The 111,521-nt window shown below is 70.8% G+C and carries 109 protein-coding genes, 4 tRNA genes and 1 riboswitch (1 of these 114 running past the window's edge); of the genes, 45 read left to right on the forward strand and 68 right to left on the reverse strand.

The features are described from left to right. Position 1 precedes the first annotated feature (1 nt). Positions 2-88 (forward strand): IS3 family transposase, encoded by an 87-nt coding sequence (locus tag ACJJVL_RS00150; protein WP_405215985.1) that lies wholly within the window; start codon positions 2-4, stop codon positions 86-88. 170 nt (positions 89-258) lie between these two features. Here ACJJVL_RS00150 and groL read toward each other — a convergent pair whose 3' ends face one another. The 3 genes from groL to ACJJVL_RS00165 all read right to left on the reverse strand — a co-directional run bounded on the left by groL (position 259) and on the right by ACJJVL_RS00165 (position 2,927). After that, the gene (gene groL, locus ACJJVL_RS00155; RefSeq protein WP_405215986.1) at positions 259-1,878 is read right to left on the reverse strand and encodes a chaperonin GroEL; all 1,620 of its coding nucleotides are present in this window, start codon (positions 1,876-1,878) and stop codon (positions 259-261) included. A 141-nt stretch (positions 1,879-2,019) separates the two neighbouring features. Next, on the reverse strand, positions 2,020-2,574 hold the full coding sequence (locus tag ACJJVL_RS00160) for a LytR C-terminal domain-containing protein (RefSeq protein ID WP_405215987.1): 555 nt from the start codon (positions 2,572-2,574) through the stop codon (positions 2,020-2,022). Continuing rightward, positions 2,571-2,927: a DUF3263 domain-containing protein gene (locus ACJJVL_RS00165; protein WP_405215988.1), complete on the reverse strand. Its 357-nt coding sequence runs from the start codon at positions 2,925-2,927 to the stop codon at positions 2,571-2,573. Before ACJJVL_RS00165 ends, ACJJVL_RS00160 begins: the two co-directional genes overlap by 4 nt. A gap of 72 nt (positions 2,928-2,999) precedes the next feature. On the opposite strand from ACJJVL_RS00165, the gene msrB reads away from it, so the two are divergent. Continuing rightward, positions 3,000-3,401 (forward strand): peptide-methionine (R)-S-oxide reductase MsrB, encoded by a 402-nt coding sequence (msrB, locus tag ACJJVL_RS00170; RefSeq protein ID WP_405215989.1) that lies wholly within the window; start codon positions 3,000-3,002, stop codon positions 3,399-3,401. Here the strand turns inward: msrB and ACJJVL_RS00175 are convergent. Next, on the reverse strand, positions 3,385-4,386 hold the full coding sequence (locus ACJJVL_RS00175) for a DMT family transporter (RefSeq protein ID WP_405215990.1): 1,002 nt from the start codon (positions 4,384-4,386) through the stop codon (positions 3,385-3,387). The two genes, msrB and ACJJVL_RS00175, sit on opposite strands and share 17 nt — an antisense overlap. Positions 4,387-4,546: 160 nt before the next feature. On the opposite strand from ACJJVL_RS00175, the gene ACJJVL_RS00180 reads away from it, so the two are divergent. The 4 genes from ACJJVL_RS00180 (at position 4,547) to ACJJVL_RS00195 (ending at position 6,633) form a co-directional block, all read left to right on the forward strand. Beyond that, the gene (locus tag ACJJVL_RS00180; RefSeq protein WP_405215991.1) at positions 4,547-5,296 is read left to right on the forward strand and encodes a hypothetical protein; all 750 of its coding nucleotides are present in this window, start codon (positions 4,547-4,549) and stop codon (positions 5,294-5,296) included. Beyond that, positions 5,296-5,520, forward strand: coding sequence for a helix-turn-helix domain-containing protein (locus ACJJVL_RS00185; RefSeq protein ID WP_405215992.1), 225 nt, complete (start codon positions 5,296-5,298; stop codon positions 5,518-5,520). Before ACJJVL_RS00180 ends, ACJJVL_RS00185 begins: the two co-directional genes overlap by 1 nt. Positions 5,521-5,613: 93 nt before the next feature. After that, positions 5,614-5,688 (forward strand) — tRNA-Thr (locus ACJJVL_RS00190). A gap of 87 nt (positions 5,689-5,775) precedes the next feature. Further along, positions 5,776-6,633 carry a hypothetical protein gene (locus tag ACJJVL_RS00195; protein ID WP_405215993.1) on the forward strand — a complete coding sequence of 286 codons (858 nt, stop codon included), beginning with the start codon at positions 5,776-5,778 and terminating at the stop codon, positions 6,631-6,633. Here ACJJVL_RS00195 and ACJJVL_RS00200 read toward each other — a convergent pair. From ACJJVL_RS00200 to ACJJVL_RS00265, 14 genes are all read right to left on the reverse strand, one after another. Beyond that, positions 6,630-7,175, reverse strand: coding sequence for a hypothetical protein (locus ACJJVL_RS00200; RefSeq protein ID WP_405215994.1), 546 nt, complete (start codon positions 7,173-7,175; stop codon positions 6,630-6,632). The genes ACJJVL_RS00195 and ACJJVL_RS00200 overlap by 4 nt on opposite strands. Next, positions 7,172-8,467, reverse strand: coding sequence for a class I SAM-dependent DNA methyltransferase (locus ACJJVL_RS00205; protein ID WP_405215995.1), 1,296 nt, complete (start codon positions 8,465-8,467; stop codon positions 7,172-7,174). The genes ACJJVL_RS00200 and ACJJVL_RS00205 overlap by 4 nt, the downstream gene beginning before the upstream one ends. A gap of 89 nt (positions 8,468-8,556) precedes the next feature. Next, the gene (locus tag ACJJVL_RS00210; RefSeq protein ID WP_405215996.1) at positions 8,557-9,687 is read right to left on the reverse strand and encodes a tyrosine-type recombinase/integrase; all 1,131 of its coding nucleotides are present in this window, start codon (positions 9,685-9,687) and stop codon (positions 8,557-8,559) included. Beyond that, a complete protein-coding gene (locus ACJJVL_RS00215) occupies positions 9,671-9,979 on the reverse strand; it encodes a hypothetical protein (RefSeq protein ID WP_405215997.1) in 309 nt (102 codons plus the stop codon). The genes ACJJVL_RS00210 and ACJJVL_RS00215 overlap by 17 nt, the downstream gene beginning before the upstream one ends. Positions 9,980-10,073: 94 nt before the next feature. After that, positions 10,074-10,733: a recombinase family protein gene (locus tag ACJJVL_RS00220; RefSeq protein ID WP_405215998.1), complete on the reverse strand. Its 660-nt coding sequence runs from the start codon at positions 10,731-10,733 to the stop codon at positions 10,074-10,076. An 8-nt stretch (positions 10,734-10,741) separates the two neighbouring features. After that, positions 10,742-10,975, reverse strand: a complete 234-nt coding sequence (locus ACJJVL_RS00225) for a DUF4314 domain-containing protein (protein WP_405215999.1) — start codon at positions 10,973-10,975, stop codon at positions 10,742-10,744. 105 nt (positions 10,976-11,080) lie between these two features. Beyond that, the gene (locus ACJJVL_RS00230; protein ID WP_405216000.1) at positions 11,081-11,398 is read right to left on the reverse strand and encodes a hypothetical protein; all 318 of its coding nucleotides are present in this window, start codon (positions 11,396-11,398) and stop codon (positions 11,081-11,083) included. Continuing rightward, positions 11,359-11,550 (reverse strand): HGGxSTG domain-containing protein, encoded by a 192-nt coding sequence (locus ACJJVL_RS00235; protein WP_405216001.1) that lies wholly within the window; start codon positions 11,548-11,550, stop codon positions 11,359-11,361. Before ACJJVL_RS00235 ends, ACJJVL_RS00230 begins: the two co-directional genes overlap by 40 nt. Positions 11,551-11,821: 271 nt before the next feature. Next, positions 11,822-14,272 (reverse strand): phage/plasmid primase, P4 family, encoded by a 2,451-nt coding sequence (locus tag ACJJVL_RS00240; protein WP_405216002.1) that lies wholly within the window; start codon positions 14,270-14,272, stop codon positions 11,822-11,824. 4 nt (positions 14,273-14,276) lie between these two features. Then, positions 14,277-14,507: a helix-turn-helix domain-containing protein gene (locus tag ACJJVL_RS00245; RefSeq protein WP_405216003.1), complete on the reverse strand. Its 231-nt coding sequence runs from the start codon at positions 14,505-14,507 to the stop codon at positions 14,277-14,279. Between the two features lie 198 nt (positions 14,508-14,705). Continuing rightward, on the reverse strand, positions 14,706-15,119 hold the full coding sequence (locus ACJJVL_RS00250) for a hypothetical protein (RefSeq protein ID WP_405216004.1): 414 nt from the start codon (positions 15,117-15,119) through the stop codon (positions 14,706-14,708). Positions 15,120-15,250: 131 nt separating this feature from the next. Next, positions 15,251-15,652, reverse strand: a complete 402-nt coding sequence (locus ACJJVL_RS00255; RefSeq protein WP_405216005.1) for a hypothetical protein — start codon at positions 15,650-15,652, stop codon at positions 15,251-15,253. Positions 15,653-15,690: 38 nt separating this feature from the next. After that, a complete protein-coding gene (locus tag ACJJVL_RS00260) occupies positions 15,691-15,918 on the reverse strand; it encodes a hypothetical protein (protein WP_405216006.1) in 228 nt (75 codons plus the stop codon). Positions 15,919-15,930: 12 nt separating this feature from the next. Continuing rightward, entirely contained in the window at positions 15,931-16,167 is a 237-nt protein-coding gene (locus ACJJVL_RS00265; protein WP_405216007.1) for a hypothetical protein, read from the reverse strand. Between the two features lie 170 nt (positions 16,168-16,337). Between ACJJVL_RS00265 and ACJJVL_RS00270 the strand changes: the two genes are divergently transcribed. The 3 genes from ACJJVL_RS00270 to ACJJVL_RS00280 all read left to right on the forward strand — a co-directional run bounded on the left by ACJJVL_RS00270 (position 16,338) and on the right by ACJJVL_RS00280 (position 17,596). Beyond that, positions 16,338-16,514 carry a hypothetical protein gene (locus tag ACJJVL_RS00270; protein ID WP_405216008.1) on the forward strand — a complete coding sequence of 59 codons (177 nt, stop codon included), beginning with the start codon at positions 16,338-16,340 and terminating at the stop codon, positions 16,512-16,514. Positions 16,515-16,546: 32 nt separating this feature from the next. Next, positions 16,547-17,383 (forward strand): hypothetical protein, encoded by an 837-nt coding sequence (locus tag ACJJVL_RS00275; protein ID WP_405216009.1) that lies wholly within the window; start codon positions 16,547-16,549, stop codon positions 17,381-17,383. A 144-nt stretch (positions 17,384-17,527) separates the two neighbouring features. Continuing rightward, a tRNA-Thr gene (locus tag ACJJVL_RS00280) sits at positions 17,528-17,596 on the forward strand. A 15-nt stretch (positions 17,597-17,611) separates the two neighbouring features. On the opposite strand, the gene ACJJVL_RS00285 is transcribed toward ACJJVL_RS00280, so the two are convergent. Beyond that, positions 17,612-18,610: a DsbA family protein gene (locus ACJJVL_RS00285; RefSeq protein ID WP_405216010.1), complete on the reverse strand. Its 999-nt coding sequence runs from the start codon at positions 18,608-18,610 to the stop codon at positions 17,612-17,614. Then, complete coding sequence (locus ACJJVL_RS00290) at positions 18,610-19,527, reverse strand: DsbA family protein (protein WP_405216011.1); 918 nt, start codon at positions 19,525-19,527, stop codon at positions 18,610-18,612. Before ACJJVL_RS00290 ends, ACJJVL_RS00285 begins: the two co-directional genes overlap by 1 nt. A 170-nt stretch (positions 19,528-19,697) precedes the next feature. Here ACJJVL_RS00290 and ACJJVL_RS00295 point away from each other — a divergent pair, with 170 nt between their 5' ends. Further along, positions 19,698-20,771, forward strand: a complete 1,074-nt coding sequence (locus tag ACJJVL_RS00295) for an ABC transporter ATP-binding protein (RefSeq protein ID WP_405216012.1) — start codon at positions 19,698-19,700, stop codon at positions 20,769-20,771. 76 nt (positions 20,772-20,847) lie between these two features. Beyond that, complete coding sequence (locus tag ACJJVL_RS00300; protein ID WP_405216013.1) at positions 20,848-22,152, forward strand: DUF4032 domain-containing protein; 1,305 nt, start codon at positions 20,848-20,850, stop codon at positions 22,150-22,152. A gap of 3 nt (positions 22,153-22,155) precedes the next feature. Here the strand turns inward: ACJJVL_RS00300 and rlmB are convergent, their stop codons facing one another. The 3 genes from rlmB to ispD all read right to left on the reverse strand — a co-directional run bounded on the left by rlmB (position 22,156) and on the right by ispD (position 26,253). Continuing rightward, positions 22,156-23,130, reverse strand: a complete 975-nt coding sequence (gene rlmB / locus ACJJVL_RS00305; RefSeq protein WP_405216014.1) for a 23S rRNA (guanosine(2251)-2'-O)-methyltransferase RlmB — start codon at positions 23,128-23,130, stop codon at positions 22,156-22,158. Then, positions 23,127-24,554, reverse strand: a complete 1,428-nt coding sequence (gene cysS / locus ACJJVL_RS00310; protein ID WP_405216015.1) for a cysteine--tRNA ligase — start codon at positions 24,552-24,554, stop codon at positions 23,127-23,129. Before cysS ends, rlmB begins: the two co-directional genes overlap by 4 nt. A gap of 508 nt (positions 24,555-25,062) precedes the next feature. Continuing rightward, positions 25,063-26,253, reverse strand: coding sequence for a 2-C-methyl-D-erythritol 4-phosphate cytidylyltransferase (ispD, locus tag ACJJVL_RS00315; protein WP_405216016.1), 1,191 nt, complete (start codon positions 26,251-26,253; stop codon positions 25,063-25,065). 38 nt (positions 26,254-26,291) lie between these two features. Here ispD and ACJJVL_RS00320 point away from each other — a divergent pair, with 38 nt between their 5' ends. After that, a complete protein-coding gene (locus tag ACJJVL_RS00320) occupies positions 26,292-26,804 on the forward strand; it encodes a DUF1648 domain-containing protein (protein WP_405216017.1) in 513 nt (170 codons plus the stop codon). A 106-nt stretch (positions 26,805-26,910) separates the two neighbouring features. Here ACJJVL_RS00320 and ACJJVL_RS00325 read toward each other — a convergent pair whose 3' ends face one another. Next, positions 26,911-27,399: a CarD family transcriptional regulator gene (locus ACJJVL_RS00325; protein ID WP_405216018.1), complete on the reverse strand. Its 489-nt coding sequence runs from the start codon at positions 27,397-27,399 to the stop codon at positions 26,911-26,913. Positions 27,400-27,592: 193 nt separating this feature from the next. Between ACJJVL_RS00325 and ACJJVL_RS00330 the strand changes: the two genes are divergently transcribed. Next, complete coding sequence (locus ACJJVL_RS00330) at positions 27,593-28,057, forward strand: hypothetical protein (protein WP_405216019.1); 465 nt, start codon at positions 27,593-27,595, stop codon at positions 28,055-28,057. Between the two features lie 3 nt (positions 28,058-28,060). Here the strand turns inward: ACJJVL_RS00330 and ACJJVL_RS00335 are convergent, their stop codons facing one another. Next, complete coding sequence (locus ACJJVL_RS00335) at positions 28,061-28,735, reverse strand: response regulator (RefSeq protein ID WP_405216020.1); 675 nt, start codon at positions 28,733-28,735, stop codon at positions 28,061-28,063. Beyond that, positions 28,732-29,874: a sensor histidine kinase gene (locus ACJJVL_RS00340; protein WP_405216021.1), complete on the reverse strand. Its 1,143-nt coding sequence runs from the start codon at positions 29,872-29,874 to the stop codon at positions 28,732-28,734. The genes ACJJVL_RS00335 and ACJJVL_RS00340 overlap by 4 nt, the downstream gene beginning before the upstream one ends. A 139-nt stretch (positions 29,875-30,013) precedes the next feature. On the opposite strand from ACJJVL_RS00340, the gene phoU reads away from it, so the two are divergent. Beyond that, positions 30,014-30,709, forward strand: coding sequence for a phosphate signaling complex protein PhoU (gene phoU / locus ACJJVL_RS00345; protein WP_405216022.1), 696 nt, complete (start codon positions 30,014-30,016; stop codon positions 30,707-30,709). 41 nt (positions 30,710-30,750) lie between these two features. Here the strand turns inward: phoU and ACJJVL_RS00350 are convergent, their stop codons facing one another. From ACJJVL_RS00350 to ACJJVL_RS00365, 4 genes are all read right to left on the reverse strand, one after another. After that, positions 30,751-31,497, reverse strand: coding sequence for a phosphoglyceromutase (locus ACJJVL_RS00350; RefSeq protein WP_405216023.1), 747 nt, complete (start codon positions 31,495-31,497; stop codon positions 30,751-30,753). A 76-nt stretch (positions 31,498-31,573) separates the two neighbouring features. Further along, positions 31,574-32,650 (reverse strand): YgfZ/GcvT domain-containing protein, encoded by a 1,077-nt coding sequence (locus tag ACJJVL_RS00355; protein WP_405216024.1) that lies wholly within the window; start codon positions 32,648-32,650, stop codon positions 31,574-31,576. Continuing rightward, on the reverse strand, positions 32,647-33,264 hold the full coding sequence (locus ACJJVL_RS00360) for an FABP family protein (protein WP_405216025.1): 618 nt from the start codon (positions 33,262-33,264) through the stop codon (positions 32,647-32,649). Before ACJJVL_RS00360 ends, ACJJVL_RS00355 begins: the two co-directional genes overlap by 4 nt. Positions 33,265-33,612: 348 nt before the next feature. Then, entirely contained in the window at positions 33,613-33,885 is a 273-nt protein-coding gene (locus ACJJVL_RS00365) for a hypothetical protein (protein WP_405216026.1), read from the reverse strand. Positions 33,886-34,046: 161 nt separating this feature from the next. Between ACJJVL_RS00365 and ACJJVL_RS00370 the strand changes: the two genes are divergently transcribed. The 4 genes from ACJJVL_RS00370 to ACJJVL_RS00385 are packed head-to-tail and all read left to right on the forward strand — an operon-like array spanning position 34,047 to position 38,739. Next, on the forward strand, positions 34,047-34,688 hold the full coding sequence (locus tag ACJJVL_RS00370) for a winged-helix domain-containing protein (protein WP_405216027.1): 642 nt from the start codon (positions 34,047-34,049) through the stop codon (positions 34,686-34,688). After that, the gene (mshD, locus tag ACJJVL_RS00375) at positions 34,688-35,521 is read left to right on the forward strand and encodes a mycothiol synthase (RefSeq protein ID WP_405216028.1); all 834 of its coding nucleotides are present in this window, start codon (positions 34,688-34,690) and stop codon (positions 35,519-35,521) included. Before ACJJVL_RS00370 ends, mshD begins: the two co-directional genes overlap by 1 nt. A 12-nt stretch (positions 35,522-35,533) precedes the next feature. Then, positions 35,534-37,792: an RNA degradosome polyphosphate kinase gene (locus tag ACJJVL_RS00380; protein WP_405216029.1), complete on the forward strand. Its 2,259-nt coding sequence runs from the start codon at positions 35,534-35,536 to the stop codon at positions 37,790-37,792. After that, entirely contained in the window at positions 37,789-38,739 is a 951-nt protein-coding gene (locus ACJJVL_RS00385; RefSeq protein ID WP_405216030.1) for an NUDIX domain-containing protein, read from the forward strand. The genes ACJJVL_RS00380 and ACJJVL_RS00385 overlap by 4 nt, the downstream gene beginning before the upstream one ends. A gap of 149 nt (positions 38,740-38,888) precedes the next feature. Here ACJJVL_RS00385 and pstB read toward each other — a convergent pair whose 3' ends face one another. From pstB to ACJJVL_RS00420, 7 genes are all read right to left on the reverse strand, one after another. Further along, a complete protein-coding gene (gene pstB / locus ACJJVL_RS00390; protein WP_405216031.1) occupies positions 38,889-39,668 on the reverse strand; it encodes a phosphate ABC transporter ATP-binding protein PstB in 780 nt (259 codons plus the stop codon). A gap of 2 nt (positions 39,669-39,670) precedes the next feature. Continuing rightward, positions 39,671-40,750, reverse strand: a complete 1,080-nt coding sequence (gene pstA / locus ACJJVL_RS00395; protein WP_405216032.1) for a phosphate ABC transporter permease PstA — start codon at positions 40,748-40,750, stop codon at positions 39,671-39,673. Positions 40,751-40,753: 3 nt separating this feature from the next. Continuing rightward, positions 40,754-41,692: a phosphate ABC transporter permease subunit PstC gene (gene pstC, locus ACJJVL_RS00400; protein ID WP_405216033.1), complete on the reverse strand. Its 939-nt coding sequence runs from the start codon at positions 41,690-41,692 to the stop codon at positions 40,754-40,756. Positions 41,693-41,805: 113 nt separating this feature from the next. Next, positions 41,806-42,903: a phosphate ABC transporter substrate-binding protein PstS gene (locus tag ACJJVL_RS00405; protein ID WP_405216034.1), complete on the reverse strand. Its 1,098-nt coding sequence runs from the start codon at positions 42,901-42,903 to the stop codon at positions 41,806-41,808. Positions 42,904-43,251: 348 nt separating this feature from the next. After that, positions 43,252-43,854 (reverse strand): hypothetical protein, encoded by a 603-nt coding sequence (locus ACJJVL_RS00410; RefSeq protein WP_405216035.1) that lies wholly within the window; start codon positions 43,852-43,854, stop codon positions 43,252-43,254. Between the two features lie 84 nt (positions 43,855-43,938). Then, a complete protein-coding gene (locus tag ACJJVL_RS00415; protein WP_405216036.1) occupies positions 43,939-44,568 on the reverse strand; it encodes a DNA-directed RNA polymerase subunit beta in 630 nt (209 codons plus the stop codon). Positions 44,569-44,594: 26 nt separating this feature from the next. Continuing rightward, positions 44,595-45,167, reverse strand: a complete 573-nt coding sequence (locus ACJJVL_RS00420) for a hypothetical protein (RefSeq protein WP_405216037.1) — start codon at positions 45,165-45,167, stop codon at positions 44,595-44,597. Between the two features lie 79 nt (positions 45,168-45,246). Between ACJJVL_RS00420 and ACJJVL_RS00425 the strand changes: the two genes are divergently transcribed. Then, positions 45,247-45,322 (forward strand) — tRNA-Lys (locus ACJJVL_RS00425). A gap of 22 nt (positions 45,323-45,344) precedes the next feature. Here ACJJVL_RS00425 and ACJJVL_RS00430 read toward each other — a convergent pair. The 3 genes from ACJJVL_RS00430 to ACJJVL_RS00440 form a co-directional block, all read right to left on the reverse strand. Beyond that, on the reverse strand, positions 45,345-45,728 hold the full coding sequence (locus ACJJVL_RS00430) for an ectoine synthase (RefSeq protein ID WP_405216038.1): 384 nt from the start codon (positions 45,726-45,728) through the stop codon (positions 45,345-45,347). Between the two features lie 119 nt (positions 45,729-45,847). Further along, positions 45,848-46,384, reverse strand: coding sequence for a diaminobutyrate acetyltransferase (gene ectA, locus ACJJVL_RS00435; RefSeq protein ID WP_405216039.1), 537 nt, complete (start codon positions 46,382-46,384; stop codon positions 45,848-45,850). Beyond that, positions 46,381-47,682, reverse strand: coding sequence for an aspartate kinase (locus ACJJVL_RS00440; RefSeq protein WP_405216040.1), 1,302 nt, complete (start codon positions 47,680-47,682; stop codon positions 46,381-46,383). Before ACJJVL_RS00440 ends, ectA begins: the two co-directional genes overlap by 4 nt. Before the next feature lie 310 nt (positions 47,683-47,992). On the opposite strand from ACJJVL_RS00440, the gene ACJJVL_RS00445 reads away from it, so the two are divergent. From ACJJVL_RS00445 to ACJJVL_RS00455, 3 genes are all read left to right on the forward strand, one after another. Then, on the forward strand, positions 47,993-48,613 hold the full coding sequence (locus ACJJVL_RS00445; RefSeq protein ID WP_405216041.1) for a GyrI-like domain-containing protein: 621 nt from the start codon (positions 47,993-47,995) through the stop codon (positions 48,611-48,613). Positions 48,614-48,726: 113 nt separating this feature from the next. Continuing rightward, positions 48,727-49,500 carry a DsbA family protein gene (locus ACJJVL_RS00450; RefSeq protein ID WP_405216042.1) on the forward strand — a complete coding sequence of 258 codons (774 nt, stop codon included), beginning with the start codon at positions 48,727-48,729 and terminating at the stop codon, positions 49,498-49,500. Between the two features lie 2 nt (positions 49,501-49,502). After that, positions 49,503-50,348 (forward strand): cytochrome c biogenesis CcdA family protein, encoded by an 846-nt coding sequence (locus ACJJVL_RS00455; protein WP_405216043.1) that lies wholly within the window; start codon positions 49,503-49,505, stop codon positions 50,346-50,348. Here ACJJVL_RS00455 and ACJJVL_RS00460 read toward each other — a convergent pair. Further along, complete coding sequence (locus ACJJVL_RS00460) at positions 50,339-50,656, reverse strand: DUF2249 domain-containing protein (protein WP_405216044.1); 318 nt, start codon at positions 50,654-50,656, stop codon at positions 50,339-50,341. The two genes, ACJJVL_RS00455 and ACJJVL_RS00460, sit on opposite strands and share 10 nt — an antisense overlap. 26 nt (positions 50,657-50,682) lie before the next feature. Here ACJJVL_RS00460 and ACJJVL_RS00465 point away from each other — a divergent pair, with 26 nt between their 5' ends. From ACJJVL_RS00465 to ACJJVL_RS00475, 3 genes are read left to right on the forward strand one after another with little or no spacing between them, the layout of a single operon-like run. Then, positions 50,683-51,411: a helix-turn-helix transcriptional regulator gene (locus ACJJVL_RS00465; RefSeq protein WP_405216045.1), complete on the forward strand. Its 729-nt coding sequence runs from the start codon at positions 50,683-50,685 to the stop codon at positions 51,409-51,411. Beyond that, positions 51,408-52,598 (forward strand): hypothetical protein, encoded by a 1,191-nt coding sequence (locus ACJJVL_RS00470; protein ID WP_405216046.1) that lies wholly within the window; start codon positions 51,408-51,410, stop codon positions 52,596-52,598. Before ACJJVL_RS00465 ends, ACJJVL_RS00470 begins: the two co-directional genes overlap by 4 nt. Then, positions 52,595-55,333, forward strand: a complete 2,739-nt coding sequence (locus ACJJVL_RS00475) for a multicopper oxidase domain-containing protein (RefSeq protein ID WP_405216047.1) — start codon at positions 52,595-52,597, stop codon at positions 55,331-55,333. Before ACJJVL_RS00470 ends, ACJJVL_RS00475 begins: the two co-directional genes overlap by 4 nt. 20 nt (positions 55,334-55,353) lie before the next feature. Here the strand turns inward: ACJJVL_RS00475 and ACJJVL_RS00480 are convergent, their stop codons facing one another. Together ACJJVL_RS00480 and ACJJVL_RS00485 are read right to left on the reverse strand one after the other, a co-directional pair. Beyond that, positions 55,354-56,289 carry an aldose 1-epimerase family protein gene (locus ACJJVL_RS00480; RefSeq protein ID WP_405216048.1) on the reverse strand — a complete coding sequence of 312 codons (936 nt, stop codon included), beginning with the start codon at positions 56,287-56,289 and terminating at the stop codon, positions 55,354-55,356. Positions 56,290-56,319: 30 nt separating this feature from the next. Further along, positions 56,320-56,396, reverse strand: a tRNA-Leu gene (locus ACJJVL_RS00485). Between the two features lie 219 nt (positions 56,397-56,615). On the opposite strand from ACJJVL_RS00485, the gene ACJJVL_RS00490 reads away from it, so the two are divergent. Further along, positions 56,616-57,455, forward strand: a complete 840-nt coding sequence (locus ACJJVL_RS00490; RefSeq protein WP_405216049.1) for an SDR family oxidoreductase — start codon at positions 56,616-56,618, stop codon at positions 57,453-57,455. A gap of 28 nt (positions 57,456-57,483) precedes the next feature. Here ACJJVL_RS00490 and ACJJVL_RS00495 read toward each other — a convergent pair whose 3' ends face one another. Further along, the gene (locus ACJJVL_RS00495) at positions 57,484-57,867 is read right to left on the reverse strand and encodes a hypothetical protein (protein WP_405216050.1); all 384 of its coding nucleotides are present in this window, start codon (positions 57,865-57,867) and stop codon (positions 57,484-57,486) included. Positions 57,868-57,945: 78 nt separating this feature from the next. Here ACJJVL_RS00495 and ACJJVL_RS00500 point away from each other — a divergent pair, with 78 nt between their 5' ends. Both ACJJVL_RS00500 and ACJJVL_RS00505 read left to right on the forward strand, forming a co-directional pair. Further along, positions 57,946-58,482 (forward strand): gamma carbonic anhydrase family protein, encoded by a 537-nt coding sequence (locus tag ACJJVL_RS00500; RefSeq protein ID WP_405216051.1) that lies wholly within the window; start codon positions 57,946-57,948, stop codon positions 58,480-58,482. A 68-nt stretch (positions 58,483-58,550) separates the two neighbouring features. After that, on the forward strand, positions 58,551-59,045 hold the full coding sequence (locus ACJJVL_RS00505) for an SRPBCC domain-containing protein (protein ID WP_405216052.1): 495 nt from the start codon (positions 58,551-58,553) through the stop codon (positions 59,043-59,045). A gap of 270 nt (positions 59,046-59,315) precedes the next feature. Here ACJJVL_RS00505 and ACJJVL_RS00510 read toward each other — a convergent pair whose 3' ends face one another. After that, on the reverse strand, positions 59,316-60,203 hold the full coding sequence (locus ACJJVL_RS00510; protein WP_405216053.1) for a bifunctional methylenetetrahydrofolate dehydrogenase/methenyltetrahydrofolate cyclohydrolase: 888 nt from the start codon (positions 60,201-60,203) through the stop codon (positions 59,316-59,318). Then, positions 60,200-61,531, reverse strand: coding sequence for a serine hydroxymethyltransferase (gene glyA, locus ACJJVL_RS00515; protein ID WP_405216054.1), 1,332 nt, complete (start codon positions 61,529-61,531; stop codon positions 60,200-60,202). The genes ACJJVL_RS00510 and glyA overlap by 4 nt, the downstream gene beginning before the upstream one ends. Positions 61,532-61,567: 36 nt before the next feature. Beyond that, a riboswitch (ZMP/ZTP riboswitch) is annotated at positions 61,568-61,646 on the reverse strand. A gap of 200 nt (positions 61,647-61,846) precedes the next feature. Here glyA and ACJJVL_RS00520 point away from each other — a divergent pair. Both ACJJVL_RS00520 and ACJJVL_RS00525 read left to right on the forward strand, forming a co-directional pair. Continuing rightward, positions 61,847-62,125, forward strand: coding sequence for an SDR family oxidoreductase (locus ACJJVL_RS00520; protein ID WP_405216055.1), 279 nt, complete (start codon positions 61,847-61,849; stop codon positions 62,123-62,125). 200 nt (positions 62,126-62,325) lie between these two features. Next, the gene (locus tag ACJJVL_RS00525; RefSeq protein WP_405216056.1) at positions 62,326-62,841 is read left to right on the forward strand and encodes a DinB family protein; all 516 of its coding nucleotides are present in this window, start codon (positions 62,326-62,328) and stop codon (positions 62,839-62,841) included. 19 nt (positions 62,842-62,860) lie between these two features. Here ACJJVL_RS00525 and ACJJVL_RS00530 read toward each other — a convergent pair whose 3' ends face one another. Then, complete coding sequence (locus tag ACJJVL_RS00530) at positions 62,861-66,385, reverse strand: proline dehydrogenase family protein (RefSeq protein WP_405216057.1); 3,525 nt, start codon at positions 66,383-66,385, stop codon at positions 62,861-62,863. 138 nt (positions 66,386-66,523) lie between these two features. Between ACJJVL_RS00530 and ACJJVL_RS00535 the strand changes: the two genes are divergently transcribed. Continuing rightward, entirely contained in the window at positions 66,524-67,420 is an 897-nt protein-coding gene (locus ACJJVL_RS00535) for a LysR substrate-binding domain-containing protein (protein ID WP_405216296.1), read from the forward strand. A 66-nt stretch (positions 67,421-67,486) separates the two neighbouring features. After that, the gene (locus tag ACJJVL_RS00540) at positions 67,487-68,620 is read left to right on the forward strand and encodes an AI-2E family transporter (protein WP_405216058.1); all 1,134 of its coding nucleotides are present in this window, start codon (positions 67,487-67,489) and stop codon (positions 68,618-68,620) included. A gap of 16 nt (positions 68,621-68,636) precedes the next feature. On the opposite strand, the gene ACJJVL_RS00545 is transcribed toward ACJJVL_RS00540, so the two are convergent. Next, positions 68,637-69,851, reverse strand: a complete 1,215-nt coding sequence (locus ACJJVL_RS00545; RefSeq protein WP_405216059.1) for an MFS transporter — start codon at positions 69,849-69,851, stop codon at positions 68,637-68,639. A 54-nt stretch (positions 69,852-69,905) separates the two neighbouring features. Between ACJJVL_RS00545 and ACJJVL_RS00550 the strand changes: the two genes are divergently transcribed. The 4 genes from ACJJVL_RS00550 (at position 69,906) to ACJJVL_RS00565 (ending at position 75,708) form a co-directional block, all read left to right on the forward strand. After that, the gene (locus tag ACJJVL_RS00550) at positions 69,906-70,181 is read left to right on the forward strand and encodes a DivIVA domain-containing protein (RefSeq protein WP_405216060.1); all 276 of its coding nucleotides are present in this window, start codon (positions 69,906-69,908) and stop codon (positions 70,179-70,181) included. 99 nt (positions 70,182-70,280) lie between these two features. After that, positions 70,281-71,129 (forward strand): formyltetrahydrofolate deformylase, encoded by an 849-nt coding sequence (gene purU, locus ACJJVL_RS00555; protein ID WP_405216061.1) that lies wholly within the window; start codon positions 70,281-70,283, stop codon positions 71,127-71,129. Between the two features lie 112 nt (positions 71,130-71,241). Next, complete coding sequence (locus tag ACJJVL_RS00560) at positions 71,242-74,508, forward strand: ExeM/NucH family extracellular endonuclease (protein ID WP_405216062.1); 3,267 nt, start codon at positions 71,242-71,244, stop codon at positions 74,506-74,508. Between the two features lie 66 nt (positions 74,509-74,574). Beyond that, a complete protein-coding gene (locus ACJJVL_RS00565; protein WP_405216063.1) occupies positions 74,575-75,708 on the forward strand; it encodes an N-acetylglucosamine-6-phosphate deacetylase in 1,134 nt (377 codons plus the stop codon). A gap of 390 nt (positions 75,709-76,098) precedes the next feature. Here the strand turns inward: ACJJVL_RS00565 and ACJJVL_RS00570 are convergent, their stop codons facing one another. The 3 genes from ACJJVL_RS00570 to ACJJVL_RS00580 form a co-directional block, all read right to left on the reverse strand. Then, positions 76,099-79,494 (reverse strand): error-prone DNA polymerase, encoded by a 3,396-nt coding sequence (locus tag ACJJVL_RS00570; RefSeq protein WP_405216064.1) that lies wholly within the window; start codon positions 79,492-79,494, stop codon positions 76,099-76,101. Positions 79,495-79,684: 190 nt separating this feature from the next. Then, the gene (locus ACJJVL_RS00575; protein ID WP_405216065.1) at positions 79,685-81,244 is read right to left on the reverse strand and encodes a DNA polymerase Y family protein; all 1,560 of its coding nucleotides are present in this window, start codon (positions 81,242-81,244) and stop codon (positions 79,685-79,687) included. Between the two features lie 81 nt (positions 81,245-81,325). Further along, the gene (locus ACJJVL_RS00580; RefSeq protein ID WP_405216066.1) at positions 81,326-82,027 is read right to left on the reverse strand and encodes a hypothetical protein; all 702 of its coding nucleotides are present in this window, start codon (positions 82,025-82,027) and stop codon (positions 81,326-81,328) included. A gap of 119 nt (positions 82,028-82,146) precedes the next feature. Here ACJJVL_RS00580 and ACJJVL_RS00585 point away from each other — a divergent pair, with 119 nt between their 5' ends. Beyond that, entirely contained in the window at positions 82,147-83,118 is a 972-nt protein-coding gene (locus ACJJVL_RS00585) for a 1-phosphofructokinase family hexose kinase (RefSeq protein WP_405216067.1), read from the forward strand. A 57-nt stretch (positions 83,119-83,175) separates the two neighbouring features. Beyond that, positions 83,176-83,622 carry a GNAT family N-acetyltransferase gene (locus ACJJVL_RS00590; protein ID WP_405216068.1) on the forward strand — a complete coding sequence of 149 codons (447 nt, stop codon included), beginning with the start codon at positions 83,176-83,178 and terminating at the stop codon, positions 83,620-83,622. A 293-nt stretch (positions 83,623-83,915) separates the two neighbouring features. Here ACJJVL_RS00590 and ACJJVL_RS00595 read toward each other — a convergent pair whose 3' ends face one another. The 6 genes from ACJJVL_RS00595 to ACJJVL_RS00620 all read right to left on the reverse strand — a co-directional run bounded on the left by ACJJVL_RS00595 (position 83,916) and on the right by ACJJVL_RS00620 (position 92,364). After that, positions 83,916-85,739 carry an ABC transporter ATP-binding protein gene (locus ACJJVL_RS00595; RefSeq protein WP_405216069.1) on the reverse strand — a complete coding sequence of 608 codons (1,824 nt, stop codon included), beginning with the start codon at positions 85,737-85,739 and terminating at the stop codon, positions 83,916-83,918. Continuing rightward, positions 85,736-87,613, reverse strand: coding sequence for an ABC transporter ATP-binding protein (locus tag ACJJVL_RS00600; RefSeq protein ID WP_405216070.1), 1,878 nt, complete (start codon positions 87,611-87,613; stop codon positions 85,736-85,738). Before ACJJVL_RS00600 ends, ACJJVL_RS00595 begins: the two co-directional genes overlap by 4 nt. Before the next feature lie 266 nt (positions 87,614-87,879). Beyond that, positions 87,880-88,362 carry a hypothetical protein gene (locus ACJJVL_RS00605; RefSeq protein ID WP_405216071.1) on the reverse strand — a complete coding sequence of 161 codons (483 nt, stop codon included), beginning with the start codon at positions 88,360-88,362 and terminating at the stop codon, positions 87,880-87,882. A 48-nt stretch (positions 88,363-88,410) separates the two neighbouring features. Next, a complete protein-coding gene (locus ACJJVL_RS00610) occupies positions 88,411-90,213 on the reverse strand; it encodes a bifunctional phosphoribosylaminoimidazolecarboxamide formyltransferase/inosine monophosphate cyclohydrolase (protein ID WP_405216072.1) in 1,803 nt (600 codons plus the stop codon). After that, a complete protein-coding gene (gene purN, locus ACJJVL_RS00615; RefSeq protein ID WP_405216073.1) occupies positions 90,210-90,848 on the reverse strand; it encodes a phosphoribosylglycinamide formyltransferase in 639 nt (212 codons plus the stop codon). Before purN ends, ACJJVL_RS00610 begins: the two co-directional genes overlap by 4 nt. 10 nt (positions 90,849-90,858) lie before the next feature. After that, on the reverse strand, positions 90,859-92,364 hold the full coding sequence (locus ACJJVL_RS00620) for a DUF6350 family protein (protein ID WP_405216074.1): 1,506 nt from the start codon (positions 92,362-92,364) through the stop codon (positions 90,859-90,861). Positions 92,365-92,512: 148 nt separating this feature from the next. Between ACJJVL_RS00620 and ACJJVL_RS00625 the strand changes: the two genes are divergently transcribed. Next, complete coding sequence (locus ACJJVL_RS00625; protein WP_405216075.1) at positions 92,513-94,732, forward strand: NADP-dependent isocitrate dehydrogenase; 2,220 nt, start codon at positions 92,513-92,515, stop codon at positions 94,730-94,732. Between the two features lie 116 nt (positions 94,733-94,848). Here the strand turns inward: ACJJVL_RS00625 and ACJJVL_RS00630 are convergent, their stop codons facing one another. From ACJJVL_RS00630 to sucC, 5 genes are all read right to left on the reverse strand, one after another. After that, positions 94,849-95,703 carry a DUF559 domain-containing protein gene (locus ACJJVL_RS00630; RefSeq protein ID WP_405216076.1) on the reverse strand — a complete coding sequence of 285 codons (855 nt, stop codon included), beginning with the start codon at positions 95,701-95,703 and terminating at the stop codon, positions 94,849-94,851. A gap of 158 nt (positions 95,704-95,861) precedes the next feature. After that, positions 95,862-96,674 (reverse strand): hydrolase, encoded by an 813-nt coding sequence (locus tag ACJJVL_RS00635; RefSeq protein ID WP_405216077.1) that lies wholly within the window; start codon positions 96,672-96,674, stop codon positions 95,862-95,864. Between the two features lie 47 nt (positions 96,675-96,721). Then, positions 96,722-96,901, reverse strand: a complete 180-nt coding sequence (locus tag ACJJVL_RS00640; RefSeq protein ID WP_405216078.1) for a hypothetical protein — start codon at positions 96,899-96,901, stop codon at positions 96,722-96,724. A gap of 110 nt (positions 96,902-97,011) precedes the next feature. Then, entirely contained in the window at positions 97,012-97,911 is a 900-nt protein-coding gene (sucD, locus tag ACJJVL_RS00645) for a succinate--CoA ligase subunit alpha (RefSeq protein ID WP_405216079.1), read from the reverse strand. A gap of 11 nt (positions 97,912-97,922) precedes the next feature. Continuing rightward, on the reverse strand, positions 97,923-99,089 hold the full coding sequence (sucC, locus tag ACJJVL_RS00650) for an ADP-forming succinate--CoA ligase subunit beta (RefSeq protein ID WP_405216080.1): 1,167 nt from the start codon (positions 99,087-99,089) through the stop codon (positions 97,923-97,925). A 185-nt stretch (positions 99,090-99,274) separates the two neighbouring features. Here sucC and ACJJVL_RS00655 point away from each other — a divergent pair, with 185 nt between their 5' ends. Then, complete coding sequence (locus ACJJVL_RS00655; protein ID WP_405216081.1) at positions 99,275-99,997, forward strand: VIT family protein; 723 nt, start codon at positions 99,275-99,277, stop codon at positions 99,995-99,997. Between the two features lie 16 nt (positions 99,998-100,013). Here ACJJVL_RS00655 and ACJJVL_RS00660 read toward each other — a convergent pair whose 3' ends face one another. Together ACJJVL_RS00660 and ACJJVL_RS00665 are read right to left on the reverse strand one after the other, a co-directional pair. Continuing rightward, complete coding sequence (locus tag ACJJVL_RS00660; RefSeq protein ID WP_405216082.1) at positions 100,014-100,685, reverse strand: response regulator; 672 nt, start codon at positions 100,683-100,685, stop codon at positions 100,014-100,016. After that, positions 100,685-102,292 carry an ATP-binding protein gene (locus ACJJVL_RS00665; RefSeq protein WP_405216083.1) on the reverse strand — a complete coding sequence of 536 codons (1,608 nt, stop codon included), beginning with the start codon at positions 102,290-102,292 and terminating at the stop codon, positions 100,685-100,687. Before ACJJVL_RS00665 ends, ACJJVL_RS00660 begins: the two co-directional genes overlap by 1 nt. Before the next feature lie 171 nt (positions 102,293-102,463). Here ACJJVL_RS00665 and ACJJVL_RS00670 point away from each other — a divergent pair, with 171 nt between their 5' ends. The 5 genes from ACJJVL_RS00670 (at position 102,464) to ACJJVL_RS00690 (ending at position 106,311) form a co-directional block, all read left to right on the forward strand. After that, the gene (locus ACJJVL_RS00670; protein ID WP_405216084.1) at positions 102,464-103,513 is read left to right on the forward strand and encodes a Bug family tripartite tricarboxylate transporter substrate binding protein; all 1,050 of its coding nucleotides are present in this window, start codon (positions 102,464-102,466) and stop codon (positions 103,511-103,513) included. Next, complete coding sequence (locus tag ACJJVL_RS00675) at positions 103,510-104,055, forward strand: tripartite tricarboxylate transporter TctB family protein (RefSeq protein WP_405216085.1); 546 nt, start codon at positions 103,510-103,512, stop codon at positions 104,053-104,055. The genes ACJJVL_RS00670 and ACJJVL_RS00675 overlap by 4 nt, the downstream gene beginning before the upstream one ends. After that, a complete protein-coding gene (locus ACJJVL_RS00680; protein ID WP_405216086.1) occupies positions 104,055-105,725 on the forward strand; it encodes a tripartite tricarboxylate transporter permease in 1,671 nt (556 codons plus the stop codon). The genes ACJJVL_RS00675 and ACJJVL_RS00680 overlap by 1 nt, the downstream gene beginning before the upstream one ends. Before the next feature lie 159 nt (positions 105,726-105,884). Beyond that, complete coding sequence (locus tag ACJJVL_RS00685; RefSeq protein ID WP_405216087.1) at positions 105,885-106,064, forward strand: VOC family protein; 180 nt, start codon at positions 105,885-105,887, stop codon at positions 106,062-106,064. Between the two features lie 67 nt (positions 106,065-106,131). Next, a complete protein-coding gene (locus ACJJVL_RS00690; protein WP_405216088.1) occupies positions 106,132-106,311 on the forward strand; it encodes a hypothetical protein in 180 nt (59 codons plus the stop codon). A gap of 24 nt (positions 106,312-106,335) precedes the next feature. On the opposite strand, the gene ACJJVL_RS00695 is transcribed toward ACJJVL_RS00690, so the two are convergent. The 4 genes from ACJJVL_RS00695 to ACJJVL_RS00710 form a co-directional block, all read right to left on the reverse strand. Further along, positions 106,336-107,946 carry a DUF5671 domain-containing protein gene (locus ACJJVL_RS00695; protein WP_405216089.1) on the reverse strand — a complete coding sequence of 537 codons (1,611 nt, stop codon included), beginning with the start codon at positions 107,944-107,946 and terminating at the stop codon, positions 106,336-106,338. Continuing rightward, positions 107,943-108,389 carry a hypothetical protein gene (locus ACJJVL_RS00700; protein WP_405216090.1) on the reverse strand — a complete coding sequence of 149 codons (447 nt, stop codon included), beginning with the start codon at positions 108,387-108,389 and terminating at the stop codon, positions 107,943-107,945. Before ACJJVL_RS00700 ends, ACJJVL_RS00695 begins: the two co-directional genes overlap by 4 nt. Before the next feature lie 32 nt (positions 108,390-108,421). Continuing rightward, positions 108,422-110,839, reverse strand: coding sequence for an ATP-dependent helicase (locus ACJJVL_RS00705; protein ID WP_405216091.1), 2,418 nt, complete (start codon positions 110,837-110,839; stop codon positions 108,422-108,424). Between the two features lie 133 nt (positions 110,840-110,972). Further along, positions 110,973-111,521, reverse strand: partial view of a lamin tail domain-containing protein gene (locus ACJJVL_RS00710; protein WP_405216092.1) — the final stretch only. It continues 1,929 nt past the right edge of the window; 549 of the gene's 2,478 nt are visible here — the last part of the coding sequence; its start codon lies beyond the right edge, outside the window — the gene reads right to left on this strand; its stop codon occupies positions 110,973-110,975.

The following is a 111,521-nucleotide window of genomic DNA, read 5'->3' on the forward strand; positions in this document are numbered from 1 at the left end:
CATGCGCTGGTACAACGAGGAGCGAATCTCCTCAACCAGAAAGGACCTGAGCCCGGTGGAACACCGGACTCAGGTCCTCACGGGCTAGGCTCCCGTCAAACCGGTCCAACTTTCGGGGACCAGTTCAATTGCTGCTGGGGCCCTTCTCTGCTGTGAAGCTCCTGGGTCTCGTGACGCGAGCGGCACTGCGTGCCGCACGCTCCTCGACCCTGACGCCTCCGCGCTCAGGTCCGCGCCGCGGACCTGAGCGCTACGGCATCAGAAGTCCATGCCACCCGTGGGGTCGGCCGGCATGGCCGGCGCCTTCTCGGGCTTCTCGGCGACGACTGCCTCGGTGGTGAGGAAGAGGCCAGCGATCGACGCGGCGTTGGCCAGCGCGGAGCGCGTGACCTTCACCGGGTCGGAGATGCCAGCAGCGAGCATGTCGACGTACTCACCGGTCGCGGCGTTGAGGCCGAAGCCGACCTCGAGGTGGCGCACCTTCTCGGCCACGACGCCCGGCTCGAGGCCGGCGTTGAGGGCGATCTGCTTCAGCGGAGCGTCGACGGCGACCTTGACGATGTTCGCGCCGGTCACCTCGTCGCCCGAGAGCTCGAGCGCGTCGAACGCGGTCTTGGCGGCCTGGATGAGCGCAACGCCACCACCGGCGACGATGCCCTCCTCGACAGCAGCCTTCGCGTTGCGGACGGCGTCCTCGATGCGGTGCTTGCGCTCCTTGAGCTCGACCTCGGTCGCGGCACCCGCCTTGATGACGGCAACGCCACCGGCGAGCTTCGCAAGGCGCTCCTGGAGCTTCTCGCGGTCGTAGTCGCTGTCGGTGTTGTCGATCTCCTGGCGGATCTGACGCACGCGACCCGCGATGGCGTCGGCCTCGCCGGCGCCCTCCACGATCGTGGTCTCGTCCTTGGTGATGACGACCTTGCGCGCACGGCCGAGCATGTCGAGCGTCGTGTTCTCGAGCTTGAGGCCGACCTCCTCGGAGATGACCTGGCCGCCCGTGAGGATCGCCATGTCGGCGAGCATCGCCTTGCGACGGTCGCCGAAGCCGGGAGCCTTGACGGCGACCGACTTGAAGATGCCGCGGATCTTGTTCACGACCAGCGTCGCGAGCGCCTCACCGTCGACGTCCTCGGCGATGATGACGAGCTGCTTGCCCGCCTGGATCACCTTGTCGACGACCGGGAGGAGGTCCTTGATGTTCGAGATCTTCGAGTTGACGATCAGAACGTAGGGGTCCTCGAAGACCGTCTCCTGGCGCTCCGGGTCCGTGACGAAGTACTGCGACAGGAAGCCCTTGTCGAAGCGCATGCCCTCGGTCAGCTCGAGCTCGGTGCCGAAGGTGTTCGACTCCTCGACGGTGACGACACCCTCCTTGCCGACCTTGTCGATGGCCTCGGCGATGAGCGCGCCGATCTCGGGGTCCGCAGCAGAGATCGCGGCCGTGGCGGCGATCTCCTCCTTGGTCTCGACCTCCTTGGCGTTCTTGAGCAGCTGCTCGGAGACGGCCGCTGCCGCCTTGTCGATGCCGCGCTTCAGGCTGATCGGGTCAGCACCGGCCGCGACGTTGCGCAGCCCCTCGCGCACGAGCGCCTGAGCGAGCACGACCGACGTGGTGGTGCCGTCACCGGCGACGTCGTCGGTCTTCTTCGCGACCTCCTTGACCAGCTCAGCGCCGATCCGCTCGTAGGGGTCCTCGAGCTCGATCTCCTTGGCGATCGAGACGCCATCGTTCGTGATGGTGGGGGCGCCCCACTTCTTCTCGAGCACGACGTTGCGGCCGCGCGGCCCGAGGGTCACCTTCACCGCGTCGGCGAGCTGGTTGAGTCCACGCTCGAGCCCGCGGCGGGCCTCTTCGTCGAATGCGATCATCTTTGCCATTGCAGTCTCGTCCCTCCTGGACGCCAGTACGTTCAACTGGCACTCCATCCGAGGGAGTGCCAGCGCCAAGTCTGGCACTCGGCGGGGTCGAGTGCAAGCGCGCGGGCGGCGATGCGCCCGGAGCCAGGCCGGAAGCGCCGACTACGGCGCCGGTGTCTCCGTGACGGGCTCGTGCTCGAGCTCGCCATCGTCCCGCGGCTCCGCGCTCGGTGCGACGCCGAGCGCATCCGGTGCCACCACGATCGTGATGGGCGTGCCGGAGAGGCGTCCGTCCGACTGCTCCTCGGTGCCGACGCCGAGCTGCGCCGCGAGCCCTCGGGCGACCGGCGCGAGCGCCTCGTCGTCGTACCAGACGACGGTCTCGCTGCCCTCGGTGCTGCCGGCGGTCGCGACGACGTTCCAGCCGGCGTCGGCGAGCGCCTGCCCGACGCCCGCGCCGAAGCCGCCCTGGCCCGAGCCGTCGAGCACGGTGATGGATGCGTCGAGCGCCGGATCGATGGCACTCGGATCGGTCACCAGCGGCGGCGGCGGGGGCTCGGTCGGCACGACCTCGCGCGGGCGCAGCGCGTCCAGGACGAACAGGCCAACGGCGGTCAGCACGATCACCGTCGCCAGCGCGCCGAGCAGGATCGCCCAGCGCGGCCACCGCTTCGTGCTGCTGGAGCGATGCGCCCCCACGCGATGCGTCCGGGTCATCGGGCCTCACGCAGGCGCAGCAGCCTGCCCACGAGCATCGGATCGTGCCGCACGGCCGCCTCCGTCTCGAGACAGCGGTCGAGCACCTGGTAGTAGCGCGTCGTGGTCCATCCGAACTCGGTGCGGATCGCGCGAGCCTTCGCGCCGCCGTGGCTCGCCCAGCTCGCCTCGAAGTCGAGCACCCGGCGGATGCGCTCCTCGCGCGCCGCGGCGAGGTCGTGGGCCGCGGCATCCGTGGCCTGCCCGTCGGGCTCGGATGCCCGCGACTCGGCGCTCGCGAATGCGCGGGCGGCCGACTCGTCGCCGGTGGCCTCGTCGTGCGAGCGCGCGTGCGTCCGCGGGTCAGTGGCCATGCTCCGATCCTATGGCGGGCCCACCGTTCCGCCTGGCGCGAAACGCATGCGCGGCGGTCGTACGCTGGAACCATGAACGAATCGCGCGAACGATCCGACGCCGAGTGGCGGACCGCCCTCTCCCCCGAAGCCTTCCGGGTGCTGCGAGAAGCCGGCACCGAGCGTCCGTGGACGGGCGCGCTGCTCGATGAGCAGCGCCAGGGGGTCTACACGTGCGGCGCGTGCGGCAACGAGCTCTTCCGCGACGAGACGAAGTTCGACGCCGGCTGCGGCTGGCCGAGCTTCTACGAGACGGTGCGTGAGGACGCGGTCGAGCTGATCGAGGACCGCACGCTCGGCATGGTGCGCACCGAGGTGCGCTGCGCCAACTGCCACAGCCACCTGGGGCACATCTTCGATGACGCGCCGCAGACGCCCACGGGCGACCGCTACTGCATGAACTCGTTGGCGCTGAACTTCACGCCGGAGGGCTGACGCCAGACGCGCGACGCGTCGGTCGCCGGATCGACGACACGGCGACCGCCGTGATCGTCAGCGCCGCGCCGACGAGCGACCACACCGTGACCGGATGCTCGGCGGGGAAGAGCACGTCAAGCGCGACCGAGGCGAGCACCTGCCCGCAGATCGCCGCCAGCCCCAGCGCCAGCACGCCCAGGTGGTGCACCGCGACGGAGCTGAGCGCGACGAACACGACGCCGAGCGCACCGCCGACGTAGAGCAGCGGCTCCGCGGGCAGCGGCCGTGATTCCTGGCCAGCCAGGCCCTGCACGACGACGACCAGGCCGAGCGCGACCGCGCCCACGGCGAAGTTCTGCGTCGCCAGCGTGATCGCCGAACCCGTCTGCCGCTGCACCGAGCCGGCCATGGCCTGCTGCAGCCCCTGCATGAGGCCGGCCGCGAATGGCAGCACGACGAGCCAGGCGACATCCAGCTGGCCCGAGCCCGCCAGCGCGATGCCCACGGCCAGCATCGCCAGCAGCGCGCCGATCACGCGCGGTGGCGTGATGGGCTTTCGCGCAAGGCCTCCGAAGCCCAACCGGTCGACGGCGAGGCCGCTGATCGTCTGGCCGGCGACGACGCCGACGGTGAACAGCGCGACGCCGACGACACCGATCACGAGGCTCTGCGTCGCCACCAGGAATGCGCCGATGACGCCGGTGGAGAGATACCACCAGGGCATCGTGCCGTCGCGGACCACGCGGAACAGCCTGCGCATGCCGGCGCGATCCCGCTTCGAGAAGGCCAGCACCGCTGCCAGCACCAGGCAGCCGATGACGAACGAGATGAAGGCGGCGAGGATGCCGTGCTCGAGCCGCGCGCCCAGCTCGCCGTTCAGCCGTCCCTGGGTCGCGAGCGCGCTGCCCGCGAGCACTCCGACGAGCGTCCACCCGAGCACGTTGCGGTGGTCTCCCTCGGCGTCCGGTGTGTGCGCAGACGCGGTCGTTGGCTGCTCCGTCACCGGGCAAGCCTAGAGCGCACCGGGCGCTCGACGTCCCACGCCGAGGCTGCACACGAAACTCCGTGCCCTGACTGCTCACACAGTGCTTGACGCCGGCCCGATCCAGCCCTACCTTATCGATATTCGTTACTATCGATAATCGTTTGGAAGGTCGTGCCCGATGAGCTGGTTCCTGCTCCTCACCGTCATCGCCATCGGCCTGCTGAGCATCGCCGGGATCGCGGCGCTCACACGTCGCGGCGCCGACGAGCGCCGCGACGCCGCGGCACTCCCGGTCATCATGATCGGAGCCACGGCCTATGCGGCGCTCGCCGCGATCGGCACGCTCTGGTCGACCATCGCCACGCTCGCCGCATCGCAGGTCCAGGTCGCGCTCCCCGTCCGGACCTTCTGGCCGAGCCCGCTCCCGGGCGTCACGGACATCAGCGGCCCGACGGCCTCCGTGGTCTCCGGAGGATTCAGCGTCGCGGCGGTGGAGGTCACGGGGCTCGATCTCACCGCTCGCGCGTTCCTCGCCGGCGGGATCATCGTGCAGGGCGCGACCCTCGTGGTGATCGGCATCGTCGTCGCGCTCCTCTGCCGGCGGCTGCTGACGGACGCTCCGTTCGCCGCTTCCCTGACCAGATCCCTCAGGCTCGCAGCCGGAACGCTCGCGCTCGGCGGCATCGTATGGCAGGCGCTCACCGCGATCGGCAGCACGCTCGCCGCAAACCAGGTGCTGCGCATCGACTCGTGGGCGTTCACCGGCGATGTCCCGGCCGGCGGGGTCGCCGACACGGGGCTCCCCGAGCCGTCGCTCGCCTTCACCATCGAGTTCTGGCCGATCCTCATCGCGCTCGCGCTCGTGGCCGTCGCCGCGGCGTTCCGAACCGGTGAGCGGATGCAGCGTGAGACGGCGGGCCTGGTCTAGTGGGGAGCGCGGACGACGAGCCGACCGGCATCCGATGCAGGCTCGACGCACTGCTGACCGAACGCGCCATGACGCTCACGCAGCTGAGCGAGCGCGTGGGCGTGAGCGTCGTGAACCTGTCGGTGCTGAAGAACGATCGCGCTCGGGCCATCCGCTTCTCGACGCTGGTCGCGATCTGCGACGCACTGGAGTGCGAGGTCGGCGACCTGCTCGTGCGCGACTGATGCACGGTTGACCGCCGAACGCTCCTCGCGGGCCCGCGGCTGCACCCCCGCGCCCGACCCGCCTAGAATGGCTCGGTGCCGCTCGCGCGGCAGGCCTCCTTAGCTCAGTGGTAGAGCAACGCTCTTGTAAAGCGTAGGTCGTCAGTTCAATCCTGACAGGGGGCTCCAGGTAAACTCTGGGGAGTTGACCCAAGCCGGAGACATGCCGGAACCGGAATCCCCGCCAGAACCCCGCCTTCTGGATAGCGTCGCCACATGAACGCGATGTTTGAAGAACTGCAGGACGCCTCCGAGTCTCCGGAGCTCGCGGAACGCGCAGACCTAACCGCGACGGAGGCAGCGGACTTCATACGGGCCGAGAACCTGAGCGTCATCTCTGTTATCAACGACTTCACTCGCGCCACCTTCAAGACTCGCGGCGGACGGCTGGGCAGTGGGATGGGCCTGCTGCTCGAAGGACTCTGGGGCTACCACATGAGCCGAGCGCTCGCACCCCATGGCGTCGAGATCGCCTGGATCGCGGACGACCAGTACAACGACTATGCATGCATCGACGCCGCCGCTGAATGGGATCCGGTGACCGCCGAGGGGGAGCTCTTCCGCATCGAGGCCAAGACGATGAACCTCGGTGCTGAAGAGTCGAAGGCGCACTTCGCCGAGCTGCAAGCGGGCATCGGCCCCAACGATCTGCTCCTGGTCATGACGTGGTCGTGGGAGCCCGAGCCCGGCGGGCAGCGAGTCTGGCCGAAGATTGTGGAGGTGTTCCTCGACCGAGCATTGCCGCTCGCTGAACTTCGCGACCAGTTGCATATCGCGCGAGGCGGCACGTTCGTTGATGCCGACTATTGCCCGGATGGGTGCGAACCAGACCTGTGCCAGCACGATGGCGAGCCTCTCAATGCCAATGGCAAGCGGGAGCGGCTGTCCGGCCCCGAAAGCCGACGGCCCTCGGCGAGGGTCTCGTTCGCGGCCAACTTCGGCGGCCTGTTCCGAATGATTGGTACCTCAAGTGCGGACAGCAAGCGGCAACTGGAGCTCATCCGTCGTGCGAACGTGACTGCCGACACATACGTGTCGTTCGTTCGCAAGAGCAAGGGCAGATCCGACGGCTAGAGCTGGGTCACCGAGAGTTCGAGCCGACGCAGGTCGGCCGTGAACTTCGCAGCCTCTGCTCGCAAATCAATGGTCTCCACGGCGAGTCTGTTTCGCCGACTCAACTCGGCAACTTCCTCCGGCCAAGGGATTTCCAGAGCGAGCAACTCCCTGACGTTAACTCTCGGCAGATTGGCCCCGGCGACGAGCCGTTGGACTTTCTGGGTGAAATCCGCGCTACGCAGAACGGCGGCCAAGTAGTAGGCCGAGTCATCGAACAGAGGTCGGAGTGGCGCGATGTCTGTGCTGCAAGCTCCCGGCTCCACTGCCACGCAGCACTTCCGCAGTTGAGGGCGCAGCTTGCCGTACAGGATATCCCCGGCCTCGAACCGAACCTTCGCTGACTTGACCTCGTAATCACCCACACGAGCTTCGACAACCTCACCGGTGCCTTGCGAGATGTGCTCAAGAAGGATGTACTGCCACTGCACCTGCATCTGCTCTGGCTTGACTCCGCTTCGGACGGGCGCGACAACGGCGTGAAGGGGAACCGTCTTCCTCATGAGGCGACCTCCTGCTTTAGTGCGACGACTCGATCGAGCATTAGTTGCAAGCGCCCGCCGAGCGCCGCCAGTACGTCCTCCGAGTCGACGTGTTCAACGGATGCTGCATCCGCGTCGCCGAGGTACCGCGAGGGGTTCAGGTTGAGCCCCGCCGCCACGATTTCTTCGGTCGGGACGCAACGGTGCGCGATTAGGGCGTCTTGTCCTCGGACCACGGCGATCGCTTCGGGAAGGTCATTGAAGCCGATTGGCTCGCGACGAGCGTCGAGCGAAAACCCGTCGTTCGCTACCCGGACCATCTGGGTGGCCGCGCCATCGGGTTCGGCTCGCCACACCAAGATCGCAGTCTTGACGTCGGTATAAGGACGGAAGACTCCGCTCGGCAACTCGATCACGGCAGCGAGCGAGTTGCCTCGAACGAGCATTTCGCGGATTGCGGAGCCAGCACCCGAACTACCTGTCACGACGCCGTAGGGGACAACGACGACGGCACGCCCTCCAGGCCGAAGTAGCTTCATCATCCTTTCCAGGAATAGAAGCTCGGTCTTCTTGGATCGAGTAGTGAAACGGCTGATCACCTCATCAGAGACCGCGCCCGCGAACGGTGGATTCGCAAGAATCACGTCGGCCTCACCGAGGGTCGCGCTGAGACCATCTGCGACCATGACGTCGCCGCCAGCGACGTCATGGAATGCCAGATTGGCGCTTGCGATTCGAGCGACGGTCCGGTCGATCTCTGCACCCTCGTAGCGTCCGGCGCGCCCCCGCGCTCGCCGATAGTCCGATGCAGCGACCAGGAAGCCCCCCGTTCCGCAAGCGGGGTCCAACACAAGTTCATCCTGTTCCGGGTCAGCGACCTGCACCATGAACTCAACCAGATGCCTCGGCGTCCTGAACTGCCCGAATTGCCCGGCCAAACCTAACTTGGACAACACGTGCTCGTAGATGTCGCCGAGAACATCCGTCCCCAAGGACTGCTCCCGGAGAAATCGCAGCGCCTCCATCGCTCGGCGAGCTGGCTCAGCGTCCTTCCAAAACTCCGGGCTCTCGACTTCCGCCCCCGGCTCCATTCCATGAGCCCTTCGCACAGTCGCCAAGACTTCAGATAGCGCCCCCGCATCGTTCGCGTCCACTGCTGTCGCGAGTCGATCCCACGCCTGAGGTCCGCGCGGGTCGGCAACCATGAGAATGGTGCCGAGCAGATCGGACACCGTGATCGGGTTTGTGACGCCGCTCGACCACACGCCGTCCCACGCTCGATCCACAGCTACACGAAGCTCGGTTGAAAGCACCGATTGTCTCCTCAATTGTCGGTTCTGCCAGCGAACGGCACCTAGCCCTCGGTGGGGCGAGCCAACCCTACGTGTTGCCCCCAACACGTTCAGACCGCTGCCGCATCCAGCGCGTCGAAGCGAGCTCGGTAGGCGTCGTCGTTGCCGGGGTACAGGTGGGCGTAGACCGTGTCGGTGGTGACCAGCGAAGCGTGCCCGAGCCAGCGACTCACGCGATAGGGCTCGATGCCCGCCGCGAGCCACAGACTCGCCGCCGTGTGGCGCAAGTCGTGGAAGCGCATCGGCGGTAGCTCGGCGGAGGCGACCGCTCGGGCGAAGGCATTGCGGCGGAAGGCTTGCAGATCAAGCGGACGCTCGTAGTCGAGCCGATGCCCGGCGTTGGTTCGGGCGGGCCACAGCAACGCAGCTGGGTCGCCCGAGCGCGGGTGCTGCATCAGGTAGCTGCGCAGGTCGGCGACGAGCGCCGTGGACAGCAGCGGCACGTCGCGGGACGAGCGGCGCGACTTCGGCGTGCCCGCGACCCACTGCCCCGCGATCCGCTGGAGCGTCTGTCTCACCGCGACGCGCTGCCGGGCGAGGTCCAGGTCGGCGATCCGCAGGCCGACGATCTCCCCGGCCCGTAGACCCGTGAACGCCGCGAACCGCACCAGCAGGTCGAACGGCTGCTCTGCCGCGAGCGCCACTGCGAGGTTGTCCACCTCCGCCTTGGTCAGAAAACGCGCCGAGGCGTCCTCTTCGTGCGACTTGGGGAGTCGAACGCCGTCGCACGGGTTGTAGGCAACCTCGCGGTTGAGCAGCGCGTGCTTGAACACCTTGCGCAGCGCGACGTAGGCCTTGGCGACGGTTGCAGGAGCCAGCCCCTCGGCGGCGAGCTCGCTAACCCACAGCTGCACATCGGCGGTCGTCACCGCCGTGACTCGCCGTGCGCCGAAGCGCGGCAGCAGTCGGGCGCGGTTGATCCGCCGAGCTTCCTGGAGCGAGCGCGGCTTCAGCACAAGCTCCGCACCGCGCATCATGTCCTCAGCGACCTGAGCGACGGTGCGACCCTTGGCATGCGCGGCGGTAGACGTGCCGGCAGCGACCTCAGTCTCGACCTTCAGGGCGAAGCGCTCGGCATCGCGCTTGACGGTGAAGGTGCGTTGGCGGTCCTTGCCGCCGTCGCGCCATCGCACCTCGAAGGCGCGGCCAGCCTTGCGGGCGACCTCACGGACGTGTGCCATCTGACACCTCCACTGTTGCGCCGGGGCCGAAGGTGCCCGCGATGAACGGCGTCATAAGCGAGCGGCTCGCGCGCTGGCGGTAGGCCCACACGCGCACGCGGCCGGTGCGGTGCAGCGTCTCGGTTCGGACGACCTCCACGACGGCGGGCTCGGCGTTGGGGCTGGCGCGGTACACGAAGCTGTCACCGGGCAGCAAGTCGGCGGCGGGGCGGGTCTTCGGGCCGGGCGTGGCCTCGGGCTCGTAGGCGAACCGGCTGTCTTCCGGGATGCCGGGGATAGGGATTGCGTTCATGGAGTGCTCCTTGTCGGTGTCTTGGCCGTATGGCCACAGGGGTGAAGAGAACGGGTGGGGATGGGCTCGCGTCCCAGATCGGGCTGTTCGTCAGCTACGTGGCCATACGCATGGGCTCCGGGGCAGACGCGGCCTCAGCCGCCGAGCGATAGGCGCGGCGGACGGTGCTCTCGTGCCAGAGAGCGAGCCCGGTGGGTGTCAGCACGCCGTCGGCGGTGAGCGCCTGTGCAATCGCGCCGAACGCGGCACCGGCCTCGCGGTCGGTGACGATCCGGCGCAGCACGGCGGCGGGGATCGCGGAGCGGCGTCCGTTGTGCTGACCGCGTGCCTTGCGGGCGGCGAGCGCCTCGCGGGTGCGGCTGGCGATCATCTCCCGCTCAAGCTCGGCGAACGTCGCCAGCATCTGGGCCATGGCCCGGCCGCCCGGTGTCGTGAGGTCGAGCGCGTTGTCCAGCACGACGAGCGACCAGCGCTGCCGCAGGGCGTCGTCGATGATCGCCGAGGCGTGCCGCACCGAGCGCGCCAAGCGGTCGAGCTTCGCCACGATGAGCCCGTCGGCCTGCCCGCTGGCGAGCATGTGCAGCGCGTCCCGCAGGCCGGGGTTGACGTGCTTGCCCGATCGGCCGAGGTCCTCGACAAGCTCGTAGGTCCAGCCGCGCCGCTCGCACTCGGCCGCGAGCGCGGCTCGCTGCGCCTCGACGCCGAGCCCGGAGCGTTCCTGCTCCTCGGTGCTGACCCGGACGTAGGCGAGCATGTGCTGGCTCATCGCTCCCACTCCGGGTCGCCGACGGTGATGCAGCAGCCGGGCACGAGCGGGTCGCCGCAGCGCTCGCAGAGCAACTCCCACTCGTCCACGCCGGACACGAGCCCGAGGGTCGAGCCGTCGTCCCAGCGGACATGCACCGTGCCGAGGCCGTCGGCGTGCAGGACGGTGCCGGTGTCGCCCGGCCTCACACGGGTGTGTGGGTCGGCGGTAGCGATCAGTCGGATTTGCATGTCGTGCTCCTTGTCGGTTGGCAGGCGGAAGGCGTTGGGGGACGTTTCCGCCTGACGACGAAGAGTGCTCCAGCGCTGTGGCGGTGGCAAACGGGCCTGTGATCCTCACGGCGCGTCGTGGTCCGCCGAGCGGTAGGAGCGCTTGCCTCGGCGGGGCCGCAGAGCTCGCGGCTCCGGTGCGGGCGGCTCGGGCTCGACCACCTCGGCGTCCACCACGTCCTCGCCGTAGTCGATGACCACGTCGGCGAGGTTGCGTTCCAGCAAGCTCGGCCCGTGCACTGCAACGTCCACATCCACAGCCGTGCGCGCCGACAGCCCGGCGCGGTCGAGCAGGTCGCGGGCGGCGGCGAGCCGGACGGCGTGCGGTGCGGTCTTGTCGTACATCAGCACCACCAGCTGCGCCGCTGCCCGGTCGGCCGCCATGAGGAGCGCACCTGTGCTGCGGCCTTCACCTGCGGCGCTGCCCCGCCGTGCATCCGGCACACCGTCGCACCACGGATCGCGTAGTTCCGGCACGCACCTCCGGACTTCCGCCTTGCACTGCATCGGGTCTCGGTCTTCATCAGGTCCGTCATGTCGTTCTCCACTTCCGTCGTTGCTGGGCGAACCGCGAACCCGAATCGGTCGGCGGCTCTGGCGGCTCAAAATTCCTTTGTTCCTCCCCATACGGCGCTCCTTCAGGTACTTCGTCTCGTTCTCCTCGTAGGACGGATGCCAGATATTTAGAGCCGTGAGAGCCGCCTTGTGAGGAGATCCCTGTGTTCGTATGAGGAGTTGTGGCGGCTCTAATGGCGGCTCTTGGCGGCTCTAACTGCCGAAAGCGGCTCAAACCGGAGCCCTGAGCGGTCACGGCTTGTCCTCCGTCGAGCTCAGCGTCCGTCGTGTGGCGGCTCTAATGGCGGCTCTTCCGACGACTCGCGGCCCGTTAGAGCCGCCGAGCTCGTCGACGGACGCGAGGTGACTCAGGAGGCCGATGCCGGTCCAGAAGTAGACCTTGTTCTTGCCCCGGCGCTCCTCGCCGAGCACGTCGATGAGGTCGGTGCGCTCCTTGAGCATCCGGCCGAAGACGTTCTTTGACACCGCGCGAAGGCCGCTCGTGTCGCACCACTCGCGGTAGCCGTCGTAGAGGTGCTGCTTCGACACCGAGGCGTGCGGCCCGACCTCGCAGGCTTCTTCGAGGAACGACAGCATGAGGTCGGCCTCGCTCCGGTAGACGCGTGTCTCCGCGAGCACCCCAGGCGGCGGCTGGAGGCCCACTCGCGCCCACTCCTCAGCGCCGTCGACCGCCCAGCGCAGGATGCCGGACAACTCCTCGGCCAGCCGCTCGGCGAGCGAGTCGTCCCGCTCCGAGTCGGGGATACGCACGCCGAACGTCACCAGCAGGAGGCGACGCCAGATGCCCTCGTCGGTGCCACGCACCTGGGGCTTGTGGTTGGTGGTGACCCAGATTGTGCACTGCGGTCGGAACTCGAAGAAGTTCTCCCGCATGAACCGCGCGGTCATGGTGTCGCCGCCGGTGAGTTGCTTAACGAGGCGTTCGTTGATCTGGCGACCGTCCTCGAACTCGCTCACTGATACGAAGCGCGCGCCGTGCAGCATCGCGATGTCGGCCGGGATGCGGTCGAAGCCTTGCGCCACAAGTGACGCCGACGGAAGGGACTTGGCGTACGGGCCAAGGAGCCGCATCAGCGTCTCCACAAACGTCGACTTACCGGTTTGACCGTTGCCGTGCAGCAGCAGCATCTTCTGCTCGGAGGTGTGTCCGGTCAGCGAGTAGCCGACCGCCCGCTGCAAGAACGCGCGCATCTCGGGGTCCGGTTGCACCTTGTTCAGGAATGCCTCGAACGTCGGCGCTGTTGCGTTCGGGTCGAAATCGTGCGGGACGATCCGCCGAATGAAATCTTCGCGGCGGTGTTCGCGCAGCTCGCCGGTCCGAAGGTCCACGGTGCCGTTCTTGAGATTCAGCAGCCAGGGGTCGGCGTCGAACTCGTCGGCCAGGACGGAGAGCGCGCTGTCGGACTGTGCCAACTTGACCGCGCTCTCGATGCGCGCGCGGGATTCCGACGCCTTCGCCCATTTGGGATCCTCGTGCCAGATCATCCGTGCGGACGCCTTGGCCCAAGCGATGACTTGACCGTGATGGTCATCCACCCAGCGGCCCTCGCGCCAGACAACCCAGCGGCTCTGGTCTGCGACCCAGCGCATGTCCTGGCCGAACACCGCTGCCAGGCGCTCGGCGTTCCCAAGGTCCGTGTGCATGAACTCCGGTGGTTCCTGCTTGACGGCTTCGGTTCGAGCGCGGGCCTTGCTCATGGCCTCGGCGACGCGCTCGGCGGTGCAGCCGTAGCGCATAAAGGCGTCTGTCACGTCCTGGCCATTGGCGCCGTCAGGAATGCCCAGGTCGCGAACATCGAGGATGTACACCTCCGCGCCGATCTCGCGTAGCGCCGCCTTCATCCGCTGCGCACCGGCTCTGCCCGCGTCGTCGTTGTCGAAGGCGATATGCACTTGCCGGCCCGCGACTGCTTCGGGATTAACGGCCCGGTTGCCAGCGCCGCCGGTTGTGGCGATGCCGACGTAGAGTTCCACGCCGTCTACGCCGCGGCGCTCCTGATGTGCGAGCAGGCAATCTAGCTCGCCCTCGGTCAGCAGCACGGGAAGGGTGTTTCCCACCAGATTCGCGGTGTAAGCCAGCGCCGCTTGTCCGTGGCCCTCGGCCGACCAGATTTTCGGGAAGCCGGGCTTGGGTTGAGGGTTGTATCGGCGCACGTTGGTGTAGCCGAGCGCGGGGACGTGGATGGGGAGCGTGTAGGCGAGTCCGTCGAAACCGATCTTGTAGCGGGCGATCGTGTCCGGCGTCAGCCCGCGTTGGTTGTGGAGATACGGCAGGAATTTCGGGAAGCCGTGGATCAGCTGCTCATGCCACCGACCCGGATCGCCTTGGTCCTCGATGGGCTGAAGCCTTGCCGCTGGTCGCACGCTCGGCGCGTCGGAGTGCCCTACCGGATCGGCGTCGAAGCTCGTGAGCTGCCGCACAACGCCGTCGAGAGAGATGCGATGGTCCGGTTCCTCGCCGCGCGTGTGACACCACCAGCGAAGCTCGGCGAGGTTGACGCTGGCGGACGCGGACTTACTGGTGGCGGGGTTTTCACAGACCGGGCAGTACAGCTTCTGCTCGTCGCCGGACCGTTCGCCGAAGAACCGGCTGCCGAGAGCTTCGGCTACCTGCTCGGCGGAGAAACTGCGCTTCTCCACCGGCGGGTGAGACCGAGCCTTGCGGTCCTTGCGCTGGATCACGCGGTCAGCCACGTTCGCCGCCCAGCGGGGTGCCGTCGCCGGTGATCCAGGCCTCAAGGTCTTCGGCGGCGATGAGCACCCGGAGCCCACCTGGGCGCGCGTAGCGGAGGCGGTTGGTCTGGATCGCCCGTCGGATCATCCGCTCGCTGATGCGGAACTTCAGGGCGAGGGGATGGCGGGGTGCCTCGGCTGGTGAGTACACCGGCTGGCGGAGCGGTGCTGGGGTGGACGGCATTGGTTGGGGTTCCTCTCGGGTGGTGTCGAGAGGTCCGCCGGGCACACGAAAGGGAGCCGTTCACGAACCTCCCGACGTTGTCGGTTTGGTTCGCCACGGACTCCCTCAGTCCTAGATGCCATCCATCTCACCCGGTACTCCGGGTGCAGCAGCGCTGTCAAGTTGTCTAACGATGTTCTGCTAGTCGGACCGTCCGTGTCAAGCCGCGTCCTCCAACTCGGCGATTCGCGCCGCGAGGCGCACGCGCTCGCGAGTGTGTTCCGAGGTGAGCTCGATGCAGACCAGGTCTGCGGCGTCGAGCGCAGCGAGTAGCGTCCAGCCGTAGCGAGCCAGTCGCCATCCGGCCGGATGCCGAGGGGTTGCCATCGACTGCTGAAGGTGTCGGGCAATCCGGTTCATTGAGTAGAAGTGCACGCCCCGGTCGGCGTGCCAGCCCCGGAGCCGCACGAGCGCCTCGCCGACGGAGTTAGCCGGAGGCTCGCTCTCGAAGTCGATGGATAGGAAATGCGCGGTCGCCTTCTCGTAACTCGACAATCTTGCGATAAGTCCCTTGTCGGGAAGCCCGGTAGGCTGAATTGCACGATTCGGTGAGGTGGTCCAGAATTCGACCACGGATCGTACCGGCGTAGCGGGCCGGAGTTCCGCCCAGTAGAATGGGTCTGAGGAATACATGGCAGTTTCTCTTCTCGTAGGTTGGGAATCTCTGGGGCCGGATAGTCGAGTTGTCCGGCCCCTTCTCGCGCTCAAATTGCGAGGGCCGGTCGCAGAATCGGATAGCGCTGCATGAGCGTGGAGTAGCCCGTATAGGGATCGGCAAGCTTCTCGGCGTGCCATTCGGCCTCCCGCTCTGCTCGCTCCAGCGCCCCGAGGGCCGTCTCCGCGTCTCGGCGGAGCGCTTCGAAGCGCTTGGCAACGGCGTTCGGGTCTGCGCCGCCGTCGAGTGGCTGGCGCACCTCCTCGGCCAGCGCGAAGCCGATCTCCTTGGCCGCTGTCATGTCGTCGCCCGCATTGGCCGCGAAGTCCGCCGCCGACTCGACGATGGCGGCCTCGTAGGTGCGGACCTTGTCGAATACGAGAGCGTCGATCTGCTTGACAGTCTCGACCTCCACGCTGGAGTTGCCGTACTGCTGCTCGCGCGCCAGCACGCGCAGGTCGTGGGGCGTCGGACTCGCCGCGTTCGAGCTCATCGGGTCACCCGCTGCGAGTCGGCCTTGGCCGCGTCGGCGATGCGGTCCCGCACGGTGCGCTGTCGGTCAGCGACCTCGAACGCTCGGTCGAAGGCCTCCACGGTCCTGTCGAGCTCGCGCTGCAAGGTGGCGCGCGCGGCGGCGGACCGCTCGCGCATGCCGTTGAGGCGCTTTGCGGCGGCTGGTCCGGCGGACGCCGGGTACTTGGGGAGCTGAATCTCCATGGTTGGTTCCTCTCAGTCGGTGATAGGTGGGGCGGGGTTGGGCTGGAGGCGCGGGCGACCGCGCTTGACGACGTAGATGTCGGGGTCGGCCTCGAAGACCGCGCCGAGCTGCTTGAGCCCGAGCGCGAGTGCAAGGCGGACGACTTGCTTGCGGTCGATGTCGAGCGCCCAGGCAACGTGCTGAGCAGCGTTGTCGAGGGTTTCGGGAATGCCGATGTCCAATCGGACGGTTTGCACGGGATGAGGCATTGGTTCTCCTGTGGGCGGGAATGCGTACAAGTTAATCCTCCCTCGTTATCAGCACGCGCGGCAAATAACTTCCCGAGCCTTCGGAAACACAATGTGCAGTAGCAACGATGCACATTGTCTATTCAAGATGAGATTCCCAGGCACGTGAATGCCGAGGGACAATAGAGGGCATGAACAAGAACCCCAACCCGGACGACGACCGCTACTTCCTCGAACGCGGCGAACAGGCAAAGCTCCAGCCCACAACCACCGCCGAGCAGGCGCGCGCCGAGCGCCGAGCTTCCATCCGCCGCGAGCCGCTGCCACCGCAGACTCAGGGCACCGGGATTAGCCGCCGCATCAGGTAGCCGTGTCACCACCCACCGATACGCTCAGCGGCATGACGCAGTGGCGCCCCCGGAACGAGCCCGACATCTACGACGACCTCGACGAGGGCGTCCCGTCCTGGCTGGAGTCATCTCTACTGACTTGGATAAACAAGTCAGTCGAGCGTTGGGGGCTGGTAGCCGTGGAGGAGTTGGTGAGGGCGTTCGACCGCCTGCGGCGCGGCACGCATCCGCTTGCGGGCGACGGCGACCAGTACTACCTGGGGCACCGCGTGCTGAAGCGCAAGGATGACGACTTCGCCTTGGATTTCGTCGACTTCATGCTGTTCAACAACGTGGGCGACCGGAGCCAACTTGAGCAGATTCTGACCGACGCCGGGTCCGCCTGGACGGTCTCGCGTCCGGGCCCGCGCGGTGGAGAGGCAGGGCTCACGCGGCGCGTCGGGCTCCCCATGCAAGAGGCCGCGCACGAAGCGATGACAACCAGTGATGGCGGCGCTCTCCTCACTGAGGCCTGGCACGCTGCGTTCGGCAGGAGTCCGGACCCGGAAGACGCTTATGAGAAAGCGATCAAAGCTGTCGAAGCGGCGGGTGTGCATGTCGTGTCACCGAAGAACAGCAAGGCGACGCTCGGCACCATGATCCGCGACATGCGGGCGCAAGCAGATTGGCGACTGCCGACCAGCGTGCCCGGGCGCGAGCAGGCGGCCGATGTCGTGGTGTCGATGATGGACGCGCTGTGGAACGGCCAGGGCTCCCGTCACGGCGGCAATGGGTACATCAAGCCGACGCAGGAGCAGGGCGAGGTGGCGGTGTTCTTGGCTGTGCCGCTGGTCCAATGGTTCAACCGTGGCGTAATCGTGCAGGGTGCGAAGTGGCCGACGGCGTGAAAGTCGATTGATCCCCGTCTAGTCCCCGTCAGCCGCGCCGCTCCACGGGGTTTTGGCGCGCGCCGAAACGCACCGCGCTGGCAGATCTCGAAGCGCTCAGACCCGCTGAATCTCGCGGCAGAACGAGCCGACGCGGCTCAGTTCGGGGTAGTTCGGTAATGGTGTCCCGGCGCTCTTGTAAAGCGTAGGTCGTCAGTTCAATCCTGACAGGGGGCTCGAGTCCGGCGGCTACGGCTGCGCGGGCTGCGTCGGATCCGCGATGAACGCCTCGAGTGCCGCCGCATCGCCCACGTCGCCCGCGAACGTGACGCCGTCGACGATTACCGTGGGCACACCGCGCAGCGGCTCGACGCCCTGCAGGGGCTCGTCGATCGCTCGCACGGTGGCCTGCCGAACCCACCATGCGAACTGCGCCGATTCAATGCATGGTGCAACCTGCGCGTCGTGCTCGGCGGCGAGCGCGGCGACCTCCCCCGCCTCGAAGGGGTGCTGCTGCAGGTGGGCGAGCAGCGCCGTCTGGAACGCGCGGTAGGCATCCGGTGCCTGATCGGCGACGCACGCCAGGGCGTTCGCGCCCAGTGTGGACGCGTAGCCGCTCTCGATCGAGTCGCCGAGCGCGACCGGGAGGTAGGCAACGCGTGCCTGACCGCTGTCCGCCAGCTCCGTGAGCAGCACGCCACCGGCCTGCAGCAGCCGGTCGCAGTATTCGCACTGCGCGTCGATCACGACCAGGACGTCGCGCACATCGCCCGCCGGTGCACGTGGTTCGGGCTCACCCCCGGCCGGCACGGGATCCGCCGCGACGACGCCATCGTCGGCGAACGCGATGGCGTCGGCCATGTTGGCCGGGCCGTCGGCAGCCGCGAGCGTGACGATCTGGCCGCCCATGGCCTGCTGGATCGTCGCGAGCCGCGCATCGCGGATCACCCACCGACCGGAGACCAGCACGGTCTGCTCCTGCAGCTGACGCTGCGTCGCGATCGCCAGCGCCTGGTCGGCGTCGGCCGCCAGGATCAGCTCGGTATCGGCGCCGCAGCGCGCGATCGCGGGCTCGTCGTCCGACGCGCGGTACTGCTCGACGAGCTCGGCACACTCGCCGCCCGCGTCGAGGTAGGCGGCGCCGAGCTCACCGATCGTCGTGATCGGCGGCGGAGGCTCGGAAGCACACCCGACCAGCAGAGCGAGCGCGATCAGCGCGGCCCCGACCGGTCGGGCGGCTCCCAGCATCAGCCCTCGTTCGCCGGGGTGCTGGTCTCGGCCGGCGCCTCGCTCGGCGCCGGGGTCTCCGTGGGCTCACCCGTGAGCTGGCCGGCGGCTGCGGTGACGAAGGCCGAGAAGCCCGCGGCATCGGACGCACTGCCCGGGTACTGCTGACCGTTCACGAGCACGGTCGGGGTGCGGTCGGCGACCACGCCGTCGGTGCCCGGCAGCGGCTGGGTTCCCGCTCGGACGGTGGCCTCTTCGGCCCAGCTCATGAAGCGGCCGTCGTTGATGCAGTCGGCGAGACCATCGCCGGTCTCGATGCCCGCGCCCTCGGCGACGCCGACGATCTCCTCGTTCGAGAGGCCGGAGGTCGATTCGGCCGGCTGGTTGTCGAACATCGCGCTGTTGAACGCCCAGAACTTGTCGGGCGCGAACTCGGCCACGCATCCGGCAGCCGAGGCCGCTCGGGTGGAGTACTTCGTGCCGAGGGAAGCGCGGTCGAGGATCGCGATCGGGTGCACCTCGACGGTCGCTGCGCCGCTCGACATGAGCTGCTCGAGCGTCGCGCGGTTCGTCTGATCGAACGTGCCGCACACGGGGCACATGTAGTCCTGGTAGATCTCGATCTGGATCATGTCCTGGCGCGGCTCGGTCGGCGTGGGCTCGCCCTCCGCCGGCACTGCGGCCGTGCGCTCGGCGACGAAGTCCTGGCCGATCACGATGCCGTTCGAGGCCATGTTCTCGGGGCCCGGCCCGGCGGGCCGGATGCTGTTCACGATCACGATGGCGACGATGGCAACGATGGCGACTGCGGCCACGATGATGCCGCCGACCGTCAGACCCTTCTTGAGGCGCTCCCGGCGTCGGCGCTCCTCCTGCATCTTCTTCGCCTGCTCGCGCGCCTGCGCGCGGCGCTCGTTCTTCGTCAGCTTCTCGCTCATGCGTCCTTGTCCTGCGGTCGGCCGGGATTCCGGCATGAGGCGCGATCGGGGCACGCACCATTTTCTAGGGTACCGGCGCGCGCCGTGCAAAGATGTCCCCACGGGCATCGTCGCCCGTCTTCACACAACGGATCGTCCGGCACGTACCTGCCGGTGGGAGGAAACGAACAATGGCGTCTGTGACGTTCGACAAGGCTTCGCGGGTCTACCCCGGAAGCACGAAGCCCGCAGTGGACCAGATCGACCTGGAGGTCGCCGACGGCGAGTTCCTGGTGCTGGTCGGCCCGTCAGGCTGCGGCAAGTCCACCACCCTGCGCATGCTCGCCGGCCTCGAAGAGGTCAACGACGGACGCATCATGATCGGCGACCGCGACGTCACCGACATGCCGCCCAAGGATCGCGACATCGCGATGGTGTTCCAGAACTACGCGCTCTACCCGCACATGACGGTCGCCGAGAACATGGGCTTCGCGCTCAAGATCGCCGGCATCGCCAAGGATGAGCGAGCCAAGCGCGTCGAGGAGGCGGCCAAGCTGCTCGACCTCGAGCCCTACCTCGGCCGCAAGCCGAAGGCGCTCTCGGGCGGTCAGCGCCAGCGCGTCGCCATGGGTCGAGCGATCGTGCGCCAGCCGCAGGTCTTCCTCATGGACGAGCCGCTGTCGAACCTCGACGCCAAGCTGCGCGTGCAGACGCGCACGCAGATCGCATCACTGCAGCGCCGCCTCGGCGTCACCACGGTCTACGTCACGCACGATCAGACCGAGGCCCTCACCATGGGCGACCGCATCGCGGTGCTCAAGGACGGCCTGCTGCAGCAGGTGGGCACGCCGCGCGACCTCTACGGCAGCCCCGCGAACCTGTTCGTGGCCGGATTCATCGGCAGCCCAGCGATGAACCTCATGGAGCTCACGATCAGCGACCAGGGCGCGCACTTCGGCAACCACCTCGTGCCAATCCCCCGTGAGCAGCTCTCGGGCGCGAAGGACGGCGTCGTCGTCGGTGTCCGCCCGGAGGATGTCAACGTGGCCGAGCAGGGCGACGGCCTGCCCGTCGAGGTCGACCTGGTCGAGGAGCTCGGCGCCGACGGGTACCTCTACGGTCACGCGGATGTCGAGGGCAAGCGCGTCGACATCGTCGCGCGCGTCGACGGCCGCAACCACGCCAAACTGGGCGACACGGTCTACATCACGCCTGACCCGACGCACCTGCACGTGTTCGACAAGGAGTCGGGCAACCGCCTCTGAGTCAGTCCTGCAACGGCCCCGACCTCGGTCGGGGCCGTTTGCTGTCTGCTGGGCGCCACGCGCCTACGATGGCGCCATGCCCTCGGACCTGCGCATCACGTCGTCGCTCATGGATGCGACGCTGCTCGACCTGCCGTGGCACCTGCCGCTCGACGAGTGGACCGAGGATGACGTCGTGCAGCTGCCGAAGGGCATCTCGCGCCACCTCGTGCGCTTCGCGCGCGTGAGCGGCCGGGTGGTCGCCATCAAGGAGACCACGGCAGAGATGGCGAACCGCGAGTACGCGATGCTGCGCCAGCTGCAGCGCCTCGAGGTGCCGTGCGTGGAGCCGCTCGCGGTGATCGCCGAGCGCACCGACGACCGCGGCGAGCCGCTCGCGGCGGTGCTCATCACGCGCCACCTGCGCTTCTCGCTCCCCTATCGTGCGCTCTACAGCTCGTCGATGCAGGCGGCGACGGCGCAGCGCCTGGTCGACGCGCTCGCCGGACTGCTGGTGCGGCTGCACCTCGTGGGCTTCTACTGGGGCGACGTGTCGCTGTCGAACACGCTCTTCCGCCGCGATGCCGGCGCCTTCGCGGCCTACCTGGTCGATGCCGAGACCGGCACCATCGAGCCGAACGGGCTCTCCGACGGGCGGCGCGACGACGACCTCGAGGTCGCGCGCATCAACATCGCCGGCGAGCTCCTCGACCTCGCTGCTGGCGGACGCCTCGACGACTCGATCGACCCCGTCGCGGTCGCAGGATCGATCGTGCAGCAGTACAACTCCCTCTGGCACGAGCTGCACAGCGATCAGGTGGTGCCCGCGTCCGAGCGATACCGCATCCGGGATCGCATCGAGCGGCTGAACACGCTCGGCTTCGACATCGGCGAGCTCGCCATCACCACCACCGACGGCGGCACCAGGGTCGCCATCCAGCCCAAGGTCGTCGACCCGGGCCACCACCACCGCCGCCTGCAGTCGCTGACGGGCATCGACGCGCAGGAGAACCAGGCGAGGCGCCTGCTCAACGACCTCGACGAGTACGTCGCGGTGCAGCATGACCTGCGCCCGTCGGTCGGCGAGGACGCGCTCGCCAACGAGTGGTTCGAGCGCGTCTTCGCCAAGGTGGTGGCCGCCGTGCCGATCGAGCTGCGCGGCAAGCTCGAGGGACCGCAGGTCTTCCACGAGGTGCTCGAGCACCGGTGGTTCCTCTCGGAGCAGCGTCGTCGAGAGGTCACGATGCAGGAGGCCACCGAGAGCTACATCGAGACCCAGCTCGCCTTCCGGCGCGACGAGGCCGCGCTGCTCGACGTGCCCGTCACCGTGACGATGCCGATCGTCACGCTCGAGGAGCAGGATGATGACGAGGACGAGACCGACTGGCGCGATCTCGTCTGAGGCTCAGCGGTGCGATCGGATCTTCGCCACCTCGTAGAGCGTGACGGATGCGGCGATGCCGGCATTCAGCGACTCGGTCATCGACTCGATGGGGATCGAGACGATCGCGTCGCAGGTCTCGGCGACCAGGCGCGAGATGCCCTTGCCCTCGCTCCCGACGACCACGACGAGCGGCCCGTCGGCCAGCTCCAGCTCGTGCAGCGGCACGTCGCCGTCGCCGTCGAGGCCGATCACGAACATCCCCTCGCCCTTGAGCTCCTTGAGCGTCGCGGTGAGGTTCGAGGCCATCGCCACCGGCACGCGCGCCGCGGCGCCGGCCGACGTCTTCCAGGCGCTCGCCGTCACGCCGACAGAGCGGCGCTGCGGCACGATGACGCCCTGCGCGCCGAAGGCGGCGGCTGAGCGGATGATCGCACCCAGATTGCGAGGATCTGTGACGCCGTCGAGCGCGATGAAGAGCGGGTTCTGGCCGCGACCGCGCACGGTCTCCAGCAGGTCGATCGGGTGCGCGTACTTGTAGGGCGGCACCTTGAGCGCCACGCCCTGGTGCACGCTGTCGTGCCCGGAGATGCGGTCGAGCTCTGGCCGCATGACCTCCATCACCGGTACGCCGCGCTTGTTCGCGAGCGACAGGATCTCCTTGACGCGGTCATCCATCTCGAGCCGTGCAGCGAGGATCAGCGCGGTCGCCGGGATCTTCGCCTTGAGCGCCTCGAGCACGGAGTTGCGGCCGGTGACCAGCTCGGAGTCGTCCTTGGACGATGAGGGCTTGCGATGGCGCGGCGGCTCGGGCTTGCGGCCGCTCTTGCCTGCGGCGGCCTCGTAGCGCTCGCGCGCAGCCTTCCGCTGGCCGGCGGGGTGCCAGGAGCGATCCTCCGCCTTCGGCGTGGGGCCCTTGCCCTCGAGGGATTTGCGGCCGTGGCCGCCGGTGCCCTTCAGCGGGCCCTTCTTGCGCGCGGGGCGCTGCGCCTTGCTCATGCGATGCTCCAAGTGGTGGTGTCTTTGCCGTCCTCGACGAGGATCCCGGCTGCCGCGAGCGTGTCGCGGATGCGATCGGAGGCGGCGAAGTCCTTCGCCGCACGAGCCTCGCGCCGCTCGGCCAGCAGCATCTCGACCAGCCGGTCGAGGGCGATGGCGTGCGGGGAGGCGCCGGACAGGGCCGACACTCCAGATTGCCATACGGAATCAGCGGGGTCGAGCCCCAGCACCCGAAGCATCGCGCGCACCTCGCCCGCGCGCACCGCCGAGGCGGCGTGATCGCCGGCATCCAGTGCCGCATTCGCGCTGCGCGTGGTGTCGTGCAGCACCGCCACTGCCTGCGGCGTCGACAGGTCGTCGTCCATGGCCGCGCCGAACGCATCCGGCACCGCGGCGTCGGGCAGCTCGCCCGCCCGCGCGGCGCGCTCGAGCATCGCCTCGATGCGGCCGAACGCTGCCTCCGCCTCTGCGAGCGAGCCGCCCTCGAGGCTGCCGTCGGCGGTGCGCAGGTCGATCGTCGATCGGTAGTGCGACGCCACCAGGAAGTACCGCGCGACGATCGGGCGAACGGCGCGAAGCAGGTCGGCGGCGAAGATCGAGTTGCCGAGCGACTTCGACATCTTCTCGCCGTCGACGTTGACGAGCCCGTTGTGGCTCCACACCTGCGCGAAGCCGAGGCCCGCAGCGCTCGACTGCGCGAGCTCGTTCTCGTGGTGCGGAAACCGCAGGTCGAGGCCGCCGCCGTGGATGTCGAACGCATCGCCCAGGTACTTGCGCGCCATCGCGGAGCACTCGATGTGCCAGCCCGGTCGGCCAGGGCCCCACGGCGACGCCCACGACGCCGATGCGGGCTCGTCGTCCTTGCGCGCCTTCCAGAGCGCGAAGTCGCGCGCATCGCGCTTGCCGCGCGGGCCGGCGTCAGCGGCCGACTCCATCTTGTCGATCGACTGGCGCGTGAGCGTGCCGTAGTCGGCCCATGAGCGCACGTCGAAGTAGACGTCGGCGGAGCCGTCCAGCGCCGGGTAGGCGTGGCCGCGCTCGATGAGCAGCGCGATGAGGGCGTGCATCTCCGGCACGGATGCGGTCGCGCGAGGCTCGTAGGTCGGCGCGAGCACACCGACGGCTCGGTATGCGGCCGCGAACTCGAGCTCCACGCGGTAGGCCAGCGCCCACCACGGCTCGTCCACCGCACCCGCGAGCACCTTGTCGTCGATGTCGGTGACGTTGCGCACGAAGGTCACGTCGTTGCCGCGATGCGTCAGCCAGCGGCGCCACACGTCGTAGGCGACGGCGCTGCGCACGTGGCCGATGTGCGGCGACGACTGCACCGTGGGGCCGCAGACGTACATCGACACGGTGCCCGGCCGCAGGGGACGCAGGTCGACGACGCCCTGCTGCTTCGAATCGTAGATGCGCACGGTCACGGCTCCCAAGGCTAGTGGGCGATCGCGCGGGCCGCGGAGGAGCGACCCCCGCAGGTCGAGCAGGAGCAACCCCCGCAGGTCGAGGAGGCAGCGGCCCGCAGGGACGCCGCCGTCACGAGACAGGACAGGGCGACATCCGGTCTCTCTAATGGTGGATACCGGTCCGTGATCGGTGCAGGCTGGCTTCGGTGATGGTCGGGCGTGGCTCTACTGGTCTCTGACCCTGAGTGATCGGGTGTCTTGGTCACGACATGCCCGCCTGGCGGCCGCACCACCGAAGGCAAGGGCGCCAAAGCCATCAAACGGATCCTCAAACGCTACGTCGCCCGCGCCATCTTCCGACACCTCGAAGCCGTCATGGGCTTGACAAAACACATAGAAGCGTCGTGACGCGGACGGCTGCGCCGCCCGCTCCTCGACCAACGGAGCCGCCCGCTCCTCGACCTACGGAGCCGCCCGCTCCTCGACCTACGAGCGGAACCCGCCCGCCCGCCGCACGTCGCTCGGGTTACGAGGGGCGGCGGTGGATGAGGGCCGTCACGACGGCCTGCACGCCCTCGCCGCGGCCGATCGCTCCGAGTCCGTCGGTCGTGGTGCCTGCGACGCTCACCGGCGCGCCGACCATCGCGGTGAGCACGGCCTGGGCCTCATCGCGACGCGGGCCGATGCGCGGGCGGTTGCCGAGCACCTGCACCGCGACGTTCATCGGAGTCCAGCCGTGCTCCGCGAGCCGGGCGATCGCAGCGCGCACGAAAACCTCTCCGAACGCTCCTGCATGCTGCGGGTCGTCGACGCCGGCGAGCCCGCCGATGTCGCCGAGCCCCGCCGCGCTCAGCAGCGCGTCGACGATCGCGTGGCAGACGACGTCGCCGTCGGAGTGGCCCGCAAGGCCCTGCCCCTCCCATTCTAGGCCCGCGAGCCGCAGGGGTCCGTCACCGCCGAAGCCGTGCACGTCGACCCCGACGCCGGTCCTGATCTCACTCGTCGGCAGCTCGCTCATGCTGGTCCCCTCGTCGGCGAGCAGCAGCTCGGCGCGGTGCGCGTCTGCTCTCGTCGTGATCTTGAACGCCAGCTCGGAGCCCTCGACCGCGACGACCGGCTCGCCGAGCGCCTGCACGAGCTGCGCGTCATCGGTGGAATCGCCGCGCGCGTCGCCCGCTGCCGCGTACGCCCGTCGCAGCAGCGCGGCGTCGAACCCCTGAGGCGTCTGCATCGCGCGCAGGCGGGAGCGGTCGACGATCGCGCCCAGCTCCGCGTCGCTCGCCTCGCGCACCGTGTCGACGACCGGCAGCACGGGCACCACCGCGCGCGCACCATCGCGCAGCGCCCCCATCACCCGCTCGACCTGCGCGAGCGGCAGCAGCGCGCGCGCCGCATCATGCACGAGCACCCAGTGCGCGTCGCCTGCGGCGGCCAAGCCCGCCGCAACAGAGTCGGCCCTCGTCGCGCCGCCGACGACGATGCGGGCAGCCCGCGCATCCGCACCGCCGCCGACACCCGCGCGCGCCGCGATGGCGGCGGCATCCGCCTCCCAGCCCGCGGGGACGACGAGCACGATCGCCGCGTCGACCTTCGCGAGGCCGCGCAGGGCGTGCTCGAGGATGGTCGCGCCGGCGAGCTCGGCGAAGGCCTTCGGCACACCGCGGCCGAGGCGCGTGCCGCTGCCGGCGGCGACGACGATGAGTGCGCTGTCGGTCACGGCACCAGCCTAAGCGGGTGCGGATACGCTCGGTGGCGATGCCCCGCACCGTCCGTCCCGCCCGCAGCTACGCGACAGATCCGGTCACGCGCGCGCTGCGGATCCTCGCGATCCTCGCCGTGGCGGCGATCGCCGCGTGGATGCTGGCGCAGTATCCGGCGCTGCCCGAGACGGTGCCGACGCACTTCGACGCGGCCGGACGTCCCGACGGCTGGGGCAGCAAGTCCAGCGTGCTGTGGCTCGCGCTGGTCATGGCCGCGCTCACGGCGCTGCTCGCCTGGCTGTCGACGAAGCCCCGTTGGGCGAACTATCCGGTGCAGCTGACCGAGCAGAACGCGCAGCGCGTGTATCGGGAGGGCGAGCGGATGCTCGTGTGGATGCTGTGGCCGATCGCGCTGCTGTTCGCCGGGCTCGCGCTGCTCACCGTGGGCTCGGCCAGCGCAATGGTCGGGGCGATCCTGCCTGGCCAGGTGGCGCTCGCGCTGGGGTTCGCGGGGATGCTCGTGGTGGTGACCGTCGGGATCGTGCGACTGGTGCGCGCAGCGCGGTAGGTCGGCCCCGCCATCACGTGCGCGCAGCACCGTCGTCAGGCGCGCGGAAAAGGCACCGGCCCTCGCGGGTCGGTGCCTCTTCCTTGTGCGGGCAGTGCCCGAGTCGTCAGCTCGCGGGGGCGAGCGCCGCATCGAGGCGCGCCGCAGCGGCATCCTCGTCGGTCTTCTCGGCGAGCGCCAGCTCGGAGACTAGGATCTGGCGCGCCTTCGCAAGCATGCGCTTCTCACCGGCCGAGAGGCCGCGATCCTGGTCACGGCGGCTGAGGTCGCGGACGACCTCGCTCACCTTGATCACGTCGCCGGACGCAAGCTTCTCGACGTTGGCCTTGTAGCGCCGGGCCCAGTTCGTCGGCTCCTCGGTGAAGTCGGCGCGCAGCACCTCGAACACGCGGTCGAGACCCTCCTCGCCGATCACGTCGCGAACACCGACCATGTCGACGTTGGCAGCGGGGACCTCGATCGTGAGTCCGCCCTGGGCGACGTTGAGCTTGAGGTAGGTCATCTCAACGCCCTTCACCTTGCGCACCTTGACCTCGGTGATCTTCGCAGCGCCGTGGTGGGGGTAGACGACTGTCTCTCCGACCTCAAAGTTCATCGAATGCTCCTCGTCATAGCCAGAACCTTGATTTTATCACAGCGTGTCGCTCGCCAGCGCCTCGCTGGAGGTGGTTGGATCACGCCTCGCGCGAACCCGCGGGCCGTGGCATGCGCCGATCGCGCCCGTACTAGACTCGGTCGCGACCGCGCCGCATCCTCCAGCAGCGCTCGTCAGAGTCGAAAGGGTTCCCGTGCAGCCTCGCATCGCCGCCGCAGCAGCCGCAGCCGTCGTCGTCGCCTTCGCCGCGACCGGTTGCAACATCCTCACGCCCCAGGCGACGCAGATCGAGTACGACCCGTCGGATGGTGTCTCGGGCACCACCGGCGCCGTGACGGCCCACAACGTCATGCTGATCGGCGACCCGGAGGGCGACGCCATGAACCTCGCGGTGACGTTCACGAACGAGGGCGAGGCCACCTTCATGGAGGTGCGCTACGAGGACATGGTCGAGCAGGTGCGCCTGCCCTCGGGCGTCACTGCGTTCGGATTCCCGGGTGAGCAGCAGATCGTCGTGCCCGTGTCGGACGACCTCACCTTCGGCTCGCTGCAGAACGTCGCGTTCGAGGCGGATGGCGCCGAGGCCGTGGGCCTCCGCGTGCCCACGATCTCGACCGACCTGAACGGCTACGAGACGTTCGGACCGGTCACCGAGTAGCGCTCAGCGCTCGAAGCGGTAGCCCAGCCCGCGCAGCGTCGCGACGCGCGTCGGGTTCGCAGGGTCCTCCTCGATCTTCGCCCGCAAGCGCTTGATGTGCACGTCGAGCGTCTTCGTGTCGCCGACGTAGTCGCTGCCCCAGACGCGGTCGATGAGCTGGGCTCGCGTGAGCACCCGACCTGCGTTCCGCATCAGGTACTCGAGCAGCTCGAACTCGCGCAGCGGCATCGCCACCGGCTCGCCCGCGACGTGCACCGTGTGACTGTCGGCGTCCAGCCGCACCCGGCCGATCTCGACCACTGCGTCGTCGTCGTCCACAGCGCGGCGTCGGAGCACCGCACGGATGCGCGCGAGCAGTTCTCGCGTCGAGTAGGGCTTCGTCACGTAGTCATCGGCGCCCAGCTCCAGGCCGACGACCGTGTCCATCTCGCTGTCCTTCGCAGTCACCATGATGATCGGCACCCCGGAGCTCTGCCGGATGAGCCTGCACACCTCGGTGCCGCTGCGCCCCGGGAGCATGAGATCGAGCAGCACCAGGTCGGCGCCCTGCTGCTCGAACATCCGCATCGCGCGGATGCCGTCCTCCGCATGCGCGGTCTCGTAGCCCTCGAGCTCGAGCAGGTAGGCGAGCGGCTCGGCGAGCGCCGCTTCGTCCTCGACGATCAGGATGCGCGTCATGCGATCTCCTTGCGGGTTGCGGCGGCGGGGAGCCGCAGCGTGAACGTGGAGCCCTGACCGGGATGCGACCACAGCCGCACCTCCCCGCCGTGGCTGATGGCGACATGCTTGACGATGCTGAGCCCGAGGCCCGTGCCGCCCGTGACCCGGCTCCGCGCGGGGTCGATGCGGTAGAAGCGCTCGAACACGCGCTCGTGATCCTCCGGCGCGATGCCGGCTCCGTTGTCGGTCACCGCGATCTCGACCACCTCGTCGACGACGCGCACGCCGACGCCGACGTGGGTCGCGGCGGGCGAGTGCTGCACCGCGTTCGTGATCAGGTTCTGCACGGCCATCGTGACGAGCTCCTCGGAGCCCAGCACCTGCGCGTCATCGAGCACCCGCGGCAGGATGACCATCCGCTTGGCCTCGGCGAGCACCGCGTTGCGATCGACCGCGACGTCGACCACCTGCGCGATCGAGAAGCGCTCGGCGTCATCGAGCGGGTCATCGGCCTGGATGCGCGAGAGGTCGATGAGCTCTTTCGTCATGCGGCCCAGCCGCTCGGCCTCGACCTGCATGCGCTGCGAGAACGCGCGCACCCTGACCGGATCCTCGGCCGCGGCCTCGATCGCTTCGGAGAGCAGCGTCAGCGCACCGATCGGCGTCTTGAGCTCGTGGCTGACGTTGGCGACGAAGTCGCGGCGCACGCCCGCGAGGCGCAGCTCCTCGGTGCGGTCGGAGACCAGCACGAGCATGAATCGGTTGCCGAGCGGCGCGACGCGCGCGCGCAGCTGCAGCTCGGTGCCGACGCCGATGCGGCCGCGACGGTAGGCGATGTCGAGCACCTCGGCCTCGCCGGTGCGCCAGACGCGGCGGACCGCATCCATGATCTCGCGCGACCGCAGCTCTCGACCGTCGACGAGGTCGAGCGCATCCGCGCCGGGCGAGGCGAGGATGACCTGGTTGGAGCCGTCGAAGACGATGCCGGCGGATTCCAGCACATCGACCATCGCGGCGATGCCGTCGGGGATCGGCTCGGTCGCGATCGCCATCACCTGTCGGCCGCGCTGCGCCGCGATGCTGAGCAGCGCCGCGGATCCGCCGCCGATGGTGAGCCCCAGCAGGAGCGCCAGGAGCACATACCAGGACGCATCCACGCCTTGATCGTATCCTGGTCGGACAGCGCCCCCGCGGTTCAGCCCTCGGCCACCCGCCGGTAACCTGGCCGGGGAACACTCGGGGTTCGACACGTGCCCGGCCCGATGCAGCCCGAGGCACAGCGGAGGGAGCAGCAGCATGCGCGACGTATTCCAGCAGGAGCTCGCCGAGGTGCAGGAGCGCCTCGTCGACATCGCAGGCCACGTGGTGGTCTCGATCGAGTCGGCCGTGCGAGCGTTCGGCGATTCGAACGTCCAGCTCGCCGAGCAGGTGATCGCGACCGACCCCGTCATCGACGACAAGGCGGCGTCGCTCGATGAGCTCGTCATCAACATCATCGCCCGCCAGTCCCCCGTCGCCCGCGATCTGCGCATCGTGGTGTCGGCGCTGCGCATCTCGGCGTCGCTTGAGCGCATGGGCGACCTCGCCCGCCACATCGCGCTGCTGGCCAGGTACCGCTTCCCGATGCAGGTGGTGCCGGAGTCGCTGCAGCCGACCTTCGCCGAGATGGGGCGGCAGGACATCGAGATCGCCAAGATGCTGCGCGACCTGCTGGAGACGCAGGACCTGACGCTGGCCGAGCGGCTGCAGACCGCCGACGACCGCGTCGACGAGCTGCACCGCGACGTGTTCTCGCACGTGCTGGGCACCGAGTGGCAGGGTGCGCCGCACACCACCGTCGACGCAACGCTCGCGAGCCGCTACCACGAGCGCTTCGCCGACCACGCGGTCGGCATCGCCAAGAAGGTGCAGTACCTCGCCACCGGCGACTGGGTGGGCGCCGACGACGACCACGCCGAGGGCACGCCGGAGCCGGTGCAGCCCGCCGAGTAGGCAGCCCTGATCGGCCGCCGCGCGGCTCGTGCTTGCCCTGGCTAGTGCTTGCCCTGGCTCGCCACCGCGGCGGCGCCCGCCGCGGCAGCCTCGGGGTCGAGGTACTCGCCCGCGCTCAGCGGCATGTTGTCCTCGCCCAGCTTGTACACGAGCGGGATGCCGGTAGGGATGTTGAGCTCGGCGATGTCGTCGTCCGAGATGCCGTCGAGGTGCTTGACGAGCGCGCGCAGCGAGTTGCCGTGCGCGGTCACGAGCACGGTCCTGCCCGCGTCGAGGTCCTTCGTGATGGTCGAGTCCCAGTAGGGCAGGAAGCGCTCGATCACGTCCTTGAGGCACTCGGTCTTGGGCAGCTCGCCATCGATGTCGTCGTAGCGCGGGTCGCCGGCCTGCGAGAACTCGTTGTCGTCGGAGATGGGCGGCGGCGGGGTGTCGAACGACCGGCGCCAGGTCATGAACAGCTCCTCGCCGTACTGCTCGAGCGTCTCGGCCTTGTTCTTGCCCTGCAGGTCGCCGTAGTGGCGCTCGTTCAGACGCCACGAGCGGTGCACGGGGATCCACGAGCGCTCGGCGGCGTCGAGCGCGATGTTCGCGGTCTGGATCGCGCGGCGCAGCAACGACGTGTAGAGCACATCGGGCAGCAGGTCGCGCTCGCGCAGCAGCTCGCCGCCGCGCTTCGCCTCCGCTTCGCCCTTCGCGGTGAGCCCCACGTCGACCCAACCGGTGAAGAGATTCTTCTCGTTCCAGTCGGACTGGCCGTGGCGGAGCAGGATCAGGGTGCGCTCAGTCATATCGCCAGCCTAGCCAACGCGTTCATTGCTCGGCGCTCCCCGGCATGAGCCCGCGAGCGCTGGATGGCGACGCGGGTCAGTCGGCCGACGGGGCAGCAGGACGGCGCACGGCGCCGAGCCGCGGCAGGCGGGGCGGGCGGTTCGCGTGGCCCGCGCTCGGCGGCACCAGCAGCTGCTGGCCGGCCGCGACATCCACGCCCTCGGCCGTGTGCACGACGAGATCCTGATCGGCGGGCGTCGAGCGCCGCACGACCGCGAGCGCAATGGGCCCGAGCTCGTCGTGCATCGCGATCGAGGTCACGGCGCCCTCTGGCTTGTCGCCCGCGCGCACCTCGTCGCCGGGAGCGACCTGCGCGTTCTGGCTGCCGTCCAGGTGCAGCAGCACGATGCGGCGCGGCGGAGCACCGAGGTTGTGCACCTTCGCCACCGTCTCCTGCCCGCGGTAGCACCCCTTCTGGAGGTGCACGGCGGTGGTCAGCCAGTCGAGCTCGTGCGGGATCGTGCGGTCATCGACCTCCGCGAGCGCCGGCCGGCCTGCGGCGATGCGCAGCGCATCCGCCGCCATGGTGCCCACGAACCGGTCGGGCGCGATCGTCGCGGCCCGCTCGGGCGCCAGGATCGTCTCCGACCAGGCGAACGGCTCCCCCGTGGGCTCGCCGTAGCGGATGCCGCCGGGCGAGACCTCCGGCCACCCGTCCACCCACCGGGGGGCATCCGCGAGCTCGCCTGCGGTGTCGCCTGCGGTGCCCACGACCACGAGGTCGGGGCGCTCGATCTCGACCCGCTTCGCGAAGCGCATCCGCGTCAGCCACGTCTCGAGCGCCTCGGCCGTGCCGGCATCGACGATCACCCAGAGCGCATCCCCGGTCCAGTGCAGGCGCAGCGCGTGCTCGATGCGGCCGATGGGTGAGAGCACCAGGGTCTCGGTGGAGGCTCCGGGCTCGAGGTGGCCGACCGACTGGCTGGTGATGGAGTCGAGCCACGGCAGCGTGTCCGGACCCGTGAGCCGCAGCACCTCGCGCGGCAGCAGCACGAGGCTGCCCGCACGCAGGCGGCGCTGCTCGGCGATCGGATTGCCGACGTGCAGCGGCAGGCCGGTGCCGTCATCGAGCACCGCATTGGGGATGCCGGCGGCGATGTCGCGAGCCGTCACTGCTCGTTCGCCTCGCTCGGTGTGCGGCGCGCGAGGCGCCCGGAGGCATGGCTCTGCAGCCCCTGCCCGAGCGCGGCGAGATCCCATGCCCACAGCAGGTGGTTCTCGACCAGCCCGTACATGCGGGTGGAGGCGCTGTGCTCCTTCGCGCTCGCTCCGCGCAGCACCGCGTCTGTCGCGAGGTCGATGCGCGGACCGTTGATGGTGCCGAGGTAGAGCTCGGCGACCCCCGTCGGGTGCGCGATGAGTGCCTGCAGGTCGAAGGCGCCATCGGGGCGCCGCAGGGCCTCGACCGCCTCGACATCCGGGTACGCGGCCTGCCCCTCTGGGGGCAGCATGCCCGGCCCGGCGTCGGCCTCGTTGGTCGGTCGCGCCAGCCGCCAGAATCCGCTCTCGGCCGCGAGCGGCGTGAGCTCATCGTCGAGCTGCCACGCGTAGGACTCGTAGGCCAGGTACGGATGCCCGTGGTGCGCGAACGAGACGCGCTGGCCGAACTCCTGCTCGACCGTTCGCTCGCCGACCGGGAACGACAGCACCCCCGTGCCCTCCCACGTGCCGATGAGCCACTGCAGCGGGCCCAGCTCAGCCGGGAGGGTCGGATCGAGCTCGAGCATTGCCTAGCGCTGCCCCCGGAAGAGGTTGCGGATCACGACGAACGAGACGCCGGTGATGGCGAGCATCGCGAGTCCGAGCAGACCGAGGTAGAAGATCTCGAGGGCGACGATGGGGATGGCCATGGCTCGATCCTATCCCTCGGTCGCTGGATGTCGCGGCTCCCGCGGGCGATCGCCGGGATCGGTGTGCGGCGCGTCGCGCGGGCGGCGCGGCCGTGGTCGCGGGCGGCGCGGCCGTGGTCGCGGTCGAGCGGCAGACCGGCGCGGGCAGCCGCGCGGATCAGAGCCGGACGCACCGAGCTGGCAGCCGCGGATCAGAGCGCGGCGAACCGCGCAGGCAGCCGCGAATCAGAGCGCGGTCAGGGGCACGAGGATCGCGCTCGCCACCGCGAGCACCACGACCGTGCCGAAGATCGCTGCCGCGAGCCGATCCACGAGGCCCGGCACCGTCGGCCCGCCGAGCTGGATGGCGAAGGCCACCAGGGTGCACGTGCCGAGCACGATCGGGAGCCAGACGATGCCGTCGAGCGGCGTCAGCACGCCCACCGCCGCGGCACCGAGCGCCGCGAGCAGCCAGACGGGCCACACGCTGGCCCACTGCCAGGAGGTCGCCTTGCTCATGCGCCCATTGTGGCGCAGAAATGTCACCAACTGCTCGGAAGAGCCCCGCTTGCGAGCCGCAATCGACAATCCTGCGGTCGGCGAGGGCGGGGAAGGAGGAGGGAAGTGAGCGGAAGGGGCCGGGCGCGCGGCGGAATACGATGGGCGCGGCAGGGGGCTGGATGGCGCACATCGTGATCTTCACCCGCCGCGACCGGGGCGTGCTGCCCAGCCTCGAGCTGCTGGAGCACCGCATCAGCACCGTGCCGGCGTCGGCGGAGGCCGTGGCGCGCGCGCCGGAGGGCGATCTGCTGATCGTGGATGCGGTCGGCGAGCTCGTCGCAGCGAAAGCGGTCTGTCGCCTGCTCGCGGGCGGCTCAGCGCCCGTGCTGCTGGTGCTCGGCGAGGGCGGCTTCACCGCGGTCACCGCAGAGTGGGGCGCGACCGACATCGTGCTGGACGACGCGGGCCCGGCGGAGCTGGACGCGCGCATCCGCCTGGCCCTCGCCGTCGCGCGGGCGGCCGCCCCGATCTCGACCAGCGGCCTCACGATCGACGAGCCCAGCTACCAGGCGAGGCTCGACGGCAGGCCCATCGACCTGACGTTCAAGGAGTTCGAGCTGCTGCGGTTCCTCGCCGCGAATCCGGCTCGCGTGTTCACCCGCGAGCAGCTGCTGAGCGAGGTGTGGGGCTACGACTACTTCGGCGGCACGCGTACGGTCGATGTGCATGTACGACGCCTGCGCGCCAAGCTCGGCGCACTCGAGAGCCTCATCGGCACGGTGCGCGGCGTCGGCTACCGATTCGAACGGCTGGAGGCCTGATGCAGACGACACCCGCGATCGAGCCCGTCGAGGCGCTGGGCGCAGCCTGCCTCGCCGAGGACGGCACGCCGCCGTTCAACGACCAGGCGCTCGTCGAGCTGCGGCGCGGCGAGCGTCGCGCGATCGGCGACGCGGATGCGCTGGCCGTCATCAGCGACACGGAGCGCGAGGTCGAGCTGGCCGTGCACCCCGAGCACCGCGGCCGCGGGCTCGGCACCGCGCTCGTGACCCGGCTCACGGAGGAGCTCGGCGACTTCGAGGCGTGGGCGCACGGCGACCTGCCGGCTGCGCGCGCGATCGCGGAGCGCTTCGGCATGGCCCACGTGCGCTCGCTGCTGCAGCTGCGCGCCCCGGTGCCCGCGGCGACCACCGACGACGACCGCCTGCCGGAGGGGACCCGAGCGTACGAGCCGGGCGACGCATCCGCGCTGCTCGCGCTGAATGCGGCCTCGTTCGCCTCGCACCCGGAGCAGGGGCGGATGTCGCCCTCGGATCTCGAGGCGCGCATGGCCGAGCCCTGGCACGACGACGCGAATCTCATCGTGCTGCCGGGCCAGTCGGGTCTCGATGCCTTCACGTGGGTGAAGCCCGACGGCAGCAGCGATGTTGCGGAGCTGTACGTGCTCGGCGTCTCCCCCGATGCGCAGGGCGCGGGCCTGGGGCGGCGGATGCTCGACGCCACCTTCGTGCGGATGCGCGCGGTGGGCGCGACGGCCGCGCACCTGTACGTCGAGGGCGACAACGAGGCCGCGCTGGCGCTCTACCGCCGGTCGGGCTTCGAGCAGTGGGCGATCGATGTCCGCTGGCGGCACACGACATCCAGCAGCAGTTGACACAATGACCCCATGACCGACGGCACCACGACAGCGACCGGCACTCCAGAGGAGCCGCGTCTCGAGCGCGCCCCCAGGACGCTCGAGCAGGAGCGCGCCTTCCACGACGCCAACGAGGCCGACTTCGATCGCGACGACTTCGACGAGGAGGTCGCCTGGTCTGCGGAGATGCAGGGGGTCGCGACCGAGGACGGCCTACCCGCCGACCGGTTCGTCGACCGCGAGCTGTCGTGGCTGGAGTTCAACCAGCGCGTGCTGGAGATGGCCGAGAATCGCAACACCCCGCTGCTGGAGCGCGCCAGCTTCCTGGCGATCTTCGCCTCGAACATGGACGAGTTCTTCATGGTGCGCGTCGCGGGCCTCAAGCGGCGCATCGCCACGGGGCTCGCGGTGCCGACCAACGTCGGCACGGCCGCGCAGCAGCTGCTCGACGAGATCGTGCAGCACGCGCACCAGCTGCAGCTGCGGCACGCGAACGCCGCGCAGACCGACTTCATGCCCGAGCTGCGCTCTGCCGGCATCCAGGTGGAGTGCTGGGAGGATCTGACGGACGCCGAGCGGGAGGAGATGTCGCAGCGCTTCGACGACGAGATCTTCCCGGTGCTGATGCCGCTCGCGGTCGACCCCGCGCATCCGTTCCCCTACATCTCCGGCCTCTCGCTCAACCTCGCCGTGCGCGTGCGCGTGCCGGGCGAGTACGAGGAGCAGTTCGCGAGGCTGAAGGTGCCGGCGGTGCTCCCCCGCTTCGTCGAGCTCGAGCGGGTGGACGGTGCGCAGCGCTTCCTGGCGCTCGAGGATCTGATCGCGAACAACCTCGACGAGGTGTTCTCGGGCATGGAGGTCGTCGAGCACCACGTGTTCCGGGTGACGCGGAACGAGGATGTGACGATCGACGAGGATGACACCGAGAACCTCATCAAGGCGCTCGAGCACGAGCTGTCGCGGCGCAAGTTCGGCCCGCCGATCCGCCTCGAGGTGTCGGAGGACATCGACGACGACACCCTCGACCTGCTGGTCGACGAGCTGGGCATCACGCACAACGAGGTCTACAAGCTGCCGGGCCTGCTCGACCTGACGGGCCTGTTCCAGATCGGCGAGATCGATCGGCCGGATCTGCACTACACGAAGCGCGTGCCGGTGACCGCCGCCGCGTTCCTGCCCACTGAGAAGGACGACGACACCGACTTCTTCCAGGCGATCACGCGCAAGGACGTGCTCGTCCACCACCCCTACGAGTCGTTCGCGACGAGCGTGCAGGCGCTGCTGGAGCAGGCCGTCGAGGATCCCGACGTGCTGGCGATCAAGCAGACGCTGTACCGCACCTCCGGCGACTCGCCGGTGGTGGCGGCGCTCATCCGCGCGGCAGCCGCGGGCAAGCAGGTGCTGGCGCTGGTGGAGATCAAGGCGCGCTTCGACGAGCAGGCGAACATCCGCTGGGCCAGGCAGCTGGAGCGGGCCGGCGTGCACGTCGTCTACGGCATGGTCGGGCTCAAGACGCACTGCAAGCTCATGATGATCGTGCGGCGCGAGAACGGCCGGCTGCGGCACTACTGCCACATCGGCACGGGCAACTACAACCCGAAGACCAGCCGCATCTACGAGGACTTCGGCCTCTTCACCGACAACGACCAGGTCGGCCGCGACATCACTCGGCTGTTCAACGAGCTCTCGGGCTACGCGAAGGAGAAGTCGTATCAGCGGCTGCTCGTCGCGCCCAGGCACCTGCGGAAGGGCCTACTCTCCCGCATCGAGCGCGAGACGCAGACGGCGCTCGAGGGCCGCACCGCGCGCATCCGCTTCAAGATCAACTCGATCGTCGATGAGCAGATCATCGACGCGCTCTACCGCGCCAGCCGCGCGGGCGTCGAGGTAGAGATCTGGGTGCGCGGCATCTGCTCGATCAAGCCGGGCGTGCCGGGGCTGAGCGAGAACATCACGCTGCGATCGATCGTCGGTCGCTACCTGGAGCACTCGCGCGTGTTCGCCTTCTGGAACGACGGCGACGAGGAGGTGTTCATCGGCTCCGCCGACATGATGCACCGCAACCTCGACCGCCGCGTCGAGACGCTCATCCAGCTCACGAGCTCTGAGCACCGACTCGACATCCAGCAGCACTTCGACAAGGCCATGTCGCCCAAGACGGCCGCCTGGTGGGGCGAGCCCGACGGCACCTGGACGCGCAGGTTCACTGCCGAGGACGGCACGCTGCTCGACGACCTGCACCGCGACCGCATGATCCAGATCCAGCGTCGCAAGCGGACGTCGCGGTGACGCCCGCGACGCCGGCTGCGCCTGTGCTCGCGGCCGGGGCACTCGTGTGGCGCCTCGTCGACGGCGAGCCGCTCGTGCTGCTCGTGGAGCGCACGCAGCACCGCGACTTCTCGCTGCCGAAGGGCAAGCTCGACCCGGGTGAGACGCTGCCCGAGTGCGCGGTGCGCGAGATCGAGGAGGAGACCGGGCTGCCGATCACGCTCGGTGCTCCCCTGCCGCAGAGCGAGTACCGGCTGCCCGACGGCCGCGACAAGGTCGTCTACTACTGGCAGTCCCGAGTCTCGGAGGAGACGGTCGCGAGCGCCAGCTTCTCGCCGAACGACGAGATCCTGGCGCTCGAGTGGCTGCCGGTGGCCGAAGCGAAGGCGCGCTGCACCTACACGCACGATGCCGAGGTGATCGAGCGCTTCGCGCAGCGGCTCGCCAACGGGCATGCCGAGACGTTCCCGATCATTGCGCTGCGCCACGCGAAGGCCGCGAATCCCTTCGACTGGGAGGGCGCGGACGCCGAGCGCACGCTCACCTCGCGCGGCACGAAGCAGGCGAAGCTGATCGCGCCGGGCATCGCGGCCTTCGGCCCGAAGCGCATCCTGTCCTCGGATGCCGTCCGCTGCGTGCAGACCGTGGAGCCGCTCAGCGCTCTGCTGGGCGTTGAGCCCAAGCTCACCGCGCTCATCAGCCAGGAGTCGCCCGAGCATCCCCGCGCTGAGATCGAGCGCCGCGTCGCGAAGGCGGTGCTCAAGCGCCGCGGCACGGTGCTCTGCAGCCACGCGCCGGTGATCCCCGAGATCGTCACCGCGGTGGTGCACGTCGCGGATGCGCTGGAGTCGGAGCGCACGCACCGCGCGTCGATGCTGCACACGGCCGAGTTCACCGTGCTGCACGTGAGCGCGGGCAAGCGCCCGGCACTCGTGGCGCTCGAGACGCACGGCGCGCGCGAGCTGTAGTCCGGCCGCGGGTCGTGTCCCAGATCGAGGACGTTTCCCCAGCAGAGGACGATCCGTCCTCCCCCGAGTGCGATGCGCCGATCCATCCTCGTTTCGCGACCGGATGCGCGGCGGGCCGAGGCGGGCCGGCAGGCGGGGCGGCAGGCGGATCAGCCGAAGCGGCCGGAGACGTAGTCCTCGGTGGCCTGCACGCTGGGGTTGGAGAAGATCTTGGTGGTCTCGTCGAACTCGATGAGCTTGCCGGGCTTGCCGGTGCCGGCGATGTTGAAGAACGCGGTCCTGTCGCTCACGCGGCTGGCCTGCTGCATGTTGTGGGTCACGATCACGATCGTGTACTCGGTCTTCAGCTCCTCGATCAGGTCCTCGATCGCCAACGTCGAGATCGGGTCGAGCGCCGAGCACGGCTCATCCATGAGCAGCACGTCGGGGCTCACCGCGATCGCGCGCGCGATGCAGAGCCGCTGCTGCTGACCCCCTGAGAGGCCCGAGCCCGGCACGCCCAGGCGATCCTTGACCTCGTTCCAGAGGTTGGCGCCGCGCAGCGAGCGCTCCACCAGATCGTCCTGGTCGCCGCGCGACATCCGCCGGTTGTTCAGCAGCACGCCCGCGAGCACGTTCTCGCGGATGGTCATGGTCGGGAACGGGTTCGGCCGCTGGAAGACCATGCCGATCTGCCGCCGCACGTTCACGGGGTCGACGCCGGCGCCGTAGAGGTTGGCGCCGTCGAGCAGCACCTCGCCGTCGACCCAGGCGCCCGCGATCACTTCGTGCATGCGGTTGATCGACCGCAGCACGGTCGACTTGCCGCAGCCGGAGGGACCGATGAACGCCGTCACCGCACGAGGCTCGATGTCGACGGAGACGCCCTCGACGGCCTTGAAGGCGCCGTAGTAGATGTCGAGGTCACGGATCTCGATGCGCTTGGACATGCTTACCTTCCAGCCTTCGGCGCGAAGAAGTGCGCGATCACGCGCGCGCCGATGTTGAGGATCATGACGATGAGGATCAGGACGAGGGCGGCGGACCAGGCGCGGTCGAAGTAGGCCTGCTCCTGCACGCCGGGGCTGACGTACTGGTTGTAGGCGAACACCGGCAGCGTCATCATGCGGCCGTCGAAGACGTTGTAGTTCATGTTGGTCGTGAAGCCAGCGATGATCAGCAGCGGTGCGGTCTCGCCGATCACGCGCGCGACCGCGAGCGTGACGCCCGTGACGATGCCCGCGAGCGCCGTCGGCAGCACGACCTTCCAGATCGTCAGCCACTTCGGCACGCCGAGCGCCAGCGATGCCTCGCGCAGGTCGTTGGGGACGAGCTTCAGCATCTCCTCCGTGGAGCGCACCACGGTGGGGATCATGAGCAGGCTGAGCGCGACCGCGCCGCCGAAGCCGCTGCGCACGCCCTCCCCCGCGAACAGCGCGAACAGCGCGTACGCGAACAGACCGGCCACGATCGAGGGGATGCCGGTCATCACGTCGACGAAGAAGGTGATCGCCCTCGCGAGCGCGCCCCTGCCGTACTCGACCAGGTAGATGGCGGTGAAGATGCCGACCGGCACCGAGATGATCGCGGCCCACAGCGTCACGAGCACGGTGCCCACGATGGCGTGCAGCACCCCGCCGCCCTCACCCACGATGTTGCGCATCGAGTAGGTGAAGAACTCCAGGTCGAAACGAGCGACGCCGTTGACGACGACGGTGACGATGAGCGAGCCGAGCGGGATGAGCGCGAGCAGGAAGGCACCAACGACGATGCCGGTGACGAGTCGATCCGTCGCCCGACGGCCACCCTCGATGAGCTGGCTGACGACCGTGACCGACACAAGGTAGAGGACGTAGCCGACGAGCGCGACGGTCACGATGCTGAAGTCGGTGCCGGAGGCGCCGGCGAGCAGGCCCGCGACCGCGGCACCGATCGCGATCGAGACCACCAGCAGCAGCCTCGGCGTCCAGCGCGAGAGCTGCCCGGCGGTGAGCGGGTTCCGCGCCTGACGAGCGGAGGTGAGGGTGCTCACGATCTACCTCCCCCCGTCGACGGTGGTCCTGGCGATGATCCAGCGGGAGATGGCGTTGACGAGCAGCGTGATCGCGAACAGCACCAGGCCGGAGCCGATCAGCATGTTGACAGTGATGCCGTGCGCCTCGGGGAAGCGCAGCGCGATGTTGGCGGCGATCGTCGAGGGGTTCTGCGATCCGATCAGCACGAAGCTCACGACGCCCGAGGAGGCGAGCACCATGGCCACCGCCATGGTCTCCCCCAGCGCACGCCCGAGCCCGAGGATGGAGGCGGCGATAATTCCGGATCGACCGTGCGGCAGCACCGCCATCGTGATCATCTCCCAGCGGGTCGCGCCCAGGGCCAGCGCCGCCTCCTCGTTCAGGCGCGGCGTCTGCAGGAAGATCTCACGGCTGAGCGCCGTGATGATCGGCAGCACCATGACGGCGAGCACGATGGCGGCGGTGAGGATCGTGCGGCCGGTGCCGGATGCCGGCGGCGAGAACAGCGGGATCCATCCGAGGTTCTCCGCCAGCCAGGCGAAGCCGGGCTGGAAGAACGGTGCCAGCACCACGATGCCCCAGAGGCCGTAGATCACCGACGGGATCGCGGCCAGTAGGTCGATGAGGTAGCCCAGGAGCTGCGCGAACCTGCGCGGCGCGAAGTGGGTGATGAACAGCGCGATCGCCACGGCGAGCGGCACCGCCATGATCATGGCGAGGAACGACGACCAGAGCGTGCCGAAGGTGATCGGCCAGACCCAGTCCCAGAAGTTCGCGCCCTCCGACTCCGGGATGGGACCGATGATCGCGGGCACGGCCTGCGCGACGAGGAAGATCGCGACGCCGCCGAGCGCGATCAGGATCAGCACGCCTGCCGTGGTGGAGATCGCCCGGAAGACGATGTCGGCGGGACGGCTTCTGACGGCATTCCGGGGTGCGGCCGGTGCAGCGGTCGTCATGAGGCTCCCTGCGGGGTCGGACGGACGGAGGAGGGCGACGGCCCGGGGCGAAAACATCGCCCCGGACGCGCGCTGCAGGCCCGAGGGCGTGCGGGATGCGGAACCAGTATCGCCTACTCGATGGTCTCGACCACGGCGAGGATCTCCGCGCGCAGCTCATCGGAGATCGGCGCATTGCCGGCGTTCGCGGCGCCGGCCTCCTGGCCCTCCGCGGAGGCGATGTAGCCCAGGTAGCCCCTGACCAGCTCTGCCGTGGCCGCGTCGGTGTAGTCGGTGCACGCGATCGCGTAGGAGATCAGCACCAGCGGGTACACGCCCGCGGCAGTCGTGGTGCGGTCGAGCTCCACCGCGAGATCGCCCTCGTGCCTGCCCTCGACGCGCGGGGAGGCGTCGACGGCGGCCGCTGCCGCATCCGCCGTGAACGGCACGTAGGCGTCGCCCACCTGCAGCGCCACGGTGCCGAGGCCGCCCGCGCGGGATGCGTCGGCGTACCCGATCGTGTTCGTGCCGTTGGTGACGGCGTCGACGACGCCGGAGGTGCCCTGCGCACCCTCGCCGCCGTAGGAGGCCGGCCAGGTCTCGAACACACCCTCGCTCCAGTCGGACTCCGCGGTGGCCGCGAGGTACTCGGCGAAGTTCTCGGTGGTCCCGGAGTCATCCGAGCGGTGCACCGCCGTGATGGTGGCATCGGGCAGCGCCGCGTCCGGGTTCTGCTCGGCGATCGCGGGGTCGCTCCAGTTGGTGATGTCGCGCGAGAAGATCCTCGCGATCGTGCTCGCGTCGAGGTCGAGCGAGTCGACGCCCTCGACGTTGAAGACGACCGCGATGGGCGAGATGTAGACGGGCAGGTCGACCGGCAGCGTGTCGGGGACGCAGGCACCGAAGGTGCCCTCGAGCTCCTCGTCCTTCAGGTACGCGTCCGAACCGGCGAACGCGACGCCACCGGCGATGAACTGCTCACGACCGGCACCGGAGCCAGCGGGGTCGTAGGTGATGTTGACGCCCTCGTGCATCGTCTGGAAGCCGGCGATCCACGCCTCCTGCGCTGCCGCCATCGAGGAGGCGCCGGCGCCGGCGATGTCGCCGGACAGCTCGGTGTCTGCCGCGGCAGGCGCTTCGGCCTCGGGCACCTCATTGGCGGCGCAGGAGCTGAGCAGCAGCGCACCCGCTGCTGCGACGGCCGCAGCGCGGCCGAGCGTCGTGAACTTCACGGTGTTCCCTCCGAATGGCGTGGTGCAGAGCGCCGAGTGGCTCTGCATCGGGCGCGAACGAGCGCGCCGGGCACCACGCTAGGGATCGCCGATGGCCCAGAGGCCCCCGTCAGGTGAACGGGCGGTGAACACGCGTGCAGGCGCGACGAAGGCGCCAGCCGCGCGAGCGTCAGGACGTAGAGACGATGACGCCGGGCCGCGAACGCCTCTCGGCGGAAGGCCGCTCGCAGCGGCGAATATTGGAGCCCGGGGTTACGCGGCCCGGCTCCATCAGCGTAGCGAGCCGAGCCTCGACACGCAGGCGCGTGCGCTCACTGCGAACAGCGGAATGCCATGCCGCCGCGGTCGCTACGGGTTGATGTCGATGACGACATCCTCGACCTCGGGGTACCCGAACGTCGAGCGCACCGTGACCTGCACGGGATCGACGCCCTCCGGCATCTGCACGGCGGCTACGGCGCCCGAGAACGAGTCGTCAGAGCCGACGTAGAAGAGGTCGTCCTCCGGTGTCAGGCTGGTGAGCGTGTCTGCGTAGTCGTAGGTCTCACCATCGGAGCCCTCGACGAGGATGTCGAAGCAGGTCGTGAAGCTCGCGCCGCCCTCGACGTGCTCCGCGTCGATGATCACACCGACCACGAAGGTGCCCGGCTCCGGCTCCCCCGACGCCAACGGCGGGTTCGCGACCAGCTCGACGACGTCGAACGACCAGGTGTCGCCGATCCCGTCATCCACCGTGAACGGCAGGTCGCCCGCCGCGCCCGGGTCGCTGCTCGTCGACGGCTCCGGCTCGGTGGTGGGCTCGGCCTCGGTGGTCGGCTCGAGCTCCTCCGTCGCGGTCGGCTCCACCGGCTCCTGCGTGGGCAGCGGTGGCGGCGAGAAGCATCCCGTGAGCGCGAGCGCGCCGACCCCGAGGACGAGGGCGCTGGCAGCGGTGCGGCGGCCCTTGAGCATGGGCTTCTCCGATCGGACGACGGTCGCGGATCACGTCACTGCCGACCCTAGGGCGAGCATGCTGGGAATGCCCGGACATTCCGCTCAGTCGAGCGATTCGGCCCGCCACATGCCGGCGCTGACGCGCAGCGCTTCCGCGATGTCGGTCAGCCGCCCAGCCATCAGCGTGCGTGCGCGCGCTCGGTCCGGCCGCACCGGCTCGTCCTCGTGCGCAACGCGGACGGCGCCGGCAGCGGTCACGGTCGCGAAGGCCGCAGCCCGGTCGAGCGCGATGGCGAAGTCGCCCGAGAAGACGCCCCGGAGGATGGTCTCGGAGAGCGTGCGCAGTTCCGCAGGCGTCGCGGGCGCCGGCACTCCTGCGATCACGGGCGCAGCTGTCTGCAGCGCATCCGCACCTGCCTGGTAGAGGTGCGCCGTCTCGTCGGCGCGCTGGGTCACGAGCGCGTGCAGCAGGTGCACCCGCCAGAGCGTGCCCGGCAGCGTGTGCGGGCGGGCCTGCGACCAGAGCTCGGCGACGATGTCGATCCCGTCCTCGCGCGCGACCCGAAGGATGCGGTCCACGACCTCCGGATCGGCGCCCGCGCGAACGCGGGACAGCAGCGCGTTCGCCGTCTCGCTCGCGAGCTGCAGGCGCACGACCGGATCGACGTCGCCCTCGACTCGTTCGAACCAGTCGTTGGAGAAGCGGGTGGGGCGGTGGAAGTCGTCAGCCATGCGCCGACGATCCTCTCACGCGCCGCCTACCACTGCACATCCTGCGACCAGCCGTCGTCGGTGGCGAACCGCACCACGTCGTAGGACATGCCTGCCGGAACCTGGTAGATGCCCACGCCACTGAAGTCGGGCTCCTGGCCGGCGTGGAAGAGGTCGTCCTCGGCGTAGAACGTCGTGCCGGAGCTGAGCCCCCACTGGCCTCCGTCGCCATCGACGACGTAGACGTGGAACGCGTGGTAGAAGTCGGGCTCACCGGCCAGCAGCTGCCCGTCGACGGTGACCTCGATCAGCTGGCGTCCGGGCTCCGCCGTCTCTCCCAGCGAATCCTCCTCGACCACGCGCACGTCGGCGACCTCGAAGCTCCACGTCGATCCGTCCTGGCCATCGGCGACGATCTCGTAGCGCGGCTCCACCGCCGCCGTCTCCACTGGCTCCTCGGTCGCGACCGGAGCCTGCGTCTCGACGGGCGCCTGCGTCTGCGCGGGATCCGGCGTCGCTTCGGGCGCGGGCAGCGAGGGCGGCACGATGCACGCCGAGGTCAGGAGCGCGGCAGCGGCGACGGTGATCGCAGCCGCGGAGCGTGCGAGGCGGTTCGTCATGAGAGCGGTCCTTCCGTGCCGACAGCCGCAGGCTACGCGACGCATCTGGGCGCTGCACAAGCCACTATTCTGGAGCGATGGGCCTGTAGCTCAGTCGGTAGAGCATCGGACTTTTAATCCGCTGGTCGTGGGTTCGAGCCCCACCGGGCCCACCAGGCGCGCGAGCGGCGCCCCGCCTCAGCGCAGCAGCGGGTAGACGCCGTGCTCATCGTGCACCTCGCGGCCCGTCACCGGCGGGTTGAAGACGCACGCGCAGCGGATGTCGGTCTCGGCCCTGACGGTGTGCTTGTCGTGCTCGTCGAGCAGGTACATCGTGCCGGGGCGGAGCGCATGCTCCTCGCCCGTCTCGCGGTTCACGAGCGTGCCCTCGCCCTCGGTGACGTACACGCACTCGATGTGGTTGGCGTACCACATCTCGGTCTCCGTCCCCGCTCGCAGCAGGGTGTCGTGGAAGGAGAAGCCGACGCCGTCGTCGGCGAGCACGAAGCGGCGGCTGCGCCAGGTGCCGTGGTCGACGTCGCGGTCGGTGCGCTCGAGCTGGTCGATGTGGATGACCTTCATGGGTGTCCTCTCGTCGTGTCAGGTGCAGGGTCGGCTCACGCCGTCGCGGGGCGCACCGCCTCGTGGAGCAGCGCGATGCCGCGCTGTCGCGGGTGCCTCTGTCGTGGTGGTCGTGGCGATCATAGGATGGCCTCCTCCATGGCGTTGAGTGCGTCGGTCTCCTCGCGCGGCTCTGTTCGCAGCGGCGCGATGCGGTGCAGCAGCTCGGGCTCCCAGGCGTCGTCGCCCGGGAAGTGCTCGACGTCGAACAGGCCGGTGACGTCGTGCTCGGCGCCGCGCCGCTCGGCGAACGACGAGAACAGCCGCACGGATGCTTCGTTGGCGCGCGTGATGGTGGTCTCGACCGCCGCGGCCCCGGTGCGCTCAGCGAGCGCGTCCAGCATGCGGCCGGCGATCCCGCGGCCCCGGTGCCGCTCGTCGACGGCGACCTGCCACACCATGAGCGTTCCAGCACTCTCGGGCCGCCAGTAGCCGGTGATGAAGCCGACGAGCTCGTCGTCGACCTCGGCGACGATCGTGGTCGCGTGGAAGTCGCGAGCCCACATCATGTAGGCGTAGGGCGCGTTGAGGTCGAGGCGCTCACTGTCGCGCGCGAGCTCCCACATGGCCGCGCCCTCATCGAGCCGCGGCGACCGGAGCGAGATGGTGGCGATCATGCCGCGACTCCCGCGACCGTGGCGACCTCGGCGGCATCCAGGCCGAACGCCCGATGCAGCACGCGCGTCGCGTGCTCGAGCTGCGCCATCGGCACGACCACCGACAGCCGGATCTCGCTCTGGGCGATGAGGTGCACGGTGACGCCCTCCTCGCTGAGCGCCTCGAACAGCTGCGCCGACACCTGCGGGGTCGAGCGCATGCCATCGCCGACGATCGAGACCTTGCCGACGTCGTCGGTGAGCGTCAGGGTCCGGAAGCCGAGGCGCTCCTGCTCGCGCTGCAGCGCCTTCGCAGCTCGCGTGGCATCCTCGCCCGGCAGCGCGAACGAGAAGTCGATCAGGCCGGTGTCGGCGGAGGTGTGGGTCTGCCCCACCATGTCGACGGTCGCGACGGCTCCGGTGATGACGGCGAAGATCGCCGCGGCCGTGCCGGGAACGTCGGGCACCCCCACCACGGTCAGCATGGACTGGTCGTCGGTGTGCGTGACACCGCTGACGATGGACTGCTCCACGGGGGCCTCCTCGGGCGTTGCAATGGTCGGCTCGGAGATGAGCTCGGCTGCGAGCGGGTGGTCGATGACCCAGGTGCCGGCGCCATCGCCGAAGCTGGAGCGCACGCGCAGCGTCACGTCGTGCCGTCGCGCGATCTCCACCGACCGGCGGTGCAGCACCCTCGCGCCGTGCGCCGTGAGCTCGAGCGCCTCCTCGGTCGTCAGCTGCGGCAGCCGTCGAGCGTGCGGCACGACGCGAGGATCGGCGGTGTACAGACCGTCCACGTCGGTGCAGATCTCGCAGATGTCTGCGCCGAGCGCCGCGGCGAGCGCCACCGCGGTGGTGTCGGAGCCGCCGCGGCCGAGCGTCGTCTCGCCGTCATCGGCCGAACCGCCCTGGAAGCCGGCGATGATCGGGATCGTGCCGGCGGCGATGGCCGTCTCGATCCTGCTCGGCTGCACCTCGAGGATGCGCGCGTCGCCGAACGCCTCATCGGTGCGCATGCCGGCCTGCACGCCGGTGAACGACGCGGCGTCCTGGCCGAGCTCCTGCAGCGCCATCGCGAGCAGCGAGGTGGAGATGCGCTCGCCGGCGGTCAGCAGCATGTCGAGCTCACGCGCCGGCGGCACGGTCGAGACGCCCAGCGCCAGCTGCAGCAGCTCATCGGTCGTGTCGCCCATGGCCGAGACCACGATGGCCACGTCGTGGCCTGCCTCGCGGGTGGCGACGATGCGGCGCGCCACCATCTGCAGTCGGTCGGAATCGGCGACGGATGATCCGCCGTACTTCTGGACGATCAGGGCCATGCATCTCCTCGGTCGGCGAACAGGGGTGCCCCTGCGGGGCAGTCGCGAGTCGACCGGGCGGCATCACAGCCAGCATCCGGGACCCAGCGGACGATCGACGACGCTACCGAGATCTCAGCCGATCGCAACCGGGATGCGGGCCGATCGCCGGGCTGGGGATCGTGCTACACGCGTCTGCGCGCGATGATGGTGAGGTGCTCAGCCGGCCGAGGTGACGAGCCGGCAACGATTCGGACGCGGCGGTCGGGTCGGGCGTGTCGTCGCGCGTCGTCGTCGCTCGGTCGCGTCAGACAGGCGGAGAGGAGCGGGCATGCAGAAGGTCGACCTGAAGCGCACACTGGAGGGCTACCGGGCGAAGCCCGGCGAGTTCCGCGTCGTCGAGCTGCCCCCGCTGCAATACCTGATGATCGATGGACGCGGGGATCCGAACACGGCCGACTCGTTCACCCGCGCGGTCGACGCGCTCTATCCGCTCGCCTACGCGCTGAAGTTCGCGAGCAGGCGGGAACAGGCGCGCGACTACGTGGTGATGCCGCTCGAGGGGCTGTGGTCGGCGGCGAGCGCGACCGCGTTCACGACCGAGCGAGACAAGCATCGGTGGGAGTGGACGCTGCTGATGCTGGTGCCCGACTGGATCGACGACGCGCTCGCGGCGCAGGCGAAGGCGGCCGTGCGCGCCAAGGGCGAGCCCGCCGCCCTCGATGAGATCCGGCTCGAGACGCTCGAGGAGGGCACGTGCGTGCAGACCCTGCACGTCGGTGCGTTCGACGACGAGGGCCCCGTGCTCGCCGAGCTGCACGATCGCTGCATCCCGGAGCTCGGGATGCGCGAGAGCGGGCGCCACCACGAGATCTACCTGAGCGACGCGCGCCGGGTGGAGCAGGCGAGGCGCCGCACGATCCTGCGACAGCCGGTCACGCGCGATCGCTGAGGTGCTGCCGCACGCGCGCGCCGACATCCGCGACCGCGACAGAGGACGACGGGCCGAGCACGGGCGACCTGAGAGACTGGTCGCTGCGACCGCCGCCGAACAGGAGATGCGCCATGTCCCCGCACGCCCGGCCCCGTTCACGCACGACGTGGCTCGTGCCGATCGTCGTGGTCGCCGTCGCCGCCGCGCTGATCGCGGTCGTCGTCGGCCTGGGCCGCGAGCCGCAGGACACCGTGGCCCCCGCCCGCTCTGAGTCGGCGACGTCGTCGAGCGCCGCGACGTCCGCGCAGCCCTCCCCGACCGTGACCGCCCAGCCCGTGCAGCCGGAGCGGCCCGATCTCACCGCGGTCGAGCTGCGCGACGAGGCCGACCCCCTCGCGGTCGGGCCCGTGGATGCACCGGTCGGGCTGATCGTCTTCTCCGACTACCAGTGCCAGTTCTGCGCCCGCTGGAGCTCGGAGACCATGCCGCGGATGCTCGAGCACGCCCAGGCGGGCGATCTGCGGATCGAGTGGCGCGACGTCAACGTCTTCGGCCCGGCATCCGAGCGCGCCGCGCGCGCCGCCTATGCCGCTGCGCTGCAGGGATCGTTCCTCGAGTACCACGATGCGCTCTTCGCCGAGGGGGCGACGCGCAGCGAGGCCGAGCTGACCGAGGAGTCTCTGATCGCTCTGGCGGGAGCGCTCAGGCTCGACGTCGAGCGATTCACGAGCGATCTCGGCTCCGAGCAGACGGCCGCGCAGATCGCCGCCCACCAGCAGCTCGGCCTCAGCCTGGGGGTGACCTCGACGCCGGTGTTCCTGCTGGGCGGCCAGCCCATCGCCGGCGCGCAGCCAACCATCGTGTTCGAGGACGCGTTCCAGGCGGCCCTCGCAGCGTCGGAGTAGCGGTGGAGATCGGTCTGCTCACCGCGTTCGTCGGCGGCGCGCTCGCGCTGCTGAGCCCGTGCGCGGCACTGCTGCTGCCGGCGTTCTTCGCCTCGACCGTGGGATCAGGGCCCCGTCTGGTCCTGCACGGAGCCGTCTTCACGCTCGGCCTGCTGCTGGTGCTCGTGCCGCTCGGCATCGGCGCCGGCGCACTCGGGGCGCTCTTCGTCACGCATCGGCAGGCCATCGTGCTCATCGCGTCCGCGGTGCTGCTCCTGCTCGGCGCCGCCCAGGCGCTGGGGTTCGGCTTCGACCCGGCACGGCTGCTGCCCCCCGGTGCCGATCTGCACGTGCGCGCCGCCTCCAGGGTCGGCCTCGCCAAGACCATCCTGCTCGGCGCAGCCAGCGGCATCGCGGGATTCTGCACAGGGCCGATCCTGGGCGCGGTGCTGACGCTCGCGGCGGCTCGGGGAGAGAGCCTCGCCGCGGCAGCGCTCCTCGCCGTCTACGGGGCGGGGATGGTCACCCCGCTGCTGCTGATCGCGGCGCTCTGGCAGCGCCTCGGCGAGCGCGGCCGGCGCGCGCTGCGTGGCCGCCCATTCACCCTGCTCGGTCGCGAGCTGCACACGACCTCCGTGATCACGGGTGTGCTCATCATGGCGGTCGGGGTGCTGTTCTGGACCACGAACGGCTTGGTCGGCGCTCCGGAGCTGCTGCCGCTCGCGGCCCAGGCGTGGCTGCAGGAGCGTGCGTCCGCCCTCGCGAACCCGACCGTCGACATCATCGCGGTGCTCGTCGTCGCGTCACTCGCTCTCGTGCTGTGGGCGAGACGGCAGCGCACGAGGGCCGCGGCCGACGCTCAGGCCTGACGCAGCAGCCGGATGCGCCACCGCTCGGGTCCCCGATCGAGGTAGCGGGTCTCGAACGCGTCGGGATGGCGCTCCTGCAGCTGCGCGAGCAGCGGCACCGGGTCGTGGGTCGCGGAGAGCACGATGCCGCTGCCGGGGCGCAGCGCGTCGAGCGCGCCGAAGATCGCAGCGTGGCGCACGGCGTGCGGGATCGTCTGCACGTCGAGTTCCGGCATGGTGTCGTCGTGCTCGCCGCAGGCGCACGCGTGGGCGGTGGCGGGCGACTGGGTCGCCTCGTCGTGGGTGCGGTGGATCTGGATATCGGCCATGCCTCGAATTTACTACAATGAACACCGTGGAAAACAAGCGTGCATCCCGTGCGGCTCCGGAGCCTGCCCGGCGCGGATCGAGCGGGCGGATCCATTCGGCGTCGCGCGAGCGGCTGCTGCGCATGCTCGAGGCGCAGCACGCCCCGGCATCGCTCGCGGCGCTGGCAGTCGCGACAGGACTCCACGAGAACACCGTGCGCGGTCACCTCGATGCGCTGCGCCGCGACGGCTTCGCCACCCGACACGCGGCAACCGCATCCGGCCCTGGGCGTCCCGCCTGGCTCTGGCGAGCGGTGCGCCACGGTGCATCCACGCCGTACGCCCCGCTCGCGAGCGCCCTGGCCGCCGCAGTGCTGCGCAGCAGCGACGACCCCGTCGCCGCAGCGCGCGAGGCCGGGCGGGAGTGGGGCCGCGAGCTCGTCGCCGCCGAGGCCGCGGTCGAGCCGCGCCCAGACGACCCTGCGTCGGTCACCGGCGATGCTGCGCGGGGCGGTCGGGCATCGGCCCGCGAGGCGGTCGTCGACCTGATGCGAGTCCAGGGCTTCGCACCGGAGCCGCTCGGCGATGGCACGACGGTGCTGCTGCGCCGCTGCCCGCTGCTCGAGGCGGCAGCGCGGCATCCGGAGGTCGTCTGCGCCGTGCACCTGGGCATGGCCGACGGCGCGCTGCAGGCACTCGGCGACGACAGCACCGCGACCCTGCAGCCCTTCTCGGGGCCGAGCCAGTGCACACTGCGGCTGCTGGACGCGCCGTGACCGCGCAGGGCACGAGCCCCGATCGCCGTGCCGCCGCCCATGCCGCGAGCCGCCGCCGCACGTTGCCGCTGCGCGCGCTCTGGATGCTGCCCGCGGCGTTCGCGCTGCTCGCGGGCCTCGACGCCGCGCTGCTGCTGCTCGGGCTGCCCGCGCCCGTCACCACCGAGCGGCTGCCGCAGGTGCACGGCGTCGTGCTCGTGCTCGGCTTCGTCGGCACGCTCATCGCGCTCGAGCGCGCGACCGCGCTCGGTCGGCGGATCGGGTTCGCCGCGCCCGCACTGCTGGGCGCCGCGGCCGTCATGCTCGTCGTCGATGCCGTGCCTCTGCTCATCGCGAAGGGGGTGCTGGTGGCAGGCACCGCCGCCTTCACCGTGCTCTACCTGCCGCTGTGGCGCCGGCAGCGCGATGCGGCGCTGCTCACCCAGCTGCTGGCGGCGGGCCTGGGGTGCGCCGCGGCGATTCTCTGGCTGGGCGGGGTGCCCGTCGCCCGCCTGATGCCGTGGCTGATCGCGTTCGTCGTGCTCACGATCGCGGCCGAGCGGGTCGAGCTGGCCCGCATCACGATGGGCGCGGGCGCCGGCGGCCGGCTGCTGCTCGCCGCATGGTCGACCACGGCAGCGCTCGTCGTCTCGCTCATCCACGCCGACGCGGGCGCGGTGCTGCTGGGTGCGCTGCTCGCGCTGCTCACGGGCTGGCTCGTGCGGCACGATGTCGCGCGCCGCACCATCTCGGCGCGCGGCGTCACGCGCTTCATGGCCGCATGCATGCTCGCCGGCTACGCCTGGCTCGCCGTCGCCGCCGGCATCCTGCTCTTCGGGCATCCCACCGGTCAGGCCGCGTACGACGCCGTCCTGCACGCGGTCTTCCTAGGGTTCACGATCTCGATGATCATGGCGCACGCGACCACGATCCTGCCCGCGGTGCTGCGCATCTCGCTCCCCTACCGAGCGCTGATGTGGGTGCCGATGCTGCTCCTGCACGCAGGCCTCGCGCTGCGCATCGCCTTCGGCGACGCACTGGGCGGCGAAGCCGCGTGGCAGCTCGGCGGCGCGCTGAACATCGCTGCGCTCCTGCTGTTCCTCCTGGTCGCGCTCGGCAGTGCGATCGCGCGCCCCGCGAAGCGACAGCCCGCGCCCGCTGCGGCACAGCACGGCGTCGGCATCCGGCTCGGCGGGAGCGAGCGATGAGCGCGCGATCCACCACCCGCGGCTTCCAGCCGCTGCGCGACCTGCCGACCGTGCTGTGGCTGGTGCTGCTGGTGCTGGTCGTGCTCGCCCATCGCGACCTGCCGGCACCGCGCTGGCTGATGCTGCACGTGCTGCTGCTGGGCGCGGCCACGCACGCGATCCTGGTGTGGAGCCAGTACTTCTCGTTCGCGCTGCTGCGCACCAAGCAGACCGGCAGCGACCGCTTGCGCCAGACCTGGCGGCTGGCGCTGTCGAACGCGGGTGCGGCAATCGTCGTCATCGGCGTGCCGCTGGGCATCTGGCCGCTCACCGCCGCGGGAGCCAGCCTGCTCATCATCGCGGTGGCTTGGCACGGGGCGAGCCTCGTCGCTCGACTGCGCGGCGCGCTCGCGGGCCGCTTCGGCCGCACCGTGCGCTTCTACGTTGCGGCTGCCGCCTTCCTCATCGTCGGCGCGGGCCTCGGCACCTGGCTCGCGGCAGGCGCAACCGGCGCCGACAGCGGGCGGCTGATGCTGTCGCACGCGCTCATCAACCTGCTCGGCTGGGTCGGGCTCACGGTCGCCGGCACGCTCGTGACCCTCTGGCCGACCATGCTGCGCACCCGCGCCGACGAGCACGCCGGCCCCTCTGCCGCCCGGGCGCTGCCGGTGCTCGCCCTCGCGGCGGCGGTCGCGGCCATCGGCGCCGCGCTCGGCGCGGCCGGGGTGCTCGCCGTGGGGCTCTTCGGCTACGCGGCCGGGCTCGGCCTCATCGCGGTCGGGATGGCCAGGGCGGCACGTGCGACGCCGCCGCGCAGCTTCGCGGCCGGCTCGGCGGGCATGGCCGTGCTCTGGGGCGTGGGCTCGCTGCTCGTGCTCGCGACCTCGGCACTGGCGTCATGGTCGACCGGCGCGGGCTTCGCCGCAGTGCAGGATGCGGTGGATGCCGTCGTGCCGTTCGTCGCCGCCGGCCTGGTCGTGCAGGTGCTCACCGGCGCGCTGAGCTACCTGGTGCCCGTGGTGCTCGGCGGCGGGCCGACGCCCGTGCGCACCGGCACCCGCGCGCTCGATCGCGGCGCCGCGCTGCGCATCGCGACCGCCAATGCGGCACTGGTCGTCTGCGCGCTGCCGGTCAGCAGCCTCATGCGCGTGGTGGCGTCGGTGCTCTACCTGATCGCGGCCGGCTCGTTCCTGCCGCTGCTCGTCATCGCGATGCGCGCGCAGCGTCGCGCGAAGCGGGCACAGGGCTCCGTCGGCGCACCGGGCGCGGCGGCCGCGCCGTCGGGTGCCCGGCCGGATGCCGGGTCGGAGGCGGGACCGGCGACGCAGCGCCGGCGCGGCCCCATCGCTCCCGAGGGCGAGCGGCCGCCGGGACAGCGCGCCGGTCAGGCGGTCGCCGGCCTGCTGGCGGTCGTGCTGGCCGTCGTCATCGCCGCCGCGGTGCAGCCGCAGGATCTGGGTCTCACCGCCGCCTCGCCGGGCGCGGCCTCCGCCGCGGTGCCCGCAGCCCCGGCATCGGCACCAGTCCAGACGGTCGCCGTGGTCGCCGCAGACATGCGCTTCACACCCAGCCGCATCGACGTGCCGGCGGGCACGCGCCTGGTCATCGAGCTCACGAACGCGGATGCCGAGCTCGAGCACGATCTCGTGCTGGACACCGGCGTACGGTCACCGCGCCTGGCACCGGGCGAGCACGCGACGATCGACCTCGGCATCGTCACCGCAGACATCGAGGCCTGGTGCTCCGTCATCGGGCACCGGCAGATGGGCATGACGCTGGCGATCGTTGCCGTCGGCGCTGAGGATGCGCCCCACCACGACCGGGCCGCCGGGGCCACCGGCACCGACGCATCCGAAGCCGGTGCCGACGCGGTGTACGACCCCTCGGCCGAGCCGGCCCACGACTTCCGCGCCCGCAGCGCCGAGCTGCCGCCGCTGCCGGCGGCCAATGGCCCCGTGACCCACCGCGCCACCTTGACCGTGACCGAGCAGGTGATCGAGGTCGCACCCGGCGTGCGACAGAACCTGTGGACTTTCGGCGGCACCGCACCCGGACCGACCCTGCACGGGCGGGTGGGCGACCGCTTCGAGATCACCCTCGTCAACGACGGCACCATCGGCCATTCGATCGACTTCCACGCCGGAGCGCTCGCGCCCGACGAGCCGATGCGCACGATCCGGCCAGGCGAGCAGCTCACGTACACGTTCACCGCGGAGCGCGCGGGCATCTGGATGTACCACTGCGCCACGATGCCGATGAGCGCGCACATCGCCAACGGCATGATCGGCGCCGTCGTGATCGAGCCCGACGGCCTGCCCCCGGTGGACCGCAGCTACCTGCTCGTCCAGTCAGAGCTCTACCTCGGGCCGCAGGGCGGCGAGGTCGACGTCGAGCAGCTCTCGACCGGGCTGCCCGACATCGTGGCCTTCAACGGCTACGCGCGGCAGTACGAGCACGCGCCGCTGCCGGCGCGCGTCGGCGAGCGCGTGCGCGTCTGGGTGCTCGATGCGGGCGTGGCGCGGCCGACGAGCTTCCACGTCGTCGGCGGGCAGTTCGACACCACCTGGGCCGAGGGCGCCTACCTGCTCGACGCGCGCGACGGCGGTGATGGCGGCTCGCAGGCGCTCGCGCTCCAGCCCGCGCAGGGCGGCTTCGTCGAGCTCGAGTTTCCTGAGGCGGGCAGCTACCCGTTCCTCTCGCACGTCTCGATCGATGCCGATCGCGGTGCGCAGGGCATCTTCGGCGTCACCGAGTAGCCGCCGCACGCAGGGCCTCGTCAGAACCCGACGGGGTCGATCCCCCAGTGCCCGGCCCAGGTCTCGCCCGGCTCCAGCCACACCAGTCCGGTGCCGGAGTTGAGCGCGTTGGCGGGCGCGCTCATGGGCTCGACCGCCACGGCGTGCTTCACGCCGCCGCTGGCAGCCGGGAAGCTGCGCGGAGTGAAGACCACCGCGTACGGGAACGCGGAGTCCTGCCAGAGCGCCGCACCCCGGCCGGAGTCGTCGAGCAGCGTCGCGGTCGCCACGCCCCCGACGAACTCGAGCCCCGAGTAGTTGTGGTCGATGTCAAGCTCCGACAGCCGTCGGCCGCCCCGCAGGTCGGGCGCCGTCGCATCCATCGCATCCACGAGCGTCTCCTCGGTGGGGATGAGATCCTCCGCGTTGAAGACGCGGGCGGCGGGCACGGTCAGGGTGAGCTCCTCTGCGGGCGTCGTGCCGACGGCGAGGTACGGATGCGCGCCGCACGCCCACGGCGCACGTTCGGTGCCGACGTTCGTCGCCTCCTGCTTTACGAGCAGCCCGTCGTCGGTCAGCTCGTACTCCACACGGGTGTCGAGCAGGAACGGGAACCCCGACTGCGGGTGGATCGTGGCCTGCAGCACCAGGGTCGTCTCGGTGTGCTCCAGCACCCGGTAGGGCGCGAAGCGCAGCAGCCCGTGGCTCGCGTTGCCCCTGTCGCGCTCGGTGATCGCGAGCCGCTGCGTGGCGCCCCCGTGCTGCCAGTCGCCGCCGGCGACCCGGCCGCCCCAGGGCGCGAGCACGATGCCCTGCGCCTTGGCGGGCCGCGCATCCTCGTCGAACGGCTCGACCAGGTCGACGCCGTCGTAGACGAGCTCTCGCAGCCCCGCTGCGAGTTCGGTGATGGTCGCTCGCAGCGGCTTGCCGTCGACGGTGGTGGAGAGGGCGAACTGCTGACCGGTCGGTGGGCGCATGCGCCGAGCCTACTGACGCCTGCGCGGTCGTGGTGCCCCCGCTGGGACTCGAACCCAGACTGCGCGGATTTTAAGTCCGCCGCCTCTGCCGATTGGGCTACGGGGGCCGGGCGATCGCCCGCACCTACGGTACGCCGACTCCGCTCGCGCGCGTCGCGCGCGCCGAGCGGCGAACCGACACGCGCGCCATCGCCCGCCGCGGCTGAGGGCCCGCCCAGGGTTGGCTCAGGCAGCCTGGAATGCCCCACCGGGAGCACTCCGAGCGCGTACTTTTGGGAGTCCGGGCTGTCCACTGACCAGCGCCGAGCCGAGAGGGAGACAGCCGCATGACCGATGCACCGGCGCTTGCGATCACGGGCGCCACGGGCGCGATCGGTCGGCTCACCGCTGAAGAGCTCGCCCGCGGTGGCCTGCCGCTGCGACTGCTCGTGCGGTCGCCCAAGCGTGCACCGCAGCTCCTCGGCTCGGTCGTCATCGAGACCTCGTACGACGACCCACAGGCGCGCGTCGCGCTCGAGGGCGTCAGGACGCTGCTGATGGTGTCTGCGAGCGACGATGACGGATGGCTGCAGCAGCAGCTCGCGTTCGTGGCCGCCGCCGCCGATGCGGGCGTCGAGCACATCGTCTACACCTCGTTCCAGGGCGCGTCGCCAGACATGACGTTCAGCTACGGTCGCGACCACTTCGCCACCGAGGAGGCGATCCGCGCATCGGGCATGGCCTGGACGATGCTGCGCGACAACTTCTACCTCGACTTCCTGGCGCTGCTGCCGGACGCGGAGGGCGTGATCCGGGGGCCGGGCGGCAGCGGTCGCATCGCAGCCGTCGCCAAGCTCGATGTCGCGCGCTCGGCGGCAGCCGTGCTGCGCGAGCCGAGTGCGCACGCGGGTCGCACGTACGAGATCACCGGGCCCGAGTCGCTGTCGTTCACCGACGTCGCGGCGACGCTCAGCAAGGCCACCGGCGACGACATCCGCTACCTGGACGAGACCGTCGAGGAGGCCCGCCGGTCCCGGGCGCACTTCGGCGCGCCGGACTGGCAGCTCGAGGGCTGGATCACGACCTACACCGCCATCGCGCGCGGCGAGCACGCGCATGTCAGCCAGGACGTCGAGCTGCTCACCGGCCGAGCGCCGCTGAGCCTGCGCGACCTCGTGAACCACTGAGCCCGCGCGAGGGCCGCAGAGGGCTCGACTACGCCGTCGGGTTGCCGAGCTCGGCGGCGAAGCGCTCCGGCAGCGCCACGTTCGCGCTCGCGTCGCGGAACGCCGGGGCCACATCGGCCGGCGAGTAGCCGGCAATGCCGCATCCGATCTCGGTGACCAGGAACTCGAGCTCGGGATGCGCGGCCGCGAACGTGAGGAAGGCGGCAACCTCGCGCTGCAGCACCGGCAGTCCGCTCATCGTGTCGATGGCGTATGACTGCCCCTGCAGGCCGTTGCCCTGCCCCCACTGCGCACCGAACCGCTCGTGCGCGAGGCGTGCCGCGCCAGCGCCGTGCGCGCCCTGCGCGTTCGAGCCGAACACGAACACCTCGTGCGGCTCGAGTGCGGTGATCCTGGCTGGCGAGATCTTCATGTCGGGAGCGTACGCCGCGGGCCGCCCGTCGCGCGGGCATCCGCGCCGCCGCTTCCGCAGTCGGCGTACGCTGACCCCATGACCGTCCACGAGCGCGCCACGATCATCCCGCTGCCCGACCGGGCTCCGCACCTGCCGAAGTCGGCGCTGGTGATGCCCGGCGCCGTGATCACCGGTGGCGTCTCGCTCGGCGAGCGGGTCGGCATCTGGCCCGGCGCGTCCCTGCGTGCGGAGGAAGAGCCGATCAGGATCGGCGATGACTCGAACGTGCAGGACTCCTGCTCGCTGCATGTCGACCACGGCTATCCGCTCCAGATCGGCGCGCGCGTCTCGATCGGGCACAACGCCGTCGTGCACGGCTGCACGGTCGAGGACGACGTGCTCATCGGCATGCACGCGACCATCATGAACGGTGCGGTCATCGGCGCGGGATCGATCGTCGCCGCGGGTGCGCTCGTCACCGAGGGCACCGTGATCCCGGAGGGCTCGCTGGTCGCGGGCGTGCCCGGCAAGGTGCGCCGCGAGACCACCGAGGACGAGCGGCACGGGATCGCGCGCAATGCCGAGGCGTATGTGCAGCGCATCCAGCTCTACGTCGACGCGATCGGCCGCTGACCGGGCGCTGCCCCTGGCGGTGCGCTGCGACGCATGCGTAGGCTCTGCCCCACCGAGAGGAGCACGCGATGGCCATCGAGCGGACGGGCACCGTCACCGAGCACGGCGACACGTGCGAACTGATGCTCGAGCGCAAGGTGGGCGCCGACGCCATCGCCGTCTGGCCGTTCTTCTCGGAGTCGCGCGAGCTGGGGATGTGGTTCGGCACCTACGTGGGCGACCCTGACTCCGGGGAGGTCGTGCTCGGCATGACCGCAGAGGAGGGCGACGCGACGAGCGCGGTCGAGATCATCGCGTGCGCTGCGCCGGCGCACCTGGTGGTGCAGACGACGAACGAGGCGGGCAGCTGGAGCCTCGAGGTCGAACTGGAGGACGGCGGGCACGAGCCCGGCTCCGGCACGCTGATCCGCTTCACGCAGCACGAGCTGCCGCTGGAGATGCTGCCCGACGTGGCCGCAGGCTGGGAGTGGTACCTCGATCGGCTGGTCGCCGCGATCGCGGGAGCGCCGATGCCCGACTGGAGCGACTACTACCCCGCGCTCCGCGACGCCTACGCCCCGTAGCGCGCGCCGTAGGTCAAGGACGCACCGCGACCTCAACGGTCGAGGAGGCACCGCGCCGCAGGCGCGCTGCCGTCACGAGACCGGACGGGAGCACCAACCGGTCTCGTGACGCGCACGGCTCCGCCGCACGCTCCTCGACCTACGGAATACGCGCACGGCTCCGCCGCACGCTCCTCGACCTACGGAATACGCGCACGGCTCCGCCGCACGGTCCTCGACCTACGGAATACGCGTACGGCCCCGCCGCACGCTCCTCGACCTACGACGTTCCTACCGCGAGCGGACGGCCTGCTCCGACATCTGCACGACGTTGTCGAGCAGCATCACGCGCGTCATCGGGCCGACACCGCCCGGCACGGGCGAGACCCAGGCGGCGACATCCATCACGCCAGGGTCGACGTCACCCAGCAGCTTCACCCTGCCGGTCTCGGCAGAGAGCCCGCGGCTGATGCCCACGTCGAGCACCGCGGCTCCCGGCTTCACCCAGTCGGGCTTGATGAGCCCCGGAACGCCGACCGCCGCAACCACGATGTCGGCCTCGCGCACGTGCGCGGCGAGATCGGGCGTGCGGGAGTGGCAGAGCGTGACCGTCGCGTCGATGCCCTTGCGAGTCAGCAGCAGCCCCAGCGGACGCCCGACCGTCAGGCCACGTCCGACGATCGCGACGGTCGCTCCGGCGATCTCGATGTCGTGGCGGCGCAGCATCTGCACAATTCCGGCCGGCGTGCACGGCAGCGGCGAGTCGATGGGGCCGTCGACGCCGAGCACGAGCCGACCGAGGTTCGTCGGGTGCAGGCCGTCGGCATCCTTGTTCGGATCCATCAGCTCGAGCATCGCGTGCTCGTCATGCCCCGGCGGCAGCGGCAGCTGGATGATGTATCCGGTCACCTCACGCGCCGCGTTCAGATCCTCGATGGCCTGCTGCACGTCAGCCGTCGAAGCGTTCGAGGGCAGGTCGACGCGGATCGAATCGATCCCGACCTCGGCGCAGTCGCGGTGCTTGCCCTTGACGTAGGAGTGGCTCGCCGGGTCATCCCCGACCATGAGGGTGCCGAGGCCGGGCGTGACGCCCTTGGCCTGCAGCACCTCCACGCGCTCCTTCAGCTCCGCCTTGATGGCGGCTGCCGTGATGTTGCCGTCGAGCAGCTGCGCCGTCATCGGTCCACGCTGGAGCCGAGCTCGTGCACTGCCTCCGGCTGGCCGGAGGGGCCGACGCCCGGGTAGAGCGGGAAGGCGTCGGCGAGCTTCGCGACGCGCGCGCGCAGGGACTCGAGGTCGGCGCCCGGCAGCAGCGCGAGCGCGATCACGTCGGCGACCTCGGTGAACTCCTCGTCGCCGAAGCCGCGGGTCGCGAGCGCGGGCGTGCCGATACGGAGGCCGGAGGTCACCATCGGCGGGCGCGGGTCGTTCGGCACCGCGTTGCGGTTGACGGTGATGCGGATCTCGTGCAACAGATCCTCTGCCTGCTTGCCGTCGATCGCTGCGTCGCGCAGGTCGACGAGCACCAGGTGCACGTCGGTGCCGCCGGAGCGCACGGAGATGCCAGCGTCCTGCACGTCCTGCTGGGTGAGCCGCTCGGCGAGGATGTGCGCGCCGCGCAGCGTGCGCTCCTGGCGCTCCTTGAACTCGTCAGAGGCCGCGAGCTTGAAGGCGGTCGCCTTCGCCGCGATGACGTGCATGAGCGGGCCGCCCTGCTGGCCCGGGAAGACGCCGGAGTTGATCTTCTTCGCGATGTCGGCGTCGTTCGTGAGGATGAAGCCAGAGCGGGGACCGCCGATGGTCTTGTGCACGGTCGAGGAGACGACGTGCGCGTGCGGCACGGGGTTCGGGTGCAGGCCGGCGGCCACAAGCCCGGCGAAGTGCGCCATGTCGACCCACAGGAGCGCGCCGACCTCGTCGGCGATCGCGCGGAACTCGGCGAAGTCGAGCTGGCGCGGGTAGGCCGACCAGCCGGCGACGATCACCTTGGGCTTGTGTTCGATCGCGAGGCGGCGCACCTCGTCCATGTCGACGCGGCTCGTCTCGGGGTCGACGCCGTAGGCGACGATGTCGTAGAGGCGGCCGGAGAAGTTGATCTTCATGCCGTGCGTGAGGTGGCCGCCGTGGTCGAGCGACAGTCCGAGCATCGTGTCGCCGGGACGCGCGATGGCGTGCAGGACCGCGGCGTTGGCAGTGGCGCCCGAGTGCGGCTGCACGTTGGCGAACGCGGCGCCGAACAGCGACTTGGCGCGCTCGATCGCGAGGCTCTCGGCGACATCCACGTGCTCGCAGCCGCCGTAGTAGCGGCGCCCCGGGTAACCCTCGGCGTACTTGTTCGTGAGCACGCTGCCCGCGGCTTCGAGCACCGCGACGGGCACGAAGTTCTCGCTCGCGATCATCTCGAGGAAGTCGCGCTGGCGGTTCAGCTCCTGGTGGAGCACCTCGGCGATCTCGGGATCGACCTCGGCGAGGGACGAGTTGAACGTGCTGGGCAGGCGGTCGGTCACGGGTGCTCCTTCGCTGTGCGCTCGCGCGCGTCGCTGGCTGATGGCCCAGGCGCGCGGCTCGAGAACGGCCGCTCCCCGGTGGTGATCCACCCATGCGCCAGTCACGGCCGCTTCCATGGTAGCCCGCGCGAGCATGCGGCTGGCGGCAGCCGCGGATGCCGCCGTGGACCGCCCAGCGCACCGGGACCCCGATTCGGCAGGCGGGCCCGAGATCTCGGGGCCGCCTGCCGAACTCGGGTCCGCGAAACGGAGCGCCGCCTGGGCGCCGCCGGGGCAGCGGCCGGCGTCGCCTACACCGCGTCGAAGCACGGTGTGGTGGGACTCACGCGCAATACCGCGTACGCCTACGCCAAGCAGGGCATCCGTGCCAATGCTGTCGCGCCTGGAGGAGTCGAGACGAACGTCATGACCGCCGACGTGCAGCAGAACATCGACCAGGAGGGGCTCGCCGCGATCTCTCCCGTGCATCAGTCCGCGCTGCGGAACGGGCAGGCGATCGAGCAGGCCAACCTAATCGCTTTCCTCGCCTCGGATGCCGCGATCAACGTCAACGGCGCGATCATCCCGAACGACGGGGGCTGGTTCGCCGGCTGAGCACGGGCGATCGGCACGCCGGCGCCAGTACCGGTACCGCGGTGTCGCGTCGTGGGTGGCCAGGCGACAGTTTGGTACCGGCGCGTCGGGCGAAGACAGATGAACAGCGGGGTGCGCGCGATCGCGACCGAGTGTCGCGCGGCAACGCTCAGCTTCGCCGCGACCGGCGCAGGGTCGGCAACGCGTGCTTGGATCGGCGCATGCATCCGGATGATCGCTCGCGCTCGCTGCTGCTCGGGGCGCTCGATGCGCAGCGCAGCCACATCCTCACCGCGATCGACGGGCTCACCGACGAGCAGCTGCGCACGCCGGCGCTGCCATCGGGATGGTCGCCCATCGGGCTCGTGCGGCACCTGACGCTCGGCGGCGAGCGCTTCTGGTTCCACACGGTCGTGGCGGGCGAACCGCTCGACTACTGGCCAGGCGACGACCCGGCGCTCGACGAGGGCCGGCCCGCTGACTGGCGCGTGGCGCCCGACGAGTCGACGGATGCGGTCGTACGCGAGTATCGCGACGCGATCGAGCGCTCCGACGCGATCATCGCCGCGCTGCCGCTCGACGCGCGCCCGCCCCGACCGGAGCCGGACTGGCCCGATCACGCGTTCCAGGATCTTGCCGCGGTCCTCATGCACGTGATCATCGACACGTCGACGCATGCAGGCCACCTGGATGCAGCGCGCGAGCTCATCGACGGCCGCCAGCACCTCGTGCTCTGACGGCCGCCCGCCCGCCGCCTCAGATGAGGTGGTCGGTGAGGTGGTTCGGCGTGCCGAAGCGGTGTGCCGTGATGGCGATGGCCTGCTCGCGCAGGAACGGCAGCATCTCGACGCGACCCGCCTCCGTCACCGGGTGCGCCACGATCGCGAGGTCGGGGCGACCGTTGACGGCCTCCGCGAGCGCCCGCACGCCGCCTGCGACCGCATCGTCCGCGGCCAGGAAGCGGATGCGCCCCTGCCCGAAGCCGGCAGCGGCACGTCCGAATGCGGCGTCGTCCTGCACCTCGACCGGCACGTTCGCCGCGGCGAGCGCCGCCCGCACAGCCGGCGCGGGCTCGATCGCTGTGGACACGCGCACCTCGGCGCCGGCGCGCAGCGCAGCGATCACCGCGCGCGCGAGCTGCGCCACGCGGCCGCCCTCGGCGAGCCGGATCACGACGCCGGGCATCGGCAGGTGGCGCAGGATGTCGCGCTCCGCGAGCAGCTGCTGCACATCGCGCGCGACCCCCAGCTCGATCGCCCACACGTGCTGGTCGGAGCCCGCGGCGCGGCCGAGCGCCGCTGCCTCGTCAGCCGACACCGACGCATCCGACGACTTCGCGAGCGCCGCGACGGCGTCGACGATCGTCTGCACCGAGAGCATCTCGACGGGTGCGAGCTCGCGCGCCTGCGCCGATCGCCAGTCGACGAGCGGCATGAGGTAGCTCGGGCCGCCGGCCTTCGTGGTCGGGCCGACCACCGAGCGCTTCCAGCCGCCGAAGGGCTGGCGCTGCACGATGGCGCCGGTGATGCCGCGGTTCACGTAGAGGTTGCCCGCCTCGATGGTGTCGAGCCAGGTGCCGATCTCGTCGGGCTCGAGCGAGTGGATGCCCGAGGTGAGGCCGTAGTCGACCTCGTTCACGAGCGCGACCGCCTCCTCGAGCGTGTCGACCCGCATGATCCCGAGGATCGGGCCGAAGTACTCGGTCAGGTGGTACTCGCTGCCGCGCTGCACGCCGGCGCGGAGACCGGGCGACCAGAGCTTGCCCTCGTCGTCGAGCTGCTGCGGCTCGACGATCCAGCGCTCGCCCTCGCCGAGCTTCGTGAGCCCGTCGAGCAGCTTGCCCTCCGCCGGCGCGACGATCGGGCCCATCTGGCTCGTGGCATCCCACGGGTAGCCGGTCGTGAGCGACCGCACGCCGTCGACGATCTGATTGTGCAGGCGCTTCGAGCGGCCGGCCTGGCCGACCAGGATCGCGAGCGACGCGGCCGAGCACTTCTGGCCTGCGTGGCCGTAGGCGCTCGAGACGATGTCCTTCGCGGCAAGATCGAAGTCCGCCGACGGCATCACGATGATGGCGTTCTTGCCGCTCGTCTCAGCCAGCAGGTTGAGGTCGGGGCGGATGCGCCGGAAGGCCTGGGCGGTCTCGAAGCCGCCGGTGAGGATCACGCGGTCGACGCGCTCGTCGCCGAGCAGCCGGTCGCCGAGCGAGCGCTCGCCCAGCTGCACGAGCTGCAGCACGTCCTTCGGCACGCCAGCGGCCCAGAGCGCCTCCACCATCGTCGCGCCGGTGCGCGCGGTCGCGCGGGCGGGCTTGATGATGACGGATGCGCCGGAGGCGAGCGCCGCGAGCGTCGAGCCCGCGGGGATGGCGATCGGGAAGTTCCACGGCGGCGTGACGACGATGAGGCGCGACGGCACGGCGGTGGCGCCGTCGACGTGGTCGAGCTCTCGTGCGCGCTCGGCGTAGTAGTGCGCGAAGTCGATCGCCTCGGAGACCTCGGGGTCGGACTGGTCGAGGGTCTTGCCGCCCTCGCTCGCCGCGACCTCCATCAGCTCGTCACGACGGGCCTCCATCTCGATGCCCGCGCGGTGCAGGATCTCGGCGCGCTCATCGCCGGAGAGCGCCCTCCACGACGCGTTCGCGGCGACGCCCGTCGCGATGACGGACTCGAGGGCGTCGGCGTCGCGCAGCGTCGCCGCTTCGACGGTGTCGACACCGAGGGTCGAGGTCTTCGCACGCTCGCGGATGCCCGCGGCCCACGCCTGGTTGGCCGGCAGCGAGGGGTCGGTGTCGGGCGCGTTGCGGAAGCCCGAGGTCGGGGCCGGCTCGGGTGCCACGCGGCGGTCCTGCACGCGGTGCGTGCCCGGCGCCTCGGCGGCCAGCGCGTCGAGCGAGGCGAGGAAGCGGTCGCGCTCGCGCTCGAACAGCGGCTCAGAGCTCGCGAGCTCGAACACGGCCGACATGAAGTTCTCGCGGCTCGCGCCCTCCTCGAGACGGCGGATCAGGTAGCTGATCGCGACGTCGAACTCGGTCGGGTGCACGACCGGCGTGTAGAGCAGCAGGCTGCCGACATCGCGACGCACGACCTCCGCCTGGCCCTGCGCCATGCCCAGCAGCATCTCGAACTCGAGGCCCCTGGCCGACTCGCCCGTGGCGATGCCGCGCTGCTTCGCCAGCAGCCAGGCGAAGGCGACGTCGAAGAGGTTGTGGCCGGCGACGCCGAGCTCGACGTTGCCGACGCGCTCGGGCGTGAGCGCCCACGTGAGCACGCGCTTGTAGTGGGTGTCGCTGTCCTGCTTGGTGTGCCAGGTGGCGAGCGGCCAGTCGTGGATCGACGCCTCGACGCGCTCCATCGGCAGGTTGGCGCCCTTCACGAGGCGCACCTTCACGGGGGCGCCGCCGTTCGCGACGCGCTCTGCCGACCAGGCCTGCAGTCGCTGCATCGCGGGCAGCGCGTCCGGCAGGTAGGCCTGCAGCACGATCCCGCCGCGGTAGTGCTCGAGCCCCGGTGTCTCCAGGATCCGCATGAAGACCGCCATGGTCATCTCGAGATCCTTGTACTCCTCCATGTCGAGGTTGATGAAGGTGCCGGTCTCGACGGCTCGTCGGTAGAGCGGCAGCAGTCGTTCGATGACGTGCTCGACCGCGGCGTCGAAGGCCCACGGCTGGTGGGGCGCCGTCGTGGCCGAGACCTTGATCGAGACGTAGTCGACGTCGTCGCGCTCGATGAGCGCCATCGTGCCCTCCAGGCGGCGCCTGGCCTCGCGCTCGCCGAGCACGGCCTCACCGAGCAGGTTGACGTTCAGGCGAGCGCCGGTGGCGCGGATGCGCTTGATCGCGGCGCCGAGGCGGGCGTCGGTCGCGTCGATGATGAGGTGGCCGACCATCTCCCGCAGCACGCGGCGGGCGATCGGCACCACGATGTGGGGCGCGAGCGGGGCGACCCCGCCGCCGAGCTTGAGCGCCTGCCGCATCGGCCAGGGCAGGAACGAGGGCGCGTTGCCCGCGATCGCGCGCAGCGTGCGCGCAGCGACGTGCACATCCTCGGGGCGCACGACGCCGTCGACGAAGGCGACCGCGAAGTCGAGCCCCTTGGGGTCGCGCAGCACACCCGCGAGCTGCTCGGCGCTCGCATCGGCCGGGATCTCCTCGGCCTGCTCGAGCCAGGTGCGCACCTGCGCGACGATCTGCGGCGCGAGCGCCTGCAGCTGCTCGAGCTCCGCACCCGGCGCTTCCGTCTGTGTGGCGTCGGTGTGCTTCCCCGTGATGGCTGCGCCCATGCTGCGGCCCCTCCTGCGGTCGTGGTCGCGCGCACGACGGTGCGCGCAGCGCCAGTCTGCACCCCCAGACCGTTCAGGTACAGTGACGGTTGACGATGGGTATCCATCGCTTCCACTGATGCTTTGCGAGACCCGATCATGCTCGATGTGCGCCGCCTGCGACTGCTGCGTGAACTGCGCCTGCGCGGCACGATCGCCGCCGTAGCGACGGCGCTGGCATATGCGCCGAGCGCGGTCTCGCAGCAGCTCACGGCGCTCGAGCGCGAGGTCGGCGTGCCGCTCACGCGCAAGCAGGGTCGCCGGTTGGCCCTCACCCCGCAGGGCGAGGTGCTCGCGCAGCACGCCGAGGGCATCCTTGCCCAGCTGGAGACCGCCGAGCGTGCGGTCGCCGCATCGCTCGACCGCCCCATCGGCACCGTGCGCATCGCCGTCTTCCAGTCGGCCGCGCTCTCGCTCGTGCCGAGCATGCTGCACCTGCTGGGAGAGTCGGCCCCGGAGGTGCGCGTCGAGATGGTGCAGCGCGAGCCCGAGACGGCGCTCTACGACACCCACGTGGGCGACTTCGACCTCGTGGTCGCCGAGCAGTACCCGGGCCACGCGGCCCCGCAGCACCTGGGGCTCGATCGCGAGGTGCTCATGACGGATGCGCTGCGGCTCGCGGTGCCGCCGCACAGCGGCATCCGCTCCCTGGCGGACGCCGCGGCGCACCCCTGGGTGATGGAGCCCCTCGGTGCCGCTTCCCGCCACTTCGGCGAGCAGCAGTGCCGGGTGGCGGGCTTCGAGCCCGACGTGCGCTTCGCCACAGCCGACCTGCAGGCGCAGATGCGGCTCATCGAGACCGGGCACGCGGTCGGCATCATGAACGACCTCACCTGGGTGGGCACCGACGTGCGGTTCGTGGCGCTCGCGCTGCCTGGCGCGCCGAGGCGCGAGATCTTCACTGCCGCTCGTGCCGCATCCAGCGGCTCCCCCGCCATCGCCGCCGTGCGAGCAGCGCTGCGGGGCGCCGTTCCCGACGAGGTCGCGCGGGACTGACGCGCGCCGCGCCCCGGTTCCCAGCCGGCGCTCGCTACCCTCGGGGAACGCATCCGAGGGGGAACCGTGGGACTGTTCACACCGAAGCGGCCGACGCCGGTCGCGCAGCGTCCCGTGCGCCCGCCGTGGTCGCTCTGGGCCGACTCGTTCGGGCGGCTCGCGACCCGAGCGCTGCAGGTCATCCTCGTGCTCATCGTCGTCACCGGCGTGATCTACGCGATGATCCAGCTGACGCTCGTGATCATCCCCATCATGCTCGCGCTGATCATCGCCGCGGCGTTCGCGCCCATCATGCGGTGGATGCGCCGCAAGGGGGTGCCCTCCGCGCTCGCGACCGCCGCCGCACTCCTCACGATCCTCATCGTGCTGGGCGGCGTCATCTGGCTCATCGTCAACGCGGTGCGCGACCAGCTCGATGAGCTGGTCAGTCAGGCGACCGAGGGCTTCGACCGGGTGCTGGAGTGGGTGACGACGCTGCCGTTCGCCCCGACGAACGAGCAGATCACCGAGGCGCGCGACGCTGTCATCGACTTCCTCACCAGCGCCCAGTTCGGCTCCGGGGCGCTCGCCGGGGTGGGCGCCGCCGCGAACTTCCTCACGGGCTTGGTGCTCATGATCGTCATGCTGTTCTTCTTCCTGAAGGACGGGCCGCGCATCTGGGAGTTCCTGCTGCGCCCCTTCGAGGGCGAGTCCTACGCGCGCGGCAAGCGCATCGGCGGCAAGACCGTCGAGACACTCGGCGACTACGTGCGCGGCACCGCAACCGTGGCGTTCGTCGATGCGGTCGGCATCGGGCTCGCGCTCTGGATCCTGCAGGTGCCGCTCGCCCTGCCGCTCGCCGTGCTCGTCTTCCTGCTCGCCTTCATCCCGCTCGTCGGCGCCACACTCGCCGGCGCGCTCGCGACGCTCGTCGCACTGGTTGCCAACGACTGGGTCACCGCGCTCATCGTGCTGGGTGCGGTCATCGTCGTGAACCAGCTCGAGGGCAACTTCCTGCAGCCGGTCGTGATGGGCCGCTCGCTCAAGCTGCACGCGCTCGTCATCCTCATCGCGCTCACCATCGGCACGGTGCTCGGCGGGATCGTCGGCGCCGTGCTCGCGGTGCCGATCACCGCGGTCGCGTGGGGCATCACGCAGGTATGGGACGGCGACGACCAGCCGGCTCGGATGTTCCGGCAGAAGCGGCCGGAGACCGTCTGAGCGCTGCCGCGGCCGCTCAGGCCGCGGCAGGCCTGCGGATGCGGCTGATGCCGATCAGCGCGAGGCTGATCGCGATGCCGCCGAAGAGCACCCACGGCAGCGAGCCGGGCCCCCAGGTGTCGAAGGCGATCGCGCCGAGCAGCGCGCCGCCGCCGATGCCGGTGTTGAAACCCGTGGTGTACCAGGCCATGGCCGGCTGCAGCAGCCGCTCGGGCGTCGCCTCCAGCAGCCGCGTCTGCAGCAGCGGCGGCAGCGCACCCATCGCCAGCCCCCACACGAGCACGGCGGCGAACGTCAGCGGCAGCACGGTCGAGAGGGCGAGCACCACCATGGTCAGCAGCATCACGATCATGCAGGCCACGACCCCGGCCAGCGGGCGTCCGCCGAGCCAGATGGTGAGGATCAGCACCGCGATGGTGCCCATCACGCCGTAGGCGAGCAGCGCCGGGCTCAGCCACTCCTCCGGCAGCTGCGCGTGCTGCACCAGGAACGGCGCGATGAACGTGTAGAAGGCGTACTGCCCGGTCATCGCCAGCGTCGTCGAGATGACGGCGACGACCATGCCGCTCATCGACACCCGAGGGTGGTCCACCGGCAGCGCGATCGATCCGGTCTCCGTGGTGGCGGTGTCCTTGAGGTGGTCGACGGGCGGCAGCACCTTCCAGACGGCGAGCGCGGCGAGCAGGCACGCGACGCCGAAGACCGCGAACGCCCAGCGCCATCCGACGGCCTGGCCCAGCAGCGTCGACAGCGGCAGCCCGAGCACGAAGGCGAGCGAGCCTCCCGCGCTCGTGATGGCGACCGCTCGCCCCAGCTGATGAGGGGGCACGAGGTAGGCGGCGTACGCTCCCACCACCGTCCAGAAGACGCCGTGCGCCAGGCCGCCGAGGATGCGCATCGCCACGATCCACTCGTAGCTCGGCACGACTGCCGTGGCGAGGCACGACGCGGTGAACACCAGCAGCACCCCGACCACCAGGGTGTGGCGCGGCACGCGCCGCGTGAGCCGGATGAGCGTCGTGGAGGAGGCGACGACGGTGAAGGCGAACACCGACACCAGCAGTCCGATCGCGCTCTCGGAGACGCCGAGATCGCGGCTCATCGGCAGCACCAGCCCCATCGGCAGCATCTCGATCGAGATGTTGACGAAGATCGACAGCGCGAGCACGAGCAGCGCCACCATCGGGAAGGGTCCCGCGGAACGCTGGCCGGTCGTCGTCTGCTCACTCACGAGCGTCGAGCCTACGCGGATCGGACGATCAGGCTGGAGGACTACGGTCGCCGTGTGCTCACCGCAGAAGAGGTACGCGACGCCCGGTTCTCCGGCAGCGGGATGTTCCACGCGGGCTACGACGCCGCAGAGGTCGATCACTGGCTCGCCCTCGCGGTCTTCACGCTGCTCGCCCATCAGGGAGACGCGGGCGGCGACGTGCGGCTGCTGGCCGAGGACGCCGACGAGGTGCGCTTCCGCATGCACCGCGGCGCTGGCGCCTACGACACCGGCCAGGTGGACATGACGATCGGCCGCATCGCGGCCGCGCTCCACGAGCACGAGGCGTAGGTCGACGCGTTCCTCACGGGCCCGGATGCCGCCACGGGGGCGCCGCAGCGTGCCTCTGGGACGGCCGGTGATGGGGCCCGGCGCGCATAGACTCGACCGGTGAGCAACCACTGGATCCTGTCGTTCGTCTGCGAGGACCGGCCGGGCATCGTGCACGCAATCTCCGGCGCCATCGTCGACTGCGGCGGCAACATCACCGAGTCGCAGCAGTTCTCCTCCGCCGACACCGACCGGTTCTTCATGCGACTGCAGGTGGAGGCGTCCGCCGAGCGCGCCGAGTTCGAGGCGCAGCTCGCCCCGGTGATCGAGCGCTACGACATGCAGTGGCACCTCGACGACGTCGGCCGACCCCTCACCACGCTCGTGCTGGTGTCGAAGGCCGCGCACTGCCTGGGCGACATGCTGTTCCGCCAGCGCGCCGGGCAGCTCTCGGTCGACATCCCGCTCGTGATGTCGAACCACCCGGATCTGGGCTCGCTCGCCGCCTTCTACGACGTGCCCTTCGAGCACGCGCCGGTGGTGGACGCCGAGTCGAAGGCCGCGTTCGAGCGCCGCATCCTGGAAGTCGTCGAGGCCGAGGGCGTCGAGCTCGTCGTGCTCGCCCGCTACATGCAGATCCTCTCGCCGGAGCTGTGCGCGGCGCTCGAGGGCAGGCTCATCAACATCCACCACTCCTTCCTGCCCGGCTTCAAGGGCGCCAACCCCTATCGGCAGGCGCACGCCCGCGGCGTGAAGCTCATCGGCGCCACCGCCCACTTCGTCACGAGCGACCTCGACGAGGGTCCGATCATCGAGCAGAACGTGGTGCGCGTCGATCACACGGACACCCCTGCGCAGCTCGTCGCGATCGGGCAGGACGAGGAGTCGCGCACGCTCTCGCGCGCCGTGCAGTGGTTCGCCGAGGACCGCGTGCTGCTCGACGGGCAGCGCACGATCATCTTCCGCTGACCCCGCGGTCGCGCGAACCGAAGATTCATCGCGTATTCGGGCGGAACTCTCGCAAACGTCGGCGGACCGGGTTAGGTTGAGCGCACCCCTTAGTCCCCGATGGAGTGGATTCATGCGCGCACGCACCTTGCTCGGCACTGGAACAGTCGCCGCGCTCGCCCTGACCGGCATCGTCGCTACCCCGGCAGTCGCCGCGGATCATCCCGTGATCAACGAGTTCTCGGCGAACGTCGATGGTTCGGACACCGGCTACGAGTTCGTCGAGCTCTACGCCGCGCCCGGCACCGACCTGAGCGGTCACCAGGTGGTGATCGTCGAAGGCGACAGCGGCGACAGGCAGGGACAGGTGCTGGACGTCAGCGCGGCACCGACCCTCGACGCGAACGGCTTCGGCGTCGTCTACCCCGCCTCGTTCCAGAACAATTCAGCGTCGGTGCTGCTCATCGACGGCAGCGTCGCCGCGCAGCAGCAGCTCGACGCCGACGGCGACGGCACGATCGATGCGAGCAACGAGTACACCGTCATCGACGCGGTCGGCGTCAGTGCCGGAGCCACCGGCGACGTCGCGTACGGCACCGAGCTCGCCGCCAACTTCGACGGCGGCACCCAGACCGTCGGCGGCGCCAGCCGCATCCCCGACGGCACCGACACGGATGCCGCGGGCGACTGGGTGCGCAACGACTACAACAAGGCCGGCTTCGAGGGCTTCGACGGCCCGCCTGCGAACGGCATCGCCTGGAACACTCCCGGCGCCTCGAACGAGGTCTTCGAGCTCGAGGAGCCCCCGACCGACGGCGTCTGCGGCTCGGATGCCGTGATCGCGATCGGCGCGGTGCAGGGCGACGGCGAGGCGACGCCGCTCAGCGGCCAGACCGTGACCGTCGAGGGCACCGTCGTGGGCGACTGGCAGGACGGTGGCTTCGCAGGCTTCACCCTGCAGGACGCTGGCGACGCCGACAGCGCGACGAGCGACGGCATCTTCGTCTACGCACCCGACGCCGCGGAGGTCGCCGAGGGCGACCTCGTGCAGGTGACGGGTACCGCGGGCGAGAACTTCGGCATGACGCAGATCTCGAACGTCGCGCTGCTCGACTGCGGTGCGGGCACGATGCCCGCCGCGACCGAGCTCGTGCTGCCGATCGCCGACCACGAGCCGACCGAGAGCATGCTCGTGACGCTGCCGCAGACGCTGTCGATCCTCGAGTACTTCAACTACGGCCGCTTCGGCCAGGTGGTCGTCGGCACCGAGCGTCAGATGCAGCCCACGGCTGTCGCTGCACCCGGCTCGGCTGAGGCTGCCGCCATCGCCGCGGCGAACGCGGTGAACCGCATCACGATCGACGACGGCCGCTCGGCGCAGAACCCCGACCCCGCCATCCACCCCGCGAACCAGGACGTGTTCACGCTCGAGAACGCATTCCGCGGCGGAGACACCATCACCGGCATCACGGGCGTGCTCGACTGGCGCTTCGACACCTGGGCGGTGCAGCCGACCGATGCCGGTACGTACGGCGCAGTGAACGAGCGTCCGGCGGCGCCGGAGATCGAGGGCGCATCGCTCGAGATCGCGTCGTTCAACGTGCTCAACTACTTCACCACCCTGGGCAGCCGCGGCGCGGAGACGGCCGAGGAGTTCGACCGCCAGGAGGCGAAGATCGTCGCCGCGATCAACGAGTTGGGCTCTGCGGTCGTCGGCCTGCTCGAGATCGAGAACAACGACGGGGCCGCGCTCGACGCGCTCGTGGCCGCGCTGAACGAGGCCGCCGGCAGCCAGCAGTGGGCCGGCATCGACACCGGCACGATCGGCACCGACGCGATCACGACCGCGGTCATCTACCAGCCGGCGCTCGTCGCTCCCGAAGGCGACTTCGCAGTACTCGACTCGTCGGTCGATGCACGGTTCGACGACGGCAAGAACCGCCCGGCGCTCACGCAGTCGTTCCGCGACCTCGCGACCGACCGGGTGCTGACCGTCGCCGTCAACCACCTGAAGTCGAAGGGCTCAGCGTGCGATGGCGACCAGGGCTCGCCCGAGCAGGGCAACTGCAACGAGGTGCGCACCCAGGCTGCAGCCGCGCTGGCCGACTGGATGGCCGGCAGCCCCACCGGTGTCGAGGCAGACGGGTCGCTCATCATCGGCGACCTGAACTCGTATGACCACGAGGACCCGATCACCACGCTCGAGGACGCTGGCTGGACCGACCTGCTCGAGGAGTTCCAGGGCGAGGACGCCTACACCTACGTCTTCGACGGTCAGCTCGGCTACCTCGACTACGGGCTCGCCGACCCGGCGATGCTCCCGTTCGTCGCCGGTGCCGAGGCGTGGCACGCGAACGCCGACGAGCCGAGCATCATCGACTACTCGATGGCGTTCAAGAAGGATGCCCAGGATGCGCTGTTCGCGCCCGACCCCTATCGAGCCAGCGACCACGACGCCGTCGTGATCGGCCTCGACTGGGAGATGGCCGTGCCGCCGGAGACGGTGGTCGAGAGCTTCGCCGGCGTCAACCGCTACGAGACGAACGCGCTGGTCTCGGCTGCGACCTTCGAGCCTGGCGCCGATGTGCTGCTCGCCTCCGGCGACCTGTTCCCGGATGCGCTTGCGGCCGGCCCGGCGGCGGCGAGCGTCGACGCGAGCCTGCTGCTGACGCGCGCCGATGCGCTGCCGTCGTTCACCGCTGACGAGCTGGAGCGCCTGCAGCCGGCATCCGTGACGATCATCGGCGGCACGCCGTCGATCTCGTCCGCGGTCGTCGCGCAGGTGCTCGAGATCGTGCCGAACGCGCGGGTCGAGCGCATCGCGGGCCAGAACCGCTACGAGACGGCCGCGATGATCGCCGAGCGCTACTTCGACGACGCGACCGAGGCGTTCATCGCCAGCGGCCAGGTGTTCGCCGACGCGGTCTCCGCGAGCGGCACCGCTGCCGTGCTCGGCGATGTTCCGGTGCTGCTGACCCCGCAGGCGCGAGCCGACGGTGTGACGATCGCCGCGCTCACCACCATCGGGATCGAGTCGGCGACCGTGCTCGGCGGGCAGCCGTCGGTCTCGGACGCGGCGCTGCGCGGCTACCGCGACACCGGCGTGACGGTGACGCGACTGGCCGGTGCCGACCGCTACGCCACGAACGCCATGCTCGTCTCGCGGTTCATCACGCCGGGCGACGACCAGGCGATCGCGATGGCTTCGGGGCTGAACTTCCCCGACGCGCTGTCGGCCTCGATGGTGGCCGGCGCTCACGACGCGCCGGTGCTGCTGGCTGTGCGCTCCTGCGTGCTCCTGTCGGTCGAGGAGCAGATCGCGGAGCTCGCTCCGGTCGCGGTCTACAACGTCGGAGGGCTGCCCGCGCTCTCGCCCGAGGCGTGGCGCACCAGCTGCTGAGCTGACGTGAGGGCCCGCATCCCGACGGGGTGCGGGCCCTCATCGCGTGCGCTCTAGGCTGACGGCATGACCCAGTCGAGCCTGCTGCTGACGTCTGACCGCGCGCTCATCGACGGGCAGCTGGTGCCGGATGCCTGGGTCGACAGCGTCGGCGGCGCCATCACCGCACTCGGTCAGGGAGCGCCGCCGCGCGCACCGGACCTCGCACTGCACGGCACCCTCGTGCCCGGCTTCGTCGACCTCCACTGCCACGGGGCACTCGGATCCGCCTTCGACGACGACGCGCCTGCGTGGGAGCGGATCGGTGCGTTCCGCGCGAGCCACGGGTCGACGCGCCAGGCGGTGTCACTCGTGACGGCGCCGCTCGAGACGCTCCTCCCCCGCGTCGCGGCCGCTGCCGCGCGATGCGCGGCGGACGCCGCGCTGCTGGGCGTGCACCTGGAGGGTCCGTTCCTCGCCGACAGCCATCGCGGCGCCCACGATCCGCGAGCGCTGCAGGAGCCGAATCCGGAGTCAGTGGAGCGGCTGCTCGAGGCGGGCGTCGGGCAGATCCTGCAGATCACGATGGCACCGGAGCTCCCCGGCGCGATCGACGCCATCCGCCGATTCGTCGAGGCCGGCGTGCGCGTGGCGGTCGGCCATACGGGCGCGGACGCCGCAACCGCCCGTGCCGCGTTCGACGCGGGTGCGACGCTGCTCACCCACGCCTGCAACGGCATGCCCCCGATGCACCACCGCTCCCCCGGACCGATGGCGGCCGCGCTGCTCGACGAGCGCGTCACGCTGGAGGTCATCGCCGACGGGGAGCATGTGGCGCCGGAGATGCTGGCGCTCGTGCTCCAGTCGGCACCCGGCCGCGTGGCACTCGTGACCGACGCCATGGCGGCGGCTGGCATGCCCGACGGCCCGTACCGCATCGGGTCGCTCGACGTCGTGGTCGAGCACGGCCTGCCGCGATTGGCGGACGGCGGATCGATCGCCGGCTCCACGCTCAGCCTCGATCGCGCGCTGCGCGTGCTCGTCGACGCGGGTGTGCCGCTCGCGGCCGCGCTGGACGGGGCGACGCGCGTGCCCGCCGACGCCATCGGCCGCGACGATCTCGGCCGGCTCGGCGTGGGCGGACGCGCCGACTTCGTGCAGCTCGACGACGATCTCGAGGTGCGCGGCGTCTGGCGCGATGGTGTGGCGCTCCCCGCGTAGCGCCGCCGTCGCCGGTCAGCCGTAGGCCCGCCGCAGGTCGAGGAGGCGGCCCCAGCGGACGGCCCCGCTCTCGAGACCCACCGCCGCAGGTCGAGGAGGTGGCGGCCCGCAGGGACGACGCCGTCACGACCGCAGGCGAACGGTTCCGGTCTCGTGACGCGAGCGGCTCCGCCGCCCGCTCCTCGACCTACGAGGATGGGACGCCGCAGGTCGAGGAGGTGGCGGCCCGAAGGGACGCCGCCGTCACGAGACCGCAGGCGAATGGTTCCGGTCTCGTGACGCGAGCGGCTTCGCCGCCCGCTCCTCGACCTACGAGGGTGGGGCACGCAGCGGGCTCCTCGATCTACGAGGGTGGCGCGCCGCCGCCCGCTCCTCGACCTACGGGGCGGGCTACTGGAAGTCGCGGGAGCGGGGGCTTGGCACGTCGAAGCGGTCGAGCCGGTCGGCCAGCAGCGCGATCACGCCCTCCGGTGTGCGCTGCAGCATCCCGCGCACGATGAGCGCCGGCGCATGCCGCGCCACCTGCCGCGCATGCGCCCACAGGCCCTTCGAGATGATGACGTTCAGCATGCCCGTCTCATCCTCGAGGTTCATGAACGTCACTCCCTGCGCCGTGCTCGGCCGCTGCCGATGCGTGACGATGCCCGCGGCCTGCACGCGGCGCCCCTCCTCCGCCTGCGCCAGAGCGGCGATCGGCAGCACACTGCGGCCATCGAGCATCTCCCTCGCGTAGCGCACCGGGTGGTCGCCGGGCGTCACCCCGGTCGCCCAGACGTCGAGCGCCACCTGCTCCTCGGCGCTCAGGATCGGCAGCAGCGGTGGCTGCAGGCTCACCTGCGAGCCCTCGAGCTGGTCCTCGCGCTCGGTCGAAGCGGGGCCCGCGAGCCACAGCCCCTCGCGACGACTCACCCCCAGCCCCTCGAGGGCGCCGGCGGTCGCGAGCGCCTCGAGCTCGCCCCGATCGAGATCGGCCCGCCGGGCGAGATCGTGGATGTCGCGCAGCGGCGACTGCTCCCGCGCCGCGATGATCCGGCCGGCGGCGGCTGCGCCCATCCCGGTGACGCTCGACAGGCCCATCCGCACCGAGAAGGCACCGTCGCGCCGGTGGCGGGCGCGCATCGCGAGCGTCTCGGAGGCCACGGGCGGCACCGGCGGCTGCTCGCGCGCCAGGCATGCGTCGTCGCCGCCGGCCGCGCGCCCGTTCGGCTCGATCCCGGCGGCGATCGCAGAGCGCACCACGTCGGGCCGCAGCGTCTCGACGCCGTGCCGCAGCGCATCCGCCGTGAGCGTCTGCGGTGACCAGAACCCCATCGGCTGGCTCCGCAGCAGCCCGGCGAGGAACGCCGCCGGGTAGTGCAGCCGCATCCACGACGAGGCATAGACGAGCTTCCCGAACGCGAGCGAATGCGACTCGGCGAAGCCGAAGCCCGCGAACGCCTCGATCTTCCGATAGATCGACTCGGCCACATCCGGCTCGACACCGTTCGCCGCCATGCCCGCGAACAGCTTCGCCTTCAGCGCCTCGATGCGATCGCGCGAGCGCTTCGAGCCGATCGCGCGCCGCAGCTGATCGGCCTCAGCGGCGTCGAAGCCGCCCACCGCGACCGACATCTGCATCAGCTGCTCCTGGAACAGCGGCACGCCGAGCGTGCGCTCGAGCACCGGGATCAGGAGCGGATGCGGGTAGGTGATCGGCTCTGCGCCCGTGCGACGACGGATGTAGGGGTGCACCGCACCGCCCTGGATCGGGCCGGGCCGGATGAGCGCGATCTCGACCACCAGGTCGTAGAAGCAGCGCGGCTTCAGGCGCGGCAGCGTCGCCATCTGCGCCCGCGACTCCACCTGGAAGATGCCGACGGCATCCCCCTCGCAGAGCATGTCGAACACGCCCGCCTCCTCGAGCGGGATCGACGCGAGCGTCCACGACTCCCCCAGCTGCTCGGCTGCCAGCGCCATCGTGTGCGACAGCGCGCTGAGCATGCCGAGGCCCAGCAGGTCGAACTTCACGAGCCCCATCCACTCGCAGTCGTCCTTGTCCCACTGCAGCACCGTGCGCCCGGGCATGCGCGCCGGCTCGATCGGGCAGACCGAGCCGACCGGCTCCTCGGTGAGCACCATGCCGCCGGAGTGGATGCCGAGGTGCCGGGGCGCGTGCAGGAACTCCCCCGCGAGCTCGATGACCGCGTCGGGGATGCCGGGGGCATGGGCCTCCGAGCGCGACTCGACCGACTTCGACCAGGCGTTCTGCTGCCCGACGGCGTAGCCGAGCGCCTTCGCGGCATCGCGCACCGCCGACTTGGGCCTGTAGGTGATGACGTTGGCGACCTGCGCCGCGTTGCGTCGGCCGTAGTGCTCGTAGACGTGCTGGATGACCTCCTCGCGACGGCCGGCATCGAAGTCGATGTCGATGTCGGGCTCCTCCTCGCGCATCATCGAGATGAAGCGCTCGAAGGGCAGCCGGAAGCGGATCGGGTCGACGGCGGTGATGCCGAGGATGAAGCAGACCGCGCTCGCCACCGCCGACCCTCTGCCCTGGCAGAGGATGCCCCGATCATGCGCGAACTCGGCGATCTCGAACACGATCAGGAAGTAGCCCGCGAAGCCCTTCTGGTCGATGAGGCCGAGCTCGTGCTCGAGCCGGGCAGCGACATCGGGGCTCGGTCGGCCGTCCACGAGGTCGTACACGCGAGGCAGTCGCTCGGCGACGAGCGCGCGCAACCAGCTCATCGGCGTGTGCCCATCCGGCACCTCGACCTTCGGCAGCCGGGGGGATGCGGCACGCAGGTCGAACGCGAGCTCGCGGCCGAGCGCCGCGGCGGTGTCGATCGCGCCTGGGAAGGCGCGGAAGCGACGCGCCATGACGGCACCGGAGCGCAGCGACGGCACCCCGCCGGCGGGCAGCCAGGCGTCGAGCTCGTCGATAGAACGACGCGCCCGCACCGCAGCGACCGCATCCCCGAGCCGCTGCCTGGCGGGAGAGGCGATGTGCGCGTTGGTGGTCGCGATCACCGGCAGGCCTCGACGCTCGGCGAGACGCGCGAGCACCCGGTTGCGCTCGAAGTCGCGCGGGTCGCCGATGTCGCTGAGCTCCACCACGACGCGGTCGCGGCCGAACAGCGACGCGAGCCGGTCGAGCTCCGCGTCAGCGGCATCCGCTCCCTGTGCGGTCGAGGCATGCCGTTCGAGCGCCTGCCGCACGCTGCCCTTGCGGCATCCGGAGAGCACCATCCACTCCCCGCTCGCCGTCTCGGCGAGCTGCTCGAGCTCGAACACCGGCCTGCCCTTCTCGCCCGGCCCGTGCACGTCAGAGGTCAGGTAGCCGTCGGTGAGCGCGGTGGCGAGCGCGGTGTAGCCGGCCGGGCCGGTCGCGAGCGCCACGAGGTGGCTGCCGTCGGGGTCGGGGATGCCGTTCTGGGGCGTCTCGAGGCCGAGCGTGAACTCGGTGCCGAACACCGTCGGCAGCTCGGCCTCTGCGGCCGCCTCGGCGAACCGCACCGCACCGTAGAGCCCGTCATGATCGACGAGCGCGAGCGCCTCGAGCCCGAGCCTGCGCGCCTCGTTGACGAGCTCCGCTGGGCTGGAGGCGCCGTCGAGGAAGGAGTAGTGCGAGTGCGCGTGCAGCTCTGCATAGGGGGTCGCCGCCCCCTGATCCGGCACGCGGATCCGCGGGCGCCGCGCCTCGTCGAGCTCGGCGGCGACGGCGGTCCTGCCGGCGCTGACATCGCGGTCGCTGAGGAGGCCCTCGAGCTCGCGCCAGGGCATCGACGGGTTGTTCCAGCCGGCCATCCGCGTCCCCCTCTCCCTGTCCTGTCCGTCCGCCCGTTCGTCAACCGACCCTGTGGTCCCTCAGCCGGAATATCGGCTCGCCAGACCACAGGGTCGGTTGACGAACGACGCCACGGCGGCAGACGACGACGTCATGGCGGCAGACGACTGCCCCGCGGCGCTCGGCCCCGCGGCGCTCGGCCCCGCGGCGCTACGCATAGCGGCCCTCCGCGAGCCACGCGCCGTCGGCGTGCAGCAGCACCCATGCCTCACCCTCGCCGTCGAGCAGCTGCACGCGATGCACCGTGTCGCCGAGCTCGCGGCGCCGGATCGGCCACGGGCCCGCCCACGCCACCACCCGGCGCCGCGGCGCCGCGGGCGGCGAGAAGACAGCGGGGGATGCGTCGCGGACGTCGAGCGCGCCCGGCTCGACCGCGTGCCCCTCCGCGTCGGTGAGCAGCACCGGCAGCGGCGGGCGGAAGACGACGCTCGGCCGCGGGGCCGGCAGCGCGCCCGGCCACGGCCCGGCGACCTGCGCCGGCGCCGCATCGCCCCAGGGCGTGAGCACGCCCCGCTCGGCGAGCAGCCGGCCGCCGCCGGTCGCGGCGGTCAGCACCGCCTCGCGGCCGAGCATGCGCTGCAGCCGCTCGAGCGCGTGCTTGGTGCGGTCATCGATGTCGCCACCGCCCCACAGGCCCGGCATGTGCGAGGTCGCGGCGTCGAGGCGCTCCGGGCTCGCCTGCACCTCGACGAGCGCCGAGCCCAGGTCGCTCTCGGTGAGCTGCCAGCGCATCCGATCGACGATGTCGCCCGCGCGCAGGAACCCGGGCTGGCGCCAGAGCCGCTCGCTCACGCGCCCCTCCTCGCCGCGCAGCAGGATGCGGATCTCGCTGCACACCAACCGCTGCTCCGCCAGCTGCCGCACGAAGCGGTCGACCGGCTCGCGCACGGCGAGCGCCAGCTCCGCCACGCCCTCGATGCCCGGCTCGAAGACGAGCTGCAGCGCGCGCTCCTCGCCCAGCCCCGCCTCGTCGACGCGACGGTTGTCGAGCCCGCGAGCACGAGCGAGCGCAATGAGCCCCGCGGGTCCGAAGCGGTCGCGCACGCTGTCGTCGGGCAGCTGCCCGAAGCCGCCGAGGGTGTGCACCCCGAGGCGGTGGAGCATGCTCGGCAGCTCGTCATCGCCCAGCACGCCCACCGGCAGCGAGCTCAGGAACTCACGGCTGCGACCGACGGGCACGATCGTCTCGCTGCCCGCCCCCACCGCGAGCTCCGCAGTGAAGCGGTCGTCGGCGACGCCGAAGGACGCCGTCAGCCCGAGCGGCACGAGCGCGGCGCGCACCGCCTCGATGGCCCGCGACTCCGAGCCGTAGAACCTGCTCGCGCCCCGCATCCGGAAGGCCAGCGCGCCGTCACCGACGGGCTGCGCCGCCGGCACCACCGCAAGCACCGCACGCACGACGCGCTCGAAGGCGAGCGCCTCCCCCACCGGGTCGGCGGGCGCGAGCGCGAGCATGGGTGACGCGGCCTGCGCATCGCGCACCCGCATGCCGATCCGCACGCCGTCGGCGCGAGCGCCCGCGTCGCAGGCGACGACGCGCAGCGCGTGCACGACCGCTCCCGGTGCACCCACTGCACCGCCGGCGGGCAGCGCCCCGGTCTGGCGCGCGACCACGACCGGCCAGTCGGGCACGCGGAGCACACCCACCCGGCCATCGCGCGGGCGGGCGCCCTGCGGCTCGGCACCGCGCTCGATCGTCTCACTGGTCACGCGTCCATGATCGAACACACGTTCGAACAGAGTCAAGCGGATGCGGTGTGTCGCGCGCCGCGACGCCGACCGCCCGTGCGCTCAGGCCGCCGGCTGCTGCAGCAGCTCGCGACCAGGATCGCGCCCGGCGGACGTTGCGCCGTCGCCGGCGATCGGGATGCGCGCTCGGCTCGGGGCTCCGCCGGTGGCGACCTCGACGACCAGACCGCCCGTGGCGATCCTGCCGTCACCGTCGGCGAGCCCCTGCCACTCGGCGCGCAGGCTGCGCACGACGGTCGCGGCGTTCGGCCACGGGCCCGCGACGAGCAGGGTCGACGACGCCTGCCGCAGCCGCGCGGCGAGCCGCGCAGCATCCGTGGGCGTCACCCGGCCGGGCGAGGCTGCGAGCACCACCGGCATGGCCTCCGCGAGGCTCGCCACCACGTCGAGCCACGAGCGGCCGGGATGCGGCACGAGCGCGACCCGATCGATGGGCACGCCCAGGTCACGGGCGGCCTCGATGCCGAGATCGGGCATCCCGACGATCGCTCCCCACGCTCCGGGCGGCATGGCCGCACCCATGCACGCGAGCGCGAGCCCGCGGGACTCGATGCTGTGCGCAGCTCCGGGGCGCAGCCGGCGGACGACCTCGTCGAGCCCCTCCGGCACCGACTCGTCGACCGTCGGCACCACCTGCCGAGCCGACGACTGCTGCATGCCGCGCAGCCGAGCGCGCAGCGCCTCCACCGTCGCCGTGCGATCCTCTCCCGCACGGCGCTCGAGCCTCGTGGACGCCATCCCCATCCCCCCATTCTCGAACATGTGTTCGAACGCGGCAAGTGGGTGCGGCGTGTCGGAGCACCCTCGCTCATGCGAAGATCGAACCAACCGTCCCTCGCGGGATCCCACCGTCAGGAGGCCTGATGGCGCCCACCGCCGATGACCAGAGCGTCGCATCGACCGCTGACGCGACGACCCCGGCCGCCCCCTTCCTCTGCGTCACCACGAACCCGGCCATCGACATCACCTACACGATGGACGAGCTGCGGATCGGCACCAGCCACCGCGTCGAGACCGGCCTCTCGCGCGCCGGCGGCAAGGGCGTCAACGTCGCGCGCGTGCTGCACCAGCACCACGAGCCCGCGATCGTGATCGCCCCCATCGGCGGCCCGGTGCGCGTGCTCTTCGTGCACGACCTCGACCGCTCCGGCATCGCCCACCGCCTCATCGAGGTCGAGTCACCGACCCGTCGCACCACCGCGATCGTCACGCCTGCGGGCACCACCAACCTGAACGAGCGCGGCGCCGCCATCTCATCCGACGACTGGGACCGGCTGCTCGAGATCGTGCGGGGTGCGCTGCCGACCGCACGCGTAGTGGTCTCCTCCGGCTCCCTCCCGCCCAAGACGCCTTCGGGCTTCTGCGCGAGCATCGTCGGCCTCGCGGTCGAGGCCGGCAAGCCCGTCGTCATCGACGTCGGAGGTGAGCAGCTGCGGCAGGCGGTGGCCGCGGGTGCGACCGCCGTGAAGCCGAACCGGCACGAGCTGCTCGACGCGATGGGCGGCACCGACCCGCTCGACGCCGCGCGCAGGCTCGCCGCCGAGGGCAGCGGCACCGTCTTCGCGTCGCTCGACATCGAGGGGATGCTCGCGGTGCTGCCGGACGGCCGCGCCTGGCACGCCCGCCTCGACCGCGTCCTCGAGGGCAACCCCACCGGCGCGGGCGACGCGGCCGTCGCGGCGATCGCACAGGCGATCGCCGATGGAGCCACGATCGAAGCCCAGCTCGCGCGCGCGGCCGCATGGTCGAGCGCCGCGGTGCTGTCGCCGCAGGCGGGCTCGATCGTCGACGCCGCGGAGCTCTCGGCGCGCATCCGCATCACCACCATCGGCTGACCCCACGACGGTTCGGCCGTCATTCTGCGGTGCCGGATGCGCTGGTACGGTGTGCGCATGGAGAACCTGCGCCTCGAAGAGCTGTCTGCCGCGAACATCGTCGCGGCCAACGGGCTGACGCTGAAGCGGGGCCAGGAGGCCTTCCTCGCGGCCAACACCCGCCTGGAGGAGTTCGTCAACACGCAGAGCGCGTGGCAGCGCGTGATCTTCGACGGAGATGAGCCGGTGGCCTTCGTGATGGCCAACTTCGACCCGGAGGTCGACCGCGAGGAGTATCGCTCGAGCATCCTCAAGATGTATGTCGCGGGCGATGCCCAGCGCCGCGGTGTCGGCTCCTTCATGGTCGACGAGGTCGCCGCGGAGGCCAAGCGCAAGGGCTTCGACAGCATCTTCGCGGTCTGGGAGCGGGGCGACCTCGGACCGGGCCGCTTCTTCAAGGCCGTCGGCTTCGAGGTCACGGGCGAGAACGAGTACGGCGAGGCCATCGGGCGCAAGACGATCTGAGCCTCGCTGGCCGCAGCCGCAGCCGCAGCCGCACCGACCCCGGCCGCCTGCGCGCCGCTGCGGCACGGGACTGCGGCACGCGCCCACCGGTCTCGTGACGGCCGCGGCCCTGCGGGCCGCCGCCTCCTCGACCTACGGGGCTGCGCGACGGCCTCGACCTACGTGGCTCCGCTGGTCGAGGAGCGCGCGGCGCAGCCGCCCGCGTCACGAGACCACGCTGCAGCACGCGCCCACCGGCCTCGTGACGGCCGCGGCCCTCCGGGCCGCCGCCTCCTCGAACTGCGGTTGCGGGACTAGACGAGCGACTCGCGCCACGCGCGATGCAGCGACGCGAACTTGCCGCCCTGCGCGATCAGCTCCTCGGGGCTGCCGTCCTCGATGATGCGGCCGTGCTCCATCACCAGCACCCGGTCGGCGATCGCGACGGTCGAGAGCCGGTGAGCGATGATGATCGCCGTGCGGTCGGCCAGCAGCGTCGTGAGGCCCGTCTGCACGAGCCGCTCCGAGGGGATGTCGAGCGAGGCGGTCGCCTCGTCCAGGATCAGCACGCGCGGGTCGGCGAGGAACGCCCGGGCGAACGACAGCAGCTGGCGCTGGCCCGCGCTCACGCGTCCGCCGCGCTTGGCGACATCCGTGTCGTAGCCGTCCGGCAGCGCCATGATGAACTCGTGCGCGCCGACCGCGCGCGCCGCCTGCTCGATGTCCTCGGCGCTCGCATCCGGCCGGCCGAGGGCGATGTTGTCGGCGACGGTGCCGGAGAAGAGGTAGGCCTCCTGCGTCACCATCACGACCGCGCGACGGAGGTCATCGTTCGCGAGGTCGCGCAGGTCGACGCCGTCGAGCTGCACCGATCCCCGCGTGGGGTCGTAGAAGCGTGAGATGAGCTTCGCGAGCGTCGACTTGCCCGCTCCCGTGGTGCCCACGAGGGCGATCGTCTGGCCGGAGGGGATGTGCAGCTCGAAGTCGGGCAGCACGATCTTGCCGGAGCCGTCCTCGGTGCTCTCGTAGGCGAACTCGACGCGCTCGAAGTCGATCTGACCGCGCGAGCTCGGCAGGGCCTTGGGCTCGACCGGCTCATGCACGGACGGCTCCTCCTCCAGCACGCCGGAGATCTTCTCGAGCGCTGCCGAGGAGGCCTGGTAGCCGTTGAAGAACATGCCGATGCCCTGGATGGGCTGGAAGAAGTTGCGTGCATACAGCGCGATGCCCAGCAGCGCGCCGATCTCGAGCGTGCCGTCGACGACCCGCAGGCCGCCCACCAGGATGAGGGTCGCGAGCGTGATCGCGCCGATGGCCATGATGCCGGGCTCGTAGATGCCGAAGATGTTGATGGTGCGGAAGTTCGCGTCGCGGTAGTCGTTGACGAGCGCATCGAAGTCGCGCTGGTTCTTCTGCTCGGTGCGGAACGCCTTCACGGCGCGGATGCCCGTCATGGTCTCGACGAACTGCACGATCATGCGCGCGCTGGTCGTGCGCGTCTCGCGGAACAACTTCGTCGAGCGCACCTGGAACCAGCGGGTCAGCACGATCGCGGGGATGAGCGCGATGGCGACGATCAGGCCCGACAGCGGGTCGAGGATCACCATGGCGACCGCCGTGAACCCCATGAAGAGCACGCCGCGCACCAGCTCGTTCAGCCCCTGGTCGAGCAGGTCGCGGATCGCCTCGAGGTCGCTCGTCTGCCGCGCGATGATGCGACCGGAGGTGTAGGACTCGTGGAACTCCAGGCTGAGCCGCTGCGAGTGCGAGAAGAGGCGTCGACGCAGATCGAACAGCACCGTCTGGCTGATGCGCGCGACGGAGACCGTGTAGAGGAACATCAGCACACCGGAGACGATCGCGGCAATGATGTAGATGATCGTCGCGCCCCACAGCGGCATCCAGTCGGCGTCGTCGACGATCGCCGACAGGCCGTGGTCGATGCCGAACGCGATGATCATGGGGCCCGCGATGCCCGCCGCGACGGAGACGACCACGAGGAGCATCGTCAGCACCACCCGGCGCATGTGCGGCCGCAGCAGCGAGGCGAGCAGCCGCCGCGAGCGCGCGCGGATCAGCTTCGACTCCGCCTTGGTGTAGTCGGAGCGGTCTTCGCCCTGCACGCCCTGCACGCTCATCGGGACACCTCCTCGGGTGACTGCGCATCGACGTCGATGACCTGCATGGTGCCCGTCACCGCCTCGATGCTCTGGCGGTCGCGCTCGGTCTCCTCGAGGCTCGAGATCACGAAGCGGTAGTGGTCGCTGCGCGCCAGCAGCTCGGCGTGCGTGCCGACATCGTCGATCTTACCGTCGCGCATCAGCGCCACGCGGTCGGCGAGCTGCACCGTGCTCGGGCGGTGGGCGACGATGAGCGCGGTGGTGGTGTTGAGCACGCTGCGCAGCGCCTCCTCGACGAGCGCCTCCGTCTCGACGTCCAGCGCCGAGAGCGGATCGTCGAGCACCAGCACGGCGGGTGCCGCGGCGACCGCGCGGGCGAGCGCGAGCCGCTGCCGCTGCCCACCGGAGAGCGACAGGCCCTCCTCGCCGATCTCGGTGTCGAGCCCCTTCGGCAGGTCGCGGGCGAAGGCGGCCTGGGCGATCGCGAGGGCGCGGTCGAGCACGGCCTCCGATGACTCCGGGGCACCCATGAGCACGTTGTCGCGCACCGACGCCGAGAACAGCGTCGCATCCTCGAACGCCATCGCCACGTGCGTGCGCAGCTCAGTGAGCGTGAGGTCGCGCACGTCGACGCCGTCGAGCAGCACGCGGCCGCCGGTGACGTCGTAGAGCCGGGTGGGGAGCGCCGTGAGCGTCGTCTTCCCCGAGCCGGTGATGCCGATGAGCGCCATCGTCTCGCCCGGCAGCAGCTCGAGCGTTGCGCCATCGACCAGGTCGCGCTCGTGCTCCTGCGCGTCCTGGTACCGGAAGTGCACGTCCTCGAACACTAGCGACCCCTTGGGGTTAGCGATCGTGCGCGGGTTCGCGGGGTCGACAATCGTGTTCTCGGAGTCGGTGATCTCGTGGAAGCGGCGCGAGCCGTTCGATGCGTCGATGAGGAACGCGAAGAGGAAGCCGATCGACTCGATCGGCCAGTTGAGCACGATCGCGATCGCGAAGAACGCGGCGAGCGTGCCGACCGAGAGCTGCCCGCTCGCCGCGAGGCCGACGCCCACGAACAGGCACACGGCGTACGAGATGTAGGGCACGATCGTGAGCCACATCCACAGGTAGCCGTCCATGCGGGCCTTGTCGATCTCGGTCTCGCGCAGCCTCGACGCCTGCGCGGTGAAGCCCTCGAGCGCGTGCCGGTCGCGACCGAATGCCTTCAGCACGCGAATGCCGTGGATCGACTGCTCCACGGTGGTCGCGAGGTCGCCGGCCTGATCCTGCGCCGAGCGCGAGACCAGGTGGTAGCGCTGCTCGAAGCGCAGCGCCACCACCGCGATCGGCAGCGACAGCACCACGAAGATGCTCGCGAGCACGGGGCTCCAGACGAACAGCACGACGACGCCGACCACGAGCGTGATCGAGTTCACGACCAGCAGCGGCGCGCCGAAGGCCGCGAAGCGACGGATCTGCCCGAGATCCTGCACTGCGCGACTGAGCAGCTGCCCCGACTGCCAGCGATCGTGGAAGGCCACCGGCAGCGCCTGCAGCTTGCGGTAGAGCGCGCTGCGCATGGTTGCCTCGACCTGCGTCGACGGCAGGGTCACGAGGTAGCGGCGCATGAAGATGAAGAACGCCTCGCCCAGCGCGAGCGCCAGGATCAGCAGCGCCACCGGCCAGACGGCGGCGGCATCGCCGGAGGCGAGCGGGCCGTCGACGAGGACGCGCATCACCATCGGCGTCGCAAGGCTCAGCAGCGCCGACAGGAGCGCCGCGAACGTGCCAAGCAGCAGCCGCGGCAGCACCGGGCGGATGTACGGCAGCAGTCGCGCGAGCGCGCGCAGGTGACCGATCGGCTTGACCTGCGCGGCGGGGGTTGCATCCGAGGTGGATGTCGAAGACATAGGGGTCCTTCAAGGCCGCTGACGTCGTGCGTCAGCGGATGGAGCGGTGCGACCGGTGGGTCGCGATTGGCGGTGCTTCGTCGATGTTCGGCTGTGCCGCCGACATCGGCAGGCGAGCAGTGCTCGCGGCGGACCGTGCGGCCGCTAGGCCCCGGCGCGTCCGACGCGGACGATGAGGCCGACGGCAGCGATCGGGGCGGTCGTCGTCGTGCTCATGGCATCCTCCTTGGTCGGCCGCTCCGGTGTGGCGCGTGCAGCCTTTCAGTCTAAGCAGACGGGAGTTGCCGCGTCCACCCCTGTGATCGAGATCTCCCAATCATTTTTTCGTTGTCCCCCATTGCGGTGCCCCGACCTCGGTGCGCGGACGTCAGGACGCCAGCTGCGCCAGCAGCCGGTCGGGTGCGGATGCGGCGGGCCGTGCGGCGGACGAGCCGCGCGAGCGAGGTGGCGCGCGGGTAGTCGAGGCCGACGATCGCATCCACCCGCTCGAGCGCGGCCGCGTTGTGGAAGCGGTAGACCGAGTCGATGACGTAGGCCTCCCGATCGAGCACCGGCAGGACGCGGCGGTCGAGCTCGTCGCGCGGTGGCTGCACCCAGCCTGGCTCCCAGCACAGGTCGTCGACCAGGACGACGGGCAGCCCGAGCCGCTCCCCCAGCTGCACCGCCATCGTCGACTTGCCGGAGCCGGCCGCGCCGAAGCACAGGATGCGCCGCGCGCGTCGCACGTCCTCGACGGTGCCAGCGCTCACGCGGCGACTCTACCGGCGGCCGGCTCGGGCCAGCGGCGCGCGGGGCGGTCAGTGTGCGAAGTGACGCTCGCCCGTGAAGTACATCGTGATGCCGGCGGCGTTGGCTGCCGCGATGACCTCCTCGTCGCGCACCGATCCACCCGGCTGCACGACCGCCGCGACGCCCGCGTCCAGCAGCACCTGCAGCCCGTCGGCGAACGGGAAGAAGGCGTCGGATGCCGCGACCGAACCCGCGGCGCGCTCACCCGCGCGCGAGACGGCGAGGTGGCAGGAGTCGACCCGGTTGACCTGCCCCATGCCGACGCCCACCGAGGCGAGCCCGGCGGCGAGCAGGATGCCGTTCGACTTCACCGACCGCACGGCCCGCCACGCGAACTCGAGATCGGCCAGCACCGCATCCGAGACGTGCGTGCCGCTCACCCGCCGCCAGGTGTGGGAGGAGAAGCCGTCGAAGGTGTCGGGCTGCTGCACGAGCACGCCGCCGGAGACCTGCCGCAGCTCGCTGCCCTCTCGCGCATAGCCCTCTGGCAGGCGGAGCAGGCGGATGCTCTTCTTCGCCGACAGCAGCTCGAGCGCCTCGGGCTCGAAGCCGGGCGCGACGACGACCTCGGTGAAGATGTCCTTCACCGTCTCGGCCATCGCTCGTGTGACGGTGCGGTTCGCGGCGATCACGCCGCCGAAGGCCGACACCGGGTCGCAGGCGTGGGCCCGCTCGTGCGCCGAGGCGATCGGATCTGTCGCGCGCGGCGCCGCGATGGCGATGCCGCACGGGTTCGCGTGCTTGATGATCGCGACGGCAGGCTCGGTGAAGTCGTAGGCGGCGCGCAGCGCGGCATCGGCGTCGACGTAGTTGTTGAACGACATCGCCTTGCCGTGCAGCAGCTCGGCCTGCGTGATGCCCCGGCCCCCCGGCAGCCCGAACAGGCCTGCCTGCTGGTGGCTGTTCTCGCCGTAGCGCAGGCCCTGCACGAGCGTCGCGGCGCCGACAGCGCGCAGCAGGCCGGTGGCGCTGCCGGTGTCGGGCAGCGTGTCGGATGCATCGGCGCGCGCGGCCGCGCCCGACGCGCCCGAGCGCGCGGGCGCAGGCTCCGGCGCGCGATCGCCTGGCTCGACGAGCGCGGGCTGCTCGGGGCGCGCCGACTGCTCGGCGACCGGCGCCGCCGCAGCCGGTGCCGCGGCTGCCGCAGCTGCTGGAGGCGTCGCCCCGGCGGCCGACTCCTCGTCGACCGGCTCGCCCGCGAACCAGCGCGCGACGGCACGGTCGTAGGCGGCCGTATGGGCGAACGCATCCCGCGCGAGCGCGCGGCGCTGCAGCAGGGTGAGTCCCGTGGATGCCGCACGCTCGATCAGCGGGTAGACGCGCGGGTCGGTGACGATCGCGACGTTCGCGTGGTTCTTGGCGGCCGCGCGCACCATGGCGGGCCCGCCGATGTCGATCTGCTCGATCACATCCGCGTCGGCCGCACCGGAGCGCACCGTCTCCACGAACGGGTACAGGTTCACGACCACGAGCTCGAAGGGCGCGATGCCGAGCGAAGCGAGCTGCGCCTCGTGGTGCTCGAGCCGCAGGTCGGCGAGCAGCCCCGCGTGGATCGCCGGGTGCAGCGTCTTCACCCGCCCATCCAGCGCCTCCTGGAACCCCGTGACGGCCGCGACCTCCGTGACCGGCAGGCCGGCGCCGAGCAGCAGCTTCGCCGTCGAGCCGGTCGAGACGAGCTCGATGCCGGCAGCGGCGAGCGCCGAGCCGAGCTCGACGATGCCGCTCTTGTCACTCACCGACAGCAGCGCCCGTCGGAAGGGCACAGCGTCACGCTGGCGGTAGAGGCTCGGGTCGTGCTGGGGTCCGCTCACGGGGCTTCCTTCGCTGTCGGTTCGGTCTGGCCTGGCGGATCGAGCCGCTGCTCGAGCCCCAGGTCGGCGAGGTCGAGGCTGCCGTCGGCGATGTCGGTGAGGACGCTCGCGAGCAGCTCGCGCTCCACGAGCTTGATGCGGTCGTGGAGCGAATCCTGCGTGTCGTCGGGCAGCACCGGCACTCGCTCCTGCGCGAGGATCGGCCCGGTGTCGACGCCGCTGTCGACGATGATGACGCTCGCACCGCTCTCGCGCACACCGGCCGCGAGCGCATCGCGCACGCCGTGCGCGCCCGGGAACTCCGGCAGGTGGGCCGGGTGCGTGTTGAGGATCGCCGGCTCGAAGCGAGCGACCGCGCCGGGCGAGAGCAGACGCATGAAGCCGGAGAGCACGACGACGTCGGGCTCGTAGGCGGCCACCCGGTCCGCGATGCGGTTGGACCACGCGTCGCGCGGCGCCACGAAGGGCTCGACGAAGGTGGCGATGCCTGCCGCGGCGGCCGTCTCCAGCCCGCCGCATTCGCGGTCCGCGCCCACGGCGATGATCTCGGCCGGCACGCGGCCCGCGCGGGTGCGCTGCAGCAGATCCGCGAAGTTGGTGCCGCTGCCGGAGACGAGGACGACGAGGCGCAGCACGCCGACCATCCTACCGACGGTCGTGCTCCGCATCTGCGTCCGCATCGGAGCGGTCGAGCTGCTCGGCGGACGTCGCGTCGTCCGGCGTCGCGTCGTCGAGCGTCGTGCCGTCGAGCGTCGTGCCGTCGACGCCGCGAGCGACGACCGGCGCCACCGGCTCGGTGAGCGTCGCGTCTGCAGCCGAACGGTCCTCGATCTCCTTCGCCTCTGCATCCTCGGCATCCAGCCCGGGTGCGCGGCTGCGGCCGAAGCCCAGGAACTCGCGGATGCCGGTGCCGTCGGATGCGAGCGGCAGCGAGAATCCCCCGGCGAGCGCACCCGTTCCCCTGCCGCCGGCCAGCATGCCGATGCACAGGCCCACGGCGACCTCGAGTGCCGCCCAAGCAGCGACGAGCACCGCATCCGGACCGGTGACAGCGAGCCTGCCGGGCCCGATGGCTCCGGTCGAGAGCATGCATGCCGCACCCAGCAGCGCACCGGCAAGCACACCGCCGCCGATCGCCGCGATCGCGACCTCCCACCAGTGCACCGGCCGGTCGGCGCCCGAGAGGATGCTCTGCCGCGCGAGCACCCCCACCAGGAGCGCGGCGAGCACCGGCAGCACGACTGCAGCGGCCATCCAGGGCTGCGGGTCGGGATCGATGGCCGAGAGCAGCGGCATCGCCGGCAGCGGTCCAAGCGCGGTGTCGAGCGGCGAGACGCTCGAACCGCGCCCGATGGTGAATCCGGGGCCGACGGCCCAGCTGGCCGCCCACACGATCGCCGTCGGCGCGAGCGCGAGCTGCAGCAGGAACATCGCGACCATGCCCACGGCGGTCACGCCGAGCGCCTCGAGCAGCAGCAGCGCGTCGGTGAAGCGCACGAACAGACCGACCCCGACGAGCAGCGCACCCACGCCCAGCACCCCGATGCAGCTGCCGAAGCCGGCCCGCGCCGCCGCGCGGATGGAGCGCAGCCAGCGCTCCTCGACCGTCAGCGCGCGAGCGACGGCGATGAGCCAGCCGTGCCGGTGCGTCGTGAACACGGCTGCGGCCATGCCCGCCAGCGCGACCAGCGCGGGGAAGATCGCCGCGTGGGCGAGATTCGGCGCCACAGTCGCATGCTGCGCGCTCGAGCCGACGAGCAGACCGACGACGGCGGTGGCGACGGTGCCGAGCACGAGGGCGACGGCGGTGTCGATGAGCGGCAGCGACGCGAGACGCCGGCCGCTGCGCCAGTGCAGCCAGAACGTGATGGCGCCGATACCCCAGGCGCCGGCCGAGAGCACCCATGGTTGCGCGACCTCTTCAAGCCCGACCTCGAGCACGGCGGTGCGGCCCGGGGTGATGCCGAGGTCGACGCCGTGGCCGATCAGCCACGCGTCGGCCGCCGTGCGCCACTGCAGCAACGGGTCACCCCCGAAGCCCTGATCGATGCCCCACACCGCGAGCATTACGAGCGCGCACAGCACGATGCCCACCGCCGCGATGGCGGCGGACTCGACTGCCTGGCCGATGCCGGCCCATACGCGACGCACGGCAGGCACTGTATCGACGCATGCCCCGGCAGCCCCGCCGCCTCGCCGCGCGGCTGCACTGCCGAGACGGTAGGTTGGATGGGCACGGCGCGGCCCGCGCTCGGTTCGTGGCCGCCGTCCCCCACATCCTTCGAGAGGTACGAGCCGCATGGCCAAGATCATCTACACGTACACCGACGAGGCGCCGATGCTCGCGACGCACTCCTTCCTGCCGATCGTGAGCGCGTTCGCCGCCGCGGCCGACGTGGAGGTCGAGCGCCGCGACATCTCGCTCGCGGGCCGCATCATCGCCACCTTCGCCGACCGGCTGCCCGCTGAGCAGCAGGAGTCGGATGCGCTGGCAGAGCTGGGCGAACTGGCGAAGACCCCCGAGGCGAACATCATCAAGCTGCCGAACATCTCGGCATCGGTGCCCCAGCTGAAGGCCGCCGTGGCCGAGCTGCAGCAGCAGGGCTTCGCGCTTCCGGACTACCCCGATGAGGTCACGAACGACGAGGAGCGGGAGATCCGCGCCCGCTACGACTCGATCAAGGGCTCGGCCGTCAACCCGGTGCTCCGCGAGGGCAACTCCGACCGCCGCGCGCCGCGCTCCGTGAAGGAGTTCGCGCGCAGGCACCCGCACTCGATGGGTGCGTGGGCCGACGACTCGAAGTCGGCCGTCGCCACCATGAGCGGCGGCGACTTCTTCGCGAACGAGCAGTCCGGGACGATGCCCGCAGACGACACCCTGCAGATCCGCCTGGTGGGAGCCGATGGCGAGACCACCGTGCTGAAGGATGCCCTGCCGGTGCTCGAGGGCGAGATCGTCGACGCGACGTTCATGAGCGCGAAGGCCCTGGACGCCTTCCTCGCCAAGCAGGTCCAGCGCGCCCGCGATGAGCACGTGCTCTTCTCCGCGCACCTGAAGGCGACGATGATGAAGGTCTCTGATCCCATCATCTTCGGCCACGTCGTGCGCGCATTCCTCCCCGCGGTCTTCGAGCGCTACGGCTCGCAGTTGGAGCAGGCGGGCCTGTCCCCGGAGAACGGTCTCGCGTCGATCCTCGCGGGCCTGTCGGAGCTCGACGAGTCCACCGCCGCAGGCGTGCGCAAGGCGATCGAGGAGGGCATCGCCGACGGCCCGCGTCTCGCCATGGTCAACTCCGATCGCGGCATCACGAACCTGCACGTGCCGAGCGACGTGATCGTCGACGCGTCGATGCCCGCGATGATCCGCCAATCCGGCCACATGTGGGGCCCGGATGGCGAGGAGGCGGACACGCTCGCCGTGATCCCCGACTCCTCCTACGCCGGTGTCTACCAGGCGGTGATCGAGGACTGCCAGGCCAACGGCGCCTTCGACCCGACCACGATGGGCTCGGTGCCGAACGTGGGCCTCATGGCGCAGAAGGCCGAGGAGTACGGCTCGCACGACAAGACGTTCCGCATCGAGCGAGCAGGACGCGTCGAGGTCGTGAACGCGGCCGGCGACGTGCTCATGGCGCACGACGTCGAGCCCGGCGACATCTGGCGCGCCTGCCAGACCAAGGATGTGCCGGTGCGCGACTGGGTGAAGCTCGCCGTGACGCGCGCCCGCGCCTCCGAGACCCCCGCGGTCTTCTGGCTCGACGAGGCCCGCGCGCACGACGCCGAGCTCATCAAGAAGGTCGAGCAGGAGCTGCCCCAGCACGACACCGAGGGTCTTGACATCCGGATCCTCAGCCCCGTCGAGGCGACCAAGCTCTCGATCGAGCGCATCCGGCGCGGTGAGGACACCATCTCGGTCACCGGCAACGTGCTGCGCGACTACAACACCGACCTCTTCCCCATCCTCGAGCTGGGCACGAGCGCGAAGATGCTGTCGGTGGTGCCGCTGCTCAACGGCGGCGGGCTGTTCGAGACCGGCGCCGGTGGCTCCGCACCCAAGCACGTGCAGCAGCTCGTCGAGGAGAACCACCTGCGCTGGGATTCGCTCGGCGAGTTCATGGCGCTGGCCGAGTCGTTCCGCCACCTGTCGGAGACCACCGGCAACGCGCGCGCCGGTGTGCTGGCGGAGACGCTGGATGCCGCCACGGGCTCGTTCCTCAACGAGAACAAGTCCCCCTCTCGCAAGGTCGGCGAGATCGACAACCGCGGCAGCCACTTCTGGCTGGCCCGCTACTGGGCAGAGGAGCTCGCGGCACAGACCACCGACGCCGCGCTCGCGGAGACCTTCGCACCCGTCGCCGAGCAGCTCGCGGCACAGACCGCGACGATCGAGCAGGAGCTGCTCGCCGTGCAGGGCAGCCCAGTCGACGTGGGCGGCTACTACCGCGTGAACGACGACCTGGCCGATGCGGCCATGCGCCCGAGCGCCTCGCTGAACGCGATCCTCGCCCCGCTGCGCTGATTCCGACCCGTTGGGCCCGGCTGCATGCGCGGCCGGGCCCTCGTCGGTCGCGCGCCCGGCCCGCCAGCTTCGGGAGCCTCGGCACACACGGCTGGACTATCCAGCCGTATGTGCCGTCAGTCCCGCATCTTCCGCTGCCGGGCCCAGCGGTGGTCGCCGCGGCGAACGATCGTGAGGATCTCGCGCTCGATCTCGGGCCACTCGTCGTGGATCTGCCGGTACGTCAGCCGCATCACGATGAAGCCTCGCGCGATGAGCCGGCGGTCGCGGCGACGGTCGCTCTCGTAGGCGTCTGCCCCCGTGTGGTGCTCACGACTGTCGCACTCGATGATCAGTCGATCGCCGATCAGCACGTCGACGCGGACGCCCTCCATGACGCGCACCTGGATGCGCGTCGCCAGACGTCGCCTCCAGCACCGGAACCGCACCATCGACTCGGTTCCCGACTCGGATCTCCCATCGGCGAGCTCGAGCAGCGCGCGCGTCGCGGCGGGCGCGTCCTCCATCCAGTGCTCCAGCGCGCTCCGGCTTGCGAGCTGCCGCTGCAGGATCGAGTCGATCACCACGACGACCTCCTCGCGGCTGCCGCATCGCAGCACGCAGCGGAACGCGACCTCGAGGCTGTCGATCGCGCTGGCCACCGGCGGCTGCATCCCGAAGGGCCTGCAGCGTTTGGGCTCCCCCTGGCGCCTTCGCCGCTGCCGATGTCGCGGCAGGCGCACGTGCGCACCCGTCCCTTCCGGCACCCAGACGCCGTGGAGCCGCAGCGCCGAGAAGCACGAGCTGCATCCGAAGGCCTCGACGGCAGCGAGCACTTCCGGGTCCACCGGCTTGCCCGCGAACCAACCCGGTCGCACGCGCACGAGCCCGCCGGTCGCGACGGCCTGCTCGAGCTGCGGTCTGGTCCAGCCGATGGAGACCAGCTGGGCCCTGGTGAGGATCCCGGCCCGGGTTGCAAGGGTGTCGATCATGCGGCGCACCCTGGCACGGCTGCCTGCGCGGGCGCGCGCGCCGACGCAGCGGCTGTGGACAGCGGCAGATCCGGGAGCATGCGCGCACACAGCTGGATAGTCCAGGCGTGTGCCTGCAGCATCCCGGATCCTCCGGCTCCCCGACCGGCAGGCCGCCGTCACGTGCGATCGTCGTGCTCTCCCAAGCACCACGCGATGTGCCGGGCGCTAGAGCGCTCGACCGCCGCCGGGCCATCCTCGATCAGCTGGCCCGCGATGTTGCCGTAGATGCGGCGAAACCGCAGCGGCGCCAGCTGGTCGGCGATGCGCCGCACGACCCCGGGCGACATCGGGATGTTGTTGGGGAACGAGCGCATGAATCCCAGGCTCCGCCGATCGGGCTTCGGCTGGACGGTGTCGCCCGCGAGCAGCGAGCCCTCCCCATCGCTGCCCTGCGCCCAGAGCACCATCGCCGAGCCGGGGAAATGGCCGCCGAAGCGGATGAGGCGCGCACCGGGGAGCACCTCCAGCTCGTCGTCCCACAGCTCGATGCGCGCGTGCGGCCGCTGGATCCAGGCGGCGTCGCGCTGGTTCACGAGCACGCGCGCGTCCAGCGCCTCTGCCCACGCGCACTGCACGCCGAACATGTGCGGGTGGGAGGCCGCGACCACCTGGATCCCACCGAGCTCCTGCACGCGCGCGACCGCCGCTGGGGTGATGGTGCCGATCGGATCCCACAGCAGGTTGCCATCCGCGGTCTGCACGAGCAGCGCGCGCTGGCCGATGCCGACCGATGGCTCGCTGGTGAGCGCCCAGAGCCCCGGCTCCTGCTCCTCCAGGTCGACCCGGATGCCGTCGCGCTGCTGCTGCTCTGTGGAGGTCCAGCGCTGCCCGGCCTCCGGCACCCACTGCCGCTCGTCGTCGCAGATCGGGCAGACGGGCGGCAGCGGATCGGCGCTCTCGACGCCGCAGGTGGCGCACAGGTCAGTCATGGCACCACTGTGCCCCGTTGGTCGGCAGTGCGGAAGTGGTGAGCCCGTCAGTGCTCGGCGGAGTCCTGCTCGGTCGCCTCGTCCTCCTCGGGCTCGAACGTCGACGGCTCGCCCGTCGTCGCACCGAGACCATCCGGCTCGTTCGGGATCGTGCCGTCACTGCCGAGTCCATCGGCCTTCTTCGTGCCGTCGTCGTCGCCGTGCTGGCGGTCGTCTGCGTCGCTCATGTGGTCCTCCGTGCTCGCGCTAGGTGCGGCAACACTAGACCCCGCGCTTGTGCGGCGGCAGGGAAGGCGAAAGGGCCCCGACCGAAGCCGGGGCCCTCGCACATCCGTCGTCAGAGCGACTCGATGATCTCCCGCATGAGGCGAGCGGTCTCGGTCGGCGTCTTGCCGACCTTCACGCCGGCAGCCTCGAGGGCCTCCTGCTTCGCCTCCGCCGTGCCGGAGGAGCCCGAGACGATGGCGCCCGCGTGGCCCATGGTCTTGCCCTCCGGTGCCGTGAAGCCCGCGACGTAGCCGACGACCGGCTTCGTCACGTTCGCCTTGATGAAGTCGGCCGCGCGCTCCTCGGCGTCGCCGCCGATCTCGCCGATCATCACGATCGCCTTCGTGTCGGGGTCAGCCTCGAACGCCTCGAGCGCATCGATGTGCGTCGTGCCGATGACCGGGTCGCCGCCGATGCCGATGGCGGTCGAGAAGCCCAGATCCCGCAGCTCGAACATCATCTGGTAGGTCAGGGTGCCCGACTTCGAGACCAGGCCGATCGGGCCCTTGCCGGTGATGTTGGCGGGCGTGATGCCCACGAGCGACTCCTCCGGCGTGATGATGCCCGGGCAGTTCGGGCCGATGATGCGCGTGGTGCCCTTGGCCTTGGCGTGCGCCCAGAACTCCGCGGAGTCCTGCACGGGGATGCCCTCGGTGATGACCACGAGCAGGCCGATGCCCGCATCGACGGCCTCGATCACGGCATCCTTCGCGAATGCCGGCGGCACGAAGACGATCGACGTGTCGGCGCCGGTGGCGGCCATCGCCTCTTCGACCGAGCCGAAGACGGGCAGCTCGATGGCGGAGCCGTCCTGCGCGACATGCGAGACCGTGGTGCCAGCCTTGCGGGCGTTCACGCCGCCGACGATCCGGGTGCCGGCCGCGAGCATGCGAGCGGTGTGCTTCGAGCCCTCGCCGCCGGTGATGCCCTGGACGATGACCAGGTTGTCCTTGTTGAGGTAGATCGACATCTCTTGCTCCCTTACGCCGCAGCCAGCTCGGCGGCCTTGTCGGCTGCCTCGTCCATCGTGTCGACGACCGTCACCAACGGGTGCCCGGCGTCGGCGAGGATCCTGCGACCCTCCTCGACGTTGTTGCCATCGAGTCGGACGACCAGCGGCTTCGATGCCTCGTCGCCGAGGATCTCCAGTGCCTGCACGATGCCGGTCGCGACGGCGTCGCAGGCGGTGATGCCGCCGAAGACGTTGACGAACACGCTCTTCACGTCGGTGTCGTTCAGGATCACGTCGAGCCCGGCTGCCATGACCTCGGCGGATGCGCCGCCGCCGATGTCGAGGAAGTTGGCCGGCTTCACACCGCCGTGCTGCTCGCCCGCGTAGGCGACCACATCGAGCGTCGACATGACGAGCCCCGCGCCGTTGCCGATGATGCCGACCTGGCCGTCGAGCTTCACGTAGTTGAGATCGGACTCCTTGGCCTTGGCCTCGAGCGGGTCGGCAGCTGCTGCGTCCTCGAGCGCTGCGTGGCCGGGCTGCCGGAACTCCGCGTTCTCGTCGAGCGAGATCTTGCCGTCGAGCGCGATGACGTCGCCGCCCTCGGTGAGCACGAGCGGGTTCACCTCGACGAGCGTGGCGTCCTCCTTCACGAAGACGTCGTAGAGCTTGACGATCACGGGGGCGACCTTCGCGACGAGCTCCTCCGGGAACTTGCCGGCGCGCACGATCTCCTCGGCCTTCGCGGCGTCGATGCCGACGGTGGGGTCGACCTCGATCTTCGCGAGCGCCTCGGGGCGCTCCTCGGCCAGCTGCTCGATCTCCATGCCGCCCTCGAACGAGCACATGGCGAGGTAGGAGCGGTTCGCACGGTCGAGCAGCACGGAGAAGTAGTACTCCTCCTTGATGGCTGCGCCCTCCGCGACCATCACGCGCTGCACCGTGTGGCCCTTGATGTCGAGGCCGAGGATCGCTTCCGCTGCGTCCTTCGCCTCTGCGGGGCTCTTGGCCAGCTTCACGCCGCCTGCCTTGCCTCGCCCGCCGGTCTTGACCTGTGCCTTCACGACGACGACACTGCCGCCGAGCTCCGTGGCTGCTGCCTCGGCCTGCTCGGGGGTGTCGGCCGTGATGCCGCGCAGCACAGGAACCCCGTGCTGCTCGAACAGGTCTCTTGCCTGGTACTCGTAGAGATCCACGCGTCATCCAATCCGTGTTTGGTGGGGGATTCGCCGCTGCCAGCCTAGTCCCGTCGCCCTGGGCGTCCCGTGCGCTTTCGGCACGCCGAAGCCCGAAGATTCGGCTTTCTTGCGGCTTTCGCACGAGCCTCGCCTTGCTTGCGGGCCTCGCATCGACCTTGGACGATGGTGGCACAGGAGGAACCATGGATCCCGCTCTGCAGCGTCGACCCGACCTGCCACCGCCGGTCGAATCGATGACCTCGAGGCTCAACTGGCTGCGCGCCGGCGTGCTCGGTGCGAACGACGGCATCGTGTCGACCTCCGCGCTCATGGTCGGCGTCGCAGGAGCCGGCACCTCCTTCGGCGGTATCCTCACCGCAGGCGTCGCCGCGCTGGTGGCCGGCGCGTTCTCGATGGGCGTGGGCGAGTACGTCTCTGTCTCGTCGCAGCGCGACAGCGAGCGCGCGGCGATCGATCGCGAGTTGGCGCTGCTGCAGGCAGACCCCACTGGCCAGATCGAGCAGCTCGCCCACATGTACGAGGAGCGCGGCCTGCGCCCCGACACCGCCCATCGCGCGGCCGTCGAGCTCACCGAGGCCGATGCGCTGCGCGCGCACCTCGACGTCGAGTACCGGCTCGATCCCGACGATCTCAACAATCCGTGGGCGGCTGCTGCGGCGTCGGGCTTCTCCTTCACCCTGGGGGCGCTCGTGCCGCTGCTCGCGGCGCTGTTCTCCCCGGCCGCCTGGATGCCGTGGCCGATCATCGTCGCCACGATCGTCGCGCTGCTGCTCACCGGCGGTGTCTCGGCGCGCATCGGCGGCTCCGGCAAGCGTCGGGGCATGCTGCGGGTGCTGATCGGCGGCATCATCGCGCTCGCGGCGACGTGGTGGATCGGGTCGCTGTTCAACACGCCCATGCAGTAGCGGCGTCGCCACCGCCTCAGCGCACGCTGTACCGCAGCTCCGGTCGGCCGGTGCCGCCGTAGCGGGGCGCGACCTCGGCTCGACCCTCCGCCACCAGGCGCTCCAGGTATCGCCTGGCGCTGACGCGCGACATCCCGAGGCGCTCGCCGACCTCCGCCGCGCTCACGGTCCCCGTGGTCTCCGCGAGCAGCCCTGCGACCCGATCGAGGGTCAGCTGCGAGCCCGCGAGCGCGTGCTTCTGCCGGTCGGCCGGCTGCAGCATCGCGTCGACCGCGCGCTGGTCGAGCGGCTGCGTCGACATGCTCGCAGCCTGCGCGAGCTCGGCCCTGACCGCCTCCAGCCGATCGCGCATCGCCTCGAGCCCGAAGGGCTTCACGAGGTAGTGGCGCACGCCGAACGAGCGAGCCGCGCGCACGGTGTCGAGGTCGCGCGCGGCCGTGACCGCGATGACCTCGCCGGCGAACCCGCGGGCGCGCGCCACCCGCAGCACCTCGATGCCGGAGGCGTCGGGCAGGTGGATGTCGAGCAGCACGAGGTCCGGGCGCACGACCTCTATCGCCTCCAGCGCCGTCCGGCCGGTGCCGGCCTCGCCGACCACGGCGAACGCGCCGTGGCGCTCGACGAAGCCGCGCGTGACGACCGCGACCGCCTTGTCGTCCTCGACGATCAGCACCCGCAGCGGCCGCATCAGCGCGCCCGTCCGGTGTCGTCGCCGCCCGCTGCCACGGGCAGGGTGGCGACGAAGCGCGCCCCACCGAGCCGCGACGCGCCGACGGTCGCGGTGCCGCCGAGGCGCTCCGCGACACGTCGCACGAGCGTGAGCCCATAGCCGCGGGCCGCACCAGCCGGACGCTGCTTCGTCGAGAAGGCGGCGTCGAAGATCGAGTCGTGCAGCGACTGCGGCACGCCGCCGCCGTCGTCGTCGACGGCGATCGTGACGACCCGACCCGCGTCGGTCGCCGCATCATCGATGGCCACTTCCACCCGGCCGCCCGGCGACGCGTCGACGGCGTTGTCGACCAGGTTGCCGAGCACCGTCAGCCAGTCCCCCGCGACGGCTGCCGATGGCGCTTGCCGCAGTGCCGCATCCGCGCGCACCGCCAGATCGACACCCTGCTCGCGTGCCCTCGCACGCTTGGCCATCAGCAGCGCGGTGACCTCCGGCTCGAGGATGCCCGGGTCGGGCTCCAGCGGGTCGAGTGCGCCGCCCGCCCCTGCCCGCTGGATCACGCCGACCGCCGCCTCGGTCTCGCCGAGCTCGAGCAGCCCGCCGAGCGTGTGCAGCGTGTTCGCGAACTCGTGCTGCTGTGCCCGGAGCGTCTCGGTCATGCCCTGTGCGCCGGCGAGCTCGCGCAGCGCCGTGGCGATCTCGGTGCGGTCGCGCAGGATGAGCACGGTGCCGATGTCACGGCCGTCCACCACCACCGGATCCGCGCGCACCACGAGCACCCGCTCGCCCGCGAGCACGAGCTGCTGCTCGCCCGCGTCGGCGAGCAGTGCATCGAGCTGCGCGTCGAGCACCTCGCCGACGGCCACGCCCGCGAGCTCCTCGCCCTCCCGCCCGAGCAGCCGCAGCGCCGCATCGTTGCAGAGCGTGATGAGCCCTCGAGCATCGGCCACGACGAGCCCCTCCCCGATGCCGTGCAGCGTCGCATTGCGGGTCTCGAGCATCGACTTGATCTCCTCGGGCTCGAGCCCGTAGATGCGCCGCCGCACATGGGATGCCGCCCAGCTCGACAGCAGCACGCCGACGACCGCCGCGATCGCCAGGCAGAGGCCCAGGATCCAGATGTTGTCGAGCCAGTCGCGCTGCAGCTCCGACTCGAGCACACCCACCGACACCTGTCCGACGACGGCACCGTCGGCGCCGAACACCGGCACCTTCGCGCGCCAGGACTCGCCGAGCGTGCCCGTCTGCGTGCCGGTGTACAGCTCACCCGTGATGGCGGCGTCGGGCTCCGTCGACGCAGGCTCGCCGATGCGGTCGGGGTTCGGGTGCGAGAACCGGATGCCCTGCACGTCGGTCACGACGATGTAGGTGACATCGGATGCGGTGCGGACGGTCTCTGCGATCGGCTGGATGACGGCGGCCGGGTCGGGATCGTCGAACGCGTCGATCACCGACGGCAGCTGCGCGACCGAGTACGCGACCCCGATCATGCGCTCCAGGTAGGCGTCGCGCAGCGAGCGCTCCTGCAACCAGGCCGCGGCGACGCCCGAGCCGACGATGACCACGAGCATGATGGCGCTCTGCAGCAGCACCAGCTGCGTCCGCAGCGTCATCGCTCGCCCCACGGCCCCATCGTAGGCCGCGCGGGTGCCGCGGGATCCTCGCTGAATGTGACCGAAATGACCGAAACGAGCGCTTACGACCACAACCCCGTGGCAGGGAGCGGCTCGGGCTACCTTCGCCGAAGATCGTGACCCGGCATGGCGCCGGGCGCTCAAGGAGGAGAAGTGCGATCCATGCACCCCCGCACCACGCGCAGCACGCGGCTGCAGTCCATCACCCGCATCGGCATCGCGAGCGCCGCAGCGCTCACCCTGGCGGCCTGCTCGGCCGGTGGCGGTTCGCCGGCCGGCTCTGACGCCCCCGAGGGCGAGGCGGCGCCCGCCGCGATCAGCGCCGTCAACGTCATCGCTCCCGCCGACCCGGGCGGCGGCTGGGACGCCACCGCCCGCGCGATCGGTCAGGTGCTGACCGACTCGGGCCTCGTCGGCAGCGCTCCCGTCAGCAACATCGGCGGTGCCGGCGGCACGGTCGGCCTCGCGAGCCTCGCAACCGAGACCGACCCGAACACGCTCATGATCACCGGCTCCGTGATGATCGGAGCCGTCGAGACGAACGCCTCCGACAACCGCGTCGAGGACACCACCCCGATCGCGGCCCTCACCGAGGAGCCGCTCGTCATCGTCGTGCCCGCGGACTCCGAGTACGAGACGCTGCAGGATCTGGTCGACGCGATCGTCGCTGAGGGCAAGGGCGTCGCGGTCACCGGTGGTTCGGCCGGCGGCATCGACCACATCCTGGCCGGTCTGCTGCTCACCGAGGCGGGCATCGCGCCCGAGGAGGTGCCGAACACGCTCAACTACATCGCCAACTCCGGCGGTGGCGAGGCGCTGACGATGCTGCTGGGCAACACCGTCCAGGCCGGCATCTCTGGCGTCGGCGAGTTCTCGGAGTCGGTGCTCTCGGGCGACCTTCGCGCGCTGGCCGTCTCGAGCGCCGAGCCCGCCGAGCTGCTGCCCGACGCTCCGACGATCCAGGACGAGGGCATCGACGTGACGCTCACGAACTGGCGCGGCGTCCTCGCTCCCGGCGACATCTCGGACGAAGAGCGCCAGGGCCTGATCGATCTGGTGACGCAGCTGCACGAGCAGGATGGCTGGACCGAGGTGCTCGCCACCAACGGCTGGACCGACGCGTTCATGGCCGGCGACGAGTTCGACGCGTTCGTCACGGACGAGATCACGCTGACCCAGGAGACGCTCCGCACGATCGGCCTGATCGAATGAGCACGGCCCCGGTCGACGCAGCCTCGCAGGCTGCGTCGGCCCGGGCGCGCGCCGCCCGCATCGAGGCGATGGTCTTCGTCGGGTTCCTCGTGGTCCTCTCGATTGCCGTGCTGATCGCGACCACCACCATCCGCGAGCCTCCCGGTTCCACCGGCACGCTCGGTGCCCGCGTGGTCCCCTACGCCATCGGCGGCCTGCTGCTGGTCAGCTCGCTCATCGTGCTCCTGCAGCAGCTGCGCGGCCACTTCGGTTCCTCGGAGGCCGGGGAGGACGTCGACCTCGAGCACGGCACCTCCTGGGGTGCCACCGGCATCGTCGTGCTGGCCTTCCTCTCGCTCATCATCACCATCCCCTCGCTCGGCTGGCCGCTCGCCGTCGTGATCCTCTTCACCGGCGCATCGCTCGCGCTGGGCGCCAAGCGCTGGTGGGTCTCTGCGCTCATCGGCCTCGCGCTCGGCATCGTGACCCAGTTCCTGTTCGGCACGCTGCTGGGCCTGTCGATGCCGCCCACCGGCGCCCTCACCTCCTGGATCGGCCTCTGATGGACACCTGGTCACTGCTGCTCGACGGCTTCGCCACGGCGCTCCAGCCGATCTACCTGCTCTACGCGCTGCTGGGCGTGCTGCTCGGCACGGCTGTCGGTGTGCTGCCGGGCATCGGCCCCGCCATGACGGTGGCGCTGCTGCTGCCGATCACCTATGCGCTCGAGCCGACCGCCGCGTTCATCGTCTTCGCGGGCATCTACTACGGCGGCATGTACGGCGGCTCGACCACGTCGATCCTTCTGAACACCCCGGGTGAGTCTGCCTCGATCGTCACGGCCCTCGAGGGCAACAAGATGGCCAGGGCCGGGCGCGGCGCCGCCGCGCTCGCGACGGCCGCCATCGGCTCCTTCGTCGCCGGCACGATCGCGACGGTGCTGCTCACGCTGCTGGCACCCACCGTCGCCCGCTTCGCGGTCAGCCTCGGCCCATCCGACTACTTCGCGCTCATGGTGATCGCGTTCCTGACGGTCGGCGCACTGCTGGGCGACAGCGCCTGGCGGGGCATGGTGTCGCTCTCGGTGGGCCTGTTCATCGGCATCATCGGCGTCGACACGCTCACGGGCCAGACGCGCTTCACGCTCGGCATCCCGCAGCTCGGCGACGGCATCGATGTCGTGCTCGTGGCGGTCGGCCTGTTCGCGCTCGGCGAGGCCCTCTACGTGGGCTCGCGGCTGCGTGGCGGCGAGCTGCCGATCATCCCGATCACGCGCGGCTGGCGCACCTGGATGCGCCGCAGCGACTGGGCGCGCTCCTGGAAGCCGTGGCTGCGCGGCGCCGCGATCGGCTTCCCGATCGGCTCGATCCCGGCCGGCGGCGCCGACGTCGCGACGTTCCTGTCGTATGCGAGCGAGCGGAGCCTGGCGAAGCCGGAGTACAAGAAGCAATTCGGCAAGGGCGCCATCGAGGGCGTCGCGGGCCCCGAGGCGGCGAACAACGCCGCGGCCGCGGGCGTGCTCGTGCCGCTGCTGACGCTCGGCATCCCCACCTCGGCCACGGCCGCGATCATCCTGAGCGCCTTCCAGACCTACGGCATCGCACCCGGCCCGCGCCTGTTCGAGACGCAACCGGTGCTCGTGTGGGCGCTCATCGCCTCGCTCTTCATCGGCAACGCGATGCTGCTGGTGCTCAACCTGCCGCTGGTGGGCATGTGGGTGAAGCTGCTGCAGATCCCCCGCCCCTACCTCTACGCGGGCATCCTGGTGTTCGCGGGCCTCGGCGCGTACGCGGCGAACTTCACCACCTTCGACATCGGCGTGCTGCTGGTGCTGGGCGTGCTGGGCTTCTTCATGCGGCGGCTCGGCTTCCCGATCGCGCCGCTGGTGATCGGCGCCATCCTCGGGCCGATGGCCGAGGAGCAGCTGCGCAAGGCGATGCAGATCTCGCAGGGCGACGCCGGCTACCTCGTGCACAGCCCGTTCTCGTGGGTGGCGTACGGCTCGATGGTCCTCATCATCGTGCTGGCGCTGTGGCTCAAGCGCCGCCGAGCGCGCTACGAGGCATCGCTGCCGGCCGTCGACACGGTCGCGATCAACGCCCTCGACGAGGACATCGAGTCGCACGAGCCGCACCCCGAGCTCGACCGCGGCCGCCTCTCCACCACCGCGCTGCCGCGGGTGCGGCGCGACGGCGAGGCCGACGACCTCGACGATCCGCCACGATCTCGCTGAAGCACCGAGGGCCGAATCACGGTCACGACGGATGCCGTCCCGGACACCCCGGGGCGGCATCCGTCGTCTGCGGGGTCCGAAGTGTGAGAGGGGCGCCGGCGCCGCGCCGAAGGCCCGAAACGGTTCGGCGAGGGCATCTCGGAGGACGAGCCGGGCAGCATGCGCAACGTGCAGGTCGTGATCGACGACGCCGACGCCGCGCGCGAGGCGCTGACCTCCGCCGGTGTGGGCGCGAGCGAGGTCGACGAGCAGCCGTGGGGCCGATTCGTCACGTTCAGCGACCCCGACGGCAACCGCTGGACGCTGCAGCAGCTGCCCGACCGCAGCGCGCAGGGCTGACCGCCGCGCTCGTCCGGCAGGCCGCAGGCCGTATCGAGATGACAGCCGCTGTGTCAGGCTGGGTGACATGCAGGAGCACGAGCAGCGCGAGCACGAGCGGATCCCTCCCGAGCTCGATCCGCACTTCGACCGCTACGACGACGAGCGGCCGCCGCGCACGATGCGCCGCAGGCTGCAGCCGGTGATCTGGCTGGTCGGCGCAGTGACGCTCGTGGCGATGGTGCTGCTGGTGACGCCCGGCCTGTAGCCGGCCGGGGCTGCAGCCGGCAGGTCAGTCGGCAAGCGGTACGACGTCGACCCGGTCGCCCGGGCCGGTCACGACCAGCACCCTGCGACCCTCCACGCCGACGAGCGCCTGGACGACCGCTTCAGGTGCAGCGCTCCCGGTGCCGTCCGCCCGCACCCACTGCGTGACAGCGGCTCCCGTCGCCGCCCCGACGGCGGCGGCGAGCGCAGCGGTGTCGCCCGAGCTCACGAGGATGACCCGGTCGATCGCCCTCGTTCGGCCGACGGGCGGGGATGCCGCGCGGTCGCGCCGCCAGATGGCGAAGTGGTAGCCGGCGACGAGCGCGGTCGCGAGCAGCAGGCCGAACGGTGCCCGGATGCGCTCGATGAGCGCGCTGCCACCGCTGCCGTCGAGCACGAGCTCGAAGATGCGGTAGCCGACCACGAGCAGCGCGACGATCGCGACGACGGCGCTGACGCCGAAGACCGCCACGAGGTAGATCCGGCGACCGGCGGCAGCGGCGTGCGCCCTGTGGAGCGGTCGCCACGCGACCCACCACAGCGGTGCGCCGACGACGAGGGCGGCGATGCCGCCCAGCAGCAGGGCGCGAGCGCTGGAGCCCGCGAGCGGCGTCGCGATCGCCGAGAGCGCGGCGTTGACGATGACACCGATGCCGGATGCGGCGCCGATCAGGCCGATGCCCGCCTCCACGAGAAGCGCGGCACTGCGGGTGGCTGCCGAGCGCTCTCGAGCGACACCCGCGTGGTACACCCACACCACCGCACCGATCGCCGCCGCCGCGACGGCGAGCGGGAGCGGCTCGAGCACGACGGGCCAGGGGTCGTCCCGGTCGAACAGCGTCCGCAGCGCCACGTACAGCGCGGTCCCGAACCCGCCGAGCGCGACCGCGGCGGCGGCCAGCACGCCGGTGACCACGAGCACCACCGACGCGAAGCCACCGCGCAGTGACCGTGCGCCGTCGCGCCGCCAGTGCCACCACCAGACGAGCGCGCCGCCGATCGTCCAGACCAGCGCCTGCAGCGCGGGCTGCCACCACGGGGCGCCGAGCTGCGCACCGGGCTCGAGCAGTGCCTCGCCGAAGAGCGACTGGAGCGCTCGGATCGCGCCGCTCGCGCCGACCACGAGGCCGTACGCCGCGCCGAGCACGATGGGCACGGGTCGCAGCCGCAGCGGCCCCTTGCCGCGATGGGCCCACATCGCGCGGTGGATGAGCCACACCGCGAGCCACGTGACGCCCGTCGCGAGCGACTCCGGCGACCAGGTGCCCCCGATGCCGTCGGCGGCTGCCCCCAGCAGCGAGGTGGCGGACGTGACGAGCGCGACGAAGGAGATGCCCGAGACGTAGAGCCCCCAGGCCACGGATGAGCGATCCGGTCCGTCGAGGCGGCGCCACAGGAACCACCACAGCACCGCTGCGAGCGGCCCGGCGATGAGTGCGAAGGCGAGGGAGAGCGCCAGCCCGCCCGCGCCGCTGCCGAGGTCGGGACGCGTCTCCAGCAGTCGGCCGAGCAGCCCGCTGCCACCCGCGGCGGCGACCACGACCAGCACGAAGAGGATGCTGTAGACGATCAGCCGTCGCACGGTGCCCTGGGCGCCGCTCGGCGGCGCCGCGACGGGCGTCTCGACGGTGCTCACGGCGTCACGTGGGCGCAGATCGCGAACTGCCAGGGCGCGGTCTCGATCTGCCAGCCGGAGTCCGCCCGCACCAGCCCGAACGACGCATCCTCGCGGTACTCGGACGGCCCGAGCAGGCCTCCGCCGCTCGTGGTGACGATCGAGACGTCGACATCGGCGCTGCGCTCCCGCTCCGTGGTCGACAGCAGCGTCACCCGCACGTCGTCGAGCGGGCCCGACTCCAGACGCTCGCACTCGCCGTCCACGAGGTGGCCGCGTGCGGTCTCCTCGTCGCCGGCGAGGAGGGCCTCCGTGTAGCGCTGCACGACACCGGCGGGCGTCGACGCATCGATCGGCGCGGGCGCGCCCCGCGTGAAGACCACCAGCAGCGCGACGACCACGAGCGCGGCGACGGCGGCGAGCACGATCAGCAGCGTCCGGTCGGGTCTCCCACTGGCGTCCATAGGCTCATCATGGCCGCTGGCAGGGCCCGCCGCTACTGATCCGAGCTGAGCTTCTCGATGGGTGCGATCTTGATCAGCAGCCGCTTGCGGCCGGCGCCGTCGAAGAGCACCTCGGCGACGCGCTTCTTGTCGAGACCGGTCACCGCCTGCACGCGGCCCTCGCCGAAGTCCTTGTGACGGATGCGGTCGCCCGGCTCGAGCACCATGGCGCTGTTGTCGCGCACCTCGGTGATCATGTTGGCGAACGCCTTCTTCGGCGCCTTCGGCAACGGCTTGGGGCTGTCGCGGTAGCCGGTCACGAACGACTCCCGCGGCTCGTCGCGCCAGCGCCCCGCGAGCGCCCGCTGCGGCGACGGCCGCACCGCCGTCGGCGGCGTGCGCCAGTCGATGAGGTCTGCGGGGATCTCCTCGAGGTAGCGGCTCGGTGCGGCGGGGTTGACCTCGCCGAACTGCGCGCGCGTCATGGCGAGCGAGAGGTGCAGCCGCTGCCGCGCGCGGGTGATGCCGACGTAGAAGAGGCGCCGCTCCTCGGCCTCGCCACCGGGCTCCTGCGCCGCCATGCGGTGCGGCAGCAGCTCCTCCTCGATGCCGGTGATGAAGACGGCATCGAATTCGAGCCCCTTCGCGGTGTGCAGGGTCATGAGCGAGACCTGCCCGCCGGAGTCGTCGAGCTCATCGGCTGCCGCGACCAGCGAGGTCTCGGTGAGGAAGTCGAGCAGGTTGGCCGCCGGGTTCTGCCGCCGGAACTCGCGCGTCACCGCCACGAGCTCCTCGACGTTCTCGAGCCGTGCCGCATCCTGCGGGTCGGGCGAGCGCCGCAGCTGGTCGGTGTAGCCCGAGCGGCTCATGAGCTCGCGCAGCACCTCCCCCGGGTCGGCCTCGGGCCGGGCGCTGCACTCGTCGAGCAGCGCGGCGAGGTCCGTGATCGCCGCGGCGACCTTCGGGCCGAGGGCGATCTCGTCGACGCGACGCATCGACTCCCGCAGCGAGATCCCGTGCTCGTCGGCGTGCGCCTGCAGCGCCGCCTCGGTGGCGGGGCCGATGCCGCGCTTGGGCACGTTCATGATGCGGCGCAGGCTGAGCGCATCGTCGGGGTTGGCCACCGTGATCAGGTACGCCATCGCATCCTTGATCTCGGCTCGCTCGTAGAACTTGGTGCCGCCGATCACCCGGTACGGGATGGCCGTGCGGATGAGCACCTCCTCGAGCGCTCTCGTCTGCGCGTTCGTGCGGTAGAAGACCGCGACGTCGCTGTACGACATGCCGCCGCTCGTGAGCTCGACGATCTCGTCGGCGACGAACTGCGCCTCGTCATGGCCCGAGTAGCCGGTGAAGCCGATGATCTTCGCGCCGTCACCCGAGTCGGTCCAGAGGTTCTTCGCGCGCCGGTCGAAGTTGTTGCCGATCACGGCGTTCGCGGCCGAGAGGATGTTCTGCGTCGAGCGATAGTTCTGCTCGAGCATGATGACGCGAGCATCGTGGAAGTCGCGCTCGAAGTCGGTGATGTTGCGGATGTCGGCGCCGCGGAAGGCGTAGATCGACTGATCCGAGTCACCCACGACCGTCAGGGATGCGCCCGGCAGGTCGCCCCGGAGCTCGGGCAGCTCCGCACGCGTGACCGGCTTCGTGAGCTCGCGGATGAGGGCGTACTGGGCCGCATTGGTGTCCTGGTACTCGTCGACCAGGATGTGGCGGAAGCGCTTGCGGTACTGCGCGGCGACCCTCGGGAAGGCGCGCAGCAGGAAGACGGTCTGCGAGATGAGGTCGTCGAAGTCGAAGGCGTTGGCGCGCCGCAGCTCGGCGTCGTAGTCGCGCCAGAGCTCGAGGAACGCGGCATCGAGCGGATTCTCGAGGCTGACGGTGCGCGCCCAGGAGTCGACGTCGTGCAGCTCGTTCTTCAGCTTCGAGATGCGGGCGGAGACGCTGCCGGGGGTGAGGCCCTGGATGTCGGCGCCGCGCTGCTTGATGAGCCGCTTGATGAGCGCGCGCACGTCGCCGGAGTCGTAGATCGTGAACGACTCCTTGAAGCCGAACTCCTCGGCCTCGCGCCGCAGGATGCGCACGCACGCCGAGTGGAACGTGCGGATCCACATGCCGCGCGACTCCTCCCCCACGAGGTGCTCGACGCGCTCGCGCATCTCGGCGGCGGCCTTGTTCGTGAAGGTGATCGCGAGGATCTGGCTCGGCCACGCCTCGCGGGTGGCGAGCAGGCCGGCGACGCGGTGGGTGAGCACGCGCGTCTTGCCCGAGCCCGCGCCGGCGACGATCAGCAGCGCGGGACCGCGGTGCTCGACCGCGGCGCGCTGATTCGGGTTCAAGCCGGCGAGCAGACGCTCGGGGATGCCGTCGCCGTGTGCTCGACCTGCGCCGTGCCCGATCGGTGCCGCGCGCTGCACGCCGCTGCGCCCGTCTCCCCCGGCCTCGTCGTTCAGCCCCCACAAGTCGCTCATATGGGTTCGATTCTAGGCGAGGGCGCCCACACACGACTGCCGGTGAGGAGCCGGAGCGCAGCGCGACGCGCCCCGAGCACCACCGCCGGGCGGCGGGGGCTCGAGGCGCGTGCGATCGGCGAGCGGGGGCCTGTCAGGCCAGGCTGCGACGGCGGCGGAGCACGAGGCCCGCGCCGAGCAGCAGCGCCAGCAGCGCGCCGACGACCAGCCCGGTCGGCGCCCCGGCGCCCGTCTGCGGCAGCGCGCCCTGGCCGCCCGCGGCATCCGCTCCCGTCCCGTCATCGTCGCCCGCACCCGGATCGGCCGTCTCGACGGGGTCGATCGTCTCGCCGGGCTCGGTCGGCGTCGGCGTCTCGACCACCGAGCACGCGGATCCGACCGCGACCCGCAGCGAGACGCCCTCGTGCGCCGTGTCAGAGATCCAAGCGACGGTCGGCTCGGCGGCCGGGTCCGCGGCGCACCAGGCGAAGGCGAGCCCCTCGTTGGTGTAGCTCGGGTTCATCGACGCGGGCGCGCGATAGGCGGCGACCGGCGTGAGCAGCCCGTCGACGACCCGCAGCTGCACGCTGCGGTTGTCGCACGCCTCGTCGCACATCGCCCACAGCTCGTTGCCGCCCGCGCGCCAGTCGAGCGCCATGGCCAGGTCGATCGCGTCGCCGAGCGCAGCGGTCTGGAGCAGCGT

The organism is Agrococcus sp. Ld7, from assembly GCF_045064095.1.
Classification (GTDB): domain Bacteria; phylum Actinomycetota; class Actinomycetes; order Actinomycetales; family Microbacteriaceae; genus Agrococcus.

Excerpts from the sequence above, each read along its gene's own strand:
- ACJJVL_RS00335 (WP_405216020.1), bottom strand. The coding sequence starts at position 28,735 with ATGACGCGCATCCTGATCGTCGAGGACGAAGCGGCGCTCGCCGAGCCG.
- ACJJVL_RS00500 (WP_405216051.1), top strand. The coding sequence starts at position 57,946 with ATGACCGTCCACGAGCGCGCCACGATCATCCCGCTGCCCGACCGGGCT.
- ACJJVL_RS00600 (WP_405216070.1), bottom strand. The coding sequence starts at position 87,613 with ATGTCTTCGACATCCACCTCGGATGCAACCCCCGCCGCGCAGGTCAAG.
- rlmB (WP_405216014.1), bottom strand. The coding sequence starts at position 23,130 with ATGAGCAAGGCGCAGCGCCCCGCGCGCAAGAAGGGCCCGCTGAAGGGC.
- ACJJVL_RS00410 (WP_405216035.1), bottom strand. The coding sequence starts at position 43,854 with ATGCTCAAGGGCCGCCGCACCGCTGCCAGCGCCCTCGTCCTCGGGGTC.
- ACJJVL_RS00420 (WP_405216037.1), bottom strand. The coding sequence starts at position 45,167 with ATGACGAACCGCCTCGCACGCTCCGCGGCTGCGATCACCGTCGCCGCT.
- ACJJVL_RS00200 (WP_405215994.1), bottom strand. The coding sequence starts at position 7,175 with ATGAGGAAGACGGTTCCCCTTCACGCCGTTGTCGCGCCCGTCCGAAGC.
- ACJJVL_RS00235 (WP_405216001.1), bottom strand. The coding sequence starts at position 11,550 with ATGACGGACCTGATGAAGACCGAGACCCGATGCAGTGCAAGGCGGAAG.
- pstC (WP_405216033.1), bottom strand. The coding sequence starts at position 41,692 with ATGACGACCGCTGCACCGGCCGCACCCCGGAATGCCGTCAGAAGCCGT.
- ACJJVL_RS00295 (WP_405216012.1), top strand. The coding sequence starts at position 19,698 with ATGGCGTCTGTGACGTTCGACAAGGCTTCGCGGGTCTACCCCGGAAGC.
- ACJJVL_RS00690 (WP_405216088.1), top strand. The coding sequence starts at position 106,132 with ATGCAGGAGCACGAGCAGCGCGAGCACGAGCGGATCCCTCCCGAGCTC.
- phoU (WP_405216022.1), top strand. The coding sequence starts at position 30,014 with ATGCGCGACGTATTCCAGCAGGAGCTCGCCGAGGTGCAGGAGCGCCTC.
- ACJJVL_RS00260 (WP_405216006.1), bottom strand. The coding sequence starts at position 15,918 with ATGGAGATTCAGCTCCCCAAGTACCCGGCGTCCGCCGGACCAGCCGCC.
- ACJJVL_RS00480 (WP_405216048.1), bottom strand. The coding sequence starts at position 56,289 with ATGCGCCCACCGACCGGTCAGCAGTTCGCCCTCTCCACCACCGTCGAC.
- ACJJVL_RS00350 (WP_405216023.1), bottom strand. The coding sequence starts at position 31,497 with ATGACTGAGCGCACCCTGATCCTGCTCCGCCACGGCCAGTCCGACTGG.
- ACJJVL_RS00560 (WP_405216062.1), top strand. The coding sequence starts at position 71,242 with ATGCGCGCACGCACCTTGCTCGGCACTGGAACAGTCGCCGCGCTCGCC.
- ACJJVL_RS00230 (WP_405216000.1), bottom strand. The coding sequence starts at position 11,398 with ATGGCGGCCGACCGGGCAGCGGCGCAGCTGGTGGTGCTGATGTACGAC.
- ACJJVL_RS00495 (WP_405216050.1), bottom strand. The coding sequence starts at position 57,867 with ATGAAGATCTCGCCAGCCAGGATCACCGCACTCGAGCCGCACGAGGTG.
- ACJJVL_RS00510 (WP_405216053.1), bottom strand. The coding sequence starts at position 60,203 with ATGACGGCGCAGCTGCTCGACGGCAACATCACGGCAGCCGCCATCAAG.
- ACJJVL_RS00165 (WP_405215988.1), bottom strand. The coding sequence starts at position 2,927 with ATGGCCACTGACCCGCGGACGCACGCGCGCTCGCACGACGAGGCCACC.
- ACJJVL_RS00640 (WP_405216078.1), bottom strand. The coding sequence starts at position 96,901 with ATGAGCGACGCAGACGACCGCCAGCACGGCGACGACGACGGCACGAAG.
- ACJJVL_RS00285 (WP_405216010.1), bottom strand. The coding sequence starts at position 18,610 with ATGCTGGGAGCCGCCCGACCGGTCGGGGCCGCGCTGATCGCGCTCGCT.
- ACJJVL_RS00320 (WP_405216017.1), top strand. The coding sequence starts at position 26,292 with ATGCCCCGCACCGTCCGTCCCGCCCGCAGCTACGCGACAGATCCGGTC.
- ACJJVL_RS00225 (WP_405215999.1), bottom strand. The coding sequence starts at position 10,975 with ATGCAAATCCGACTGATCGCTACCGCCGACCCACACACCCGTGTGAGG.
- ACJJVL_RS00270 (WP_405216008.1), top strand. The coding sequence starts at position 16,338 with ATGAACAAGAACCCCAACCCGGACGACGACCGCTACTTCCTCGAACGC.
- ACJJVL_RS00660 (WP_405216082.1), bottom strand. The coding sequence starts at position 100,685 with ATGCGGCCGCTGCGGGTGCTGATCGTCGAGGACGACAAGGCGGTCGCG.
- ACJJVL_RS00475 (WP_405216047.1), top strand. The coding sequence starts at position 52,595 with ATGAGCGCGCGATCCACCACCCGCGGCTTCCAGCCGCTGCGCGACCTG.
- ACJJVL_RS00630 (WP_405216076.1), bottom strand. The coding sequence starts at position 95,703 with ATGATCGACACCCTTGCAACCCGGGCCGGGATCCTCACCAGGGCCCAG.
- ACJJVL_RS00585 (WP_405216067.1), top strand. The coding sequence starts at position 82,147 with ATGGCGCCCACCGCCGATGACCAGAGCGTCGCATCGACCGCTGACGCG.
- ACJJVL_RS00595 (WP_405216069.1), bottom strand. The coding sequence starts at position 85,739 with ATGAGCGTGCAGGGCGTGCAGGGCGAAGACCGCTCCGACTACACCAAG.
- ACJJVL_RS00195 (WP_405215993.1), top strand. The coding sequence starts at position 5,776 with ATGAACGCGATGTTTGAAGAACTGCAGGACGCCTCCGAGTCTCCGGAG.
- pstB (WP_405216031.1), bottom strand. The coding sequence starts at position 39,668 with ATGTCCAAGCGCATCGAGATCCGTGACCTCGACATCTACTACGGCGCC.
- groL (WP_405215986.1), bottom strand. The coding sequence starts at position 1,878 with ATGGCAAAGATGATCGCATTCGACGAAGAGGCCCGCCGCGGGCTCGAG.
- ACJJVL_RS00440 (WP_405216040.1), bottom strand. The coding sequence starts at position 47,682 with ATGGCCCTGATCGTCCAGAAGTACGGCGGATCATCCGTCGCCGATTCC.
- ACJJVL_RS00415 (WP_405216036.1), bottom strand. The coding sequence starts at position 44,568 with ATGGCTGACGACTTCCACCGCCCCACCCGCTTCTCCAACGACTGGTTC.
- ACJJVL_RS00180 (WP_405215991.1), top strand. The coding sequence starts at position 4,547 with ATGAGCTGGTTCCTGCTCCTCACCGTCATCGCCATCGGCCTGCTGAGC.
- ACJJVL_RS00505 (WP_405216052.1), top strand. The coding sequence starts at position 58,551 with ATGGCCATCGAGCGGACGGGCACCGTCACCGAGCACGGCGACACGTGC.
- ACJJVL_RS00490 (WP_405216049.1), top strand. The coding sequence starts at position 56,616 with ATGACCGATGCACCGGCGCTTGCGATCACGGGCGCCACGGGCGCGATC.
- ACJJVL_RS00460 (WP_405216044.1), bottom strand. The coding sequence starts at position 50,656 with ATGGCCGATATCCAGATCCACCGCACCCACGACGAGGCGACCCAGTCG.
- ACJJVL_RS00300 (WP_405216013.1), top strand. The coding sequence starts at position 20,848 with ATGCCCTCGGACCTGCGCATCACGTCGTCGCTCATGGATGCGACGCTG.
- ACJJVL_RS00625 (WP_405216075.1), top strand. The coding sequence starts at position 92,513 with ATGGCCAAGATCATCTACACGTACACCGACGAGGCGCCGATGCTCGCG.
- ACJJVL_RS00450 (WP_405216042.1), top strand. The coding sequence starts at position 48,727 with ATGTCCCCGCACGCCCGGCCCCGTTCACGCACGACGTGGCTCGTGCCG.
- ACJJVL_RS00670 (WP_405216084.1), top strand. The coding sequence starts at position 102,464 with ATGCACCCCCGCACCACGCGCAGCACGCGGCTGCAGTCCATCACCCGC.
- ACJJVL_RS00220 (WP_405215998.1), bottom strand. The coding sequence starts at position 10,733 with ATGCTCGCCTACGTCCGGGTCAGCACCGAGGAGCAGGAACGCTCCGGG.
- ACJJVL_RS00530 (WP_405216057.1), bottom strand. The coding sequence starts at position 66,385 with ATGGGCGCAGCCATCACGGGGAAGCACACCGACGCCACACAGACGGAA.
- ACJJVL_RS00160 (WP_405215987.1), bottom strand. The coding sequence starts at position 2,574 with ATGACCCGGACGCATCGCGTGGGGGCGCATCGCTCCAGCAGCACGAAG.
- ACJJVL_RS00655 (WP_405216081.1), top strand. The coding sequence starts at position 99,275 with ATGGATCCCGCTCTGCAGCGTCGACCCGACCTGCCACCGCCGGTCGAA.
- ACJJVL_RS00360 (WP_405216025.1), bottom strand. The coding sequence starts at position 33,264 with ATGCTCGAGCTCGATCCGACCCTCCCGGCTGAGCTGGGCCCGCTGCAG.
- ACJJVL_RS00275 (WP_405216009.1), top strand. The coding sequence starts at position 16,547 with ATGACGCAGTGGCGCCCCCGGAACGAGCCCGACATCTACGACGACCTC.
- msrB (WP_405215989.1), top strand. The coding sequence starts at position 3,000 with ATGAACGAATCGCGCGAACGATCCGACGCCGAGTGGCGGACCGCCCTC.
- ACJJVL_RS00265 (WP_405216007.1), bottom strand. The coding sequence starts at position 16,167 with ATGCCTCATCCCGTGCAAACCGTCCGATTGGACATCGGCATTCCCGAA.
- ACJJVL_RS00210 (WP_405215996.1), bottom strand. The coding sequence starts at position 9,687 with ATGGCACACGTCCGTGAGGTCGCCCGCAAGGCTGGCCGCGCCTTCGAG.
- sucD (WP_405216079.1), bottom strand. The coding sequence starts at position 97,911 with ATGTCGATCTACCTCAACAAGGACAACCTGGTCATCGTCCAGGGCATC.
- ectA (WP_405216039.1), bottom strand. The coding sequence starts at position 46,384 with ATGATCGCCACCATCTCGCTCCGGTCGCCGCGGCTCGATGAGGGCGCG.
- ACJJVL_RS00325 (WP_405216018.1), bottom strand. The coding sequence starts at position 27,399 with ATGAACTTTGAGGTCGGAGAGACAGTCGTCTACCCCCACCACGGCGCT.
- ACJJVL_RS00290 (WP_405216011.1), bottom strand. The coding sequence starts at position 19,527 with ATGAGCGAGAAGCTGACGAAGAACGAGCGCCGCGCGCAGGCGCGCGAG.
- ACJJVL_RS00590 (WP_405216068.1), top strand. The coding sequence starts at position 83,176 with ATGGAGAACCTGCGCCTCGAAGAGCTGTCTGCCGCGAACATCGTCGCG.
- ACJJVL_RS00380 (WP_405216029.1), top strand. The coding sequence starts at position 35,534 with ATGACCGACGGCACCACGACAGCGACCGGCACTCCAGAGGAGCCGCGT.
- ACJJVL_RS00680 (WP_405216086.1), top strand. The coding sequence starts at position 104,055 with ATGGACACCTGGTCACTGCTGCTCGACGGCTTCGCCACGGCGCTCCAG.
- ACJJVL_RS00525 (WP_405216056.1), top strand. The coding sequence starts at position 62,326 with ATGCATCCGGATGATCGCTCGCGCTCGCTGCTGCTCGGGGCGCTCGAT.
- ACJJVL_RS00535 (WP_405216296.1), top strand. The coding sequence starts at position 66,524 with ATGCTCGATGTGCGCCGCCTGCGACTGCTGCGTGAACTGCGCCTGCGC.
- ACJJVL_RS00705 (WP_405216091.1), bottom strand. The coding sequence starts at position 110,839 with ATGAGCGACTTGTGGGGGCTGAACGACGAGGCCGGGGGAGACGGGCGC.
- ACJJVL_RS00700 (WP_405216090.1), bottom strand. The coding sequence starts at position 108,389 with ATGGACGCCAGTGGGAGACCCGACCGGACGCTGCTGATCGTGCTCGCC.
- ACJJVL_RS00430 (WP_405216038.1), bottom strand. The coding sequence starts at position 45,728 with ATGAAGGTCATCCACATCGACCAGCTCGAGCGCACCGACCGCGACGTC.
- ACJJVL_RS00370 (WP_405216027.1), top strand. The coding sequence starts at position 34,047 with ATGGCGCACATCGTGATCTTCACCCGCCGCGACCGGGGCGTGCTGCCC.
- ACJJVL_RS00580 (WP_405216066.1), bottom strand. The coding sequence starts at position 82,027 with ATGGGGATGGCGTCCACGAGGCTCGAGCGCCGTGCGGGAGAGGATCGC.
- ACJJVL_RS00635 (WP_405216077.1), bottom strand. The coding sequence starts at position 96,674 with ATGACTGACCTGTGCGCCACCTGCGGCGTCGAGAGCGCCGATCCGCTG.
- ACJJVL_RS00565 (WP_405216063.1), top strand. The coding sequence starts at position 74,575 with ATGACCCAGTCGAGCCTGCTGCTGACGTCTGACCGCGCGCTCATCGAC.
- ACJJVL_RS00675 (WP_405216085.1), top strand. The coding sequence starts at position 103,510 with ATGAGCACGGCCCCGGTCGACGCAGCCTCGCAGGCTGCGTCGGCCCGG.
- ACJJVL_RS00215 (WP_405215997.1), bottom strand. The coding sequence starts at position 9,979 with ATGAACGCAATCCCTATCCCCGGCATCCCGGAAGACAGCCGGTTCGCC.
- ACJJVL_RS00365 (WP_405216026.1), bottom strand. The coding sequence starts at position 33,885 with ATGAGCAAGGCGACCTCCTGGCAGTGGGCCAGCGTGTGGCCCGTCTGG.
- ACJJVL_RS00245 (WP_405216003.1), bottom strand. The coding sequence starts at position 14,507 with ATGCCGTCCACCCCAGCACCGCTCCGCCAGCCGGTGTACTCACCAGCC.
- mshD (WP_405216028.1), top strand. The coding sequence starts at position 34,688 with ATGCAGACGACACCCGCGATCGAGCCCGTCGAGGCGCTGGGCGCAGCC.
- ACJJVL_RS00150 (WP_405215985.1), top strand. The coding sequence starts at position 2 with ATGCGCTGGTACAACGAGGAGCGAATCTCCTCAACCAGAAAGGACCTG.
- ACJJVL_RS00685 (WP_405216087.1), top strand. The coding sequence starts at position 105,885 with ATGCGCAACGTGCAGGTCGTGATCGACGACGCCGACGCCGCGCGCGAG.
- ACJJVL_RS00570 (WP_405216064.1), bottom strand. The coding sequence starts at position 79,494 with ATGGCCGGCTGGAACAACCCGTCGATGCCCTGGCGCGAGCTCGAGGGC.
- ACJJVL_RS00445 (WP_405216041.1), top strand. The coding sequence starts at position 47,993 with ATGCAGAAGGTCGACCTGAAGCGCACACTGGAGGGCTACCGGGCGAAG.